This is a genomic window from Streptomyces sp. NPDC107538, assembly GCF_055657445.1.
Genome location: NZ_JBVKAY010000008.1, coordinates 174,636 through 288,081 on the forward strand (window position 1 = coordinate 174,636; position 113,446 = coordinate 288,081).

Consider the following 113,446-nt stretch of genomic DNA (forward strand, 5'->3'; position numbering starts at 1 on the left):
ACCTCCTGGAGGTGCTGGTTCGCAACACCGGGCGGCTGGTCGGCCAGCGACAGCTGCTCCAGGAGGTCTGGGGGCCGTCGTACGGGACGGAGACCAACTATCTGCGGGTCTACATGGCCCAGCTGCGGCGCAAGCTGGAGGGCGACCCCTCACGGCCCCGGCACTTCATCACCGAGGCGGGGATGGGGTACCGCTTCGAGAAGTAGCCGGGGGTGCGGCTCTGTCGGTGGGCCCCGGTACGCTTTTTGTCATGAGTGCTGTTCCTCGTTCCGAGAAGCCGGCGGGCCGGTTCCGGCGCATGCTCGACCGGCTCTCCTCGTCCCAGACGGACCTGGAGTCGGAGGAGCTGCGCGAGGACGCGGACACCGCGGGCTGTACGCGCATATGTGACTGCCACGACCGGCAGATCGTGACGGTTACTGGTACCTTGCGCACGGTCACGCTGCGCCCCCGAGCCGGTGTCCCGGCCCTGGAGGCCGAACTGTTCGACGGTTCGGCCGCGCTGGACGTGGTGTGGCTGGGCAGACGCTCCATCGTCGGGATAGAACCGGGGCGCAAGCTGATCGCATCCGGCCGGATCTCGATGAGCCGGGGCCGTAGGGTGCTGTTCAATCCGAAGTACGAACTCAGACCGCTCGGACGGGAGTAGCCGGTGACGTCGCTCGACAAGCCGACGGAGGACGCCCAGCACGGCGTCCGGGACGCCGAGGGCGGACCGGACGGCGAGCACGACTCCAGGGCGGTGACGGAGGCCGCGCTGTTCGAGGCGTTCGGCGGCGTGCGCGGCATGGTCGAGACCGTGCTCCCGGGGCTGCTCTTCGTCTCCATCTTCACGATCAACAAGGACCTGCACTCGGCGGCCCTCGCGGCCCTCGGTGTCTCCGTCCTGCTGGTCGTGGTGCGGCTCGTCATGAAGGACACCGTCAAGCACGCATTCAGCGGTGTCTTCGGGGTCGCCTTCGGCGTGGTCTTCGCGATGATGACCGGCAACGCCAAGGACTTCTATCTGCCGGGCATGCTCTACACGCTGGGCCTCGGGCTCGCGTACATCATCACCACGATGGCCGGGGTGCCGCTGATCGGTCTGATGCTCGGCCCGGTCTTCAAGGAGAACCTGTCCTGGCGGACCCGGAACCCGGGACGCAAGAAGGCGTACGCGAAGGCGAGTTACGCCTGGGGCGCGATCCTGCTCGCCAAGTGCGCGATCCTCTTCCCGCTGTACTGGTGGGCCGACACCACCCAGCTGGGCTGGGTGCTCATCGCCCTGAAGATCCCGCCGTTCCTGCTCGCCGTCTGGCTGACCTGGATCTTCCTCGCGAAGGCGCCGGCTCCGATCGACGTGTTCGCGGAGATGGAGGCGGAGGAGCGCGCGGCGGAGGAGCGGAAGGCTGCGGCGCGGGCGGGTGAGTAGGCAGCCGGGGTTGGTGCGGGACACCCGGGGGCTGCGCCCCCAGCCCCCCGCTTCGGCCTGCGGCCTCGTCCTCAAACGCCGGACGGGCTGAGGGTGCCTGACCCGGCTGAATGGGGCACAGGGGCTGAAGGCGACGAAGACTTGGGGCGCCCGGAGATTTCCGGGCGCCCCAAGCTCGTATCGGACCCCGCTAGCTCGTCGCGTCCTCGCGGCGTACCGACAGCAGGTCTTCCAGTTGCTCCTCGCGTGCCTGGGCGGCCACGAACAGGAGTTCGTCGCCTGCCTCCAGGGAGTCGTCCGAGGTGGGGGTGAGGACCCGGGTGCCGCGGATGATGGTGACCAGGGAGGTGTCCTCCGGCCACTCGACGTCGCCGACCTGGGTGCCGGCGAGGGCCGACTCGGGCGGCAGGGTCAGCTCGACCAGGTTGGCGTCGCCGTGGCTGAAGCGGAGCAGCCGGACCAGGTCGCCGACGCTGACGGCCTCCTCGACCAGGGCCGACATCAGCCGGGGGGTCGACACGGCCACGTCCACGCCCCAGGACTCGTTGAACAGCCACTCGTTCTTGGGGTTGTTGACGCGGGCGACGACGCGCGGAACGCCGTACTCCGTCTTCGCCAGCAGGGAGACGACCAGGTTGACCTTGTCGTCGCCGGTCGCGGCGATGACGACGTTGCAGCGCTGGAGCGCGGCCTCGTCCAGGGAAGTGATCTCGCAGGCGTCGGCGAGCAGCCACTCCGCCTGGGGGACGCGCTCGACCGAGATCGCGGTCGGCGCCTTGTCAATGAGAAGGACCTCGTGGCCGTTCTCCAGCAGTTCGCCCGCGATCGAGCGGCCGACCGCTCCGGCTCCGGCAATGGCGACCCTCATCAGTGACCGCCCTCTTCGTCGGGGCCCTCGGCGAAGGACGCCTCGACCTTCTCCACGTCGTCCGTGCGCATCATCACGTGCACGAGGTCGCCCTCCTGCAGCACCGTCTGGGAGGACGGCAGGATCGCCTCGCCCAGCCGGGTCAGGAAGGCCACGCGGACGCCGGTCTCCTCCTGCATCTTGCTGATCTTGTGGCCCACCCAGGCCGACGAGGCGTGCACCTCGGCGAGCTGGACGCCGCCGGTGGGGTCGCGCCACAGCGGCTCGGCCCCGGCGGGCAGCAGCCGGCGGAGCATCTGGTCGGCGGTCCAGCGGACCGTGGCGACGGTCGGGATGCCCAGGCGCTGGTAGACCTCGGCGCGGCGGGGGTCGTAGATCCGGGCCGCCACGTTCTCGATGCCGAACATCTCGCGGGCCACGCGGGCGGCGATGATGTTCGAGTTGTCGCCGCTGGAGACGGCGGCGAACGCGCCCGCCTCCTCGATGCCGGCCTCACGCAGGGTGTCGCGGTCGAAGCCGATCCCGGTGACGCGCCGGCCGCCGAATCCCGAGCCCAGACGACGGAAGGCCGTGGGGTCCTGGTCGATCACGGCGACCGTGTGCCCCTGTTGCTCGAGGGTCTGGGCGAGGGTGGAACCCACTCGCCCGCAGCCCATGATGACGATGTGCACGACCGTCCTTCCGGTGTCAATAGCTACTGTTCAGCCGAAACGTCGAAAACAGGGTCTCAGACCGTCGCCCAAGCTACACACGTGCGGTCCACCGGGGGCACCCCCGTGCAGGCCCGGGTCACATCGTGGGACGGCGTCGGCTGATCCGGCGGACGCTGACCCTCGTCAGGAAGCCGAGTCCGGCGAGGGAGGCGAGGGCGCCGATCAGCTCCGCGGTCGCGGCCTGCATGGGATCTCCAGGGAGTCGGGAGGCGTAGGGATTCGTCATCACGTCATACACGTCATACAGACGTGAGGACGCCGCCCATCAGACCGGAGGATGCGTGACGTGACGCACTTCGCAGTCACCGGCGGACGGATTTCACCCCGGGGCCCGCCGGGATTTCACCCGGATGTGCCCAGAACCAGTCGGGGCGCTTACGATCCTCTGCGTGTCCAAACTGACCGACGTGCCCAAACGGATTCTGATCGGGCGCGCTCTGCGCAGCGACCGGCTGGGCGAAACGCTCCTGCCGAAGCGCATCGCACTCCCCGTCTTCGCTTCCGACCCGCTCTCGTCCGTGGCGTACGCACCCGGCGAGGTGTTGCTGGTCCTCTCCATCGCGGGCGTGTCGGCCTACCACTTCAGCCCCTGGATCGCCGTCGCGGTCGTCGTACTGATGTTCACCGTGGTGGCGTCGTACCGGCAGAACGTGCACGCCTACCCCAGTGGCGGCGGCGACTACGAGGTGGCCAACACCAACCTCGGCCCCAAGGCCGGCCTCACCGTCGCCAGCGCGCTGCTCGTCGACTACGTCCTCACCGTCGCCGTGTCCATCTCCTCCGGAGTGGAGAACCTCGGCTCGGCCGTCCCCTTCTTCGTCGAGCACAAGGTGCTGTGCGCGATCGGCATCATCGTGCTGCTGACGCTGATGAACCTGCGCGGGGTGAAGGAGTCCGGGAAGCTCTTCGCGATTCCGACGTACGTCTTCGTCGTCGGTGTCTTCCTGATGATCGCCTGGGGCGCGTTCCGCGGTCTGGTCCTCGACGACACGATGCGGGCGCCCACCGCGGACCTGGAGATCAAGCCCGAGCACCAGGGCCTCGCCGGCTTCGCGCTGGTCTTCCTGCTGCTGCGCGCCTTCTCCTCCGGCTGTGCCGCGCTCACCGGCGTCGAGGCGATCTCCAACGGTGTCCCCGCCTTCCGCAAGCCCAAGTCGAAGAACGCGGCCACCACGCTCGCCGCGATGGGCCTGCTCGCCGTCACCATGTTCTGCGGCATCATCGGCCTGGCCATGGCCACCAAGGTGCGCATGGCCGAGAACCCGGCGGTCGACCTGGTGCGCGACGGCACCCCGGTCGGCGACTCCTATGTCCAGAACCCGGTGATCTCGCAGGTCGCGGCGGCCGTCTTCGGCGACGGCACGTTCTTCTTCGTGGTGCTGGCCGCGGCCACCGCGCTGGTGCTGTTCCTGGCCGCCAACACGGCGTACAACGGCTTCCCGCTGCTCGGCTCGATCCTCGCCCAGGACCGCTACCTCCCGCGCCAGCTGCACACCCGCGGCGACCGCCTCGCCTTCTCCAACGGCATCGTGCTCCTCGCGGGCGCCGCGGTGCTCCTGGTGTGGATCTACGGCGCCGACTCCACCCGTCTCATCCAGCTGTACATCGTGGGCGTGTTCGTCTCCTTCACGCTCAGCCAGACCGGCATGGTCCGGCACTGGAACCGCCATCTGCGCACCGAGAAGGACCCGGCCAAGCGCCGCCACATGGTCCGCTCCCGTGCGATCAACACCTTCGGCGCGTTCTTCACCGGCCTGGTCCTGATCGTCGTCCTCGTCACCAAGTTCACCCACGGCGCCTGGGTCGCCCTGCTCGGCATGGTGATCTTCTACGCGACGATGACGGCCATCCGTAAGCACTACGACCGGGTCGCCGCGGAGATCGCCGCGCCGGACGGCCCGAGCGACGACGTCGTACGGCCGTCGCGGGTCCACTCCGTCGTGCTGATCTCCCGGATCCACCGCCCCACCCTGCGGGCCCTCGCCTACGCCAAGCTGATGCGCTCCCACACCCTGGAGGCGCTCAGCGTCAACGTCGACCCGGCCGAGACCAAGGCGCTCCAGGAGGAGTGGACCCGGCGCGGCATCGACGTCCCGCTGAAGGTCCTCGACTCGCCGTACCGCGAGGTCACCCGGCCGGTCATCGAGTACGTCAAGGGGCTGCGCAAGGAGTCCCCGCGCGACGCGGTGTCGGTGATCATCCCGGAGTACGTGGTCGGTCACTGGTACGAGCAACTGCTGCACAACCAGAGCGCGCTCCGGCTCAAGGGCCGGCTGCTCTTCACGCCGGGTGTGATGGTGACCTCCGTGCCCTACCAGCTGGAGTCCTCCGAGGTCGCCAAGCGGCGGGCGGGCAAGCGGCAGGAGTGGAGCGCGCCGGGGTCGGTACGGCGCGGTCCGGCGCAGGACCGGCCGAAGGAGCGGGAGTCGGCCAAGGAGTCGTCGGCCCGCAAGAGCTGAACGCGCGTGGTCAACGGCCGGACGGCACCCACGTAGACTGGTGGGCTGTTGTCCGGCCGTTTCGCATTCCCTCTCTTCTGGAGTCACCCCACCATGCAGGCAGAACCGAAGAAATCGCTGGTGGGGGAGGAGTACGAGGTCGAGGTCGGCCCCGTCGCCCACGGCGGCCACTGCATCGCGCGGACGTCCGAGGGCCAGGTCCTCTTCGTCCGGCACGCCCTGCCCGGCGAGCGGGTCGTGGCGCGGGTGACCGACGGTGAGGAGGGCGCGCGCTTCCTGCGGGCGGACGCGGTGTCGGTGCTGTCGGCCTCCAAGGACCGCGTCGAGGCCCCCTGCCCCTACGCCGGCCCCGGCCTGTGCGGCGGCTGCGACTGGCAGCACGCCAAGCCGGGGGCGCAGCGCCGTTTCAAGGGCGAGGTGATCGCCGAGCAGCTGGAGCGGCTCGCGGGCCTCACGCCCGAGGAGGCGGGCTGGGACGGCACCGTGATGCCGGCCGAGGGGGACAAGCTTCCGGCGGGCGAGGTCCCGGCGTGGCGGACGCGGGTGCAGTACGCCGTGGACGAGTCGGGCCGGGCCGGTCTGCGACGCCACCGCTCGCACGAGGTCGAGCCGATCGACCACTGCATGATCGCGGCGCCGGGCGTGTCCGAACTGGGCATCGAGAAGCGGGACTGGACGGGGATGGCGTCGATCGACGCGATCGCGGCGACGGGGTCGCAGGACCGCCAGGTGATCCTGGAGCCCCGGCCCGGGGCGCGGCTGCCGATCGTGGAGCTCGACAAGCCGGTGTCGGTGATGCGGGTCGAGGAGAAGGACGGGGGCGTGCACCGCGTGCATGGCCGCCCCTTCGTGCGCGAGCGCGCGGACGACCGTACGTACCGGGTCGGCAGCGGTGGTTTCTGGCAGGTCCACCCCAAGGCCGCCGACACCCTCGTCAAGGCCGTCATGCAGGGGCTGCTGCCGCGCAAGGGCGACATGGCGCTCGACCTCTACTGCGGGGTGGGGTTGTTCGCGGGCGCCCTCGCCGATCGCGTCGGTGACAAGGGCGCGGTTCTCGGCATCGAGTCCGGCAAGCGCGCCGTCGAGGACGCACGGCACAACCTCGCCGGCTTCGAGCGCGTCCGCATCGAACAGGGCAAGGTCGAGGCGGTGCTTCCGCGTACGGGGATCTCGGAGGTCGACCTGATCGTCCTCGACCCGCCCCGCGCGGGCGCCGGCCGCAAGACCGTCCAGCACCTCTCCTCCCTGAGCGCCCGCCGCATCGCCTACGTGGCCTGCGATCCCGCTGCGCTCGCGCGGGATCTGGGGTACTTCCGGGAGGGCGGGTATCGGGTGCGGATGCTGCGGGCGTTCGATCTGTTTCCGATGACGCATCATGTGGAGTGCGTGGCGATTTTGGAGCCGGTGGGGAAGGGTTCCTGAGCTGGGGTTTTGCGTGTGTGCTGCGTGGGGGTTCGAACGCCATTGGTGGATCGTGGGCGGAGCCACGTAGCGTCTGTCGGGGCGTCGTTCTCCGGTCGGGCTGGGTGGTTCGGGAATCGGAGTGGTTTTCCGCTGTGTTCGGTCAGCAGTGACGCTTACGCCTCTGCTTCGTTCAGGAGACCTCTTCCATGTCAGAGCTGGAGATCGACGCGGTCGTGTTCGATGTGCTCGGCACGCTCGTCGACGAACCCGCCGGTATTCGCGCCGGTATTCGTGAACTCGACCCGTCGCTCGACGATGCCAGGGTCGAAGAGCTTTTGGCGCTGTGGCAGCAGTTCATCGGCCGCGAGCAACGTCGGATAGTCGGCGGTGGCCGGCCCTACCTGGCGAGCGACAGGCTCGACCTGGAAGCCGCCCGGCTCGTCGCCGATGCCGTCGGAGTCGACGATCCGGCCGCCGTAGCGGCGCTGGCCCTGTCAGGTCGCAGGCTTCCGCCGTGGTCTGACACCGTGACAGGGCTCGCCCGGATCGCCGAGCGGTTCCCGCTGATCGGTCTCTCCAACGCGAGCCGGACGGCGCTGTTGGGACTCAACGCCCACGCCGGGCTGCGCTGGCATCAGGCACTGTCCGCCGAAGACGCCCTGGCCTACAAGCCGGACCCAGCGGTCTATCAGCTGGCCGTCACCGTTTCCGGACGGCCGCCGGAGCGGCTGTTGATGGTCGCCGCCCATGCCTGGGATCTGCGCGGAGCACGGAACGTCGGCCTGCGCACCGCCTACGTCGCCCGCCCCGTCGGTGATCCGCCCACCTCTTCGGATGAGTTCGACCTGCACGCCGACGATTTGGCCGACCTCGCCGACCAACTCGACCATGCCTGTGGGGATGTGGTCGGCCGGTCATCGGCTGAGACGGAGTCGGATTGAGGATTGGGGATTGACGGGAGGGTGACGGTGCCGGCTGCTGGCCGTCTGTGACGAATTCACCACGAAAGGCGTCCAGGCCGTGCGAAAATCCCACCCGTTCGATCATCGCTGCGGAGAGGGTGTGCCGCCCGCCGCAACTGGGGGAGGGGACCTCGTATGGCCCTGCTGTCGTCAAGTCCGCCGTGGCCCACCCTTCCCGACTACTTCCACGACTGGGCGCTCGTGGATGTGGAGACCTCCGGACTGAGACCCGGGCGGGACCGTGTGCTGTCTCTCGCCATCCTTACTTTGGACGCGCACGGTAATCAGACGGGGGAGTTCTCCACTCTCCTCAACCCGGGCTGCGATCCCGGGCCGGTGCACATTCACGGTCTGACCTCGGCACGTCTCGCGGGTGCGCCTGTCTTTGAGGAGATCGCGCCGCAGGTGGGAGCGTTGCTCAGCAGTCGTGTTCTTGTTGCGCACAACGCGCAGTTCGACTATGACTTCCTGGCCCACGAGTTCGCCGGTGTCCGTTCCTGGGTTCCGGTCAGTCGGCGGTTGTGCACGCTGGCCCTCAACCGCCTCGTCGGGCCCGCGACGCCGGATCTCACACTGGGTACGCTCGCCGCGCACTACGGTGTGCCGCAGGAGCGGGCCCACGATGCGAGGGACGACGTGCGGGTGCTCTCCGGCATTCTGCGCGGCTCGTTGGGCGCGGCCGAGCAACTGGGCCTGTCGCTGCCCCTCCTGGCCTGCCCGCCCCGGCAGGACTACAAGCCGTACGTTCCCAAGGTGCCCTGCGCCTACCGCAATCCGGGCCGTCTGGAGCCCGGTGGGCCTCTGGTGCAGGGCATGAAGGTCGCCATCACAGGGGAGACCGGAATCTCCCGTGAGGAACTCGTCGCCCGCTCCGTGGAGGCCGGGCTGAACATGATGACCTCGGTCAGTGGACTGACCAGCGCCCTCGTCACGAACGACCCCGGCGCCGGATCCGGGAAGCTGCGCCGCGCCGAGGCCGAGGGCGTCCCTCTCGTGGACGAACCGACCTACCTGCGGCTACTGGAGAGCGTGAGGCCTGGCCAGGCCAAGGGCGCGGCCCGGCAGCCTCGCGCGGCCGAGGCGACGGCGACGGCGACGGCGTCAGCGCCAGCGACGGCGACGGCGACAGTGCTGGCGTCGGCCTCGGCCTCGGCAACTACCGTGCAGTGCGAACCCGTACCGAGTGTCCCGGCACCGCGCGCGGCCACGCGGGCCGCACCCACCGCCGGTGCGGACCAACCGCTCTCCGAGCACCGGGTTCTGGTCCTCGGGGGCACACACGAGGCTGCCGTAGAAGCACGCGCCCGTGCCGTCGCGCTGGGTGCCTCCGCGGCCGTCAATCTCTCGGCCAGTGTGACCGACGTCGTCCTGCTGTCCGGCGGTGAAGCAGACAGACGTATGGGCCGCATCGCCGCCCTCGCGCTCCCCGTTCACGACTCCGACTGGCTTCTCGCACCCACGGTGACGCCGACGCCGACGCCGAAGCCCCATTTCCCGCAGGCTTCGGCTCGCCTCGTGGTCGGGTGCCGGCCGGAGGCGGCAGAGGTCATGGTCCGAGGCGCCGTCATCGATCTGCCCTCGACGGGGACGGGCTGGACGGTTTCCTCGACATGGCGTCAGCAGACCGTGACCGACGTGGATGTCGTCGCCTTCACGGTCGACGCGGGGGAACAGGTCAGAGGAGACGAGGACTTCGTCTTCTACGGCGCGCCCGAGCATCCGGACGGTACCGTGCGGCTCGCCACCGACGGTCCGACGGAGCAGGCGGTCACCACCGACCTGGAGCGTCTGCCCCTGGAGATCCACAGGGTCGTCATCGCCGCCGCGATCGACGGGGCCGCGACCTTCTCCGACGTCGGTGCCATCGAGATCACGGTCACCCGCGGGATCGGTGCGGCCCTGACCGCCCGGGCCACCCTCGACGCCGCCACCACCGAACGCACCATGATTCTCGCCGAGTTCTACCGCAGGGGAGAGGGCTGGCGGCTGCGCGCCGTCGGGCAGGGCTACGACCATGGCCTGGCCGATCTCGCTCGCGGCTATGGCGTCGATGTGGCCGGATGAGCGACGGATCTGCTTCAGGCGGGCCGGGCCCTCGATGAGAGGTCGAACTCCGGCAGGGGCGTGCGCGGGGTATTGAGAAGAAGTCTTTGCATAGATATCTTCTCGTCATGGCTGACCTGCGACCGCGCTCGCTGTCCGACATCGACGCACTCAAGGCTCTCGCTCACCCGCTGCGCCAGCGACTGGTGACGTGGCTTCAGCGCCAGGGTCCGGCCACGTCCGCCGACCTGGCCGCCGAGTTCGGTGAGGACCGCGGCGCGACCAGCTATCACCTGCGGCAACTGGCCCGGTTCGGGTTCATCGAAGAGGACACGGAGCGTTCGGCCGGGCGTCGGAAGTACTGGCGTTCCATCCCGCAGGACGTGCGGTTGCCGCGCCGGTCGACGGAACCCGAGGTTGCTGTCGTCGCCGAGGAGATCGGCCGGCAGTGGAGGGAGCGTGCCGATCGTGACCTGACTGCCTATCTGTCCGACAGAGAGGCGTTCGGCGAGTTCGCGGCCGGGGCCATGCACTCCTTCGGCAACACCGTGCTCACCGCCGAGGAACTGGCCGAGTTCGGTGAGGAGTACGTCGCCTTCCTCAAACGCTGGCACCGGGAACCCGGTCAGGCGTCCCCCGGAAGCCGGCACATCTCCGTGGTGTTCCACGCGTTTCCCACCCCGCAGGGCGGGGACGCGGCGTGACCGCCCCGACCACCCCGACCGCCCCGACCATCGAAGGATCGGCCGAACAGCCCTCGTTATGGCGCAATCGCGAGTTCGTCGCTCTGTGGAGCGGTCAGGTCGTCTCGACCCTGGGCGCCCAGATCAGCGGGACGGCCATGCCGCTGCTCGTGCTCGCGACCACCGGATCGCCCTCCGACGCCGGGATCGTCGGAGCCGCCGGCACGCTCCCCTTCCTCGTCGCACACCTGCCGGCCGGAACGCTGGTGGACCGGTGGAACCGCCGCAAGATCCTGCTGATCAGCGAACTCGTCGCGGGACTGGCACTCTTCACCGTCCCGATCGCCCTGTGGTGGGGCGAACTCACGGTCGCGCACCTTGCCGTGATCGCCTTCGTGCAGGGACTGTGCTTCGTCTTCTTCGGGCTGGCCGAACGCGCCGCGCTCCCGAAGATCGTCCCCGTCGCGCTCCTGTCCACCGCGGTGGCCCACAACGAGGCTAGGAGCCGCGGTGCGGCTCTGGCCGGCCCTCCCCTGGGCGGCATGCTCTTCGGTATCGACCGCGCGATGCCGTTCCTGGCCGACGCGGTCTCCTACGTGGTCGCCTCCCTCGTGCTGCTGACCATCCGACGTGACCTGCAGAATCGGCCGAAGCCTCCGTCGGAGCCTCTGGGGAAGGCGACCACCGCGGGTTTGCGCTGGGTCTGGCGTCACCCCCTCATCCGCGCGGCGATCCTGTTGATCGCCGTCAGCAACCTGCTCTTCCACGCCCTCGTCCTGATCCTGGTCGTCCTCGCCCAGCGCCAAGGCGCCACGGCCACCACCATCGGGATGATGCTCGGCATCTACAGCGGTGGTGGACTGATCGGCGCACTCGCGGCAAGCAGACTCCATCGGCACTTCAAGCCCAAGACCGTGATCGTCGGCGTCAATTGGATCTGGGCCGCGCTGCTGCCGCTGTTCGCGCTTGCGCCGAGCCCGCTGCTGATAGGTGTCATCGGCGCTGCCGGCGCGTTCATCGGACCGTTGTGGAACGTGGTGATCGTCACCTACATGACCGCCCTGGTTCCCGACGAGCTTCTGGGGCGGGTCACCAGCGCGGCCATGACCCTGTCCTGGGGGGTCATGCCGCTGGGCTCCCTCGGTGCCGGATACCTGCTCACCACCGTCGGACCGAGCGGCTCCGTGTGCGTGCTGGCCGCGGTGATGCTTGCCACCGCGGTCATCGCCACCGTCAGCCCGGCCGTCCGTCGTGCCCCGCCGATCCCCGTGCACGACAGGCCCGTCTGACCACTTTCAGGCGGGATAGGCGTGGGTCTGGGTCGCCTTTACCGTTGCCCAGGTCTCCGCGCCGGGGTGGAGTTCGAGTTCGGCGGCGGCGACCGTGGTCAGGTCGGCGGCGAGGGGCAGTTCTCCTGTGAGGTCGGCGCGGATCTGGTCGCCGTGGGTTTCCAGGCCCGCGACCCGGAGGTGCCAGAGGTTGCGGGCGCTGGAGCCGGTGGGCCGGTCGCGGTGGAGGGTGACGGCGCTCGGTGGGAAGGTGACGAAGACCGGCCCGGTGAGGTCCTCGGTGGTGGTGATCGTCGGCCCGGCGTCGAGCCGTACGGCATGGCCTTTGGCCCGCCCCTTGTAGAGGTTCAGGCCAACCAGGTGCGCGATGTAGTCCGTACGCGGATGGCGGGCGATGTCGCCCGGGGTGCCCTCCTGCACCGCCTGGCCGTCCTCGATGACGACGAGCCGGTCCGCCAGGACCATTGCGTCCAGCGGGTCGTGCGTGACCAGGACCGCGACGGCCTCGAAGTCGGCGAGGTGACGCCGAAGTTGGGCCCGCACGTCGAGGCGGGTGCGGGCGTCGAGCGCGGCGAGGGGTTCGTCGAGGAGGAGCAGACGGGGGTGGGTGGCGAGGGCGCGGGCCAGGGCGACGCGCTGGGCCTGGCCTCCGGAGAGCCGGCGGGGCTTGGCGCCCGCGTGCTCGGCGAGGCCCATCCGCTCCAGCCACTCGGCGGCCTGCGCCCGTGCCTCCGCCTTGGTGGCGCCGTGGCAGCGGGGGCCGAACGCCACGTTGTCCAGGGCGGACAGGTGGGGGAAGAGGAGGTAGTCCTGGAAGACGACGCCTACCGGGCGGGACTCGGGCGGCATGCGCTCCAACTCCCTGCCGTCCAGGCGCAGATGCCCGTCGGTCAGGGGGACGAGGCCGGCCAGGGCGCGCAGGGCGGTGGTCTTGCCGGCGCCGTTGGGGCCGAGGAGGGCGACGACGTCTCCGGGGGCGGCGCGCAGCGCGACGTCGAGCCGGAAGCCGCCTCGCTCGACGACGAGGTGGGCGTCCAGTCCCTCGTCGTCCCGGCGCTGTGCCGCGGCGACGGTGTTGTCGTACGCGCTGTTGTGTGCGGTGTTGTCGTACGTGGTCTTCTCGGCGTCGGTCATGAGGCGGTCATCCAGCGGTCACGCAGCCCCGCGAGGACCGCGACGGACACGGCCAGCAGGACGAGGCTGAGGGCGATGGCCGCTTCGGGGTCGCTCTGGAGGGCGAGGTAGACGGCCAGCGGCATGGTCTGGGTACGGCCGGGGAAGTTGCCGGCGAAGGTGATCGTCGCACCGAACTCGCCCAGTGCCCGCGCCCAGGCGAGCACGGCACCGGCGGCGATGCCGGGGGCGATGAGGGGGAGGGTGACCCGGCGGAACGCGGTGAACCGGGAGGCGCCGAGGGTTGCGGCGGCCTCCTCGAAGCGCGGGTCGGCGGCGCGCAGGGTGCCCTCGACGCTGATGACCAGGAAGGGCATCGCGACGAACGCCTCCGCGACCACGACGCCCGCCGTGGTGAACGGGAGTGTGATCCCGAACCAGGAGTCCAGCCACTGGCCGACGATGCCGTTGCGGCCGAGTGCCATCAGCAGGGCCACACCGCCGACCACCGGCGGCAGCACCAGCGGCAGGGTGACCAGGGCCCGGACGAGGCCGCGGCCGGGGAACTCGACACGGGCCAGCAGCCAGGCCAGCGGCACCCCGATGACCAGGCTCACCGCGGTGGCGGCGGTGGCGCAGACCAGGGACAGCTGGAGCGCCTGCCACACCTCGGCGCTGGTCAGCAGGTCGGGCAGGCTCCGCCACGGGGCCCGTACGAGCAGCGCGACCAGCGGCACGATCAGGAACGCCAGGCCGATCAGCGCGGGGAGGAGCAGCGGTACGGGAACGGCGCTGCGGCGACGTGCGAGGACCGTCCGCCCGTGTCGGTGCCGGCGCCGTGGTCCGCCCGTCACGGTGTCGGACGCGGCGCCGGACCGGTCGGTCGGACGGGTCACGGCTTGAGGAATCCGGCTTCGGTGAGGACCTTCTGGCCGTCGGCGGAGGTGACGAGGTCGATGAAGGCCTTGGCGGCGTCGGTGTTGGGGGCGTCCTTGAGGAGGGTGATGGGGTAGTCGTTGACGGCGTCGGCGGACTCGGGGAAGTCCACGCCCTCGACCTTGTCGCCGGCGGCCTTCACATCGGTCTTGTAGACGACGGCGGCGTCGGCCTCCTTCAGTTCGACCTTGGTCAGGGCGCTCTTGACGTCCTGTTCGTAGGAGACGGGCGTGAGCTTCAACTTGCTCGCGTCGAGGGCCTTCTGCGCGGCGGCGCCGCACGGCACCTCCTTGTCGCACAGGACGACCTTGAGGTCGGAGTTCGTGAGGTCCTTCAGGGAGGCGATCTTGTCGGGGTTGCCCGGCAGGGTCGCGATCTCCAACTGGTTGCGGACGAAGGTGGCGGGCGTCCCGGACGCGTCCCCGGCGTCCGTCACGATCGCCATCGTCTTGGGGCTGGCGGAGGCGAACACGTCCGCCGGGGCGCCGCCGGTGATGCTCGCGGCCAGGGAGTCGCTGCCACCGAAGTTGAAGGTGACCTTCGTGCCCGGGTTGGCCTCCTCGAACTGCTTGCCCAGCGCCGTGAAGCTCTCCTTCAGGGAGGCGGCGGCGAAGACGGTGACGGTGCCGGACAGCTTCTCCGACGAGGAGGAATCGGACGAGGAGGAATCGGACGAGGAGGTGTCGGACTTCGCGGACGAGGAGTCGTCGGAGGAGCAGGCGGTCAGGGCCAGCAGCGCGGCGGCGCTCACACCGGTCACCTGGAGCATGCGGTGGGCACGGCGGGTCCGACGCGCAGGACGGGTCATCACGGGGCTACTCCTTCTCGGGTTCATCTCAAGGTCTTTCGACGACCACAGGGGGCGACTTGATCACTGCGATCGCGGGCACACCGGGCTCCAGCGCCAGTTCCCCGACCGGCTCCCGGCTCGGTGACGGTGACGGTGCCGGAGAGGCGGTTGCGCGCCGAGGAGCCGGGGTTCTCCCGCTCCGTGCGGTGCGCCTGCCGGGCGTGGGCCGCCGGCGCGGCTCCGGGAATGAGCTGACGCCCACCAGGGTGGCCGCTTCACCGATCCGGTAGGTGTGCATACGCTGAGCATACTTCCGCAAATGCCAGGCGTAACCACCCTGTCTGTTCGCACCAGCCCGGTTGCTGTTGAGGAGGGGTGGTATATGCGTTTGTACAGTCGGTCGGCTCGGGTACGGTCATCCGGGAGGTGGTAGCCCGTGAGTCAGTCCCTCGCAGCCGCCGGTACGGCCGCTGTCCCGATGGCGGAAGTCGATCTCTCCGGTGACCTGGGCCGACCGTCCCGGCTGACGGTGCCCGACCTTCTGGCCTGGCCCCAGCAGGCGGCGGCGGTCAGTTTCGAGTGCGCGACCCGTGGCATCCAGCACCACCGCTTCACCGGTCCGCTCCTGCACGACGTGCTGTCGGCGGCCGAGCCCGGCTTCGATCCCGGCCGGCGCAGGGACCGTCTGCGCTTCCTGATCGCCGTCACCGGGGCGGACGGGCACCACGCCCTGCTGTCCTGGGCGGAGATCGATCCCGACTTCGGGCGGGCGCCCGTTCTGCTCGCCGTCACGATCGACGACAACCCGCTCGACCGCGCGGGCCCGCAGCTCGTCCTGCCGCAGGACCGCTGCGGCGCCCGGCACATCAGCGGGATCAACACGATCCGCGTGGACGGCGGTTACTCCGCGTGGACGTGACGACGCGGCGATCACGGGCCCTGAGGTGCGGGCGGGGGCGTGGCGACGGTCACACCTGAGCGCGTGTCACATGTGGGGGCGGGGCGCGGTCCTATGGGCATGGGAAAGATCGTGACCCGACGGGTGCTTCTCGGTGTTCTGGTTCTGGCGTGCCTGGGGCATGTGTGGGCCTACTTCGCGCCCGAGCTCTGGTACGAGACGTTTCCGCACATCGGCCGGCCCTGGCAGCCGCGCCTCGGTCCGTACAACGAGCACCTGGTCACGGACATGTCCGCGCTGTACATGGCGCTCTTGGTCGTGACAGCCGCGGCGTGGCGGTTCGCCGACAGCGACCGGTACGTCATCACGGTCGGCGCGGGCTGGCTCGTCTTCTGCGTCTTCCATCTGCTCTACCACCTGCGGCATTTGAGCATGTTCACCTCGGGTGAGCGCTTCGCGCTCGTGGGCCTGCTGTCCTCGTTGACGCTGGTGTCCGCCGCACTGCTGGCACCGTCGCCCACCGGGAAGGCGGGGTCGCGTTCCCCGCGGGTCCGAAGCCCTCGATAAAACCCGTTGGCCGACGACGGCGGCCGCTGTTAGGTTTTCGGCGGCCGTGCGAGAGAACGAGGAGGTGGTACCCGTGAACGCTGTATCGACATGGGTGCTCCCCTCCGGGGTCACGGTCGGGCGATAGGTCGTCCGGGAGCGCCGTTCGCGCGTACTCCCGAAAGGGCACGACCATGCTTTTCACTTCCGAGCAGCGCCTCGACGACGGCGTCCTCGAACGCGAATTCACCCTCGGCGAGATCCCCGGCACCCTGTGGACGCCCGAGTCCGCCGCACCGGTCCCGCTGATCCTCATGGCCCACAACAACGGTCTGCCGAAGGGTGAGGCCCGGCTGGTGGCCCGGGCCCGGCTCTCCGCGTCGTACGGCTACGCGGTGGCCACCATCGACGCCGCCGGGTGCGGCGACCGGCCCCGTTCCGCCGCCGACGAGCGGGCCCGCGCCGACCTCCGCCGCGCGATGCGGGCCGGTGAGCCCGTCGACGAGATCTTCGAGTCCCTCGTCGGCCCGCTGGTCGAGAACGCGGTTCCGGACTGGCGGACCACCCTGGACGCCCTCCTCGCGCTGCCCGAAATCGGCGGCCCGGTCGGGTACTCGGGGTGGATGGCCCTCGGCATCCGCCTCGCCGTGACCGAACCGCGCATCGCGGCCGCCGGCTTCTTCGCCGGGGGATACGTCCCCCGCGCCCAGCGCGAGGAGGCCCGGCGGGTCACCGTTCCGCTGCTGCTCCTGCTGCAGTGGGACGACGAAGGGAACCCCCGGCAGCGGGCCCTGGACCTCTTCGACGCCTTCGGCGCCAAGGAGAAGACGCTGCACGCCAATCCGGGCGGCCACACCGGCACGCCGTGGTTCGAGGGGGAGGACGGGAACCGGTTCTTCGGCCGCCACTTGAGGTGAGGCCGGGCGGTGTGGGCCGGCGGTGGGCGGTACCGGTCTGACGGGGTGGTGCGAGGGCGTGGGCGCCTGGGTTCGGGGGCAAGCCCCTTGATCGGATGAGGGGGTCTGGGCCAGGGGCATCCCTGGCCCATGCCCGGGACACCGGGGAGGCGCACATCGCCGAGCAGCGCAGGTTCGCGGCCAACGCACGCACGGGTTGCGCACTCCGCCGGGGATGTCGCAGGCCCTTCTCGACGTGGCCCGTGCCGCTCCGGAACGCGACACCGGCGAACTCGTCGCCCGTCTCCACGCCGTCAACACCCGGGCGATCGACCTCACCGAGGCGCTCCTTCCCCCGGGAGAGCGTCGACCTGTCCCTCCTGGCGGAAGAAGCCACCGAGACACTCCTCATCGCCGTGGAACTACCCGGGCTCGACGGACCGGCTCGGGGTCGCCGACGGGGCGGTGGTCCCGGTGGCGGACTCGGTGGGTGGGGCCGAAGGGACGGGGCTCGGGGGCTGTTCGGTGGGCGGCGGGGTGGCAGAGGTGCGGGACGGTGCCGGAGTGGGGGAGGTGCTGGTCGCGGGGGGCGGGGCCAGAGGGACCGAGGGGGAGGCCGGTGCGTCGTTCCTCGCGAAGTGCAGGGGGAGGGCGATCAGGGCCACGGTCGCGCAGGCCGCGGCGGCTCCGGCCGCGGCCCGGACCAGGCGGCGGCGGGTGGCCGTACGGCGGATCGCCTCGTAGCGGCCGGGAGGCGGGCCGAGACGGTCGGCGGGGGGACGCAGGAGGACGGTGAGAGGGTCGTCGGGCTCGAAGTCCGGGCCCTCGTCAGGGCGTGTGATCAAGGCTTCTCCTCAGATGGGCGCGGAGCAGTTCGCGGGCCGCGTGAAGGTCGGCCTTGACGGTTCCTTCCTTCCGTCCGGTCAGCTCGGACACCTCCCGGATCGGCATGTCAGCGTAGTAGTGCAGCAGGATCGGCACGCGCAGCCGTTCCGGCAGCGACTGCACGAGCATGCGGACCGAGGGGTCGGCCTGTTCGGTGTGGGACGCCCCCGGGTGGACGACCGCCTCGGTGGTGGCCCGGCGCATCGCCCTGCGCTCGCGTTCGAGCTTGCGCCAGTGGTCCCGTACGAGGTTGGCCGCGGTGACGTAGAGGAAACCGTGCGGCTCCGCCACGGACGTCCACCGGGCCCAGAGCCGGGTGAACGCCTCCGACGCGATCTCGTGCGCCGTCTCGTCGTCGTCGACCAGGCGACGGCACCAGCCGGCGAGGCGCGGATAGAGGACGGCGAACAGTTCGGACGCGGCCTCCTCACGGGTTCCATGGGTTCCATGGGTTCCATGGGATCCTCGGGATCGACGGGACCGTTTCAACGTTCCCCGTTCCGCTCGGAGTTCAGTGTCGCGAAGACGATCACGTTGTCGCGGTACTCGTCGCCCGTGCGGGGGCCGCCGCAGGTGATGAGACGCAGCGCGGGGCGGTCCACGTTGCCGTAGACCTCGTCCGCCGGGAAGTCGGCCTTGGCGACCGTCCGTACGGAGTCGACGGTGAACTCCGGTGTCGTGCCGTTCTCCAGGCGCGCCTCGATCGTCTCGCCCCGCCGCAGCCGGGCGAGACGGCGGAAGACCCCGTCCCCGTACGTGCCGACCGTGACATGGCCCAGGATCACCGACGGGCCGGTCTGCCCCGGGGTCGGTGAGTGCTCGTACCAGCCCGCCCGGTCGTGCGCCGTGACCGGCGGCACCTCCACGGTGCCGTCCGGCGCCAGCCCCAACCGGATGACCGGGGTGTCGACCCCGATGGCCGGGATCAGCAGCCTCACCGGCACCGAACGCCCGATGGGGCGGGCGGCGTCGGTGGTGGACGGCCCGGACGGGGACGGGGATCCGTCGCCCCCGGAAGACGCGGTCGTGGCACGGTCGGTGCGGCTGCCCTCGCAGCCCACGAGCAGCGAGGCCGCCGCCGCGGTGGCGAAGGCGCGCCGGGAGAGTGACGTCACGCCTGGTTCGCCCGCCTGCGGCGTACGAGTACGACGGCCGCGCCCCCGCCGAGGAGCAGGGCACCGGCGCCGGTGCCGGCCAGGACACCCGTGCTGCCCGAGCCCTCGGACTCCGGCGTCGCGCCGGTGTCGGGGGCGCCGCTGGGGACGACCGAGACCTGGCTCGGTACCGGGCTCGCGTCGCCCTGCTCCGGGGTCCTGGTCGGTTCGGCCTCGGACGGCGGCTCCGCGGGCGGGGGCGTGGAGGACGGGACCGGGCTCGGTGCCGCGGACGCCTGCTGCGGTACGGCCGTCGGGCTGGTGTCGTCCGCGAACGCGGGCAGCGCGGTGGCCAGTACGGCGGTGAAGGCGAGTGCCGTGGCACTGAGGACGGTACGGCGCATGAGTCGCTCTCTCTCGTCGGTTCCCCGGACCGCCCGGCCGGTGGCCCGGCACGCGGCGGCATCACATATCGAGCGGAGAGACGAGACAGCGGGGGAACGCGCTGTAAAGAGATGGCAAAGTCGACGGGCGTCCTCTGGAAGTCGGCGGGCGACCTCTGAAACTCGACGGGTGGCCTCTGGAAGTCGACGGGTGGCTCTGAGGGGTGGCCTCTGAGAGACGGGCGCTCAGTACACGTCCCGCACGTACCGCTTCTCCGTCGACAGTTGCTTCACGTACGCGGCGGCCTCGCCCTCCGTCATGCCGCCGTGGGTGACCGCGATGTCCCGCAGGGCCTGGTCGACGTCCTTCGCCATGCGGGACGCGTCGCCGCAGACGTAGAAGCGGGCGCCGTCCTGGAGCCAGTGCCACAGCTCGGGGCCGTGCTCGCGCATCCGGTCCTGGACGTACACCTTGGCGCGCTGGTCACGGGAGAACGCGGTGTCCAGCCGGCTGAGGACGCCGGTGTCCCGCAGGGCGGTCAGCTCCTCCTCGTAGTAGAAGTCCGTCGCCCGGTGCTGCTCTCCGAAGAACAGCCAGTTGGGCGCCCGGTGGCCGAGGGCCAGCCGCTCCTGGAGGAAGCCGATGAAGGGGGCGACGCCCGTGCCCGGGCCGACCATGATCATGGGGGTGGCCGGGTCCGCCGGGGGCCGGAAGTGCGGCGAGCGCTGGACGAAGACCGGCACCTCCAGGCCTTCCTCGCCGTCCGCGAGGAAGGGGGAGCAGACCCCGCCGCGCGGGCGCCCGCGCAGGTTCTCGTACCGCACGACCGACACCGTCAGCGAGACGTGGTGCGGGTCGACGAGCGGGCTCGACGAGATGGAGTACAGCCGGGGCTGGAGCCGTTTGAACACGCCGGTCCACTCCTGCGCGGAGGCCCGCACGGCGAACTCGGCCACCACGTCCACGGCTTGGCGTCCCCACGACCACTGGGCCAGCCCGTCCTTGTTGTCCGGGCGCGTCAGCTTCTTCAACTCCCGGTTGTCCCGCGTCCGTTCGGCGGTGAAGCGGAGCAGGTCCGAGGTGATCCGGGTGACATCGAGATGCCGGTGCAGCGCCTCGGCGAACGGCACCTCGCCCACCCCGTTGACCTCGACGGGGGCCGAGCCGTCCAGACCGGTCACCGCCAGCCACTCCGTCACCAGATCGGGGGAGTTGACCGGCCGTACGCCGAGCGCGTCGCCCGCCTCGTACGACAGTCCCGTCCCGGTGGTGTCGAAGGTGAACCGGCGTACCTCCTTGCCCGCCCCGGGCAGGCTGAGCAGCCGGTTGCCGACCAGCCGGGCGGCGGCGGGGGCCGGCTTGGGGGAGCGGGGTTTCACCGCCGGGACCGCGACGGGGGCTGTGCCCGTGACCCTGCCCGTCTCTCCGTCCCTCCCCGCCTCCCCGTCCCTGTCCGCGTCCCCTTCCGCGTCCCCTTCCGTGTCCGTGCCGAGCGCGGTGATGACCTGGCCCAGCCAGGCGTCCGCCGACGGTTCGTAGTCCGGTTCGCAGTCCGTGCGCGGGGCCAGGCGTATCGCGCCCAGCTCGTCGAGGCGGGCGTCCAGGCGGCGGCCGTGCCCGCAGAAGTCGTCGTAGGAGGAGTCGCCGAAGGCCAGCACGGCGTAGCGCACGCCGTCCAGGCGGGGGGCCTCCTGGTGGGAGAGCGCGTCCCAGAAACCGGAGCCGTTGTCGGGTGCGTCGCCGTCCCCGAAGGTGCTGGTGATCAGCAACAGGTCGGCCCCGAGCGGCAGTCGGTCCGGCGCGGCCTCGTCCATCCCGACGAGCGTCGCCCGGTGTCCGGCGGCCCCCAGATGCTCGGCGGCGGCCGTCGCGAACTCCTCCGCCGTGCCGGTCTGCGAGGCCCACAGCACGACGACCTCCCGTCCGGCGCTCTCCCGTCCGGCGGGCTCGGCGACGGCGGGTGCCGCGCTCGGGGCCGCCGACCGCGAGTACATCCCGGCGAGCACGCCGTTCACCCACGTCGCGTGCTCAGGACTGAAGGGCGCGTCCACCGGCAGCACCGGTACGCCCTGCACACCCGAACCGAGCCCGGCGAGGAAGCCGGTGAGATACCGGCGCTCCTGGGCGGAGAGGACGGGCGGGGGAGCGGGCTCCAGCCCGAGGGCGGCCATCGCGGCACCGGACGTGACCGATCCGGCCCCGCTCCGCACCATTTCAGCCTGTGACGGGACAGGCAATGACGGGACAGCCTGTGACGGCACGGGCAGGGAGGGTACGGGCAGGGACGGGGCGGTTGGGGGCGGCGGGGGCGAGGCCACCTTGGCCAGCCCCACCGCGCACACCTTCAACTCCGGCTGGAACGACAGCGGATCCACCGCGTCACTCGTCACCGCGTTGATGCTCAGGTACTCGCCGAACAGGTCGTTCCAGTGGAAGGGCGCGAACACGCACCCGGGCATCACCCGGTCCGACACCACCGCCGGGAGCACGGCCCGCCCCCGCCGGGACGCGACCTCCACGGAGTCCCCGTCCTGGACGCCCAGTTCACGCGCGTCCTCGGGATGGATCTCCACGAACGGCCCGGGATTCAGCCGGTTGAGCTTGGCGACCCGGCCCGTCTTGGTCAGTGTGTGCCACTGGTGCTGCAGCCGCCCGGTGTTGAGCACGTACGGATAGTCGTCGTCCGGCATCTCGGCGGCCGACAGATGCGGCCGGGCATGGAAGACGGCCCGCCCGCTGGCGGTGGGGAAGAGAAGCCCCCCGTCCGCCCCGGCCCCGGCGTACCGGATCGGATTCCGCGCCGGCCCGTCCTCGGAGGCCGCCGGCCACTGCACCGGCTCCGACCGCAGCCGGTCGTACGTCACGCCCCGCAGATCCCACCCGGTCTTCGGGTTCCAGGCCCGCTTGATCTCCTCGAAGACCTGTTCGGCGCTGTCGTAGGAGAAGCCCTTCTCGAAGCCCATCTCCCGTGCGACGGCCGCGATGAGCCGCCAGTCGGCCATCGCCTCGCCGGGCGGGTCGGCGGCGGGGGCGGCGAGCGTCAGGTTCCGCTCGCTGTTGATGAGGACGCCCTCGGACTCGGTCCACAGCGCGCCCGGCAGGACGACATCGGCGTACGCGTTGGTCTCGGTGTCCGCGAAGACGTCCTGGGCGACGACGAACTCGGCGGCCTCCAGCCCCTCGATCACCGTCTTGCGGTTGGCGACCGAGGCGACCGGGTTGGTGCAGATGATCCAGCAGGCCTTGATCTCCCCGTCGGCCATCTTCTGGAACATCTCGACCGTGCCCTTGCCGACCCCGTCCTTGCGCAGGCTGTCCGGGGCCAGCTCCCACAACTCCTCGACGAACGCCCGCTCCTCGTCGACGAGCACGGACCGCTGGCCGGGCAACCCCGGTCCCATGTATCCCATCTCGCGTCCGCCCATGGCGTTGGGCTGTCCGGTGAGCGAGAAGGGGCCGCTGCCCGGACGGCAGATTGCGCCGGTCGCCAGATGGAGATTGACGAGCGCGTTGGTGTTCCAGGTGCCGTGCGTGGACTGGTTGAGGCCCATGGTCCAGCAGCTCGTCCACTCGGCGGCCTCGCCGATCAGCCGGGCGGCCTCCCGGATGTCGTCCGCCGGGATGCCGGTGAGGTCGGCGACGGCGTCCGGCGCGTACTCGGCGAGGAAGTCGGGCATCGCCTCCCAGCCCTCGGTGTGGGCGGCGATGAAGGCGGGGTCGGTGTGCCCGTTCGTGTGCAGCAGATGCAGAAGCCCGTTGAGGAGGGCGAGGTCCGTACCCGGATGTATCTGGAGGAAAAGATCGGCCTTCTCGGCCGTCGCCGTCCGCCGAGGATCGACGACGATCAGTTTCGCGCCCGCCTTGACCCGGTCCATCATCCGGAGGAACAGAATCGGATGGCAGTCGGCCATGTTCGAACCGATGACGAGGAAGACGTCCGCCTGGTCCAGGTCCTCGTACGAGCCGGGCGGCCCGTCGGCGCCCAGCGACAGCTTGTAGCCCGTGCCCGCACTCGCCATGCAGAGCCGGGAGTTGGACTCGATCTGGTTGGTGCGGATGAAGCCCTTGGCCAGCTTGTTCGCCAGGTACTGGGCCTCCAGGCTCATCTGGCCGGAGACATAGAAGGCGAACGCGTCCGGTCCGTGCTCGTCGATGATCGCGCGCAGCCGCCGGGCGGTCTCGGCGATCGCGTCCGCGACGGGGGCGGGGGCCGGTTCGTCGCCCCGGTCGTCCCGGACGAGGGCGGTGGTGAGACGGCCGGGCGCGGCCAGCATGTCGGCGGTGGTCGCGCCCTTGGTGCACAGGCGGCCGAAGTTCGCCGGGTGGGACTTGTCGCCGGACGCCCGCAGGACCGTGCGCCGGCCGTCGGGGCCCATCCCGACGTCCAGGAGCATGCCGCAGCCGACACCGCAGTACGAGCACACGGTCCGCACCTGGGTCGTGGTGCCCTGCGGGCCCTGTGCGGCCACGGGCGGCCCCTCTCTGTCGGCGTCCGGGGTCTCCGGTCGGTCGTGCCGGCGGTCGTCCGGAGGGCTGTGCCTCGTCCGGTACGGCCGCCGGTCACCGTCTGGTACGGCGGCCGGTCGGCTTCCGCTCAGCCTCCGGGGCACGGCCCGGCAGGTCCGATCGTACGAATTGCCCGTTACGCCTGTGTCACATGACCTGATCATGGAGCGTTACGCCCGCCACACACGGCGGCGCAAGGGGCTGTGAGGGCGGGTTCCGGCCGTTGTGCGGGACGGCGGAGTCGCGGTCCGTGTCGCTGTTGGGCCGAACGGGTGACCATGCGTAAGAATTGGCTGATGCAGTCATTCAGTGCGAGCCAGGGGGGAGGCCGGTGAACAGGGTGAACAGCCACGATGTCACCGACGAACAGTGGGAGGGGCTCGCCCAGGTCGTGCCGCTGCGGGGCCGGGACGCCTGGCCGTCCGCGGTCGGCCACCGGACCATACCCGAAGCGGAGACCGAGGCCCGGCGGCGCTTCGTGGTGCTGCGCGTCAACGTCTTCGCGGACGCCCGTGACGTGGCGGAAACGCTGATGGCGGGCATCCCGGTCCTGCTCGACCTCTCCGGCGCGGAGACCGACACCGCCAAGCGCGTCCTCGACTTCAGCACAGGGGTGGTTTTCGGCCTAGCCAGCGGAATGCACCGCGTGGACCGAAACGTGTTCCTTCTCACGCCCCCGGGAACCGAGGTCCGGGGGCTGATGGAGGGCGCGGGGGTTCCCGGGGTGTGACGGGCGGCACGGGGTGGCACGGGCGGGCTGGGAGCGGCGCCCGCCGCGGACCACGACGCGAGCCGCCGCGCACGGCGTGCCCGCTGACGCGGCACGAATGTTCGGACCTGCGCGACGCGGGAGCCCGGGCCTGCGGGGTGTGAGGGCTTCGGTTCCTGAGGGTGCGGTGCGGGTGCCCGGACGCGTGGGGTGTGAGGGCTTCGGTCCCCGAGGGTGCGTGCGGGTGTCCGGATGCGTGGGGTGTGAGGCTTCGGCCTCCGAGGGTGCGGCGCGGGTGTCCGGATGCGTGGGGTGTGGCGCGGGTGCCCGGACGCGTGGAGCGCGGGGGCGGGGGCGGGGGCGGGTGCCGCTGTCGTGAAGGGCTCGGCGACGCGTACGCGGCTGGGGGTGCCGCCGGATGTCCCGGCCTGGGAGGCGGTGAGGCCGGGTGCTCGCGCTTTCTGAGGGCGACGCTCGGCTCGCATGCTCCCGCCGACTCCGGAGCGTCCAGGGCCCGACGTCCGGCGTGCCGACTCGCTCGACGGGCGCCCGTGGTCGGTGCCCGGCGGTCTCGGCTGTTCCGGAGTGTCAGTGGTCGGCGTCCGGCGTTCCCGGTTGGTTCCGCGCGCTTGTGGTCGGGTGCCCGGTGCCCCTCATCTGTCCGGGCGCTCGCCGGTCGGACGGGGCCGGGTGGGCGAGGCCTGGGCGCGGCGGGGTCGCACTGCGGGCCGAGCTCGACGGGAAGTCGGTCGGCGCGGCCCAGGAGTCTCCACCTCCAACCCCTCCGTCTTCCCTCCCCCTCGGCCCCCCTCGGCCTCCCCCTCGGTCGTCCCTCCCTCTCCACCTCCCCTCCCACCTCCTCTCTCCCAGCCACTCTTCACCCTTCCCGGAACTGCCCCAATCGCCCCCGCCCTTGGGGGCGCTCGGGCTCGGCCCCGGCGCTCCTGGGCTGGCCGGGGCGCCCTCGGCTCGGCTGGCGCTCCCTCGAAAGCGGGAAGATCCACTTGGCGGAACGGTTTGTCTGGCGGGTGGGGGCCTACTGTCCGCATATGACCGTGTCATCCCTTTCGCCGGTGGTGTCCGGCGTGGACGCCGGGGCGCGTCCGGAACGGCCGAGCGTGACCGAGTTGCGGCTGTCGGCCTTCGCGGGGCACCGGGGCGCCTACCTCCCGCTGGGCCCGCTGACCCTGCTCGCGGGACGCAGCGGCAGCGGCAAGACCACCGCGCTGCGGGCGTACGAGGCACTGGCGAGACTCGGCGGCGGCGTCCAGCTCGGCGAGGTCTTCCCCGATCCGCTGAGCTGTGTCCCCGAACGGGCCCGCCCCGACGCCGGGCGGCGGCGCGGCTTCCGCATCGGCTGCACGGCGGACGGCCCGGAGGGCCCCGTGCATCTCGACGTCGCCGTCCAGGCCGAGCCCGAACTCCGCATCGTGGGCGAGCGGTTGCGGTCCGGTGGACTCACCCTGCTGGAGACGGCGCTCGTCGACCCGAGCCGCCCCGTCGTCCAGGCCTCCTGGCACACCGCCGGCACCTCCCCGGTCACCCGAGGCCCCCTGCCCGACGACCGCCTGGGCACCGCCCTGCTCCCCCTGCGCGTCGCCGGCAAGACGGACGGCCAGCGCCAAGTACTCGCCGCCGCCGAGCAGATGGTGGTCGCCCTGCGCTCGGTCTACGCCTGCGACCCGCGCCCCGGCCGGATGCGCGCCGCCGTACCGCTCGGCTCCGGCCGGCTGCTCCCGGGCTGCGACAACCTCGCCGACGTGCTGTGGCGTACGCGGACGGAGTGCGGCCGGCGCCACGCGCTGCTCGTCGGCGCCGTACGCGACGGCTGCGCGGGACCGGTCCTGGACCTGCTCGCCGAGCCGCTGCGCGACGGCGCGGTACGGGCGGTGCTGGACCGGGGCGACGGCGTACGGACGGCCCTGGGCCTACTGGGGGACGGGGAGTTGAGGTATCTGGCGCTCGCCCTCGTGCTGTTCACCGGCCCCGGTGTGCTGGAGATCGACCCGGTCGTGGAGGTGCCCGCCGCACTGCAGACCCTCACGGTCCTCGCCGACGGCTTCGACCGCGCCCTCGACCCCCGGCAGGCACTGGAGTTGGTACGGCTGGCGGCCCGGATGTGCGAGCGGGGGCACATCCGGCTGGTCGGCGCGGTGAGCGACGCGTCCTGGGCCACCGGGACGGCCGGCGTGACGGTGGTAGACCTGAACCGTGAAAGATCCTGAACCCACGCCGGACCCCGCACGCCAAGCCCCGCGAGACCCCGCGCGCACACCCGACCTCGCGGCCCTGCAACAGCGGCTCGTCGAGTTCGCCGCCGCCCGTGACTGGCAGCGGTACCACACCCCCAAGAACCTGGTCTCCGCGCTGAGCGTCGAGGCGTCCGAACTCGTCGAGATCTTCCAGTGGTTGACGCCGGAGGAGTCCGCGCGCGTGATGGCGGACCCGGAGAGCGCCCACCGTGTCACCGACGAGGTCGCCGACGTGCTCGCGTATCTGCTCCAGCTCTGCGCGGCGCTCGGCATCGACCCGTTGTCGGCGCTGGATGCGAAGAGCGACCGCAACGAACGGAGATTTCCGGCACCGGGCACGCCCTGACGGCGCTCGTCCCGAGTCGGCCGCTCCGGTTGTCACTCTCCGGAGTTGAAAAGTTGTCCACAGTCGACTTGTTATCCACAGATTTCAGGCTTCCTCTGGCTTTCTGTCTCAGCGACCCTCACTGTGGGTAATGAACAGGCAGGAGTTCGGGCGGACGTGTGAGAGCGCGTCGGGACAGTCGGGGGCAGCGCATGGATGCGGTGCGGCTCATCATGGCGAGCAGGCGTGCTCTGGCGGGCAGCGCCGAAGGACCTCAGCTCATGGCGGAGGCGTGGCAGTCCTATGCCCTCGCCCAGGCGATCGGCAGCCGCCTCGCGGTCTCGGGGCCACCTGAACTACGCGGTGAGGCCCTGGGGTTGACCGAGCTGGCCGGCAGCGGCTGCGGCATACTCGGCGCCCCGCCGCTCGGCGTGGGCGACTTACGCGCCGCCCAGCTCACGGAGTTGGGTGACGCCCACGACTCCCTCGTCCGCCTCGGCATCCTCCTCGGCGAGGTCGGCATCGCGCTCGTGGGCCTGGCCAGCGGAGCGGACGACGAGGCGACCTACTGGCAGTGCATGGAAGCGATCGACGCCGCGGACGAGGCCCGCGACCGAGTCCTGGAAATGCTGCGCCGCCTGGCCGTAAGAGACCAGGTGTTGTCGGAGCGGGACGCGGCGACGGGATGAGCGCGGTCGAAGGCACGGGGCGCAGCCCCGGCCCTTCGAGGGGCGCGGGGAACTGCGCGAGAACCCCCACCGTCCCGCACACGACGACGGCCCGACCGACCCCACCAACCCCCCCACCAACCCCCACCAACCCCCACCAACCCCCCACCGGCCCCCGCATGACGAACGCCCGGCCGGGAGGGGCCGGGCGTCGGGCTCATGACTCAGGGAAGGTCAGACTGTGTCGCTCTCCTCCGCGACAGCGGTACGCGGTGCCGACAGATCCGCGTCGAGCTGGGACAGGTCCGCGTTCAGCGCGGCCATCAGCTCCTCCATCTGCTGGAGCAGACCCTTCGGCTGCGCAGGCACGGCAGCCTGCTCCGGCACGGCTTCCTGGGACATGTGACGGCCTCCTCGGCCCTCGCCCCCCGAGGGGGCACGTGTGGTGCGGGCGTCCCGGCAGCGGCCGCCGGCGACGGGTGCCGGGCGGTCCGGCTCCTCCCGAGCAACGATCACCGTTCCGGCCGGTCACTGGCCCGCGCCCGCCCCATGCGCCGGATTGACGGATTTCACCCGACCGTGGGCCCGCGGCGCGGGTGGGACCGATGCCGTTGACCGACCGCCCGGCGTGCAGGATGGAGGCATGGATCTTCGCATCTTCACCGAGCCCCAGCAGGGCGCCTCCTACGACACCCTCCTCACCGTCGCCAAGGCCACCGAGGACCTCGGTTTCGACGCCTTCTTCCGCTCCGACCACTATCTCCGCATGGGTTCCTCGGACGGCTTGCCCGGCCCCACCGACGCCTGGATCACCCTGGCCGGACTCGCCCGCGAGACCAGGCGCATCCGCCTCGGCACCCTGATGACCGCCGGCACCTTCCGGCTGCCCGGGGTGCTCGCCATCCAGGTCGCGCAGATCGACCAGATGTCCGGCGGCCGGGTCGAACTCGGCCTGGGCGCGGGCTGGTTCGAGGAGGAGCACAAGGCGTACGGCATCCCCTTCCCCAAGGAGAAGTTCGGCCGCCTGGAGGAGCAGCTCGCCATCGTCACCGGTCTGTGGGCCACCGAGGTCGGCAAGACGTTCTCGTACGAGGGCACCTACTACCAGCTGACGGACTCGCCCGCGCTGCCCAAGCCCGCGCAGGCCAAGGTGCCGGTGCTCATCGGCGGCCACGGCGCGAGCCGTACGCCTCGGCTGGCCGCGCGGTACGCCGACGAGTTCAACATGCCGTTCGCCTCGATCGAGGACAGCGAGCGCCAGTTCGGCCGGGTCCGCAAGGCCGCCGAGGAGGCCGGTCGCAAGGGCGACGACCTCGTGTACTCCAACGCCCTGGTCGTCTGCGTGGGCAAGGACGACGCCGAGGTCGCCCGCCGCGCCGCCGCGATCGGCCGTGAGGTCGACGAGCTGAAGGCCAACGGCCTCGCCGGTTCCCCGGCCGAGGTCGTCGACAAGATCGCCCGCTACCAGGCCGTCGGCTCCCAGCGCCTCTACCTCCAGATCCTCGACCTCGACGACCTGGACCACCTGGAACTGATCTCCACCCAGGTCCAGTCCCAGCTGCCGTAAACCAGGGCCCCACCCAACCCCCCGCGCCCCGAAAGGGGCGCGGGGAACTGCGCGACCAGCCCCCACCGGACGGACGTGTGGGGGTCGAAGGGGCGCAGCCCCTGGTTGGGGGCACCTCCCGCTCGAGCGAAGCCGAGAGTGGGGGAGGGACGGGTAGGGGCGGCGGGGGCGAAAAAGCCCAGGTACACCCACCCCCCACCCCTGTACGTTGGGCTCTCCGCAAGCTCAACCACCCACCACGAGGCACCCCACCGTGTTCCTGACGATCAGTACCACCGGCACCCCGGACCGCCCCGCGACCGATCTCGGCTGGCTGCTGCACAAGCACCCCGACAGCGCGCAGGCGTTCTCCACCTCCTACGGAAAGGCGCACGTCCTCTACCCCGAGGCGGACGCCGAGCGGTGCACGGCCGCGCTGCTGCTGGAGGTGGACGCGGTGGCGCTGGTCCGGCGCGGCAAGGGCAAGGGCCGTGGCGGCGCACCGGACGCCGCGCTCGCCCAGTACGTCAACGACCGCCCCTACGCGGCCTCCTCCCTGCTCGCCGTCGCGCTGAACGACGTGTTCTCCAGCGCGATGCGCGGTCACTGCAAGGCCCGGCCCGAACTCCCGGAACAGGTCCGCCCGTTGCGCGTCGAGATACCGGCGCTGCCCGCACGCGGCGGCCCGGACCTCGTCGGCAAGCTCTTCGCGCCGCTCGGCTGGACGGTCACGGCCGAGCCGGTGGCGCTGGACACCGCGTTCCCGGAATGGGGCGCCTCCCGTTACGTACGGCTCGTGCTGGAGTCGGAGTCGCTGACCCTGGCCGAGGCGCTGCGCCACCTGTATGTCCTGCTGCCGGTCCTCGACGACGCCAAGCACTACTGGGTGTCGTCCGACGAGGTCGACAAGCTGCTGCGCGCCGGCGAGGGCTGGCTCCCGGCCCACCCGGAGCACCAGCTGATCACCAGCCGCTACCTCTCCCGCCGCTGGTCGCTGACCCGGCAGGCCATGGAGCGCCTGGAACTCGTACGGCTGGCCGAGGCCGACGACAGCGAGGTCGAGGAGATCGACAACGCGGTCGAGGACACACCGGACGCACCGGACGCACCGGAGACACCGGAGACGGCGGACGCGGACGAGACCGAGGAGACCGGCGACACCGGCGACACCGCGGACACCCGACGTGCCGAGGCCGAGGCCGAGGGCGAAGGCGCGGCCAAGGGCGACGGCGCGGCCAAGAGCGGCGAAGGCGCGGCCGAGAAGAAGCCCGTACCGCTCGCCGTCCAGCGCCGGGACGCGATCATCGCCGCGCTCAAGGAGTCCGGCGCCGCCCGCGTCCTCGACCTCGGCTGCGGGCAGGGCCAGTTGGTGCAGGCGCTGCTCAAGGACGTCCGGTTCACCGAGATCGTCGGCACGGACGTGTCGATGCGCGCGCTCACCATCGCCTCCCGCCGCCTCAAGCTCGACCGCATGGGCGAGCGCCAGGCGTCCCGCGTCCAGCTCTTCCAGAGTTCCCTCGCCTACACCGACAAGCGGCTCAAGGGCTACGACGCCGCCGTGCTCTCCGAGGTCGTCGAGCACCTCGACCTGCCCCGGCTGCCCGCCCTGGAGTACGCGGTCTTCGGCTCGGCCCGCCCCCGGACCGTTCTCGTGACCACCCCGAACGTCGAGTACAACGTCCGCTGGGAGACCCTGCCCGCCGGCCACGCCCGGCACAGCGACCACCGCTTCGAGTGGACCCGCGAGGAGTTCCGCGGCTGGGCGGCCACGGTGGCCGAACGGCACGGCTACGACGTGGAGTTCGTGCCCGTAGGACCGGACGACCCCGAGGTGGGACCCCCCACCCAGATGGGCGTGTTCACCCGCCGCGACACCGACGGCACCAGTGAGAAGGAGGCGAAGGCAGCATGAGCGAGACCACCCCCGAGACCACCCCCGAGAGCACCGCCGCGGTGAGCGTCGAGCACACCCCCAGGGGCCGCACCCTGCCCGTCACCGACCTCTCCCTCGTCGTGCTGATCGGCGCGTCCGGCTCCGGCAAGTCGACGTTCGCCCGCCGGCACTTCAAGCCCACCGAGATCATCTCCTCCGACTTCTGCCGGGGCCTCGTCTCCGACGACGAGAACGACCAGAGCGCGACGAAGGACGCCTTCGACGTGCTGCACTACATCGCGGGCAAGCGCCTCGCGGCCGGCCGCCGTACGGTGGTCGACGCGACCAGCGTGCAGCAGGAGTCCCGCAAGCAGCTGATCGAACTGGCGCGCAAGCACGACGTGCTGCCCATCGCCATCGTGCTCGACGTCCCGGAGGAGGTGTGCGCCGCACGCAACGCGGCCCGCACCGACCGCGCCGACATGCCGCGCCGCGTCATCCAGCGCCACACCCGCGAACTCCGCCGCTCCCTGCGGAGCCTGGAGCGCGAGGGCTTCCGCAAGGTGCACGTCCTGCGCGGTGTCGAGGACGTCGAGAACGCCACGATCGTCACCGAGAAGCGCTTCAACGACCTCACCCACCTCACCGGCCCGTTCGACATCGTCGGCGACATCCACGGCTGCGCGAGCGAACTGGAGTCCCTGCTCGGCAAGTTGGGCTACGTCGACGGCGTCCACCCGGAGGGCCGCACGGCGGTCTTCGTCGGCGACCTCGTCGACCGGGGCCCCGACAGTCCGGGCGTGCTGCGGCGCGTGATGTCCATGGTCGGCTCGGGCCACGCCCTGTGCGTGCCCGGCAACCACGAGAACAAGTACGGCCGTTACCTCAAGGGCCGCAACGTCCAGCACACGCACGGACTCTCCGAGACCATCGAGCAGATGGAGGGCGAGAGCGAGGAGTTCAAGAAGGAGGTACGGGAGTTCATCGACGGCCTCGTCAGCCACTACGTCCTCGACGACGGCCGGCTGGTCGTCTGTCACGCCGGGCTGCCGGAGAAGTACCACGGCCGCACCTCCGGCCGGGTCCGCAGCCACGCGCTGTACGGGGACACCACCGGCGAGACCGACGAGTTCGGGCTGCCCGTGCGCTACCCGTGGGCCGAGGACTACCGGGGTCGCGCCGCCGTCGTCTACGGCCACACCCCGGTGCCCACCGCCACCTGGCTGAACAACACCATCTGCCTCGACACGGGCGCGGTGTTCGGCGGCAAGCTGACCGCGCTGCGCTGGCCGGAACGCGAACTGGTCGACGTACCGGCCGAGAAGGTCTGGTACGAACCGGCCAGGCCGCTGGCCACCGAGGCGCCCGGCGGGCACGAGGGCCGGCCGCTGGACCTGGCGGACGTGCACGGACGGCGGGTCGTCGAGACCCGGCACGCGGGCCGGGTGTCGGTCCGCGAGGAGAACGCGGCCGCCGCCCTGGAGGTCATGAGCCGCTTCGCGGTCGACCCCCGGCTGCTGCCGTACCTGCCGCCGACCATGGCGCCGACCGCCACCTCGCACATCGAGGGCTACCTGGAGCACCCGGCGGAGGCGTTCGCGCAGTACAAGGAGGACGGTGTCGCGCGGGTCGTGTGCGAGGAGAAGCACATGGGCTCGCGGGCGGTCGCCCTGGTCTGCCGTGACGCGGACGCGGCCCGCGAACGCTTCGGCGTGGACGGCCCTACCGGTGCCCTCTACACCCGTACCGGCCGCCCGTTCTTCGCCGACGAGGCCCGTACCGAGCTGGTCCTCGGCCGGATCCGCGAGGCCGTCACCGCGGCCGGACTCTGGGCCGAACTCGACACCGACTGGCTGCTGCTGGACGCCGAGCTGATGCCGTGGTCGCTGAAGGCGTCCGGGCTGCTGCGCACCCAGTACGCGGCCGTCGGCGCCGCCTCCGGGGCGGTGTTCCCGGGCGCGCTGGCCGCCCTGGAGGGCGCGGCGGCACGCGGGGTGGACGTGGGCGAGCTGCTGGGCAAGCAGCGGGAACGGGCCGCCGACGCCGCCGCGTTCACCGAGGCGTACCGGCGCTACTGCTGGCCCACCGAGGGCCTGGACGGCGTACGCCTCGCCCCCTTCCAGATCCTCGCCGTCCAGGGCCGCAGCCTCGCCGCGCTCCCGCACGACGAGCAGCTGGCCCTGATCGACCGGCTCGTCGAGTTCGACGGCAGCGGCCTGCTGCAGACCACCCGGCGGCTCTTCGTCGACACCGCCGACGAGGCGTCCGTACGGGCGGGCATCGACTGGTGGCTGGAGATGACCGGCCGGGGCGGCGAGGGCATGGTCGTCAAGCCGGTCGGAGCGGTGGTGCGGAGCGATAAGGGACGGCTGGTCCAGCCGGGCATCAAGTGCCGGGGCCGGGAGTACCTGCGGATCATCTACGGCCCCGAGTACACCCGGCCCGAGAACCTCGCCCGGCTGCGCGGCCGGTTCCTCAACCACAAGCGGTCGCTCGCCCTGCGCGAGTACGCCCTCGGCCTGGAGGCCCTGGACCGGCTCGCCGAGGGGGAGCCGCTGTGGCGGGTGCACGAGGCGGTGTTCGGGGTGCTGGCCCTGGAGTCGGAGCCGGTCGACCCCCGGCTGTGAGGCACCGGCCCGCCATGGACGGTCACCCGTCCGTGGCGGGCGGCCCCACCCCTGTGAGGCGACAATGCGGCTGATAATGTCGCAGGCAGGCGTGGCCGTGCACTGCGTTCGAATGGTTCCAGCGGTTCCGGCAGTGCTCGGGGGACAGTGATCGCGGCCAGTCGCAGGCGATCGCTGTCACCCGAGTCGGTCCCATCGGTCCCATTCGAAGGTATGTGGGGTTCCCCATGCGTCGCAGCACCAGGCGGCCCGTCACCGGGTCCGTCACGCGGGCGGTCACCCGATCCGTCTCACGATCCGTCTCACGATCCGTCTCGCGGCCGGTCTCATGGTCGGTCGCACGGTCCGGGAGAGAGCGATCGGCACTCGACGCCGCCTACGACGAGTGCCGCCGCCTGGTCCGTACGACCCGGCCCACCGAGCACGCCCTGATGCAGCTCATGCCCCCGGTGGCCCGCCCCGCCTGCTGGGCCCTGTACGCGGCCTTCTCCCGCGCGGACGACCTGATCGACTCCACCGAGGGCACCCCGGAGCAGCGCAGCCGGCGGCTCCAGGAGTGGCGGGCCGCGCTGGAGGCGGACCTGGCGAGCGGCACCAGCGAGGACCCGATCCGGCTCGCGCTGACCGACTCGGTGTGGCACTGGGGGCTCGACCTCGGCGACCTGCTCGGCGCCCTGGACGCGGTCCAGCGGGACGACGACCGCACGGGCGTCGCCGACTGGCAGGAGTGGCGCGAGCGTGCCCACGCCCAGAACATCAGCTGGCCCGAGCAGTTGATGCGGATGCTGGTCCGGGTCGGACTGCCCGTCCCCGTACGGCTCCGCGACCTCCCGGGCTTCACCCGGTTCGTGGACGGGCTGTTCCTCACCGACATGCTCCGCGACCTCCGCGAGGACCTCGATGCCGGACAGGTGTGGTTCCCCGCCGACGTCATGGACCGTTTCCAGGTCACCCCGGCCGACCTGATCTCCCGTGAGTGGACGCCCGCGGTCCGGAGGCTGATCGCGCACCTCACCGGTCAGGCCCGGCAGTGGCTGGAGGACTCCCGCCGGGCGCTGCGGAACACGCTGCCGCTGGGCCCCGCCATCGTGCTCGACAGTGCCGTCGAACTGTTCGGCGCGGAGCTGGACGCGATCCTCCGGGCCGGATCGGCCGTGCTGCACCGGCCGGTACGGGTCTCCCGTGCCGTCGAGTGGCGGATCATCGGCCCGGCGCGGGCGCGGGCGGCCGTGGTGTGGCGGCTGACGCTGCCGCCCGGCGGGGCGGACGCCCCGGCGAGGACGGCGGCGACGAACCGCGCGGCCCCGGGCGACGGCCCTGGGGCGGACGCCGGCGCACCGGACCCGCTGACCGGCCCCGGACGGCTCACCACCCGGATCGCCGAACCACCCCTCCCGCCCCGCCCGCACCGCGACGGCGCCCGCCCGCCGGCCATAGCCGAGGCCCATCTCCCGCAGCACGTGGCGATCGTCATGGACGGCAACGGCCGCTGGGCCACCGGCCTCGGGCTGCCCCGCGACGAGGGCCACCGCGCCGGGGCGGTCGCCCTCCGGGACGTCGTCCAGGGCGCCCTGGAGATCGGCCTCGCCCATCTGACCGTCTACGCCTTCTCCACCGAGAACTGGAAGCGGTCGCCCGACGAGGTCTCCAAACTCTTCGCGATCATGCGCGCGGAACTCCTCGACGGGGAGCTGCTGGACCACGACGTACGGCTGCGCTGGGTGGGTTCGCCCGACGGTCTCCCGGACGACGTGGTGGAGGTCCTCCGCACCCAGGAGCACGCCACCCGCCACCGCACCGGCCTCACCCTCAACGTCTGCGTCAACTACGGCGGTCGCGCGGAACTCGCCCAGGCGGGCGCGGCGTTGGCCCGGGCCGCGCTGGCCGGTGAGGTCGACCCCGCCAGGGTCTCCGAGCAGCTCTTCGCCGCGCACCTGCCGCATCACGCGCTGCCCGACGTCGACCTCCTGTGGCGCACCAGCGGGGAGATCCGCACCTCCAACTTCCTTCCCTGGCACGCCCATTACGCCGAACTCCACTTCACGGAGCCGCCCTGGCCCGAGGTGGACCGCCGTGACCTGTGGGAGGCCGTGGTCGCCTACACCCAGCGCAAGCGGCGCAAGGGCGCGGCTTCCGTCCCGGAGTGACAGGGGCGCCTCATAGCTCGGGGGTGCGGGTCGTTCTGGCGGGTGCGGGTGCGGGTGCGGGTGGGGGTGCGTGGGGCTTCTCGCGCAGTTCCCCGCGCCCCTGAAAGAGGCCTGCGGCCCTTTCGGGGCGAAAAGCACGGGGCGCAGCCCCTGCTTTTCAGGGGCGCGGGGAACTGCGCGGGCAACCCCCACTCACCCGCACCCGAAACTCGACCCCACACGTCACCCCACCAACCGCAACCGAACCCCCGCCACCCCCACCCGCACCGTCTGCCCCCACGTCAACTCCAGCGCATCCCCCTCCATCCCGTCTCCGAACACGATCAGCCGATCCGACTCGACGGCGAGCGACAACCGCCCGCCCCCGTCCAGCACCCCCGCCACCAACGACGTCCCCGTGGCCGGCGACGGCCACGCCTCCCGCACGAACCACAGCAGCCGCGCCTCGCTCACCCCCGGCAGCACCAGCTCACTCGCCCGCTCCTGCCACACGGACCGGATCCACCCACTCGCCCCGGTCCCGGTCCCGACCAGCACCCCGGACGAGGCCTGGGACTCGACGGCACCCCCGTCGCCGTCGAGCCCCAGGCGGTACCGGGCGGTCTGATGCCCCGCCGCGCCCAGGTAGATCTCGTTGAGCGCCACCAGCCGCTGCGTGTCGTCGGCGACGGCCTCGACCATGGTCAACTCATCGGCCCCGGAGCCTTGTTGCATGGAGGCGGCGAGCAACTTCCCCGCCTGGTCGGGCCGATGCCGCACCAGCACCCCCGGATTGCGCCGCGGATCGGGGTTGATCCCCACCACCGGCTGCCCCGCGAGGTACTTCGCGACATTGGCCACCAGCCCGTCCTGGCCGACGACCACCACGACGTCCTCGGGGGCGAAGAGGAACCGGTCCAGGTCGGCCCGCTCGACCCGTGCCTGACGCCAGGTCAGCGGCACCGAGGACGTGACCTCGGCCAGCGCCCCGCGCTCCCGCCGGTGCCGCTCGGCCACGTCCTCGATGTCCCGCCCCCGGGACCGCAGGAAGAAGGCGGCCTGGCCGTGCGTACCGTGCCGGGCCACCAACTCCTCGTACTCGGTGGTGCGATGGACCAGCACCACCCGCGGCGCCAGACTCACGCCGAGCCCCCCGTGGTGCTCGCCCCACCGCCGCCGAGCTTCGCCAGCAGCCCGGTCAGCACGTCCGGCGACACCGTCACGCTCTCGATCCGCGGCAGGTTCTCCGCGAGCCGCGACCCGGTCAGCGCGTGCAGCGTCGCCGCGTCCACCTCGGCGTGCACCCGCAGCCACGCGGCCTGTGCCTCGGCCCGCGCCTCACCCACGGCCCGCGCGGCGCGCGCCTCCGCCTCGGCCAGCCTGACCTGCCGTACCGCCTCGGCCTCGGCGAGCTTCACACTCCGTGCCGCCTCCGCCTCCGCGAGCCGGACACTCCGCGCGGCCTCCGCCTCCGCGAGCTTGACGGTCCGCTCGGCCTCCGCCTCGGTCAGCCGTACCGTCCGGGCCGCCTCCGCGCCCGCCTTCACCGCGTCCGCGGCGGCCCTCTCCTCCGCTTCCCGCCGTGCGTTGGTGCCCCGCTGCTCGACCAACTGCTCCTCGCGCCGGGCGAGTTCGATCTGGCTGGCCAGCTCGTTCTCGGCGATGGCCCGCTCCCGCTCGACGGCCACGGCCCGGCGCTCGTACGTCGCCCGGTCGGCCTCCTGCTGGATCTGCTCCCGGGCCGGTGTGCGCAGCGCCCGCTCCACCTCGGGCTCGGGCCGCAGCGCCACCACGCGGACGGCCACGATCTCGATCCCGGTGGCGGGGAGCCGGGGCTCGGCCGCCAGGCCGCTCGCCACCCGCTCCCGGACCGCCGCGACCCCGTCGACCAGGGCCGAGGCCAGCGTCGTACGGGCCAGGACGTCCAGCGCGTGCTGCTGGGCCGTCTCGGTCAGCAGGGTCGACAGCTGCTCCAGGGGAGCGCCGCGCCAGACCCCCGTGTCGGGGTCGATGGAGAAGTCGAGGCGGGCGGCGGCGATGGCCGGGTCGCTCACCCGGTAGGTCACCGTCGCCTGCACCGCCACGTCCTGGAAGTCGGACGTACGGGCATGGAAGGTCATCGCCAACTCCCGGTCGTCCACCGGGACTTCGGAGAGCGCGGCGCTCAGCGACCGGTACCAGAAGCTCAGCCCCGGGCCGTCGTGCGCGAGCCGCCCGGAGCGGTGGTGACGGATGTGCGCGGTGGGCGCCCCGCGCAGATGCCGCCAGCCGAGCCGTCTGGTGATGTCGGCCATGGATGATCCCCCTCGTGACGACCGGACGACACCAATTAGTGTCACTTGGACGATAAAGGAGTGATCCGGTTATCGTCAAGGGGACGAGATGGAGGAGTTCGAAGGATCCCGATTCGGCCGACCGGCGGGTGAACACGCGCCCGAATGGTCAGGATGAGGACATGGGATTCCATGTCGACTCCGAGGCCGGGCGCCTGCGCCGCGTCATCCTGCACCGGCCGGATCTTGAGCTCAAAAGGCTCACCCCCAGCAACAAGGACGCGCTGCTCTTCGACGATGTGCTGTGGGTGCGCCGGGCGCGCGCCGAGCACGACGGGTTCGCCGATGTGCTGCGTGACCGGGGCGTCGCCGTCCACCTCTTCGGCGACCTCCTGACCGACGTCATGCGCCTCCCGCAGGCCCGGGAACTCGTCCTCGACCGCGTCTTCGACGAGAAGGAGTACGGCCCGCTCGCCACGGACCACCTCCGGGCCGCCTTCGAATCGCTGCCCCTGACCGAACTGGTCGAGGCGCTGATCGGCGGCATGACCAAGCGCGAGTTCCTCGACGCCCACATGGAACCGGCCAGCGTCCGCTTCCATGTCATGGAGCTGGACGACTTCCTCCTCGACCCCCTCCCCAACCACCTCTTCACCCGCGACACCTCCGCCTGGATCTACGACGGGGTCTCCATCAACGCCATGCGCTGGCCCGCCCGCCAGCGCGAGACCGTGCACTTCGAGGCGATCTACCGGCACCACCCGCTCTTCCGTGCCGAAGCGTTCCATGTCTGGTCGGAGGGGCAGGCCGACTACCCGTCCACCATCGAGGGCGGCGACGTCCTCGTCATCGGCAACGGCGCCGTCCTCATCGGGATGAGCGAGCGCACCACGCCCCAGGCCGTCGAGATGCTCGCCCACAAGCTCTTCGCCGCCGGCTCCGCGCAGACCATCGTGGCCCTCGACATGCCGAAGCGCCGGGCCTTCATGCATCTCGACACCGTCATGACCATGGTCAACGGCGACACCTTCACCCAGTACGCCGGACTCGGCATGCTCCGCTCGTACACCATCGAACCCGGCGTCGGGGAGAAGGAACTCAAGGTCACCGACCATCCGCCGGAGCACATGCACCGCGCGATCGCCGCCGCGCTCGGCCTCGACTCCATCCGGGTGCTGACCGCCACGCAGGACGTCCACGCCGCCGAACGCGAGCAGTGGGACGACGGCTGCAACGTCCTCGCCGTCGAGCCGGGCGTCGTCGTCGCCTACGAACGCAACGCCACCACCAACACGCATCTGCGCAAGCAGGGCATCGAGGTGATCGAGATCCCGGGGAGCGAGCTGGGGCGGGGGAGAGGGGGGCCGCGTTGTATGAGCTGCCCGGTGGAGAGGGCGCCGGTATGACCTGGACGGTATGACCGTATGGGCGATGTGACTGTATGGGCGGTGGGGCCGTATAGAAATGTGGAACGTCGTATAGACTTCCAGCCTTCCTTCGCTGTCCCCGTCCCGTCGACCCAGGAGCGCCCCATGGCGACCGTTCCCCACGCCCTCGCCGGGCGCCACTTCCTCAAGGAGCTGGACTTCACCGCGGAGGAGTTCCGTGGGCTGATCGAGCTGGCCGTGGAGCTGAAGGCGGCCAAGAGGGCCGGGACGGAGACCCAGCGGCTGCGGGGCCGGAACATCGCGCTCATCTTCGAGAAGACCTCGACGCGCACCCGCTGCGCGTTCGAGGTCGCCGCGGCCGACCAGGGTGCCCGGACGGTGTACCTAGATCCGTCCGGCTCGCAGATGGGCCACAAGGAGTCGGTGAAGGACACCGCACGGGTGCTCGGCCGGATGTTCGACGCGATCGAGTACCGCGGCGACAGTCAGGCGAACGTCGAGGAACTGGCCGCGTACGCCGGTGTACCCGTCTACAACGGCCTCACGGACGACTGGCACCCCACCCAGATGCTGGCCGACATCATGACCATGACCGAGCACAGCGACAAGCCGCTGGACGGGATGGCCTTCGCCTACCTCGGCGACGCCCGCTTCAACATGGGCAACTCGTACCTGGTCACCGGGGCCCTGCTCGGTATGGACGTCCGGATCGTCGCCCCGCGGGCCTACTGGCCGGCCGAGGAGATCGTGACCCACGCGCGCAAGCTCGCGGAGATCAGCGGGGCGCGGATCACGCTCACCGAGCACATCCACGACGGGGTCGAGGGCGCCGACTTCATCGCCACCGACGTCTGGGTGTCGATGGGGGAGCCCAAGGAGGTCTGGGACGAGCGGATCGGGGCGCTGTCCCCGTACGCCGTGACCATGGACGTGCTGCGCGCCACCGGCAACCCGGACGTGAAGTTCCTGCACTGCCTGCCGGCCTTCCACGACCTCGGTACGAAGGTCGGGCGCGAGATCCATGAGCTGCACGGGCTGGACTCGCTGGAGGTGACGGACGAGGTGTTCGAGTCGGCGCACTCCGTCGTCTTCGACGAGTCGGAGAACCGTCTGCACACGATCAAGGCGGTCCTGGTGGCGACGCTGGGCTGAGTCCCGGCCCGGCGCTGTCTATGCGTGCCGGCGCTGCGGCGGCACCGTCGGCAGCCTGAACCACACCGCCTTGCCGGAGTCCGTGGGGCGGTGGCCGCAGGCCGAGCTGAGGGCGCGGATGAGGAGGAGACCGCGTCCGTGCTCCTGCCAGGGATCGGGGTCGAGGTGACCCGGGGTGGTCAGGTCGCCCGGAGGCGCCGGGTCCGGGTCGTGGACCTCCACCTTGCAGCCGGTCGGTACCAGCTCCACGACCAGCTCTATGGGCCCGTCACCGGCCGCGTGCTCGACCGCGTTCGCGACCAGTTCCGCCGTGAGCAGCTCCGCCGTGTCGCAGTCCGCGCCGTGCTTGAGGTCGGTCAGCGCCGTACGCACCAGCGCACGGGCCACGGGCACGGCCGCGGCGGTGTGCGGCAGCGCGATGCGCCAGGAGGCGGGGGCGGAGGGTTCTTGCAAGGCGGCGGATCCGTTCATGGAGCAGGTCATGGGTCGTCCTGCTTTCAACGTGACGAATGGTACGGCGAGGACCGGCGAAGTCGCGCGGCGGGCGCCGTGGGGGACCGTCGGCCCCGTTGCCGGGCGGTCTACCCACGGCAACGCCCCGCCGCGCCCGACCGATCCCGTCGTTACGGCCTTGTCGAACGCCCGTGACCGAGTCACGGACCCCCTCACCCGGAAACGCCCTATCGCGCACTCATGACGACAGTCAGATAACGGTGATAACTTCGAGAAGCAGGGAAGCAAGCAGGGGAAGCAAGCGAAGTACAGGCAGGGAACACAGGCAGCCGCAGCGCAGCGGTAGCGCCCCCGAGGAGGCCGCCCCGTCATGAGTCCCTTCACCGGCTCCGCCGCCCGCACCGCCGACTGGCGGCATCTGCGGTGCCAGATCACCGACGGTGTCGCCACCGTCACCCTCGCCCGCCCCGAGAAACTCAACGCCCTCACCTTCGGCGCCTACGCCGACCTGCGCGACCTGCTCGCCGAACTCTCCCGGGAGCGGTCCGTACGGGCCCTGGTGCTGGCCGGCGAGGGCCGCGGCTTCTGCTCCGGCGGTGATGTCGACGAGATCATCGGCGCCACCCTCTCCATGGACACCGCCCAGCTGCTCGACTTCAACCGGATGACCGGGCAGGTCGTCCGGGCCGTACGCGAGTGCCCGTTCCCGGTGATCGCCGCCGTGCACGGCGTGGCCGCGGGCGCCGGCGCGGTGCTCGCCCTGGCCGCCGACTTCCGGGTGGCCGACCCGACCGCCCGCTTCTCCTTCCTCTTCACCCGCGTCGGCCTCTCCGGCGGCGACATGGGCGCGGCCTACCTCCTGCCCCGCGTCGTCGGCCTCGGCCACGCCACCCGCCTCCTGATGCTCGGCGAACCCGTCCGCGCCCCCGAGGCCGAACGCATCGGCCTCATCAGCCAGCTCACCGACGAGGGCAGCGCCGACGAGGCCGCACAGACCCTGGCCCGCCGCCTGGCCGAGGGCCCGGCCCTGGCCCACGCCCAGACCAAGGCGCTGCTGACCGCCGAACTGGACATGCCCCTGTCGGCCGCCATCGAACTGGACGCCGCGACCCAGGCCCTCCTCATGACCGCCGACGACTACACCGAATTCCACGCGGCGTTCACAGAAAAACGCCCCCCGAAGTGGCAGGGCCACTGATGCCTACGTCGCCTGACATGCCAAGTCCAGGCACAGCCACCCCAGGGGCGCGAGGAACTGCGCGACCAGCCCCCACAAACCCGCAGCCGCCAACGAACCCCAACCCCCCCACCCGTATAGCGATCATCGGCGGCGGCCCAGCCGGCCTCTACGCCGCAGCCCTCCTCAAACGCCTCAACCCCACCCGCGACATAACCGTCTGGGAACGCAACCCCCCACACCACACCTTCGGCTTCGGCGTAGTCCTCTCCGACGAAACCCTGGGCGGCATAGAACACGCCGACCCGACCGTCTACGACGCCCTGCGGCCCCACTTCACCCGCTGGGACGACATCACCATCACCCACCGAAACACCCGCCAAACCGCCGGAGGCCACGGCTTCGCCGCACTGGGCCGCCACCGCCTCCTCCGCGTCCTCCAGGACCGCTGCCGCACCCTCGGCGTGGAGCTCCGCTTCGGCACGGAGGCCCCCTACCCCGCCTGGCTCTGCGAGACGTACGACCTGGTCGTCGCGGCGGACGGGGTGCACAGCGCGACGCGCGAGGCGTACGCGGAGGTGTTCCGGCCGACGGTCGAGGAACACCGGTGCCGTTACATCTGGCTCGCCGCCGACTTCGCCTTCGAGGCGTTCCGCTTCGAGATCGCCGAGACCGAGCACGGCGTGACGCAACTGCACGGCTACCCGTACGCGCCGGACGCGTCCACCGTCATCGTGGAGATGCGCGAGGAGGTGTGGCGGGCCGCCGGGCTGGACCGGGCGGACGAGCGGGAGTCGGTCGAGCGGTGCGCGAAACTCTTCGCGGACGCGCTCGGCGGCAGACCCCTGCGCTCCAACAACTCCACCTGGACGACCTTCCGCACGGTCGTCAACGAGCGCTGGTCGCACGGCAATCTGGTGCTGCTCGGCGACGCCGCGCACACCGCGCACTTCTCCATCGGCTCCGGTACGAAGCTGGCCGTCGAGGACGCCCTGGCGCTCGCCGCCTGTCTGGAGGAACAGCCGGACCTGGCAACGGCGTTGACGGCGTACGAGACGGAGCGGCGCCCGGTCGTGGCCTCCACCCAGCGCGCGGCGCGGGCCAGCCTGGAGTGGTTCGAGGACATCGGGAGCCAACTCGACCGGCCGCCCCGGCAGTTCGCCTTCAATCTGCTCACCCGCAGCCGCCGTGTCACCCACGACAACCTCCGCCTGCGCGACCCGCGCTTCACGGACGCGGTGGAGCGGGAGTTCGGCTGCCCGCCGGGAACGCCCCCGATGTTCACCCCGTTCCGGCTGCGCGGGCTGACGCTGCGCAACCGGGTCGTGGTCTCCCCGATGGACATGTACTCGGCGACCGACGGCGTCCCCGGCGACTTCCATCTCGTCCATCTGGGCGCCCGTGCCCTCGGCGGCGCCGGGCTGGTGATGACCGAGATGGTGTGCGTGAGCCCCGAGGGACGCATCACCCCGGGCTGTGCCGGGCTCTGGAACCCCCGGCAGGCCGAGGCCTGGCGCCGCACGGTGGCGTTCGTGCACGAGCGCGCGCCGGGTACGGCCATCGGCGTCCAGCTGGGCCACTCCGGCCGCAAGGGCTCGACCAGACTGATGTGGGAGGGCATCGACGAGCCGCTGGACGCGGACAACTGGCCCCTGACGGCGGCCTCCCCGATCCCGTACAAGCCCGGCAGCCAGACCCCGCGCGCCCTCACCCGCGCCCAACTCACCGACATCCGGGAGCAGTTCACCGCCGCCGCCTGCCGTGCCGCCCGCAGCGGTTTCGACCTCCTCGAACTGCACTGCGCCCACGGCTACCTGCTCTCCGGCTTCCTCTCCCCGCTGACGAACCGCCGCACCGACCGCTACGGCGGTCCGCTCGACCACCGGCTGCGCTTCCCCCTCGAAGTCTTCGACGCCGTACGGGCGGTGTGGCCGGAGGAGCGCCCCATGACCGTCCGTATCTCGGCGACGGACTGGGCCGACGGGGGGACCACGGCCGAGGACGCCGTCGCGATCGCCCGTGCCTTCGCCGCGCACGGCGCCGACGCGATCGACGTCTCGACCGGGCAGGTCGTCGCCGACGAACACCCCGAGTACGGCCGCTCGTACCAGACCCCGTTCGCGGACCGGATCCGGCACGAGGTGGGAATCCCGGTGATCGCCGTCGGCGCCATCTCCTCCTGGGACGACGTCAACTCCCTGATCCTGGCGGGCCGTACGGACCTCTGCGCCCTCGGCCGCCCCCACCTGTACGACCCGCACTGGACCCTCCACGCGGCGGCGGAACAGGGCTACGAGGGACCGGGCGTGGCCTGGCCCGCCCCCTACCGCGCCGGCAGCCGCCGCCCCACCACGGGCCGCACGGACGCCCCCAAGCCCCGGCTGACCCTGTCCTAGCCGAGCGAGGGTGGGCCGCCGGGGCGCCCGAAAACCGGTGGAGCGGCACCGCCACCGGTCGCTACCGTGCTGCCGGACCGAGTCGTCTGGGCAAGGACGTGCCGTTGTACACCGTGTGAGACCCCCCGAGAGCTGATCTGTCGCGCGTCGCACCTGTGCGCCGCGCTGCTTCCCGCTGCGGATTTCTCACTGAAACCGGTGTACTTCTGTGCTCACCACCTGGGTGGTCATGCCCACCTGCCTGCCGCTCGTCCGCCGTCGCTGCCACGCGTGCGCGTCCGAGCGCTTCCGGGCGAACGGCAAGTTCCGTGTCAACGCCCACCACAAACTCCTCGACGCCTGGCTCCTCGTGCTCTGCGCCGGGTGCGGGGAGACGGCGAAACTCACGATCCTGGAACGGGTGAACGTACGCTCCGTACGGCCCGAGCTGCTGGACCGCATGCACGCCAACGACCCTTCCCTGGCAGCCGAGTTGCTCCAGGACCCGGCCCTGCTGCGCCGCAATCGCGTCGCCCTCGACTGGGGCGGTGCCTGGCGCCTCGACACCGGCGGAACGGATCACCGGGACCATGAGGTGCTCGACGTCTCGGTCCGCTTCGCGGCGCGGATCCCGGTCCGTCCGGTGCGGCTGATCGCCGAAGGCTGCGGTCTCCGACGGGCCGAGGCCGAGCGGCTGATCACGGAGGGCAAGCTCGTGTCGGCGGTCCGGCTGAGCGGCAGGCTCTCCGGCGACTTCACCTTCACGCTCAAGCGCTGGTCCCTTTCCCCGCTACCGAGTCGGTGACCGGGGGCTTGTCCGGCGGCAACTGCCGGACAAGCCCCCGGAAGCCGGCTACGGCAGCTACGGCCGCTACGGCAGCTCCGCCATCCCCGCCGTCAGCGTCGCCCCGTCCGCCGGGTCGACCAGGATGAACGCCCCCGTCCGCCGCACCACCGCGTAGTCGTCCAGCGCCAGCGGCTCGGCCGTGCGCAGCGCGATCCGGCCCAGGTCGTTCGTGGTCAGCTCGGGGTACCCGCCGAGGTCCTCGACGATCGCCTTGACGGTGCGGGTGGTGTGGCGGAGCAGCACGCGGTCGCCCACCCGCAGCGGCCGTTCCGCGAGATGGCAGACCGCCGCCCGGACGTCCCGCGTCAGCGTCGGCGTGTCCGTCCCGGCCGCCGTGATCATGTCCCCGCGCGAGACGTCCCGCTGGTCCGCCAGCCGCACACTGATCGACTGCGGCGCGTACGCGGCCTCCGCCGCCTCACCCAGCACGTCGATCCCCGTGATCTCGGAGGTCTCACCGGACGGCTGCACTGCCACCCGGTCACCCACCCGCAGCGAGCCCGACACCAACTGCCCGGCGTAGTAGCGGACTTCACCGTGCCGGATCACATACTGCACGGGGAAGCGGGCCGGTGCGTCCGCCGCCGCCACGCCCACCGGCACGGTCTCCAGGAACTCCAGGAGCGCCGGACCGTCGTACCAGTCCATGTGCCCGGAGCGCTCGACGACGTTGTCACCGGCCAGCGCCGACACCGGGATCGAGGTGAAACCTGGCAGCCCCAGCTCGTCCGCGTGCCGGGCGAAGTCCTCGACGATCCGGCGGAACTCCTTCTCCTCGTAGCCGACGAGGTCCATCTTGTTGACCGCGAGCACCACATGCGGCACCCGCAGCAGGGCCGCCACGCCGGCGTGCCGCAGCGTCTGCTCGACCACGCCGTTGCGCGCGTCCACGAGGATGATCGCCAGCTCGGCGGTGGAGGCACCCGTCACCATGTTGCGGGTGTACTGCACATGGCCGGGGGTGTCGGCGAGGATGAACCGCCGCTTGGCCGTGGCGAAATAGCGGTAGGCCACGTCGATGGTGATGCCCTGCTCCCGCTCGGCCCTCAGCCCGTCCGTGAGCAGCGCGAGGTCCGGGGCGTCCTGGCCGCGGCTCGCCGAGGCCCGCTCCACCGCCTCCAACTGGTCCGCCAGCACCGACTTGGAGTCGTGCAACAGCCGCCCGACGAGGGTGGACTTGCCGTCGTCGACCGAACCGGCGGTCGCGAAGCGCAGGGTGTCGATGGTCATCGTGGTCATGGCTAGAAGTACCCCTCGCGCTTACGGTCTTCCATCGCGGCCTCGGACATCTTGTCGTCGGCGCGGGTCGCGCCCCGCTCGGTGAGCCGGGAGGCGGCGATCTCGGTGATGACCTGGTCCAGCGTCACCGCGTCCGAATCCACCGCACCCGTGCAGGACATGTCACCGACCGTCCGGTACCGCACCTGCCGCTTCTCGACCGTCTCGCCGTCCTTGGGGCCGCCCCACTCACCGGCGGTCAGCCACATCCCGCCCCGCCGGAACACCTCGCGCTGATGGGCGAAGTAGATCTCCGGCAGCTCGATGCCCTCCCGGGCGATGTACTGCCACACGTCCAGCTCGGTCCAGTTGGACAGCGGGAAGACACGCACATGCTCCCCAGGAGCGTGCCGCCCGTTGTAGAGGTTCCACAGCTCGGGACGCTGCCGCCGCGGGTCCCACTGGGAGAACTCGTCCCGCAGCGAGAACACCCGCTCCTTGGCCCGCGCCTTCTCCTCGTCCCGGCGCCCACCGCCGAAGACCGCGTCGAACCGCTCCGCCTGGATCTTCTCCGTCAACGGCACGGTCTGCAGCGGATTCCGCGTCCCGTCCGGCCGCTCCCGCAGCACACCCCGGTCGATGTAGTCCTGCACGGAGGCGACGTGCAGCCGCAGCCCGTGCTCGGCCACCGTACGGTCGCGGTACTCCAGGACCTCGGGGAAGTTGTGCCCGGTGTCGACGTGCAGCAGCGTGAAGGGGATCGCCGCCGGGGCGAAGGCCTTCAGGGCCAGGTGCAGCATGACGATGGAGTCCTTGCCGCCGGAGAACAGGATCACCGGCCGTTCGAACTCGCCCGCCACCTCACGGAAGATGTGGACCGCCTCGGACTCCAGCGCGTCCAGGTGGGACAGGGCGGGGGCGGTCATACGAGGCCCCGCTCCGCCAGCAGCGCGTACACCGACGCGGCCGACTCGTCCGGCGTCTGGTCCTGCGTCGGGAGGACGAGCGCGGGGTCGGCCGGCGGCTCGTACGGGTCGTCGACACCGGTCAGCCCCTTGAGCTGCCCGGCGGCCTGGCGGGCGTACAGACCCTTCACATCGCGCTCGCTGCACACCTCGACGGGCGTGGCGACATGCACCTCGAAGTACGGGGTGCCGCTCACGTCGTGGCGCTTGCGGACCGCCTCGCGGCTGTCGGCGTACGGCGCGATGACGGGGACGATGGAGAGCACGCCGTTGCGGGCGAGCACCTCGGCGACCAGGCCGATGCGCTGGACGTTGGTGTTGCGGTCCTCGCGGGAGAAGCCGAGGCCGGCGGAGAGGAAGCGGCGGATCTCGTCACCGTCGAGCACCTCCACCCGATGCCCCTCGGAGCGCAGCCGGCCGGCGAGGACACGGGCGATCGTGGTCTTGCCCGCGCTCGGCAGTCCGGTGAGCCAGACCGTGGCTCCCTGGGCCCTGGAAGCCCTGGACGAGGTGGTCATGCGTGGGTTCCTTTCGCGGCGCCGGCGGCGATGCCGTGCCGTTGTTCGTGGAGGGAGGTGAAGAGGGACTCCCAGCGGTGGTGCACGGAGTCCGGACCGTAGGAGGCGGCGGTGAGGACCGCGGCCACCCCCATGTCGGCGCGCAGCACCTCGTCGGCCATCAGCTTGGCCATGGCGTCGGCGAGCGCGTCCGGGTCCTCGGGTGCGACGAGCAGCCCGTCCACGCCGTGCGTCAGCACATCGGCGGGGCCGGTCGGGCAGTCGAAGCTCACCACGGGCAGGGCGTGGCTCATCGCCTCGATCATCACCATCGGCAGTCCCTCGAAGCGTGAACTGAGCACGTAGAAGGAGGCCTTGGCGAGTTCGTCGTCCAAGCGGTCGGTGTGTCCCATGAGGAACACGTGATTGTAGAGATGGTGTTCTTCTATGAGATGACGAAGTTCCGACTTCTTCTCGCCGCTGCCGTAAATTCTCAGCTGCCAGTCGGGGTAGGTCTCGACGAGCTTCGCCCAGGCCGGGATCAGCAGGTCGAAACCCTTCTGCGGGAAGAGCCGGCCGGCCGCCACCGCGATCCTCGACCTGGGGTCGGCGGGGACCTGGTCGAGGGAGTGCACGGCGTTGGGGATGCGCACGACCTCGGTCCCGGGCAGGAGTTCGGCGTACTCGTCGCGGTCGCGCTCGGTGAGCACGGCCACCGCGGCGAAGCGCGGATACGTCTCCCGGATGCGCTGCTGCACGTCCCGCTTGTGGGTGCCGAGGTTCATGTGCTCCTGGGCGACCCGGACCACCCCACCGGTGGCGTGCTCGGCGGCCAGGAAGTTCAGCGCGGGCCGGGTGGTGACCAGGACGCCGTCGGTCAGCGACCGCATATAGGCGATGAGCCGGTCCTCGACGTACCGGTTGAAGTAGCGGTAGCCGAACTCGCCCTTGGGGATGTGCCGGGCGGGTGCCTCCAGCAGTTCGCCGCGCTTGCGGTCGCGCCAGCGGGCGACCATGCCGGACGGCGGGGTGTAGGCGCCCTCGCGCATGTCCACGACCGTGGAGACCTTCACCCGGGGGTCGAGCGGGAACTGGATGTCGTCGCGGCGGCGCAGCGCGCTGACGATCTCCACGGTCCAGCCCGCCGCGACCAGGGAGTTGGCCTGGTTCATCACCGTGCGGATGGTGCCGCCCCGGCCGTAGGCGTGCAGCAGCAGATAGCGGATGCGGGGGCGCTGGGGGAGCGGGCGGCGGTCGGTCATGCGGTGCCTCCCGTGCGGCACTCCAGAGACAGGTTGTCCTTGATCGTGTAGTAGGGGCGCACCCGGAGGTCCCCGGTGCGCTGCTCCGGATACACGAAGATCTTCTTCTTGCCGCGTACGTCGTCCAGGTGCTTCCCGGCGCGCAGTTCGACCTCGCCGTCGGTGAGGTGGATGTCCCACTCCTCGACGGGTGCGTGATCGGGGGCGGCGAGGTCGGCGACGGGCAGCCGGCTCTCGAAGCGGTCGCCCTTGACGTCGGCGTCGTAGCGCAGGGTGTGGCCGGTCCGGGCGCGCCGGGTGAGGAGCAGCTGCCAGGTGCCGTCCGCCGGGACCCCGTGGATGCGTCCGACGAGTCTGATGCGCCCGTCGCGCGGCCAGACCTCGGCTATCTCGGCGTGCGGCTTCACTTGCTGTAGCCCCACGCCTCGCACATCGGCCGCAGCAGGTCGGGGATGTCGTCCTCGGTGGGCAGCGCCCGTCCGGCCTGCACCTGACCGGTCTTGATCTTGTCGCGCCAGTCGCCGAGGCCCTTCACGACCTGGGCGTCGTCCTTCTTGCCGTAGTCGAGCATGCCCGGCTCGAAGTCGATGCCGAGGAAGTCGCAGAGCCCCCGCATCTCCTTCTCGGGGTCGGCGGTGATGTCCTCGTAGCGCACGGTGTGCCCGCCGGTGACCGCCTTGCGGGCCTTCTCGACGGCCTTCATGTAGCGCAGCGCGTCGGCGGCGGCCTCGTCGTAGGTGCGCTTGTCGGGGTCGCCCTCGTGCCAGGACTGGGCGATGGAGACCGGGTGGCGCAGCAGGAAGACGAAGCGGGCGTCGGGCCAGCAGTCCCGGATGCGCTCGTACACGAAGGCGTTGCTGGGGGTCTTCTCGACGACGAAGTCCTTGCCTGATTTGACCAGTTCGCGGTGCATGACCCGGTCCCACAGCAGATGCTCCAGGTCACCGCGTTCCAGGTCGAGGGCGCTCATCGCCTTCTGCGACAGCTTGCTGCCGTAGCCGACCTCCAGCCTGCGTATGTGCAGTTCGTGCGGGGAGTGCAGCCGGGAGTGCGCGTTCATGAGCATGCGCAGCAGGGTGGAGCCCGACCGCACCGGGGACATGATGAAGACCGGCTGCCTGAGCAACCGGTCCGTGGCGAGGTCCTCGGGAGCCGGACATCGGTACACCGCCGTGGGCTTCTTCGCGGCCGGCTTCGGCGCCGTGGCCTTGGGCGCGGCGGGTGCCGCCGCGGGCGCCCTGCGGACTTGCAGACCGGTGGTGGCGGTGAGTGCACGGTTCAGGTTGCGCATGAGACTCATGCGTCAGGATGGTAAGTAAGGATTCTGAGAAGATAGAAGGAGAACCCTGAGCGTTCCCTAAGTGAACGAAATTGTTACAGGACTTTACGATCCGGATGATCAGTCCGATGATCAGGTGTCGGCGAACCCGGCCCCCGCGTCCCGCAGCCGGCCGTGCAGCGCCCGGAACACGGCCGCCGACCGCACCCCCGGCCAGTCCGCCGGAAGCAGCGCCGAGGGCAGCCCGGGATCCACGTAGGGCAGATGGCGCCAGGAGTCCAGAGCCAGCAGATAGTCCCGGTACGCCTCCTCCGCCGGGGTGTCCTTCCGGTGCTCCCAGGCGTGCAGCACGGGCGCGTGCCGGTCGAGGAACGCCTCGTGCTGCTTGGCGATCCCGGCCAGGTCCCACCAGCGCGCCACCGCCTCGGCCGTCGCCGCGAACCCCAGGTGCTCACCCCGGAAGAGGTCCACGTACGGGTCGAGCCGCAGCCGGACCAGGGTGTGCCGGGTCTCCTCGTACAGCCGGGCCGGCGCGATCCACACGCCCGGGGCGGCCGTGCCGAAGCCGAGCCCGGCCAGCCGGGAGCGCAGGACGTGCCGCTTCTGCCGCTCCGACTCCGGCACCGAGAACACGGCGAGCACCCAGCCCTCGTCCTCCTCGGGCGCCGTCGCGTAGATCCGCCGGTCGCCGTCCTCCAGGAGCTGCCGGGCGTCGTCCGACAGCGCGTACCCGGCCGCCCCCGCCGCCGTTCGGGCCGGCAGCAGCAGGCCGCGCCGTTTCAGCCGGGAGACGGAGGAGCGGACGGAGGGCGCGTCGACACCCACCGCGGCGAGCAGCCGGATCAGCTCGGAGACGGGCACCGGGCCCGGCACCGAACGGCCGTACGCGCCGTAGAAGGTGACGATGAGCGAACGGGGTGCGTGCTGTTCGGACACGTTGATCATTTTAGGTCTTCGGCATCACTGCTGGTCACCCGGTGTGCGCAGCCGGAACCGCTGGAGTTTGCCGGTGGCCGTGCGCGGCAGCGCGTCCAGGAACACGATCTCGCGCGGACACTTGTACGGCGCCAGCTCCGCCTTGAGGAACGCGCGCAGCGCCTCGCCGTCCCGCCGCGCACCCGCCGCGACCACCACATGGGCGACGACGACCTGGCCGCGCGCCTCGTCGGGCCGTCCCACCACCGCCGTCTCCACCACGTCCGGATGACGCATCAGGGCCTCCTCGACCTCGGGTCCCGCGATGTTGTACCCGGCCGAGATGATCATGTCGTCGGCGCGGGCGACGAAGCGGAAGTACCCGTCCGGCTCGCGGACGTACGTGTCGCCGGTGACGTTCCAGCCGTCGCGGACGTACTCCCGCTGCCGCGCGTCCGCCAGGTAGCGGCACCCCACCGGACCGCGCACCGCGAGCAGCCCCTGCCGTCCGTCCGGCACCGGCTTCCCGTCCTCGTCCTGCACCCGCGCCCGCCAGCCCGGTACGGGCACGCCCGTCGTCCCCGGCCGTATGCCGTCGTCGGCGGCGGAGATGAAGATGTGCAGCAGCTCGGTGGCGCCGATGCCGTTGATGATCCGCAGCCCGGTCCGCTCCTGCCAGGCCCGCCAGGTGGCCTCGGGCAGGTTCTCGCCCGCCGACACACACCGCCGCAACGACGAGATGTCGTACTCGTGCGAACCCGTCCGCGTGGCCGCCCCGTTCAGCTCGCCCAGCATCGCCCGGTAGGCGGTCGGCGCGGTGAACAGCACCGACACCCGGTGCGCGGCGACCGCCGGCAGCAGCTGCCTCGGCCCCGCCTGTTCCAGCAGCAGCGCGCTGGCCCCGGCCCGCATCGGGAAGACGACGAGACCGCCGAGGCCGAAGGTGAAGCCGAGCGGGGGAGACCCGGCGAACACGTCGTCCGCGCGGGGCCGCAGCACATGTTTGGAGAAGGTGTCCGCGATCGCCAGCAGATCCCGGTGGAAGTGCACGCACCCCTTCGGCCGCCCGGTCGTCCCGGACGTGAACGCGATCAGCGCCACGTCGTCGGCCGCCGTGTCCACCGCCTCGTACGGCCCCCGCGCCCCGTCCGCCGACGGCAGGCCGAGCAGGTCCCCGGGCCCGTCCCCGCCGAAGGTGGCGACCCGCAGCCCCGGTACGTCCGCCTTCACCAGGTCGTCCACATGCCGCAGGTCGCACAGCGCGTACGACACCTGGGCCAGCTCGCAGATCGTCGCCAGCTCCTGCGGCCGCTGCTGCGCCAGCACGGTCACCGCGACCGCCCCCGCCTTCAGCACCGCCAGCCAGCAGGCCGCCAGCCAGGGCGTGGTGGGCCCGCGCAGCAGCACCCGGTTGCCGGGGACCACCCCGAGGCCGGACGTCAGCGCGTGGGCGACCCGGTCGACACGGGTGCGCAGTTCGCCGTACGTCCAGACCTCCCCGGCCGGCGTACGGAAGACGGGCCGGCCCGGAGCGCCGCCGTCCAGCAGCTCGGCGGCGGCGTTGAGCCGGTCCGGATAGCGCAGCTCGGGCAGGTCGAACGACAGCTCGGGCCACTGGTCCGGTGGCGGGAGACAGTCCCGGGCGAAGGTGTCGACATGGGCGGTGACCCTGGAGTTCATGACGTTCGCCCCCTGCTGTGGTCCCTGCCGAAGTGGACGCGCATGTGGTGGTGGGCTCGCATGCCGTGGGTGCCCGGCTCCAGCGAGCGTATCGCCTTGGTGACGGCAGTCAACAGTTCGCGATAACCTCGGTGAGGGTCCCGAGGGCGTGCTCGTGGCGACCGGCCCTCGGGGGAGAAGGGACGGGCAATGACCGCATTCTCGCTCGAACCGGAGCAACTCGCCTGGCGTGCCGAGCTGCGCGCCCTGGCCGCCGAACGACTGCGCCCCCTGGCCGACAAGAGCGAGCCCGGCCACGTCAACCGCCCTCTGGTCGCCGAGCTGGGCCGACTGGGACTGCTCGCACGGCTGTTCACCTCGGGCGCGCTCGACCTCTGTCTGATGCGCGAGTCACTGGCGTACGTGTGCACGGAGGCCGAGACGGCGTTGGCCCTCCAGGGCCTCGGCGCCCATCCGGTGCACGCCCACGGCACCCGGGCCCAGCGCGCCCGCTGGCTGCCCCGGGTGAGCGACGGCGACGCGGTCGCCGCCTTCGCGCTCAGCGAGCCGGGCGCCGGCTCGGACGCGGCGGCTCTCGCCCTGCGGGCGGAGCCCGACGGCCCCGGCCGCTGGCGGCTGACCGGCGAGAAGTGCTGGATCTCCAACGCCCCCGAGGCCGACCTCTACACCGTCTTCGCCCGCACCACTCCCGACGCGGGCTCACGCGGCGTCACCGCCTTCCTGGTCCCGGCCGACCGCCCCGGCCTCACCGGCACCCCGCTCGACATGCTCTCCCCGCACCCCATCGGCACCCTCGACTTCGACGCCGTCCCCGTCACGGCCGACGACGTCCTCGGCGCACCCGACCGCGGCTTCCGTGTCGCCATGGCCACCCTCAACCTGTTCCGCCCCAGCGTCGGCGCCTTCGCGGTCGGCATGGCCGAGGCGGCTCTCGACGCCACGCTGGAGCACACGGCCGAACGGGACGCGTTCGGCGGCAAGTTGCGCGACCTCCAGACGGTCGCCCACCAGGTCGCCGAGATGGCGCTGCGCACGGAGGCGGCCCGGCTGATGGTCTACGCGGCGGCAGCGGCGTACGACTCCGGCGACCCGGACGTGCCCCGGCGGGCGGCGATGGCGAAGCTGCTGGCCACGGAGACCGCGCAGTACGTCGTCGACGCGGCCGTGCAACTGCACGGGGCGCGGGCGCTGCGCCGCGGCCATCTGCTCGAACACCTCTACCGGGAGGTGCGGGCGCCCCGTATCTACGAGGGGGCGAGCGAGGTGCAACGGGCGGTCATCGCCCGGGAGTTGTACCGACGGGCCGCGTCGGGGGAGGGGCCGTCATGAGCGTCGAGCGGGTGAACCCGGCCGGGCTGTCACCGCCCACCGGCTTCTCGCACGCCGTGGTCGCCACCGGCACCCGGGTGGTGTTCCTGGCGGGCCAGACCGCGCTCGACGCGGACGGCAAGGTCGTGGGGGAGACGCTGGAGGAGCAGTTCGAGCGGGCGCTCGGCAATCTGCTGACCGCGCTGGAGGCCGCCGGCGGCACACCGGCCGACCTCGCCCGGGTCACGGTCTACGCCACGGATGTCGCCGACTACCGGCTCCGCGCACATCAACTCGGCCGTGTCTGGCGGCGCTTGGCGGGCCGGGACTATCCCGCGATGGCGGTGATCGGCGTCGTACGGCTGTGGGACGAGCGGGCGTTGGTGGAACTGGACGGCTTCGCGGTGCTGCCGTAGCCGTACCGGCCCGGGGGTGTCAGGCGGCGACGGCGAGACGGCTCGGGGCGACGATGCTGCCGTCGGGCAGGATCTCACCGGTGTCGTCGAAGACGATCGCCCCGTTGCACAGCAGGTTCCAGCCCTGCTCGGGGTGGAAGGCGACGACATGGGCGGCGTCGCGGTCGGAGCTGCCGGCCGAGGGGCACAGGGGCTGGTGTGAACACATGGCGCGCCTCCACGTCATCGTGAGTCCGGCGGCGAGTCACCGCCTCGCACTACAGACGATGCCCGCGCCCGGAACTCATCGCCACACCCTTTCCGGAGACGTGACAGCACCCGGACGTCCTGTGACAGGACGCGGACATAACCCCCCGCGCGCGGGTCGCACCCGGTGGTGAGGGCGGCGGAACCGGTAGTGAGGACGGCGGAACCGACGCGCCGACGATGGAGTGATGATCAGCTGAACGGACAGCCGCGGCCGGTACCCCTGGAGTCCCTGGAGTCCCTGGAGTCCCCGTTCAAGGAGGTCAACGGATGTTCCGTTCCCGTGTTCCCCGGGCCGCCGGTACGGCCCTCGGTGCCGCGCTGTTGCTGCTCGCCGCCGTCCCGTCCGCCGGTGCCACGACCGAGCCGTCCGAGACGGTGACCGTCGACCCGACCGGCGTCGTCGCCCCGGACGGCAGGCTCACCCTCTCCGGTACCTACCGCTGCCTCGGCGGCAACGGCCCCGTCTTCGTGTCGTCCTCGCTGCAGCAGGGCGACAGCCGGATCCGCAAGGGCGTCGGCGGTTCGACGGCGGTCTGCGACGGCGCGGTGCACACCTGGACCAACACCGACCGGGCGCAGCCGGGCCGCTTCCTGCCGGGCCCCGCCCGGGTGGAGGCCACCATCACGGAGCTGTCGGGCAGCGGTCTGCCGCTGCCCAGGTTCCACGCGCTGCGGCAACAGGACATCACCCTCGTCGAGGGCTGAGCCGAGCTTAGCCGACGGCCGGGCGCGGGCCCGGCGACGGCTACGGCACACACGAAGGCGGCCCCGGTGGTGGGTGGTTCACCGGAGCCGCCTTCTTCCCCTGTGCCGGGGCCTGTCGCTTCAGCCCGCTACTTCAGCAGGTGCACGCGCTGCGTCGTCAGGTCGTAGCGGGCGCCGACGATCGCGACCTCGCCCGCCTTCACCTTGGCGGCCAGGTCGGAGTCGGCCGCGAGCTTGGAGCGGACCAGCCGGACGTTGGCGTCGATGGTCGCCGCGACCCGGGCGTCACCGGTCACGCTGTGGTCGATGGCCGGGGCGATCTCGTCGGCGATGTACTGGATGCCGCTCGGCAGCTCCTCACCGCTCTCGTCCACCGCGACGGCCGCCTTCACCGCGCCGCAGGACTGGTGACCGAGCACCACGACCAGCGGGATGTCCAGTTCGAGGACGCCGTACTTGACGCTGCCGAGCACCGACTGGTCCAGCACCTCGCCGGCGCTGCGCACGGTCATCAGATCGCCGATGCCCTGGTCGAAGACCAGCTCCGGGGGGACCCGGGAGTCGATGCAGCCGAGGATCAGGGCGAAGGGCTGCTGACCGGCCGCCGCGGCCTTGCGGGCCGTGGTGCCCTCGTCGGGGTGCTGCTGGTGGAGGGTCCGCCAGCGGCGGTTGCCCTTCGACAGCTCCTTCAGCGCCTCGTCCGCCGTGCTCGGCCGCGTGCGGGTGGCGGCGGAGGACTTGGGGGTGGCGCGGGTGGAGCGGGAGACGGTCTCGGCGTCGGCCGGGAAGGCACCGACCGCGAGGCCACCACCGAGGACGGCCGTACCGGCCAGCGCGGCGCGCAGGAGTGAGCGTCGGCCGCGCGGCTTCGCGTGGGATATCGGGGCGTCGGCGTCGGCGGCGGTCGCCTCGGCGCCGTCACCTCTGGGGGGTGTCGCGTCAGAGTTCACGGGCAGGAACGTACGTCCGGGCTAAACGCTCAAATGTTCAAGTTGCCCAATCATGGACGAGCGTTGATCAATCATGGCCGTTCCTTGAATCGTTCTTGGCCGCTTCGGGGAAGGTTTTTGGACAGCCGGTCTCCTGCTGTTCGCTTTACGGCGTGGGAGCGCTCTCCGTGCCCGTGTCCAGCCAGGTCGTCAGCGCCCACCACCAGTGCAGCGTCGCCAGCGTCCCGGACGGGCCGTCGAGCGAGCCGTCGGTGAGCGAGGTGCCGGTGAGGTGGTGCAGCCGGCCGAGCCGGTAGCGGACGGTGTTGGGATGGGTGAACAACGCCGTCGCGGTCCGGTCCAGCCGCCGTCCGCAGTCGAGGAACGCCCGTGCGGTGAGCGCGAGTTGGCGGTGGAAGTCGTCCGCCGGATCGAGCCCGGCGAGGAACCGTCCGCTGAGCGCCGCGCCCAGCACGGAGTGGTCCGCCATTGCGATCTCCCCGGCCAGATCGGTCAGTTCCCGCACCCCGCGCAGCCCTCGCCGCCCGCCGATCTCCAACCCCCGTACACACAGCCGGTACAGCGGACGCAGCCGCTCCGGTGTGTCGACCGGTGACGCGACCACCAGCGCCACTCCGTCCCCGCCCCACTCGGCCAGTTCCTCGCTCCCCGGCAGCCGGGGACACAGTCCCACCGGACGGCCGTCGACGACCCCGAAGACGCCGGGCAGGGCGGACAGTCGGGCGGTGAGCGCGCGGGCGTGCGCCGGATCGCCGGGGTCCGCCACCAGGCAGTGGTACCGGCCGTGCGCCCGCAGACCCTCCCGCGCCAGCTCCGCATGGGACGGTACGGGGCTGTCGTCGCCCTCGGCCAGCAGCCGTCGCAGCAGCCGTGCGCGGGCCTCGCCCGCCCCGCGCGGGGTGCCCGACTCGGCGGCGCGGTAGCCGCCCACGACATGCCGCTCCACGGCGTCGCCGTACTCCTTCAGCCGCAGGACGACGGTGAGCAGCGCGGCGTCGGACACCCCGGCCGAGCGGCTGCGCTCGACGGTGATCTCCACGACCCGGGTGAGGGCGGCCTGCACCCCGCGCAGCACGGCGGTCATCGGGATGCCCTGGGCCGCGCGGTCGGCGCCCAGCAGCAGCGCGGCGGCGAAGTCGTGCTCCTCGACCCCGCCGAGCGTGGTGAGCCAGGCCTCGGCCGCCCCGATCAGGGCGTTGACATGGGAGAGGGTCTCCGCCTCGCCGAGCCGGGCCAGTTCGGGGGACCGGCCGCGGGCCGCGCGGACCAGTTCCTCGCAGACGTCCGTGTCGGCGGCCATGGCCCGCAGGACGCCGGTGACCGGCTCGCGCTCGTGGACGACCGTCATGGGCGCTTCTCCCGTCCCGTACCCACCCGTTCCGTTCCGTCCCCGGTGCTGTCGCCGGGCCACAACGAAGGGTGGATGTGTTGATCCCCGGCCACTACCCCACGGTTGTGTCCACCTGGTTTCCTTGAGGGCTACCGACGGTAACAGCGCTGATGTCGCAGGAACAGCCCCCGTCCCGCGCGTACTTCCCGTCCCTCCCCCCGGAAGGTCCACGCCTGTGCCCATTTCCCTGGAGAACTCCGCCTCCCCGGACGGGGTCAGCCGTCGCCGGGTCCTGACGACGACCGGTGGTGTGCTCGCCGGTGCCGCCCTCGCCGCCCAGGCGGTCCCCGCCTTCGCCGCGACGTCGTACGACGCGGACGCGATCGTGGTCGGCCACGGTCTCGCCGGCCTGGTCGCCACCGCCGAACTCGCCGCGGCCGGCCGCAAGGTGCTGCTGCTCGACCAGGAACCGGAGGCGAGCCTCGGCGGCCAGGCCTTCTGGTCCTTCGGCGGCCTGTTCTTCGCCGATTCCCCCGAACAGCGCCTGATGGGCATCAAGGACTCCAAGGAACTGGCCTGGCAGGACTGGCTGGGCACGGCCGGTTTCGACCGGGGCATCAGCGACCCCTCCGGCCAGGACTACTGGGCCTACAAGTGGGCCGAGGCGTATGTCGACTTCGCCTCGGAGGAGAAGCACGACTGGCTCGCGGGCCTCGGCATGCAGTGGTTCCCGATCGTCGGCTGGGCCGAGCGCGGCGGCGGCCTCGCCGACGGCCACGGCAACTCCGTGCCCCGCTTCCATGTCACCTGGGGCACCGGCCCGGCCGTGGTCGAGCCCTTCGAGAAGAAGGTGCGGGCGGCCGTGTCGGCCGGGAACGTCACCTTCAAGTTCCGCCACCGCGTCGACGGCCTGATCACGACCAACGGCACCGTGACCGGCGTCCAGGGCGCGGTCCTGGAGCCGAGCAACGTCTCGCGCGGCAAGCCCAGCTCCCGTACGGTCGTCGGCTCCTTCGAGCTGAAGGCCCCCGTGGTCGTCGTCACCTCCGGCGGCATCGGAGCCAACCACGACCTCGTCCGCGCCAACTGGCCCGCCCGGATGGGCGCCGCCCCCAAGACCATGATCACCGGCGTGCCCGCGCACGTGGACGGCCGGATGCTCGCCATCACCGAGAAGGCCGGCGGCCGGATCGTCAACCCCGACCGCATGTGGCACTACACCGAGGGCCTGCGCAACTACGACCCGATCTGGCCCGGCCACGGCATCCGCATCCTGCCCGGTCCGTCCTCCATGTGGTTCTCCGCCACCGGCAAGCGCTTCAACACCCCCGACATCCCGGGCTACGACACCCTCCACACCCTCAAGACGATCACCGACACCGGGTACGACTACTCCTGGTTCGTGACCACGCAGAAGATCCTCGCCAAGGAGTTCGCGCTCTCCGGCTCCGAGCAGAACCCGGACCTCACCGAGAAGAACATCTGGATGCTCCTCTCGCGCATCTGGCAGACCCCGGAGCCGATCGAGAAGTTCAAGAAGAACGGTGTGGACTTCGTCGTCGCCTCGTCCCTGTCCGAAATGGTCCGGGGTATGAACAAGCTGACGGGGGAGAACCTGATCGACCTCGCCGACCTGACCCGGCAGATCGAGGCCCGCGACCGCGAGATCGACAACGAGTACACCAAGGACGTCCAGGTCATGGGCATCCGCAACGCCCTCAGGTACCCCGGCGACACGCTCAGCCGCACGGCCTCCGCCCACAAGATCATGGACACCAGCGCCCACCCGCTGATCGCCGTACGCCTCAACATCCTGACCCGCAAGACCCTCGGCGGCCTCCAGACCGACCTCTCCGGCCGCGTCCTGAACGCCTCCGGCAGCCCGGTCCCCGGTCTCTACGCGGCCGGTGAGGTCGCCGGCTTCGGCGGCGGCGGGGTGCACGGCTACCGCTCCCTGGAAGGCACCTTCCTCGGCGGCTGCCTCTTCTCGGGCCGCCAGTCGGGCAGGGCGGCGGCGGAGGCCACGGGCTGACCGGACCGCGGGGTGGGGGCGTGCCCGCACGCCCTCACACGCGGTGCGCGAAGACCACCAGGTTCTCCGTGTAGTCCATGACCTTGCGGTCGTAGGCGCCCGCACAGGTGATCAGCCGGACCTCGGGGCGCGACGCGTCGGCGTACACCCGCTTGTCGGGGAAGTCGTCCTTCTCGAACGTCTCCACGTCGTCGACCACGAAGGACACCCGGCTGCCGTCCGCCCGCGCGACGCGGAAGACGTCGCCCTCCTCCAGCTCGCCCAGCCCCGCGAAGACGGCCGGCGAGGTCGCCGTGTCGACATGCCCGGCGATGATCGACGTGCCCCGCTCCCCGGGCGCGGCGCCGTCGGCGTGCCAGCCGACGAGGTTGGTGTCGTCGGCGGGCGGGGCGTCGAGCTGCCCGTTGCGGCCGACGGCGAGGGGCACGAAGGGGGCGCTCACCCCGATCTTCGGGATGAGCAGCCGGATCGGCCTGGCCCCGGGGTCCCGCGGCCGTCGCTCCGCCGGCCGTTCGACGGGGGCGGCCTCCTCGGTGGGGGAGGCGGCGGGGGCGGCCTGCGGGGCGTGCCGGGCGTTCGGCGGGCGGGAGGCGTCGGACGAGTCCTCGCCGCCGAACAGACTCACCGCCAGGATCATCAGCACGACGCCGCACAGCACGGTCAGATTGACGCGCGCGCCGGAGCGGGGCGGCACCGGGTCGGTGCCGGGGGGAGAAAGGTGGGCTGCCATCGAAACCACCTCACCAGGTACGGCAGCGGAACGGACGAGTCGTCGTCGGCGGCCGGAGTGGTCGGGCCGACGGGTGTGTTGTCGGGTGCGGGTGCGGGTGCGGGTGCGGGTGCGTGGGGCCTGGGCGAAAAGCACGGGGCGCAGCCCCTGCTTTTCAGGGGCGCGGGGAACTGCGCGACCAGCCCCCACCGGACCGTCGGACGCCGGCCGGGCCGCCACACGACACACGGTGCGGCGGCCCGGTGGCTATCGGGCCCGGTATCGCGCCCGGCATGGGATCAGGCCACGCTTCCGGCGGTGTTCCGGCGGCGCAGGGCGTACATCCCCGTACCGGCCACCGCGAGGACGGCCATGCCGCCCGCCGTCACCGCGGGCGAGGCGAGCGCGCCGCCACCGGTGTGCATCCCGCCGCGCGGCTTGGCGTGGTCGCCCTTCCAGGCGCCCTCTTCCTCTTCGTCCTTCCAGGAACCCTTGTCGTGGTCGCCCTTCCACGACTCCTTGTCGCTCTCGCCCTTCCAGGACTCCTTGGACTCCTTGGTGGACTCCTCCGCCTGGTCGTAGCCCCCGGCGCCGGGCTTGGCGCCCCGCTCGGAGTCCCACTCCTGCGCGTCGGTGAGCGAGGTCAGCGCACCGCCACCCGTGTGAACCCCGCCGCGCGGTCCGTCGTGGCCGCTGTCCTTGTCGTGTTCCTTGCTGTAGCCATTGTCCTTGTGCTCCCACTCGTCACCGTCGGCGTACGCGCCGGGCGCGGTGACGCCGAGGACGGCGGTGGCCGCCGCGGTAACGAGCAGCATGCGGGCAGAACGCATCTGATGGTCCTTCCGCCGCAGCGCGGGCAGCTGGTGCTTCGTCAGCTGACGTGACCCGGCTCCGACGTGATCCACCGTCAGCCGGATCCCACTCCACCACCACTCAGGACGATCAGCCGGGTGAACCGGGGGTCCGCTCCCCGAAGGCCTCCAGGAGGCGTTCCGCGGCCCGGGTGGCCGTCAGCTCGCCGTCCCTGACCTGTTGTTCGAGGCCGGGCGCGAGGGAGCGGACGCCGGGGTGGGTGCGCAGCCGTTCGAGGAGTTCGTCGTGGACCATGGACCAGGTCCAGTCGATCTGCTGGTCCCGCCGCCGGGCGGCGAGGCGGCCCGTGGACTCCAGGAGCGCGCGGTGCTGCTCCAGGCGCTCCCAGACGGTGTCCAGGCCGGTCGACTCGCGGGCGCTGCAGCTCAGCACCGGCGGCGTCCAGGCCGCGTCCCTGCCGTGCATCAGCCGCAGGGCGCCCGCCAGCTCACGGGCCGCCGTCCGGGCGTCGCGTTCGTGCGGGCCGTCCGCCTTGTTGACGGCGAGGACGTCGGCCAGCTCCAGGACGCCCTTCTTGATGCCCTGGAGCTGGTCGCCGGTCCGGGCGAGGGTGAGGAGCAGGAAGGAGTCGACCATGTTCGCGACGGCCGTCTCGGACTGGCCGACGCCGACGGTCTCCACCAGCACCACGTCGTAGCCGGCCGCCTCCATCACCACGATCGACTCCCGGGTGGCCTTGGCGACCCCGCCGAGCGTCCCGGCCGTCGGCGAGGGCCGTACGAAGGCCGCCGGGTCGACGGCCAGCCGCTCCATCCGGGTCTTGTCCCCGAGGATCGAGCCGCCCGTACGGCTGGACGACGGGTCCACCGCCAGCACCGCCACCCGGTGCCCGAGCGAGGTCAGCATCGTGCCGAACGCGTCGATGAACGTCGACTTGCCGACCCCCGGCACCCCGCTGACCCCGATCCGCCGCGCCCGCCCGCTGTGCGGCAGCAGAGCGGTCAGCAACTCCTGCGCCAGCACCCGGTGTTGGGGCCGGGTGGACTCGACGAGGGTGATGGCGCGGGCGATGACCGCCCGCTTCCCGTCGAGGACACCCTTGGCGTAGGCGTCGACATCGATCACCGGTCGTGCCCGAGGTCGCCCGACAGCCGCTCCACCAGGTCGTACGCCGCGTCCGGGATGACCGTGCCGGGCGGGAAGACGGCCGCCGCGCCCATCTCCAGGAGGGTCGGCACGTCCTGCGGCGGGATCACCCCGCCGACCACGATCATGATGTCCTCGCGGCCCTCCTCGGCCAGCTGCTCCTTCAGCGCCGGTACGAGGGTGAGGTGCCCGGCGGCCAGCGACGACACCCCGACGATGTGCACGTCCGCCTCGACGGCCTGGCGGGCCACCTCGGCCGGGGTCTGGAACAGCGGGCCGACGTCCACGTCGAAGCCCAGGTCGGCGAAGGCGGTCGCGATCACCTTCTGGCCGCGGTCGTGGCCGTCCTGGCCCATCTTGGCGACCAGGATGCGGGGGCGGCGGCCCTCCGCCTCGGCGAAGCCGTCGACCAGGCTCCGGGTGCGCTCCACGTTCGGGGACTCGCCTGCTTCGTTGCGGTACACCCCGGAGATCGTACGGATCTGGCTCGCGTGGCGGCCGTAGACCTTCTCCAGGGCGTCGGAGATCTCGCCGACGGTGGCCTTGGCGCGGGCGGCGTTCACTGCCAGCTCCAGCAGGTTGCCCTCGCCGCCGGCGGCCCGGGTGAGGGCGTCCAGGGAGTCCTGGCACGCCTGCTCGTCGCGCTCCGCGCGCAGCCGCCGCAGCTTCTCGATCTGCTGGGCGCGGACGGAGGAGTTGTCGACCTTGAGGACATCGATCTGCTCGTCGCTGTCGACGCGGTACTTGTTGACGCCGATGACCGGCTGCCGTCCGGAGTCGATGCGGGCCTGGGTGCGGGCCGCCGCCTCCTCGATACGCAGCTTGGGGATGCCCGCGTCGATGGCCTTGGCCATGCCGCCCGCCGCCTCGACCTCCTGGATGTGCTGCCAGGCGCGGCGGGCGAGGTCGTACGTCAGCTTCTCGACGTAGGCGCTGCCGCCCCACGGGTCGATGGCGCGGGTGGTGCCGGACTCCTGCTGGATGAGGAGCTGGGTGTTGCGGGCGATGCGCGCCGAGAAGTCGGTGGGCAGCGCGAGGGCCTCGTCGAGGGCGTTGGTGTGCAGCGACTGGGTGTGGCCCTGGGTGGCCGCCATCGCCTCCACGCAGGTACGCGTGACGTTGTTGAAGACGTCCTGTGCGGTCAGCGACCAGCCGGAGGTCTGCGAATGGGTGCGCAGGGAGAGCGACTTGGAGTTCTGCGGGTCGAACTGTTTCACCAGCTTGGCCCACAGCAGGCGGGCCGCGCGCAGCTTGGCGACCTCCATGAAGAAGTTCATGCCGATCGCCCAGAAGAACGACAGCCGGGGCGCGAACGCGTCCACGTCCAGGCCCGCCTCCCGGCCCGCGCGGATGTACTCGACACCGTCCGCGAGGGTGTACGCCAGCTCCAGGTCGGCCGTCGCGCCGGCCTCCTGGATGTGGTAGCCGGAGATGGAGATGGAGTTGTAGCGGGGCATCTTCTGCGAGGTGAAGGCGAAGATGTCGGAGATGATCCGCATCGACGGCTTCGGCGGATAGATGTAGGTGTTGCGGACCATGAACTCCTTGAGGATGTCGTTCTGGATGGTCCCCGCCAGCTTCTCCGCCGGCACACCCTGCTCCTCGGCCGCCACGATGTAGAGCGCGAGCACGGGCAGCACGGCGCCGTTCATCGTCATGGACACGGTCATCTTGTCCAGCGGGATGCCGTCGAAGAGCTGCCGCATGTCGAGGATGGAGTCGATGGCGACGCCCGCCATGCCGACGTCGCCGGTGACGCGCGGGTGGTCGCTGTCGTAGCCCCGGTGGGTGGGCAGGTCGAAGGCGACGGACAGGCCCTTCTGACCGGCCGCCAGATTGCGGCGGTAGAAGGCGTTGGACTCCTCGGCCGTGGAGAAACCCGCGTACTGGCGGATCGTCCAGGGCTGGTTGACGTACATCGTCGGGTACGGGCCGCGCAGATACGGGGCCACGCCCGGGTAGGTGCCGAGGAAGTCCAGGCCCTCCAGGTCCTGCCCGGTGTACAGCGGCTTGACCGGGATGCCCTCCGGGGTCTCCCAGAGCGGATCGTCCCCGCCGGACGCCTTCTCGACCGCCGTACGCCAGTCGTCGGCACCGCCGTCGAGGGCCGGGGAGCCCAGCTCGATCCCGGAGAAGTCGGGGACGGAGGGGGTGGACGGAGTGGAGGGGGTGGTGGGGGTGGTCATCGGGACACTCCCATGCGGTCGAGGGTCGCGGAGAGCACGGCCACGGCGTCGCAGCCCGCGAAGACGTAGGCGTCGACATCGGTGTACTGCCCGGGGCGGCCGGCGAGGAACACGTGCGAGGCGCCGGCGGCTTTCAGCTCGGCGGCCACGGTCGCGGCCCGCTCCTCGTAGAGCGCGTCACTGGAGCACAGACAGACCTCGGAGGCGCCGCTCTCCTCGAACGTGCCCTCGGTGACCGGCTCGATGCCGCCCGCCTGGAAGAGGTTGGCGGCGAAGGTCGTCCGGGCGGTGTGGGCGGCGGCGGGGCCGAGGGAGGCCAGATAGACGCGGGGCCGGGCGCCGGTCGCGGCCAGCTGGGCGTCCGAGCGGGCCCGCAGCGCCTCGTACGCCTCGTCGCGGGTGACGCGGGGCAGACCGCCGGACGGCGGCTCGGGGGCGGGTTCGCGGACCACCGGCTTCTCGGCCAGGTGCGGGAACTCGCTGACGCCGGTGACGGGTTCGCGGCGCTTGGCCAGCTTGGCGCTGCGGGCCGCCCAGGTCGCGGCGAGGCGGTCCCGTACGGTGCCGGAGCGCAGCGCGGCGGCCTGACCGCCCGCGCCCTCGATCTCCTGGAAGAACTCCCAGCCCGCGTGGGCCAGTTCGTCCGTGAGCCGCTCCACGTACCAGGAGCCGCCCGCCGGGTCGATCACCCGGGCGAGGTGGGACTCCTCGATGAGGATCGTGGAGGTGTTGCGGGCGATGCGCCGGGCGAAGGCGTCCGGCAGGCCCAGCGCGTGGTCGAAGGGCAGCACGGTGACGGAGTCGGCGCCGCCCGCCCCGGCGGCCAGGGCGGCGATCGTGGTGCGCAGCATGTTCACCCACGGGTCGCGGCGCGTCATCATCACCGGCGAGGTCACCGCGTGTTGGACCTGCGCCCCGGCGGCGGGCGCCCCGCACACCTCGGCGACCCGGGCCCACAGCCGCCGCGCGGCCCGCAGCTTGGCGATCGTCAGAAACTGGTCGGCGGTCGCCGCGTATCGGAACTCCAGCTGCCCACAGGCCTGTTCGACGCTCAGCCCGGCCCCGGTCAGCTCCCGCAGATACGCGACACCGGTCGCCAGCGAGGCACCCAGCTCCTGCGCGGCCGAACCGCCGGCCTCGTGGTACGGCAGGGCGTCCACGGTCAGGGCCCGCAGCCCCGGGTACTCCTCGGCGCACAGCCGCGCGAGGGCGGCGACCGGGGCGATGTCGTACGACTGTCCGGTGCGGGCCTCGTGGCCGAGGGGGTCCCCGCCCAGGTTGCCGCGCGCCGCGTCCTTGGCGACACCGCGCTCGGCGTACAGCCGCAGCAACTCCCGTGCGGCGGGCTCGAACCCGGCGCCCGCGTCCAGGACGACCGGGGCGAGATCGAGGTAGACGCCGTCGAGCACCGGGGCGAGCGACGACACCGGCAGACCGGACGCGCCGACCGCCAGCCACAGGGAGGTGGCGCCGTTCTCCAGGTCCGCGAGCACCGCGTCGCGGTCCGCCGCCGTGTGCCGCTGGCGTACGTCCCAGCCGCCGACGGTGTTGCCCTCGGCCCGGCCTCCTCGTACGAAGGGTGCGAAGCCGGGGAGACCCGGAGGGGGCGCGATGTCGTGCGCGGTGTAGAGAGGACGGGTGCGCAGCCCGTCCTCCAGCGCGGTGGACAGGGCTTCCTCGGCCTGAGCGCCCTCGACGTCCTTGCCCGACTTGCGCAGCACGCCCGCAACGAGGCGCTGCCACTGCTCGTGGGTGGCGTCAGGGAACTCGGCGGCCAGCTCAAGCCCGTCGTCAGGCAGGACCGTCATGCTCGGATGCTAGGCCAGAGACACAAAGGAGCAGCAGGGGACGCGGCTGTGACCTTGCCCTCCCTGGAACGACCTTGAAATCGGGCGGGTTACCTGCCGGTCACTTACGGGGCCGGCGATGAACGTCGTGGGGGCGTCCGCCGTACCTCGTGCCAAGCGGCCCGTGCGCCCCCGCGGCGCGGTCACCGGGCCGACCGAGGACAGGAGCGACCCCATGGCCGAGAAGTACTTCACCGTGTTCGGGATGAGCTGCGCGCACTGCGCCGCGAGCGTCACCGAGGAGGTCACCGGTGTGTCCGGCGTCACCGAGGTCGATGTCGACATCCGGGCCGGCCTGGTGACCGTACGCGGGGACGCGGTCGACGACACGGCCGTCCGCGCGGCCATCGAGGAGGCGGGGTACGAGGTGGCGGAGGTCGTACGGCAGACCGCGGCCTGAGCCCGACGGGCGGGAAGGAGCCGGTCCGGACGGGTCCGGTTGGGACGGGACGGGACGGGAGGGGACGGGAGGGGACCGGGCGAGAACGGAGGGGGCCGGGCGGGACCGGACCGGGAACGAGGAAGGGAAGGCGTCGGAACGTTGCCGGAACACGGCAATGAAGCGGTCCCGCTGCCCGTGTGAGGATTTCGTCAAGCCGGAGAGCGGCGGCGGGGCGGGAGGGGGCGGCGCGGATGGCCTGGTACTTCGGACTCGGCATCACGGGGGTCGTGCTGCTCGTCCTGTCGCTGCTCTTCGACGGGGCGCTGGAGGGTGTGTTCGACGGCGTTCTGGACGGCGCCCTGGAAGGGTGGCTGTCGTTGCCGGTCGTCGCCGGGTTCCTGGGGGCGACCGGCTTCGGCGGGGTTCTCGCGACCGAACTGCTGGACGCGGGCCCGGTGGTCGCCACCGGGTGCGGCGCTCTCCTCGGGGCCGGCGCGGCCTGGGTGACGTACCGCTTCGGCCGGGCCCTGGCGCGCGACCGGACGGCCGCCGCACCGCGGGGCGGGGACCTGGTGGGTACCGCGGGGAGTGTGGTGACCGCCATTCCGGCCGACGGGTTCGGTGAGGTGCTGCTGCGGCTCGCCGGACAGCCGGTGAAGTTCGCGGCGCGCAGTGCGGGGCCGGTCGCCCGGGGTGCCGAGGTGTGGGTGGAGGCGGCGCCCACCGCCACGTCGGTGGTCGTGCGCCCCGTGGACGCCTGAGCCCGTCTCTCCTCCTCTTTCCCTTTCTCTTTCCTTCTCTTCTCTTCTCCTCTCTTCCTCTTCTCTTCTTCTGTCTCGTGTGATTCGGGGGGTATTCGTCATGAGTTCTGTCGTGCTCGCGGTGCTGGGGGTCGTCGTGCTCCTGGTGCTGCTGGCTCTGGTCGTGGTCACCCGCTACAAGGTGGCGGGTCCCAGTGAGGCGTTTATCGTGACCGGGCGGCGTGGCAAGCAGGCCACCGATCCGGAGACCGGGCGGGTGTTCACCGACAACAGCGGGCAGAAGGTCGTGGTCGGCGGCGGGGTGTTCGTCGTGCCGTTCGTGCAGCAGCGGTTCACGCTGGACCTGTCGTCGCGGCACATCCCGGTGGCGGTGCGCGGCGCGGTCACCCTGCGCGGGATCAAGGCGAACCTCGAAGGGGTCGCCATCGTCAAGGTCGGCGGCACCGAGGACTCGATCCGGGCCGCCGCCCAGCGGTTCCTGATGCAGCAGGACGGCATCGTCGGCTTCACCCAGGAGGTGCTGTCGGGCGCGCTGCGGGCCATCGTGGGCCGGATGTCGGTGGAGGACGTGATCCGGGACCGGGCCGCGTTCGCCGGTCAGGTCGCCGAGGAGGCGGAGGCCAGCCTCTCCGGGCAGGGCCTGGTGCTGGACGCCTTCCAGATCCAGGACATCACCACCGAGGGTTCCTATCTGGAGGACCTCGGCCGTCCGGAGGCCGCGCGCGCCAAGCAGGAGGCCGACATCGCCGAGGCCGTCGCCCGGCGTGCCGCCGAGCAGGCCCGGCTGAAGGCGGAGGAGGAGATCGCGGTCGCCCAGCGGACCTTCTCCCTCAAGCAGGCCGAGATCAAGGCCGAGACGGACTCAGCCGCCGCGCAGGCGAACGCGGCCGGGCCGCTCGCCGAGGCCGCGCGGCAGCAGGACATCCTCACCCAGCAGGAGAAGGTCGCCGAGCGGCAGGCCGCGTTGAAGGACCGTCAGCTCGACACCGAGGTTCGCAAGCCCGCCGACGCCCAGCGGTACGCGGCCGAACAGGAGGCCGAGGCCCGGCGGGTGGCCCGGGTCAAGCAGGCCGAGGCGGAGCGGCTGGCCGAGATCGCGGGCGCCCAGGCGGAGGCGGAGCGGGCGCGGCTGACCGGTGAGGGCGAGAAGCAGCGGCGTACCGCGCTGGCCGAGGCGGAGGCCGTCGAGGGGCTCCGGCAGGGCGAGTCCGAGCGGGCCCGGCGGGCGGCGATCGCGGAGGCGGTGCGGCTGGAGGGCGAGGCTGAGGCGGCGGCGATCGGCGCGAAGGGGGCGGCGGAGGCCGAGGCGATGCGGCAGAAAGCGGACGCGTTCGGGCGGTACGGCGACGCGGCGGTGCTGCAGATGCTCGTCGAGGTGCTGCCGCAGGTCGTCGCCAAGGCGTCCGAACCGCTGGCCGCGGTGGACAAGATGACGGTGATCTCCACGGACGGCGCCGCGCGCATCCCTCGCGTGGTCGCCGAGAACGTCGCCCAGGGGCTCGAACTCCTCGGCTCCACCACGGGTGTCGACCTCGCGGAGCTGCTGAAGGGGGTCACGCGGGACAGGGCGCCGGTGCATGCCGGTGACAACGGCAAGGTCGAGATCGGCGAGTGAGGCGAGTGACAGGGTGAGCCTGAGGTAAAGGGAAATGGGTAGCGCTTTACCTATTGTGTAATTTTACCTTTTCGTATTGCGCTAGAATCCTTTACCAAGCGCTAACGCTCTGGTGAGCGCTTATTTGCTCATTCGTTCGAGTGGTGGTCGGAGTGGTTCGGCCGACGGCGTGTTGGGGGGCGTGACATGGGTCGAGTCATCCGCGTGCGCGTCGTGAACGCCGCGCGCGACGCCGTTCCCGATACCGGCCGCGCAGCGCGTCCGAGCGACCGCCCCGCGCACTGACACCCTCACCGCCGTAGCGGACGTCCGTCGACCGCCCGATGTGCTCGGGCGGTCGACCCGTGTCCGCGGGAACCCGCGCGCCCGTACGACGCCGCCCACGGCCCGGACACGCCTGCGCACGCACCCTCCGCGCACGCAATCCCTGCACACGCAATCCCTGCATATGCAATTCCCGCACACGCATGCGCATCCGCACGCGCACCAGGCACAGACGCCGTCACCGCACTCGTCAACGGAGGACAGACGCCCGTGCACCACACCACCGCCATGCTCATCGAACTCGGGGCGATCATCCTCGCCCTGGGGCTGCTGGGCCGCCTCGCCGGACGGGTGGGCTTCTCACCCATACCCCTCTATCTGCTCGCCGGACTCGCCTTCGGCCACGGCGGGATCCTCCCGCTGCAGGCCAGCGAGGAGTTCGTCGCCACCGGCGCCGAGATCGGCGTCATCCTGCTGCTGCTTCTGCTCGGCCTGGAGTACAGCGCCTCCGAACTCGTCACCAACCTCAAGACCCAATACCCCTCCGGCGCGGTCGACTTCGTCCTCAACGCCGCGCCCGGCGCCGCGATGGCGCTGCTGCTGGGCTGGGGGCCGGTCGCCGCCGTCGCCCTCGCGGGCGTCACCTGGATCTCCTCGTCCGGCGTCATCGCGAAGGTCCTCGGCGACCTGCGCCGCCTCGGCAACCGCGAGACGCCGGTCGTGCTGAGCATCCTCGTCCTGGAGGACCTCTCCATGGCGGTCTATCTGCCGATCCTCACCGCGCTGCTGGCCGGGGTGAGCCTGGCGGGCGGCGCGCTGACCCTGCTGATCGCGCTGGGCACCGTGGTCACCGTCCTCTATGTCGCCCTGCGCCACGGCCGGTTGATCAGCCGTGCCGTCTCCTCCGACAACGCCGAGATGCTCCTCCTCGTCGTCCTCGGTCTCACGCTCGTCGTCGCCGGGATCGCCCAGCATCTCCAGGTGTCGGCCGCCGTGGGCGCGTTCCTGGTCGGGATCGCGCTGTCCGGTGAGGTCGCCGAGGGGGCCAGCAGCATCCTGACGCCGCTGCGGGACCTCTTCGCCGCCGTCTTCTTCGTCTTCTTCGGCCTGCACACCGACCCCGCCGACATCCCGCCCGTCCTCCTCCCGGCCCTCGCACTGGCCGCCGTCACCACGCTCACGAAGATCGCCACCGGGTACTGGGCCGCCCGGCGGGCCGGGATCTCCGTCAAGGGCCGCTGGCGGGCGGGCGGAACCCTGGTCGCGCGCGGCGAGTTCTCCATCGTCATCGCCGGCCTCGCGGTCGGGGTCGAGCCCCGCGTCGGCCCTCTCGCCACGGCCTACGTCCTCATCCTGGTCGTCCTCGGCCCCCTCACCGCCCGCTGGACCGAACCCCTGGCCCACCGCCTCACCCGCCGCGCCCCGACCCCACCCCAGGAGACACGGCCCGAGCCGGCCCCGGAGCCCACGGAAGCGGCGGTCCACGCGAACGCGTGAAAGGGCGGACGATGTGGGGCGGGCGACCGCGATATGCGCGGGACCGCGATGGGCGGGGGACCGCGATGGGCGTGGGACGGAGACGGGGGCGAGGACATGAACACACCGCACAGGAACGGCAGCAGTGCCCGGAACGCGGGCGACGACTCCGGCGGGACCGGCCCGGCCCCGGCGCCGGCCGGCACCCTCGCACCCGGCACAGCCGGCCCCACTCCGGCCGCGGCCCTGCCCCTCACCCCCGTACAACCCATCCCCATACGACCCACCACCCCCGCCGAGGAGTTCCTCGACGGGTTCGAGCGGATCGTCGCGGACGCCGCGCCCACCGGGCGGCGGCTGACGCGGGACGAGATCGAGTCGCGGCGGGCGCTCGGGGCGCGGGCGGCGGAGGCGGGGCACGGCTGGCGGTCGCTGGTGCGGGCGCATCTCGCGGCCGGCCGGGAGAACTGGCCGCGGGCGGCCGACCCGGACAGCGTCCTCGCCGTCATCGAACAGGCCGTGGACGCCTTCGCCGACGGCTACGAACGCGCCCAGCGGCTCGTGGTCCGCAAGGAGGAGGCCGCCCGCCGGGAGTTCATCGACGACCTCCTGCACGGCCGCGGCGACCAGGGCCAACTCGCCGCCCGCTCCGAACGGTTCGGGCTGCGCCTGTCCCGCGCGCACGCCGTCGCCGTGGCCGAGGGACCGGAGAAGTACGACGAGACCGACCCCGTACCCCGCCAGGTGGCGAGCGACCTGTTCGCGCGCTTCGAGAACCGCCGCATCCTGTTCACCACCAAGGACGGCCGGATGGTGTGCATCGCCCCCGGCGACCAGGACGACGTCCTCACCCACTTCGCCAAACGCGTCTACGCCGCCACCGGCCGGGCCCAGGTCGCCATCGGCCGCTCCCGGCCCGGCACGGTCGGCATCGGCCACAGTTACGAGGAGGCCCTCAACGCCCTGGACGTCGCCCAGCGGATGGGCCTCGACGAGCCGCTGCTGCGCGCCGCCGACCTGCTGGTCTTCCCGGTCCTGGCCCGGGACCGCCAGGCCCTGGTCGACCTGGTGGGCAGCACGCTCGGCCCGCTGGAGCAGGCGCGCGGCGGGGCCCGGCCCCTGCTGGACACCCTCACCGCGTACTTCGACACGGGATGTGTGGCCGCCTCGACCGCCCGGCGGCTCTCCCTCAGCGTGCGGGCCCTCACCTACCGGCTGGCCCGCGTCCACACGCTCACCGGTTCCGACCCGACCGAGCCCGCCGACCGCTACACCCTCCAGACCGCGGTCATCGGCGCCCGCCTTCTCAACTGGCCGACGCGGCCCCTGAGTTCCACGGAGGTGTCTTCGTGAGGGTGATCTGCCCGCCTGGCCGGCGGTGTTCTGCTACTTCACCTTGTGGTGCGGGGACGGGCTCGACCGGCGGATCCGGGAACTCCTGCGCTGCCCGGTGAGGGAGAAGCCCCGCCGATCAGGCCCGTCACGCATCGGTGGCGGCGTTCGACCTCCCCAGGCATCCCGCCGCCTCCTCGTCCGCAGTCCGTCGAATGCCCCGGGCGGCGGACACGAAACAGACAGATCTTGCGGGGTGTGTGGAGATCAGGTCGGGGCACACGGCGGGACGGAGGTTGGTAACCATGGCTGGTCGGCTTCTTCGCGCGCTCTGCCGGACCGAGTGGGAAGCGAGGCCGCTGGTATCGCTGGTAGGACGCCAGCTGTGGGCGGGGGCGCACCGATCACCGGTGCGCCCCCGCCCACGTCTGGATGTCTCTCCCGTCCTCAGCAGGAACCGGCCCGTACCAGGAGCAGCGCTTTCAGGCTGCCGCGGCGAGGCCGAGGCCGATGCCGATGAACAGCCAGCCGGTCGTCAGTTCCCAGCGGTGGCGGACCTTCGGGCGGGCGAGGAATGCCCGTAGTCGCGCGGTGACGGCGACAACGATGAACCAGTAGGCGACACCGATGACGATGTCCAGGGTGCCGAGGAAGAAGATCTGCCGCGATGCCGAGCCGCCGCCGTGGACGAACTGCGGCAGGATGCTGAGAAAGAACAGAGCCGCCTTGGGGTTCAGCACATTGGTGAGGAAACCCTGGGTGAAGCCGGATCGCCACTCGCCGTGGACCGGGCCGTCGTCGGCCGAGGCCCGCGGGGGAGCGCTGTCTCCCAGGCCGTCGGTCGCCTCGGCCGCCTCTGGCCCGGCGGTCCGTCGCGCGGCCAGCACGGCTCGCACTCCCAGGTAGACGAGGTAGGCCGCGCCCAACAGCTTGATGGTGTCGTAGACCGCCGGTGACCGGGCGGCGATCAGCGACAGTCCGACCGCGGCGGCGAGCATGTGCACGCACAGTCCGGTCTGGGCGCCCAGCGCCGCGGCCCGTCCCTTGGCGGGATTCTCGGTGGCCGATCTCACCACCACGAGGAAGTCCGGGCCGGGGACCACATACGCCACCAGCACTACGCCGAGGAAGCCGACGAGGTCGACCGACATCCGTTCTCCCCTTTCGCAGCCCCCGCGGCCGGTCCGCCGCGGGGATCTCGGGTCCAAGAGGTGGGGTGCCCGGATCCGGTCAGGCTACGAGGGCCCGCCCGCCGACCACGGAGGCAACGGACTCGTCGAGTATCCCGAGGCCCAGCTCCAGTTGCTCGTCCGCCACGGTCAGCGGCGGCAGAACCTTGGCCACCTCGTCGTGCGGCCCGGCCGTCTCCAGCAGCAGACCGCCCCGGTACGCGGCGTCACACACCTCGCGGGCCGCGCCCGGACGGCCGAAGGGCAGCGCCCACGCGAGGCCGCGCCCGCGCGGGGCGGGCAGTCCGTACCGGCGGGCGGTGCCGGCGAGTGCGCGGCCCACACGCTCGCCCAGCACCGCCGTCCGGGCCTCCAGCGCACCGTCGGACCAGAACAACTCCAGCGCCCGGGCAGCGGTGACGAACGCCGGGTTGTAGCCACGGAAGGTGCCGTTGTGCTCGCCGGGCTTCCACACGTCGTACTCGGGACGCATCAGCGTGAGGGCCATGGGCATCCCGTACCCGCTGATGGACTTGGACAGGCAGACGATGTCGGGGACCACGCCGGCCGGTTCGAAGGAGAAGAACGGCCCGGTGCGCCCGCAGCCCATCTGGATGTCGTCCACCACCAGCAGCGTGCCGTGCTCCCGGGCCCAGCGGGCCAGGGCGCGCAGCCAGGCCGGACGGGCCGGGTTGACCCCGCCCTCGCCCTGCACGGTCTCCACCACCACGGCCGCGGGCACCTCGTCCTCGGCGACGCCGTTCAGCGACCGGACGAGCCGGGCCACCGCCTGCTCGTCGTCGTCGGCGGGATCGTCGAAGGGCAGCGGCACGGTGTACGTCAGCGGTACGCCCGCTCCGGCGCGCTTCATGGGGTTGGCGGTGACGGCCAGTGCCCCGAGCGTCATGCCGTGGAAGCCGCCCTGGAAGTAGACGACGGTGTGCCGTCCGGTGACCTTGCGGGCGAGTTTGCGTGCGGCCTCGACCGCGTTGGTGCCGCCGGGGCCGGGGAACTGGACGCGGTAGTCCAGGCCGCGTGGGGTGAGGACCAGGTCCCGCAGCCGCTCCAGGAAGCCGCGTTGGGCCGTGGTGTGCATGTCGAGTCCGTGCGTGACGCCGTCGCCGGAGAGGTATTCCAGCAGCGCGGCCTTCAGTTCGGGCGGATTGTGCCCGTAGTTGAGAGCGCCGGCGCCGGCGAAGAAGTCGATGAAGGACCTGCCGGACTCGTCGCGCAGCACGGCGCCGCAGCCGGTGGTGAACACGGTGGGCCAGGCCCGGCTGTAGCTGCGGACCGCTGATTCCATGGTGCCGAATACGCTCATGCTCATCCCTGTCAGGTACCGGTACGAGTGGGGTCAGAGGGCCACGGCCTGCTGGTGGCGCTGGTAGAGCACCAGGGCCTGGGCCGTGGGATCCTGCGTGGTCCACAGGACGCGGCCGATCAGGAGGGTGTGGTCGAGTGCGGTGGGCGCCTGGTCGAGGCGGCACACCACGGTGGCGGCGGTTCCCTCCAGGGCGGGGCAGCCCTCCTCCTCCCGGTAGGGGACGCCCTCGAAACGCTCCGGCGCCGGCAGCCGGGCGAAGCGGTCCATGAGGTCCCGCTGCCGCCAGCTGAGGATGTTGACCGCGAAGCCGCCGTGGTCCCGTACCTGCCGCACGGTGCGGCCGCTGCTGGCGAGCGAGACGAGCACCGAAGGCGGCTCGGTGGACAGGGAGAGCACCGCGTTGGCGGTGCAGCCGACCGGGCCGTCCGGGCCGGCGGTGGTGATGACGGCGACGCCGGTGGCCAACTGGGCCATCGCGGAGCAGAATTCCTCGCGCCCGGGCAGCGCGGTGCGGGTGGTGGTCACGGTCACGGGACCGGGTTCCTTTCGCTGGGGGGCGCGTGGGAGACGCCGGGGGCGGCCCGCTCCGCGGGAACGGGGCGGGGGGTGCCCGGTGTGGCCGGGCGGGCGGTGTCCAGGGCGGCGAGGACGGCTCGGCGGTCTGTCTTGCCGTTGAGATTGAGCGGCAGTTCCGGCAGGCGCAGCAGGGTGCCGGGCACCATGTAGGCGGGCAGCCGCTCCCGCAGGGCCTCCAGCAGCGCCGCGGAGTCGTGGGCGTCGCCGGTGTAGACGGCCTGCAGAACGGGAGCGGACCGGTCGTCGCGGGCCACCACGACGGCGTCGGCCACGCCGGGACGCGAGCGCAGTGCCTCCTCGATCTCGCCCAGTTCGACGCGGTAGCCGCTGATCTTGACCTGGCTGTCGAGACGGCCCAGGTGAACGAGCTCACCGCCGTCCCTCGTCACCCGGTCACCGGTCCGGTACCAGTGGGCCTCGGTGAGCAGTCCGCCCTCGTAGGGCCGGAGGCCCGTACCGGGCTCGCCGACGGCGAAGCGGCCCGGGTCGTCGGCCGGGTCCAGGTAGCCGGGGAACCGCTGCGCACCGCGTACCAGGAGTTCTCCCTCGTCGGCGGGGCGCATCCGCTCGTCCACCACCAGGGTCTCGGCGCCCGGGTGGGCGGTGCCGATGGGCAGGGTGCCGTTGGCGGTGCGCGGCCAGTCGGCCGGGTCGGCGGGGAGGCGGAAGCCGGTGCAGGTGACCGTCAGCTCCGTGGGGCCGTAGAGGTTCTCCAGCCACGCGCCGGGGGCTGCCGCGGCGAACGACCGGGCCGGTTGCAGGGTGAGCGGCTCACCGGCGAAGGCCGCGTAGCGCAGCGTCGGCATCGAGTCGGTCCCCAGCCGCCGCAGCCGGGCGGCGAGCGAGACGACCGACGGCACGGAGAACCAGTGGGTCAGCCGGTGCCGCGCCACGAATCCGGCCGGGTCCATGAGTTCGTCCCGGGTGGGCACGACCAGGGCGGCGCCGGTGCTCCAGGCCACGAACATGTCGAAGACGGACGGGTCGAAGGTCAGGTCGAAGGTCTGGGAGAGCCGGCTGTCCGGCCCGGCGCCGGTCCGTTCGACCGCGTGGTCCAGGTAGGCGTCGGTGTTGGCGTGGCTGATCACCACACCTTTGGGCCGGCCGGTGGAGCCCGAGGTGAACAGGATGTAGGCGGTGTCCCGCGGACCGGGTCCGGCGAGATCGGACATGCCGGGGCTGTCCGTGGTGTCCGTGAGGGCGACCGGGACGAGCGGCGCGGCTCGTCCCGCCGGGGCCGCGTCGCTCGCCGCGTCGGCCAGCACCAGGGCCGCACCGGACTGCCGTACGACGGTCTCGTTGCGGCCCGGCGGGGCGGCCGGGTTGAGCGGGACCACCGCGGCTCCCAGCCGCTGCACCGCCAGGTAGGCGGCGTACGTCACGGGTGTCCGCTCCGCCAGCAGGGCGACGCGGCGGGGCGGGGGTGTGCCGGCGCACAGCCGGGCGGCCAGCGCCTCGGCGTGCGTGCGCAGTTCGGCGTAGGACAGCGTGGTGGATCCGGCGGTGAGCGCGGGGCGGCCGGGGTGGCGGCCGGCCGTGCGGGCGAAGCGGTCCCACAGGGTGAGCGTGGACGTCGGCACCGGGATCACCTCTCCTGTCGTTCGGGTGACGGGGTGACTGTGGGACGCGCCGTCGGGACGCCGTAGCCATGAGCCGCGTGCAGCGGCGAGGCCGCGGCTTCCAGCTCCGCCAGTGCGGTGAACGCGCCGCTGACCAGGGAGGGCCGGGGGCGGCCCCGGCGGGCCGAGTTGGCGGCGAACCGGAGCATCCGTGGCAGCTCGCGCCACTTCGCGGTGGTGGCGTCGACGGTCTCGCGCTGCGTCGGGGACAGCTCCGCGCCCGCGGCGGCCAGCAGATGGGCGTCGCGGAACATGTGGTGCCGCGCCGCCGCCCAGACGTCTTCCAGCACGCCCCGCGGGCCGTCGCCGTCCATGTCCGCCAGCACCAGCCGCGCGGTCTCCTCCAGGGCGCCGGCTCCGGTCAGCCAGCCTTCGCCGGGCAACTGCTCCTCGGTGGTCCCCTCTTCCTCGGCCAGCCACTGGTAGGTCTCGTGCGACGGCAGCGCCACCGGGAAGCCGAAGGCCAGCCGGTTGCGTGTGCGGTGCACCTGCGACAACCCGCGGGGGAAGGCCAGCAGAGCCGTGAACTCGGCCCCCGACAGCTCTCCCGAGAACGGGTCCTGGGAGCCGCCGTCGCTGAACAGGGCGGTGAAGCCGTCCACCACGTGCCAGGACCCGTCCGGTGTGGGGCCGTCCACCATGACCAGGTGGGGTGCGTGGTCGTCGGCCGCACCGGACAGCCAGGGCAGCGCCCCGCTGTCGGCGACCACCAACACCCTGTCGCGTTCGGCCAGTTCGGCGGCGATGCCCGTGCGGGCCGCCTCCGCGTCGGGGGCACCCCGGTAGCCGAGCCTGCGTCCGCCGGGCAGGTTGTTCAGGGCACGGTCGTGGTGCGAGAAGCTTCCGGTGGACGGGTCGACCGCGAGCCGCACGGACCGGGCCGGCAGGTCGGTGGAGTCGGGGGCGCGTGCGGACAGGTAGCCGGCGAGGTTCTCCGTGTAGCAGCTCAGCCCCACGCTGTCGGGAACGTGTGAATCGGTACGCATCGGGATCCTCCGTGAAACGGAAGCGGTGATACTGCGGACCCGCATCCCGTGTCGAGCGGGGCGGGGTGTGGTGTCATGTCGGCCGGAGTGCGGTGTCATGCCGGCCGGGCGGCCGGTCCGAAGGCGCAGGCCAGGGCGGCCTTCTCGCTGTCCGCCGGGGTCGGCCGGGCCGAGCGGCGCCACAGCAGCGCACCCCAGGACCCGGCCTGGCCGTCCGGCTCGGCCCGCACACGCCAGGGCGCACCGGACAGGCCCGTACCGTTCGCTTTCACACACGCCTCCTGGACGGTCCATATCCGGGCGAAGACCTCGGCGGCCCGGTCGGGGGACAGGGACGCCAGCCGCAGTGCCGTCTCCGGCGGGCAGCAGCGGCGGACCATCGCGGGCGACGGTGGGCGGGGCACCTGCACGTCGACACCGACGTCCCGTCCGACGCCGACGGCGGCTGCCACGTACGGGCCGCTGTGGGAGACGCTGACCCCGGTCCGGGGCGACCAGGGCAGCCGGGGCCGGCCGGCCGGCTCGGGGACGACCGGCGCGTGGGCGTCGGCCTCGCCGGTGACCTCGGCGAGGAGAAGACGCAGCAGCGCCCGCCCGGCCAGGTGTTCGCGGGCACGCCAGGCCGCCATCGCGGCGGCCGAGCGGTGCTCCTCGGGTCGTAGTCGGTCCATGACGGTGGGCGTCGCCAGCACGGCGTTCGTGCGCGCCACGGTGACGGTCACGTCCGGAGCCGGTTGCCACAGGCGGGCCACCGGGTCACGGCCCGGACGGGACGCCCGGCCGTCCGGGCGGAGCCGGGCGGAGGGCGTCCACGCGGCGGCCGGAGGGGCGGTCACGGTCCCGGCCGGCGGGAGGGTGAAGGTGTCAGACAAGGGTGGTCTCCTGGTCCAGCAGGCTCAGCGAACCGTTGGCGAGGTGCAGCCGGTCGTTGCCGTAGTTCAGTGAGGCGGAACGCAGGTCACGCAGGGCGCGTTCCAGGGCGAGCGGCTGGTCGCGCAGATAGCCGTGGCGCAGTCCGACCAGCTCGATCAGCTCCTCCACGGCGGCGGGGCACTGCTCGGACGCCGTCACCTTCAAGGCGTTGACGAGCAGTTGCCAGGGTGCGCCGCCCCGCTCCCGCTCGGAGAGGGACAGGTAGACGTCGGTGGCGTGGCTCAGCATGGCCTGGACGGTGTCGACGCGCTGGCGGGCCCGGGACAGCCGGGTCAGCAGCAACTCGCTCTTGAGGTCCCGCCTGTGCCGTTCGTCGGGGCTGCGCAGCATCCGCACGGTGCGGGAGAGCGCGCCGGCCGCCGTGCCCAGCCAGCAGGCGCTCCAGCCGAGATGGGCCAGCGGGGCGAAGACGTCGACGGTCACGCGGCGGAAGTCGCCGTGGGCGCCCACGACCTGATCGTGCGGCACCGCTCCGGTGAACCGCATCGGCACGCTGTGCGTGCCGCGCATACCCATGGGGTCCCAGCCCCCGAGCACCTGTACGTCCAGTTGGCCGCGCTCGGCGTAGACCAGCGACACCTGGTTGTCGGAGCCGGCGCCGGGGGCGAGGACGGTCATCAGATAGGCGTCCGCGTACGCGCCGCCGGTGACGATCGGCGCCATCCGGTCCAGCTCGATGAGGTCGCCCTCGCGCCGGGTGCCGGTCCCGGAGCTGAGCAGATGGCCGCCCTTGCCGGCCTCGGTGGTGACCGACCCCAGGTAGAGATCCCCCCGGGCGACCCGCGGCAGCACCCGCTCGCGCAGGTCCTCGGAGGCGTGGTGGACCAGTGCCGCCACCTGCTGGCCGTGCATGGCGAACACCATGGCCGCGGACATGTCCTGACGGGCGATCCGCTGCGAGACGGCCAGCAGGTCGGGGACGGTGCCGTCCAGTCCGCCGTAGCGGGCGGGGACCAGCAGACCCAGCAGGCCGGAGGTCCGCATCGCGGTCAGGCCCTCCACCGGGAAGCACGCCTTCTCGTCGCTCTCGGCGGCGTGCTGCCCGACGGTGGCGAGGACGGGTTCCAGGCGCTCGGCCGGCGTTGCGTCGAGGGCCTTCACCGGGCGTCCGTCAGGGAGTCGGAGCGTGCGTCCGCCACGGCCGACCACAGGGCGCCGGCGGTCTCGAAGTTGGCGTCCGTGAGCTGGTCGTCGGGGAGGGTCACCCCGCAGTTGTCCTCCAGGTCGAAGACGAGGTCGATGGCCTGCATGGAGTTGAGCCCCAGGTCACGCAGCCGGTCCTCGGGCCGGAGCTCCTGCTCGGGGGCGAGGTAGCGCAGGTGGGGGCGGAGGGTGTCGACGAAAGCCTGGTCCATGGTGCTTCTCCTGATGGTGGGTTGGGGTGTGTGCGTGTGTGCGTGTGTGCGTGTGTGCGTGTGTGCGCGTGCGCGGGTGCGCGAGGTAAGGGGGTGCCGGTACCTCGGACGGTCCCGAGGCCGTACGGGTGGTCAGCCGTCGGCGCGCCGGAGGAAGGTCAGCCGGTCGCTGCGCAGCAGGCGGCCGCCGTCGGTGACGACCTCCAGCGGGGCCGGGTGGCCGAGGAAGAGCACCAGGCTGGCGTGCAGGCCGTAGGCACCCGTGTTCGGCACGGCGAGCAGGTCACCGGGGGCGACGGCGGGCAGCGGGTGCGACCGCGCCCAGGTGTCGAGCGGGGTGCACAGGGGGCCGCAGATCATGGCGGTGCCAGTCGGGTCGGTGGGGTCGTCCGGTGCGTGGGTGTCCTCCGGTCCGGTGCCGTGGGGCGGGACGACGGACGGGTGCAGCGGCGGGACCCTGCGCAGACCGGCCATGCCGCCGAGGTGGTTGATGCCGGTGTCCAGGACCACGACCCGCTGCCCGTGGGAGGACTTGACGTCCAGGACCCGGGTCAGCAGCTGCCCGCAGGTGGCCGTCAGATAGCGGCCCGACTCGAAGGCCACGGTGGGCGCGCGCCTGCGCCAACCGGGCAGTTCCTCGTCCAGTCGGCGCTCCAGACGGTCGGCGAGTCCCGGGTAGGCGGGGAGTTCACCGGCGCGGGCGTAGGGGGCGCCGAAGCCGCCGCCGAGGTCGATGGTGCGCAGGGGCACCCCGAGTGCCTCGCGCAGGTCGCGCGCCACGGTGATCGCCTCACCGAAGGAGCTGCCGAGCGCCTCCTCGTCGGCGATGTTGGTGGCCAGATAGAGGTGGAGGCCGTCGATCCGGGCGTGCTCGCCGCCGGTGTACCGCTCGGGGTGGGCGGTGATGTCGTCGGCGTCGGCGCCGAACGCCGAGGGGTCGCCGGTCATCCGCAGCCCGGCTCCGCGACTGCCGCCACCGGGGTTGACGCGCAGGAGGTAGGTGACGCTCACGCCGTGCCGGGCGGCGGCGCCGTCGAGCTGGCCGATGCCGTGCACGGAGTCCACCGCGAAGTCGCGTACTCCCGCCCTGAGCGCTCGGTCGAGGTCCTCGTCGCGTTTGCCGGGGCCGGTGTAGAGGATGTCGTGGGCCGCGACCCCTGCCTCCAGGGCGGCGTCCAGTTCGCCGGGTGAGCTGACCTCGGCCCGGCAGCCCAGCTCGTGCAGTGCGGCCACCACGGCCGGGTGCGGGTTGGCCTTGAGCGAGTAGTACAGCTCGCTCGGTTCCGGCAGCCATGACCTCAGCCGGGCGTGCGCGGAGCGCACCACGGCCAGGTCGTAGACATACGCCGGGGTCGCCGTGCCGGGCGGCACGGGCGCGGCGGACGGTCGGGGGGCCGAGGTGCGCGCGGCGGCGGGCCCGGTGGGGGAGACGGTGTCAGTCGCGGCGGGCCCGGTGGGGGAGACGGTGTCAGTCACGGACGGCCTCCGCGAGCTGTCCGGCCAGTACGGCCTTCGCGATCTTGCCGTTGGCGTTGACCGGCAGCGTGTCGACCGCGTGGCACACCCGGGGCACCTTGTAGTCCTCCAGGTGCTCGCGCAGCCGGGCCGGCACGGTGACAGGGTCGGCCGTGCCGGTGACCACCAGGACCGCCTCGGGGCGCGAACCGTCGGGCGTCAGTACGGCCGCGGTGCTGACGTCCGGCAGTCGGCGGGCGGCGGCCTCGACCTCGATGGAGCTGACCCGGAACCCGTCCTGCTTGTAGATGTCGTCGCGGCGTCCGGCGAAGTACAGCCGCCCCGCTTCATCGGTCCACCCGTAGTCCCCGGTGCGCAGCTCGGGAAAAAGGCCCTCGCGGCGGGGGAAGCGGGAGGCGGTGAGTTCGGGCCGGCGCCAGTAGCCGGCCATGACGTTCGGTCCGCGCACGGTGATCTCGCCGACCTCCCCGGCCGGCAGCCGTTCACCGGCCTCGTTCACCACGAAGACCTCGGTACCGGTCAGCGGGAGCCCGCAGCTGCCGGGGCGGATCAGGTCCTCGTCCGGCTCGGCGATGGTGAGCCGCTTGCACTCGGTGAGTCCGAACATCAGCTGCACGCGCAGGCCGGGAAGCACCTCGCGCAGTCCGCTCGGTATGTCGGCGGGCAGCGCGGCGCCGGTGTTGGTGAGCAGCCGCAGCGGCGGACGCTCCCCGCCGCGCCTGCGCAGCAGCCTCAGCAGCGCGGCGGACACCGGCGGCACGGCCGGCAGCACGGTCGCCCGGCTGCGCACCAGGTTGGCCAGGAGCGCGGGGCCGGACTCGGTGGCCGAGCCGAGCCACACGTGGCAGCCCGCGAGGGCGGAGAGGAAGACCTGGTACAGGCCGTAGTCGAAGGAGAGCGGCAGCGGGCAGTAGACGACGTCGTCGGCGCGGTACGCCAGCCGCTCGGCGATGGCGTGCACGGCGAACGTCATCTGCTGGTGGGTGGAGACCACCGCCTTGGGCATGGCGGTGGTGCCGGAGGTGTAGATCAGGCAGACCGGATCGACCGGAAGCGGCCCGCTGTCCACGGCGGTGTCGCCCGCACGACCGGCGCCGGCTTCGTCCGTGGCATCGGCCGCCGGCTTCGTGTCCGCCTCGACGTCCAGGTCCTCCGGAGCGGCCTCGACGTCCAGGTCCTCCGGAGCGGCCACGGCGATACCGGCCTCGCGCACGGCGTCCCGGGTGGCGGGCGACGCGGCGATCGCGAGGACCGGTTCGCAGTCGGCCAGCACGTGACGCAGCACGTCGCCGCGTACCTGCTCGTGCAGGACGGAGAAGACGACGCCGAGCCGGGAGGCCCCGAACAGCAGCGGCACCAGGAGAGGGCCGCTGTCACTGGTGACGACCAGGCGGTCGCCGCGGCGCAGTCCGCGGGCGCGCAGCTCCCTGGCGCAGCGGTGGCTGGCGTCGACCAGTTCGGCGCGGCCGAGGGTGAGGTCGCCGCAGGTGACGGCCGGGGCGGTGGGGTCGGTGGTGGGGGCGTCGAGGAGTTCGTGCAGCACGGTGGCGTGCGGGCGGGTGCTCACGGGTGCGTCACCTCCGTGCCGGCGGTGGTGCGCAGCACGAGGCCGACCAGTCCGTCCACGCGTCGCAGGACGGCCGGTTCGAGGTCGCCGGGGGCGAACTCCACGCCGTAGGAGCCCTCCAGGCGCTCCACCGTCTCCACCATCTGGAAGGAGGCGTAGCCGTCGAGCCGGCTCAGGTCGTCGGTGGCGGCGACCATCTCGGGGGCTGCGCCGAGGACGTCGGCGACGGTCTCCACCACCGTCCGGCGTACCTCCGCCTTCCGGCGTACCTCCGCGGGTTCCTGGGGCATGGTGTCTCCTGGTCCGGTGCCGACTGCTTCCACGGCGAACCGGGCGTCCGCGCGCAGCAGTTCGACGAGGCGGGTGTGGATCTGCGGGGGCACGGGGCGGCCGCGCTGGACCCGGCGTGCGGCCAGGTAGCACTGGCCGGCCAGGTCGTCCCAGGCGGCTGCCTGGTCGCGGGTGGTGTGCGCGAGCGTGGAACCCGGCGCGTGATGGGCCGCCCAGGTGGCGTGCAGCCGTCGCGAGCGGTTCAGCAGCCAGGTCTCCAGCAGCAGTGCCGTGCACGCCTCCTGCTGATCGGGGTGGTCGCGGAAGGCTGCCGCGTAGCGCTCGGGGGTGTCGCCCGCCAGCAGCAGGTCCGCGTCCCGGGCGTTCTCGGCGAGCGTCTCGGACACCGGCGGGTGGGCGGCCGGCGCGGAGCGTACCGTCACCGGCAGGACGGACGAGCCGTCGAACAGGGCCGCCGCCTGCGCGTGGTCGTAGGCGCACACCACCGGCTCCGCCCGGCCGTAGGGCGTCTCGTTGTCATAGGCGTCCACCGCCTCGACACGTGTGCCCCCGTCCGCCACCCGCAACAGCACGCTGTGATCCATGTGTTGGTGCCCGTGGTAGGGCAGCCACGGCATGCGCCAGGCGTCGCCCACGACGTACAGGGGGCTGCCGTCCTCGGGGAGCAGGTCCAGCAGCGCCCGGCCTTCCGTCAAAGGCCGCCGCGCTCGCAGGTCGAGCCCGAGGGGGCCGCCCATCCACGCGATCTGTTCGGTCGGCGTCTGCTCGACCGTGGGCAGGTGTGTGCCTTCGCCGAAGCGCGGGGCGAACCGCAGCCGGCCGCCGAGTTCCAGGTGGGCGCCCGGTCCATGGGTCGCGTGGGCGAGGACGGCGGCGTTGGCCTGGATGCAGTCCAGCGCCGTGGTGTCGATGGCCCGGACCGCCTCGATCAGCGGGTCGGTGGCGGGGGCGGAGGGCTCCGTCGACGTGCTCACGCGACACGCTCCCCGGACCCGCCGGCCGTGGTCCGCACGATATTCACCAGGTCTCCGACCGTGTAGACGCCGGCGAGCCGTTCGTCGGGGATGGTGATGCCGAAGGAGTCCTCGATGTCCTCCAGTACGTGCACGGTCGCCATCGAGTCCAGGCGCAGGTCCTGCTCCAGGCGGGTCTCGGGCGTCAGGACGGCAGGATCGGCGGGAGGGTGTTCGGTGCGCGCTCGGATCAGCGGAGTCAGGGTGCGCAGGATGTCGTTCGTGGTCATCGGTGAAGGTCTCCTCCGCGTACGACTGCGGAAAGGTGGGGGATGGTGAGCAGGCGTGTGACCGCCGTCGCCCGGCCACGCCTCAGTGCGAGGTGGGCAGTGTGTGCGCAGGATGCGCACGGGCAGCACGGTGTGCCGACCCGGTGTTCACAAGGCGCGGTACGAGATTTCCTGGTGGCTTCTCACGACTCGACGGGGGCGCGACGACAAAGACGTCCGGAGAAGACGGGCTCGGCGAAGAGAGTTCTGCGCCAGGGCATTCTCCTCATTGCGAACTCGTTCCATTTCGTCCTCGGTCCCGCCTCGGCAGGAACCGCCCATCGAGTTGACGTGATCGAAGATACGGTTAGCCAGGCTGACGGTATCCATGCAGAACACACCGAGGAGTGTCCGAAAGGGGCAGCGGAAGGAACATCTCCATTTCAAACCGGTGGGTGAAGATCGTTGGGTCGAATCCGGCCGCTCCGTGGAAACGGCTGGTGACAGGCCGTCAACCCGTTCGTCACCTGCGGAACGAAAGGCGCGCGGCGTCACACCGCTCACGAGAAGATCTTCATTTCCCTACAGAAACCAGCCAGAGACGGTTTTCGCCAGTTTCCCCCGCGCCGACACGGGGACCTGTGCTGTGCATGTATTCCGACGATGAAAAACGCTCCTGGTGCCCTCAGGCGTGCGCTTGACGAGGATTAGCGCGGTAAGCCCCCCATGCCATGCCGTCCTCACAGAGGAACATTCCGGTAAGACCGCCCCATCGCATTATGCGCAGCGCCATCGCATCCCCGAAAAGCATCCCCGAAAGGCATCCCGAAAGGCATCCATGACCGACTCCGACGCCCCTCACCTCACCCTGCGTGCCCCTCGCCCGGCGGACGCCCCGGCGGTATGGCGGTTGGTGCGCGACTCCGACATCCTCGACACCAACAGCCTCTACTACTACAACCTCTGGTTCCGCGACTTCGCCGACATGTCCATCGTCGCGGCGACCGGCGACCACCGGATCGTGGGCTTCGTCACCGCCTACGTCCGCCCGGCCCGGCCCGACACCCTGATGGCCTGGCAGTCGGCCGTCGCTCCCGATCACCACGCGCCCGGCCTCGCTGTGCGGATGATGCACGAACTCGCGGACCGCGCCGCGGGCCACGGAGTCACCTGCGTCGAGACCACCATCAACCCCGGCAACCGCGCCGTCGCCCTGATGATGCGGAAATTCGCCCATGAGCGCGGACTCGACGTCCACACCGAAGTCCTCTTCCGGAGCGAGGACTTCCCCGACGACGGGGCGCACACCCACCCCCCGGAGGTGCTGTACCGGATGACTCCCACCGTGCCGGCTCCGGCCGGGCACACCGTCGCGGCCGTGGCGAGCCGGCGATGACGGACACACCGTTCCACGTCACCGTGGCCGACGGCCTCGCCCTCGTCACCATCGTCGGCAGCGGCAAGGGAAACGCCCTCGGCGGTTCCTTCTGGGACGAGCTGCGTGACTTCATGGACCGGGCCGGCCTCCGGGACGACATCCGCGCCATCGCCCTCATCGGCGAGGGAGCGACCTTTTCTGTCGGTATGGACCTGCGATGGTACGTCGTACGACTTCGTCGGGCTCAGCGCGCACGGGAGCGCTCCTTCATGGACGAGGACGTACGCCTACTCCAGCAGGCGGTGACCGCCGTCGCGGACTGCCCCAAGCCGGTCGTCGCCCTCATCGACGGCGAGTGCACCGGAGCCGCCCTGGAACTGGTCAGCGCCTGCGACATCCGCTACGCCACCCGGCACGCCCATTTCGCTTTGCCTGAAGCCGAGTTGGGCGTGGTGGCCGACCTGGGCGGGCTCCAGCGACTTCCGCTGCTGATCAACCAGGGGCAGCTGCGCGAGCTGGCGTTCACCGGCCGCACCATCGACGCCGAACGCGCGAGCCGTATCGGGCTGGTCAACGACGTGTTCGCCGACCAGTCCGCCCTGCACCGCGCCGCCCGCCGACTGACCGACGACCTGCGCCGGCACCCCGCACACGTCATGGAAGGGATCAAGCGCACTCTCGACACCGTCAACAGGGACGGCATACGGCGCGGCCTCGACCATTCCGCCCGATGGAACAGCGGCCACACCGGGCCCGAGGGCCTGGGCCAGGCCATGAGCGCCCGGCTGCGAGGTCCCGCTTCGCCGGGCGAGACCGCCCGGCTCCGTAGCACGGCCGCACCCTGAGTCGGCACACCGCAACGACCCGTCACAGCTTGGCTTTAGACGACACGGTGTCACACGGCACCGAGCTACGAGGAGTCCCCACATGAGCCAGCCCACCCCGGGACGGTCCCGGCCGCTCGTCCGCGGTCTCGCACCGCGCTTCGCCCTCCTGATCGGCGACCCACGAGTAGCCTCGGCCCTGCAGGTGTCCTGCGTGGACGACGTCATCGACGTCCACTACCCCGAGAGCCACATCAGCTGCCGCCTCCTGCTCCGACCGACCGCCGGCCAACTGCTGTGCGCCTTCAGCGTCACCCACCTCGCCCGCGACGGCTCGGCCGAGGAACACCACCGCATGGACCTCACGCTCGATGGTCCTCTCGGGTCCGTCGCACAGCGCGAGGCCATCCTCGACCGGCTCCACGCGTTCCGGTGCGCGGCCACCGCGTCTCGCGTCCGTGTCGCCACTCGCATCCTGGGCCGCGCGAGCCAGACGCTCAGCCACTCGTATCTGACAGCGGCATGACGGAGGTGCGAGGAGTTCTCGCCGTGGGTGATGCCCTTCGCGGACAGCGACAGAACCATCTCGCCGACGCCGGTCACCCGGCGCCGCCGCTTCTCGACGATGGCCGGCTCGAAGGACCCCCCCCCGGTCGCGGGGTACGTCGATCCCGACCGGCCCGATGCCGGTCGGAACCGTCTTGTTCAGGTGCGGCGGCACCCTCGTATCAAATGTCCCGGAAGAGACCAGTCAGCGCGGTGACCTGCCACGATGAGGTGCCTTCGGTCGTTGACCTGCGCGAATGGTCTTTCAGTTGTTCCATGCTCGTGCCGGTTGACGAAGCCGGAAGTCCCAGAGAACCCCCAGGGTCCCTTGCATGATCGAGGTCTGTCTGGAGTCATCCGGCGAGGCCGAGGGCGACCAGGGGCCTTCGCCGGTCGCGAGCGGTGTGGCGTAGGGCGGCGGCGATGTTGGCGTGGCCGTCCTGGCGGTGGGCGCCAATGGCGAGGTTGCGCAGGTCGGCCACGATGCGCGGGAGATGGCCGACATTGATCTTGGAGTCGTCTTCGCGGAAGGTGCGGTCGCGGACGTGGTGCGTGAAGTCCTTCCTCCAGCGCACGACTTGGAGGGCCGGGCGGGCATCGGAGTAGTCGAGGTGGGCGAAGGCGGCGGTCTTCAGCCGCCGGATCTCCAGGCGGTGGTGGGACCGGGTGCGGTCGTAGTGGTCGGGCGTGATCTCGCGCCAGGGCAGGCGGCCGGCCCTGGCGAACAGGCCGGGATGGTTGGCCTTGACCTGGGCGATGTAGTGGGTACCGCGCTTGCGGAGGTAGGTGCGGTGAGCGTGCTGGGTGTGCAACGCGTCGGCGGTGATGACCGTGCTGGTCAGGTCGGCGCTGTCCAGCAGGGGCCGGAAGGCGGAGGTCTTGCTCTTGTCGGTGACCTGACGCTGGGCCAGGACGTGGCCGGTGTGGTCCCTCGCGGCGAGCAGGGTGACGTGCCCGGTGGCGTGGGTGCGCGAGCCGCACAGGGCCTGCCGTCGACGGCGATCGCCCGCAGTCCGGGACCGGCCGGGGGCGGCGCGGGCGGTGAGGAGGGCTCCGATCGCCCGGTCGGGGCGTCGCCGTCGAGTTGGATGAGCAGACGGCGCAGGATGTGGGGTGCGGGACGGACACTGCGTCGGAGAGCGGGTCGGTGGGGAAGCCGAGAACCCGGCAGTCCCACGCAGGGAGTCGCCGATCCATTCCATGATCGCGGTGGGCGAGCGGGCACCGTCCAGAACACTCGACGCGACCAGAGCGGACAGCCGGTAGCGGCGGCCACGGACGCCTCGCGGGTCGGGCATCAGGTTCAGGAAGCCGGACAGTGCGACCGCGTCCGACAGCGGATGGGCGCGGCAGTCCGGCGCAGTTGGGCCGGCGCGGTGGGCATGGGAGAAGATGCAGGAGCAGGCACGGACTCGCCAGGTTTTCATGGGACTTCGACACTCACATGATCACTGAGACCGTGCCTGCACTGCGTCCGCCCCTGCCCGTACCGGGATGTCCCCTCCACGGAAGGGCCAGCACGGCACTCCGGACGAAACGTGATCATGCAACAGCCCCCGCGTTCCGCCCTCTCGTGCCATGTGCGGACTTGATATACAAATAGGGCTGCGACAGGGGAAGTTGGGTATCACCGGGTTCTGTAACGGTCTTGAATGGGTCTTTTACATGGTGCGCCGCGCCCCTGTAACGGGTGCCGCCCGGTCGGTGGGGATTCACCCTGCGGGCGTCAGGCAGGCGGCCATGCGTGCTGGACCAAAGGTGCGCCCCCGCTGCCTACCCACCCGATATGACCAGCCTATTGAGCCGGTGTTTCGACTTTCAACTCCCCGCCTGTGTGCGGAGATACCTAGGCGCTGAGATGCGGATTGCACCGATGAGACGCATGCTGATGGTGTAGTCGGTTATGGCCGTGCTCTGGATTATTCCATCAGTTTGCTGCAGCGGTTGACCGCGCTGTTCATCTGTCCCGCCGCTCGTGCGGGGTGTGTACGCAACCACGAGGAAGGTGAGTGAGTCATGACCAAGCCACTGTTCCGAGAAGTAGGAAACGCGACCCCGGACGACACGAAGGCGCAAGTTCGCGAGAGTCTCACAGAGTCCGGCCTCGACTCCTTCGATGCAATCGTCGAGCGACTGGCTGAATCAGTTCCCCGTACCCTGAATGAAGTCCCCGTGACACTGGTCGGAAACCTGGACGGCGCCGTCGCGGAGCCGCCTGAGCATCAGGTTCCCGAAATGATGGTGGTGATCGACGGAGAGACCCATGAGCCCGAAGTGATCAGTCAATTCGACGGTCAGGCGCTGTACTGCACGCCTGGTCTCGACTCCTAGCGAAACGAGGTTCTTTACTGCTTCACTTCGCTGGAGGGGCTCAACGAGCATGCGGTCCAGCTGACTTCGGTCCGTCATGACATCGGAACGACGAATCCCGACTCCCTCCCGGAGCATTCTTCGTACTTCGAGCATGACGACGCAGGAGGAGACCGGTTGGACAACAGGCCGGGATATGGCTGGAGGAACCTGAGGCGTGTCCCGCGCGGATTCTTGGGCCTGGGGGACTGGAACGACATCATTTCGTCGGTCAACTGGTGCCGCTGGCACATCACGCTCTGGGACCGTCCTGATTTCGGCGGTAATCGGCTCGAACTGTACGCCGGGCAGACGTACTACCACCTCAGTCAGTATGGGTGGGGAGACTGCGTTTCCGCGACGATGAACTGGGGGAGGCGCTTCTGACAGCCATGCGCTTCTGCGCTGCGAAGTAGGCGCGGCGGTTGGCCGGTTCGGTGCTGCCAGCATGTTGCCGTATCCGGTCCTCCGCCCCGAGTGGCGTGGCCGTGTGCGTAGATCCCGGTGAGCCGATCGCTTTCTCGCATCGCCGCTGCTTTGTGCGGGCTGAGGGAGGATACTGATGGATCCGCATCTGATCCCTCTTGTCTTCGTGGCTGTTGCTGCGGCATTCACACTCTCTGCTTCGGCAGGGTTCGGAGGCAGCCTCATTCTTGTTCCCACGCTGGCGCTTGTGCTTGGCACAAAATCCGGGGTGGCGCTGGCGGCACTCCTTCTTGCCGCGAACAATCTGGTGAAGGTATTCGCCTACCGGAAGACGCTCCCTTACCGGAAAGCCGCCGTCATCATCGTGCTGGTTGCGGTGGGTGCTTTCCTGGGAGCCAAGTTGCTGGTTTCTGCGCCCGACCGGGCGGTGACCATCGCGGTCATCGTCAGTTTTGCTGCGGCGTTTCTGGTCGAATCACTCGATCTTACCCGTTGGCGGCGGGCGAGTTCCCCGGTACTGGCGTTCGCTGCGGGAGCGACATCCGGATTCAGTGGAACTTCCGGACCTCTGAAGGGGCTTGCTGTCCGCGGGCTTTTCTTGGATCGACTCCACCTCGTCGGCGCGCTTTCCTTGGCATCACTGGTCGGGGATGCCACAAAAACCGCCGTCTGGACGGATGCTGCACTGCTCGGTGGCGGGGACTATCTCATCGCCCTGGTGTGTCTTCCGCTGATGTTCGCTGCAACGTTCCTCGGCAGACGCTTCAACACCAAAATCGGCGAGCGTGGATACACCGGACTCTTCTGGACGGTGATGGTGGGCTACACCGGGCGCCTACTGGCCAGCCTGTGAGCTCGAGAGCAGACCGACGTGATGCATCCTTCGAATATAAACATCATAGTTGAACGTTCGCGAAGAACCGCAACGAGTCACAGGCTGCGCATGTCCGAGGATCTGACGGCAGGTCTTGCGAGAGGCGTAATGAATGTAATGACAGAATGTGATTGTCTATCTGTCCATAATTTCAGTGGATACTCCGAATCGGAAGGTGGTTGGCGCATGTCGAACGAGATCCGCGGCGATGGCCCCGAGTACACGGCCGAGGACGCTGCCCTGGGACATGCCGGAGAGGCCCAGTCGCTTCCCCAAGGAGAACCGAGGGCGCTGGACGGGTCCGCAGACCAGCCCGAGAAGCCGACACCCCACCAGCTTGACGCGCGCGAGAGGAGGCTCACCGGACCCCGGAAGCCGATGGGCCCCGCCCAGGGCCAGGCGCCGGAATCCGTCCCCGAAGAGCCGTGACCGATGGCCCTGCCTCTCACTCAGGGCCACGTCGCAGCTCGCTAAGGAGCGCTACTGCCATGGCGAATGTCCAACTCATCAGGAACGTCGGCCTCGACGATGCTGCCACCAGCACCCAGACGAGCACCGTCAACGAGCCCACCGTCGCAGCATCCAACAGCAACGTCTTCTACACCTGCAACTGGGCCGCCGCCAGAAGCACCACCGGCGGCAAGGACTGGGAACACGTCGATCCGTTCACTGCCCTGCCGTCGGCTGCCGACGGATTCTGTTGCGACCAGATCGTCGTCTATGAGCCCAGCCGGGACATCTGGATCTGGATCCTCCAGTACATCGCGGTCCCCGGAGGCAACAACGTCTTCCGGATCGCCGTCGCTCCGGGAGCGAACCCGGGCGCGTGGCACTGGTGGGACTTCAGTCCCAGTAACCTCGACTCCTCCTGGACGGACCTGTGGTTCGACTATCCGGATGCGGCCCTCAGCAGCAACCACCTGTACGTCACCTTCAACGTGTTCAACTCCGCCGACCAGTGGAAGCGCGCGGTGGCCTTCAAGCTCCCTCTCGACCCACTGCGTTCGGGCTCGGGCCTGACCTACCAATGGTGGTCGACAACGAAGAACGGCTCGCTGCGTCTCACCCAAGGTGCTACAGGTAGCATGTTCTTCGCCAGCCACAACAGCGGGACGACGCTGCGGGTGCACGGCTGGCCGGACAGCTCCAACACGATAGGTTCGTTCGACGTCCAGGTGAGCCCGTGGAGTTCCGGTCCGTACAGTGCACCGGGACCTGACGGCGCGGAGTGGCTCGACCGGGTCGACTCACGGATCACGGGCGCCTGGGTGAGCGGTACCCGCGCGGGCTTCCTGTGGACCGCAGCACCTATATCCGGTCGACCGAAACCGTACGTGAAGGGCGCGGTCGTCGACGTCATCACTCACCTGATGGTGGAGCAACCCGACATCTGGAACACGAACTCTGCCTTCGCCTATCCCGCGGCCTGCCCGAACGCCCAAGGCGTCGTCGGCGTCTCAATGGCCTTCGGCGGAGGGAGCCGGCACCCCTCGCACGTTGTGGGCTTCCGCGACGGCGGTGAGTGGCGACTGGCCATCACCCGAACCGGTACCAACGGACCGAACGGCGGATCATGGGGCGACTACGTCTCCTGCCGCCGGCACCACCCGAATTCATCGCAGTGGGTGGCCTCGGGAGTCACCCTCCAGGGCGGTACCGACCGACGCCACGTCGAGCCCCAGTACGTACACTTCGGCATCGGCTGACCGCATACGGCTTCTCCGCCGCCCCTCGCGAGGAGATTCCGCCAAGCTCCCGGACTGAGCCTCCGGGAGCTTCGGCGTTCATACAGCACTCAGCGCCGAAACCTGCGGTAACTGACCATCAGCCCGGCCAACGCGAGGACCATCCAGGCTGTCAGGTAAACGAAAGCGGCGGCGGGCGAGAAAACGGTCCACAGAACGCCGGCAACGGTGGACGCGGCCAGGTTCCCGAAGGACTGGATGGCGGCAAGCATGCCGAAGGCGGAGCCGCGCAGGGTCTCGGGAGCAAGGGCCGCAACCGCCGAGTGCTGAGCGGTCTCGACGGCGCCGATGCCGATGCCCGCCAGGATGAAGGGGAAGGCGAGGAACCCGATGGCGACTGCGTCGACGATGAACAGCCCGTAGGAGCAGGCGAAGCTGGTGACACCGCAGGCCAAGACGATGACCGGTCCGAGTCGGCCGAGCCTGTCGGAGAGCCGGCCCGCAGGAATGGCTACCAGCGAAGCGGTGATGTTGTACGAGATGTAGAGGCCGAGCGCAATCGTGGTCGCGGCTTTCGCTCCGTGCGCTGGTTCAAGCTGTTCCGCCACCCGCAGGATCAGCAGTGTCACGGCGACATTTCCGACCTCGAAGGCCGCTACTGCAGCCAACAGCCTGCCAAGGTCACCCCGCAGGACCGGCTTGATCCGGATCTTGAGCGGCACTTTGACCCGGGGCAGAGGTGTGGGAGTGCGGCGGATCGCATAGACGATCGCGACAGCGGCCAGCAAACCGGGAATGATGGAGAGGCCGATAGCCCAGGTGACGCCGAGCCAGGCAACCAGACCGAGCGCCAGGAGAGGACCGAAGATCGCGCCCAGGTTGTCCATCATCCGCTCGAAGCCGTAGGCGCGCCCGTAGGCCCCGGCAGGAACGATGTCGGCGAGGAGGGCATTGCGCGCGGGGACGCGCAGGCCACGAGCCGTCCATGCCGCAGCCCGCAACAGGCCGACCTGCCAGACCGTGGCCGCTCCGGCGGTCGCGGCGCCAAGAACGGCAGTGGCCGCATAGCCACCCACGGCGACCTTGCGGCGCCGGGACGGATCATCCGCCAGGACGCCGCCACCGAACCTGGCCGCGCCAGCCAGGGCGTCGGAGACCCCTTCAATCACACCCAAAGCCGCCGCCGGAGCGCCGAGAGACGTAAGCAGAGACGGAAGCAGCGCAGTGGGGATTTCATGGCCGACATCAGCAAGGAAGCTGGCGGCGCCGATGCCCTTGACGCCCGGAGTGAGCCACCGATCCAAGTCGCGGGCGCTGATAGGCGGAACGTTCTCGCTCATATCTGGCAGTCTGCCTGAGCGCCCCAGATCTACTTCGCCCAATGCCCTGCGCCCGATTGCTTTGTAACGAGGTGTAAGCCGTGTCAGGTCACCCTATTACCCACGGTCTACATGATCAGCGTCATGTAATTCCCCACCCGAACGGTCACGCTTCCCCATGGGGATGGCGGTTGCGAGTGGATGCCCGACGGCAGGGGGAGGCCCAACCCCGCCTCTCCCTGCCGTTCACATGAACAGCGGGTCGACCGGCGGCCATGGATAGCCCAGTTGCTCGGCGTCATGGGAACCTCCCCAGACCTCGGCGGTGGCACGGGGATCGCCTGCGGTCAGCCGCCTTTCAAGGCGCTCGGCCTGGACCGATGGGACGTCCCCGGAGATTTGGAGGGTCATCCCGAACTGGAGCCAGGGCAGATCTGCACCGGTCCGGTCACGGGGATGCATCAGGACGACGTGGATGCAATCGGGTTCCTTGCGGGAGGCCCAGACGCCTTCCAACTCGCAGTCCCACCTGGCGAGCCAGTCACCCCGTCCCCTCAACCCCGCCTCAAGCAGCCGCGCAACCGCTCCTGCCGGCCACTCCCAACTGCGGTCCTCTCCGGCTCGTAGGACCTCGGCCTCGTACTGACCCGTGGTGAACCGAAGCTCCGGCATACCGAAGTCCTGATTGGCCAGGTCGCGCCAGCCCGCCCAGACCACATGATCCCCGTTACGCGTGACCGTCATGTACAGGGCGCCGCAGCACTCCTCCGCGCCGCACCCGGACCAAGCGAGACGAGCCTCGTGGGGCGTCGTCGTGGCCTGCAACGGCCCGTCCCGGCCCAGCAGATACCGGGGCCCCACTCCCAGGTACGGGGAGCCTCCCACGCCACCGGGCACCACCTCGCCCAGAAGATCCCGCCCATTGACGATCGGGCGGACCTGCACGACGCCCTCATCGGGTGGAGGGCACACGATGCTCAGACTGAGAAGATCCGGTCTCGTGGTCATCGGCCAATGATCGCGGAGCCGGCTCGCAACTGTCATGCGCATTCGCGTGGTCTCCGCTCAGGGCGGTAGTTCGGGCCGCCTTCAGGCATGGTGGCCCCGGGTACCTTTCCGGGGCGACGGGATGACAGCCCGGGGAATTACGTGACCGTAGCCCTGGGGAATTCCGTGACCGTCCACACCGCCGCCTTCCGCTCTGCGTGCTCGCCAGGACAACAACAACCGTCGAAGACTGGCTCAGAATGCTAGGAGGCCTGCGGGGCGAACGACACCCGCCGCGACCTTCTGATACCAGGTGATCACGCCGTGTTCCTCCGGGTTCTCAGGAAACACCGAAGCGAGGTCCTCCGGTATAAGAACCTGACCATCAGCGTCCGTAAGGGGAAGTACTGAGCGGGATGGGTCAGCCATCTCGATCAGACGCGCCATGCAGTAGGACGTGGCGATGAAGTGTTGGATTGTGGCGGGCGCGATGTCGATCTCGAGCAACCTCCCGTGCCTTTGGCGGTCAGTGAGGAAAGCAACGACTGAAATCTGTGCCTCAAGGACCTTTACGGCGAGGTTGACGTCACCGACGGAGAGGTAGTGGAGGAATACCAGCAGTCTCTTGGTGTGGCTGGCAGCCAGAAGCTCCAGCGGATCTCCCTCGGCTGCAGCCTCCGTCCATGTGGAACAGACTTTGAAGTCAGCGACAAACCTCTCGGAAATCGCTGCCCGGTAGCGCAGCCGGTCGTTCATCTCTTCAAATGACAGGAGGCGGGGGTCGAGCCACGCGGAGAGCGACGCCGCAGGCTTGTTCTGGGCAGCAAACGCCGCCGGGGTTTCGGCTGCAGCACAGGCTTGGATGGCGTAGACGTACCTGGCATGTGCCTGGGCTGCGTTGACAGCTCCAAGAGCATCGGATGGGACGAGCGGATCGAACAGTGGGTCGGCAGGATCAATGACTGATTCACGCCTACAAAATTCCACGATCTCCGTTTCAGCCTCGTGAATCCCCCCTTCGGTCACTCGGCTCACACTTCGGATGATTCCCGCCGCAGCTGAGGCGAAGCCGGTTGCGTTGCTGCGCCGTTCTAGATCCGACTTGAAGTTGCGGCAGGCGAACTCGTAGACGCGCATGGCCGTGTGCCACTTGCCGAGCTGAGCGTTTGCCTCGCCCATCCTTTGGAACAGTTCGCCCTTCCAGAGATGGAATTCCCTACCTACTACCTGCAGAACGAAGTCCATGGCTCGGAGTGTGTGATCGACGGCCTGCCTGGGGGAGCCTAGGAGTAGACAAATGTCGATCTGCGCGACCATCCCCCAGAGAACAGCTTCCGGGTCATCTTCAGAGGCGAACCGTGGGGCCAATTGGACCACTGTGCCGAGCTGGAGAGCATACTGCCGAGGTGTCAGCTTGCCCTCGCACCACTCGGATCTCAGCCGGGCGTAGTACATCTGAAGTGAGTCCAGATCCTGTACCGGAGGCATCCCGCCGCCCTGCTTCAGCGCCCGGAACACCATCTTCACGTTTAAGCCTGCGAATATTCCTGACCCGTGCATTTCATTTAGCTTTCCCAGGGTCTGCATGGCACGCCCCAGCCTCAGGGCCTTCTCCTGTTCTGGGGTGATGCGTTCGATTCGGCCGATCACGTGGTCTAGTTCCGAAAACTCACTGAAACTGACGCCATCAACCGCCCGACTAACCAGGACGTTTTCCGCTTTATCGGCGATAGCCCGTACCAGTGAGAGCCGTGCGATCTCTTGTTCCTCTCCTTCCTCATCAAGTAACAGACTGTCGAGGATCGCGTGGGGGACTTTGTGGATACTCCATACGCCTCGGAAGGCGTGCAGTAGACGCAACCGCTGCAGTTCGCCGACCGCTCTGCCGAAGGCGAACTCGGGAGATACACGGCGAGTGGAGCGGCGGACTGTGATCTCATGCGCTCGGCGGATGAGATCCACGGGCAATGCCGCTGGGTAGTGCAGAACGGAAGCGATAACCAGGACATCAACAGCCTCAGGGCAGCGGCGGCGCAGCATCGTCAGCAGTTCACTGTAAATGAAGGTTAGGGACCGCTGTGCTGTCGGCCCGCTGGGGTCCAGAGACCGGTACGCCTCACTGGCGGATATCAATTGCTGTTGCAGGAAGCCGTCTATGGAGATCCAACCCTCATTGACGAGGGCGGACGCATGGTCGATAGCCAGAGGCAAGAAACCCACCCCCTGGGCAAGCCGCCGGCATTCTTCGTCGGTGGCCTGCTCGGAGCCGATCAGCAACCGAGCCATGCTCTCCCCTTGAGCGGGCTGCATCGGGCCAACTTCGATGATTTCGTGCTTGACGGGTATCCGAAGATCTCCGTGATTGGAGGTGACCACGAATAGCGTGTGGGATGCAGGTTCGACCAGTGCTTCGATGACTTCCCAAGAGGATACGTCGTCGAATACGATCACGCAGCCAGCCCCTTGCTGTCGCAGCAGGAGGGCTATGAATTCGCGGGCGAGGCTCTGTACATCCAGTCCAGCCGTCAAGACCCCGCGCCTGCCCAGCTCCCTCACTACGCCCCGATAGAGGGTGCTTACATCGGAGGCGTCGAACAATATAACGGCCCCACCGTCCACTCCGAGCGCGATCTCGCGTGCCAGTGTCGATTTTCCGCTGCCACGCGGCCCGACCAGACAGACAATGCCGGACAACCTTCCGAAGATCATGTCCTGAAACCGGTCCGTGATATCCGGGCGGGTAATGAAACGGCGGGAACCAGCCCTCTCACCGAATTCCGTCCGCGCTGCTTCCTTGGCCAGAAGGATTGTGGCGATCTTCTCGCGCAGTTCCTTCGTACGCCGCCCCCAGGTGGCAGGCGATCCGTGGAAGTTCCCCTCTACCTGCGCTTCCTTTTTGAGCCAGCTTTGCGCACGCTGACCGTCGAATGGTGGCTGCAGGCCCTCGCGCAGCGCGAACAGTGTCGCTCCGAGTCGAGCCCAGGACGTGCTCAGCCCCTCGGGATGCTCCTTGGGAAGATCGGCGATTGCCTCACGCAACACGTCGCGCAAGGCCCCGGTCCGATCTCGGTCCCATGCCCCGGGGCGCAAGCGCTCTGTAATGCGCGCTAACTGAGGGTAGGCGAATTCATCCTGTTGAAACGGCTTGTTGAACAGTTGCAAGAGGCGCTCGGCCGCCCCTACGAGTTCCTTACAGAGATCGTTGAGCTCACTCCCCCGTCCCATCTCCCAAGTATGTCGGAGGTCGGTCTGTTTGGAACAGGAGCCGACGCAAAGACAGTGACGTGAGGCAAAGGACGCTCACGAACTGTGAGTGTCAGGTTGAGCGTGGGGACGACGCGAAGCTCAGGGCCTGGTTGAGACGGTTCCGGCATAGCAAGGGAGTTGCGCCGACCAACAGGACGGCGACAGCGCTCTCATCCATGCAGAGGAAGGCAATGTCTGCCATGAACATGATTATCGGCGTGACCGCGAACGCGGTGCTGAGTGAGCCGACTGACGCGCGTTCTGTGGGCATCTCCTCGGCAGTGATGGCGGACACCCTGACGGCACTCGCCGTGATGGTGCTCTTTGCCATTGTCGCCGCTGCAGGTGCCGTCGTGCTTACCCAGCTCGACGGCGGAACCTGGCCTAGGTCTCTCACCCGGGGCGCGGTTGCCTTCGGGGGCACTCTGACCCTGGAGCTGCTGATCTTGGGAACGGCGCTTGCGCTGCTGAACTGAATACCGACGCCAGTGGACGCCGCCGCACCACAGTGCGGCGGCGTCCACTGGCGTGCTGGCTTCCCTTAAGCGAGCAAGTTGCGTGGTAGCGGGGCGGCGCCGACTTCCATGTCTGGGTCCGGGACGCCGCAGGAATCACCGTGGAGGTCGTTCGGCGTTGGGGTGAGAGATTCCGCTCTACCGCGCAACATCATCACCGAAACCCGCAGCCTGGCCTTGGCGGTGTGGGTCACCGCGGCCGGCGTCCAGGACTTCATCGCTGGCCGTACCCACTTGAAGCAGGCCGCCTCCAACCACACCGCCCTGCGGAAGGTCTGACTCGACGGCGGCTACTGCAAGCACTTCTTCGACCTCGGCATCGACCTTAAATGCGTCCAATGGACCTGCGGGACCAGGAGATTTTCCCGACCCCAAGCGGTGGACGGTCCAGCGAACCTACGGCCGGTTCATGCTGCACCGCGCCTGGCCCACCACCGCGAAGCCCACCCGCATCCCTCCGAAGCCGTGATCGACCTCGCGATGATCGACACCGTGGCCCGCAGATTCATCAGCGCAACCATGCCGTAAGTGGCACCGTCGGTGCGGACATTGCGGGGCCCTCTGCGGCGAGCACGCTCCGTGAAGACTGACGGACACTCGAATATACCTGACACATCGTCACCAGTGCAAGATCATCTTGCACGCGCGTTGCACAAGGTGATGAAAAACAGCGATGATCAATGGAAGGTCCCGCAAGCATGTAACAGCAGGTCAGCAGGCACTTAGGAGTGTCGTGCCCCTCATCTCCTAGAGGCACGACACCTCCACCGCTCAGATGTCCCGGAAGATCTCGATCTGCGCCCCCACCGAGTTGAGCCGCTCCGCGAGATCCTCGTAGCCGCGGTTGATGACATACACGTTGCGCAGCACGGACGTGCCGTCGGCGGCCATCATCGCGAGGAGGACGACTACGGCGGGGCGCAGGGCCGGTGGGCACATCATCTCGGCGGCGCGCCAGCGGGTGGGGCCCTCGACCAGGACGCGGTGGGGGTCGAGGAGTTGGAGGCGGCCGCCGAGGCGGTTGAGGTCCGTGAGATAGATCGCGCGGTTGTCGTAGACCCAGTCGTGGATGAGGGTCTGGCCCTGTGCGGCGGCGGCGATGGCCGCGAAGAACGGGACGTTGTCGATGTTCAGGCCGGGGAACGGCATGGGGTGGATCTTGTCGATCGGTGCCTGCAGCTTGGAGGGGCGGACGGTGAGGTCCACCAGGCGCGTACGGCCGTTGTCGGCGAAGTACTCCGGTGAGCGGTCGTGGTCGAGGCCCATCTCCTCCAGGACCGCCAGCTCGATCTCCAGGAACTCGATCGGCACCCGGCGCACGGTCAGTTGGGACTCGGTGACCACGGCGGCGGCGAGCAGGCTCATCGCCTCGACCGGGTCCTCGGAGGGCGAGTAGTCGACGTCGACGTCGAGTCGCGGCACGCCGTGCACGGTGAGCGTGGTGGTGCCGATGCCCTCCACCCGTACGCCGAGGGCCTCCAGGAAGAAGCAGAGGTCCTGGACCATGTAGTTGGACGAGGCGTTGCGGATGACGGTCACGCCGTCGTGGCGGGCCGCGGCCAGCAACGCGTTCTCGGTCACCGTGTCGCCGCGCTCGGTCAGCACGATCGGCCGGCCGGGGGTCACGGACCGGTCCACCTCGGCGTGGTACAGCCCCTCGGTGGCCGTGATGTCGAGGCCGAACCGGCGCAGCGCGATCATGTGCGGTTCGATGGTGCGGGTGCCGAGGTCGCAGCCGCCGGCGTACGGCAGTTTGAAGTGGTCCATGCGGTGCAGCAGCGGGCCCAGGAACATGATGATCGAGCGGGTGCGGCGGGCCGCCTCCGCGTCGATGGCGTCCAGGTCCAGCTCGGCCGGCGGCACGATCTCCAGGTCGACACCGCCGTTGATCCACCGGGTGCGGACGCCGATGGAACCGAGCACCTCCAGAAGGCGGTACACCTCCTCGATGCGGGCCACCCGGCGCAGCACTGTGCGCCCCTTGTTCAACAAGGTGGCGCACAGCAGCGCGACACAGGCGTTCTTGCTGGTCTTCACGTCGATCGAACCGGACAGCCGACGGCCGCCGACCACCCGCAGATGCATCGGACCCGCGTATCCCAGCGAGACGATCTCACTGTCCAGGGCTTCACCGATTCGGGCGATCATCTCAAGGCTGATGTTTTGATTACCGCGCTCGATTCGATTCACCGCGCTCTGACTCGTGCCGAGCGCCTCCGCCAACTGGGATTGTGTCCAGCCGCGGTGCTGCCTTGCGTCACGGATGAGCTTGCCGATGCGTACGAGGTAGTCGTCTGCCATGGGGCAGAGGTTATCTCAGATATGAGATGGCGCCTCTTGGGGGGTCCGTTGGGGGTGCGGCGCGGGCCCATTCAGGTGACGAACCGTCAGCGGTGTGGCGGGACCCCGACGAAGCTCAGTGGCGCCGCGCGTTGCGGGTGCGGCGCCAGCCGAACGGGCCGGGCAGATCCATCGACGTCGTACGGCGCCCCGTGCTGCTGTGGGTGTGGCGGGGGCCGTTGCGCCCGCCGGTGGTGAGGGACCAGGAGCGCTTGTTGATGTTCAGTCGCACACCCGGCAGGATGCGGAAACTCTTGCGGAACGTGAGCGGCATGTCTGTCTCCTTCCCGATGTCCCCCGGGTACCCCGCTCTTCGGCCCGCATCCCCGCCCGTGTACGACAACTGGGCTTCCCCCGGTGGCAATTGCCTCAGCGCGGCGGCAGTACGCAGAACTCGTGGCCGTCGGGGTCGACCAGCACCGCCCAGTCGACCGCACCCTGGCCGATGTCCACGGGGGCCGCGCCGAGGGCGACGAGGCGGTCGATCTCGCTCTGCTGGTCGCTGTCCGCGGACGGGACGAGGTCGAAGTGGAGGCGGTACTTCCCGACCTTAGGGTCCAGCGGCGGACCGCCCCAGGTGATCTTCGTGCCGCCGTGCGGTGACTGGATCGCGGTCTCCTCGTCCTGGTCCCAGACCAGGGGCCAGCCCAGGGCCCGGCTCCAGAAGTACCCGACCTCCTGTGAGCCGTCGCTCGCGAGCGCGCCGACGAATCCGCAGCCGGCGAGGAAGTTGTTGCCCGGCTCGATGACACAGAACTCGTTGCCCTCGGGATCGGCGAGGACCACGTGCCCCTCCTCCGGGAGCTGGCCGATGTCGATGTGTCGGCCGCCGAGCTCCAGCACCCGCTCCACGGTCCTCCGCTGGTCGTCGAGGGAGGTGCTGGTCAGGTCGAAGTGCATCTGGTTGGCGACGGTCTTCTTCTCCTGGCTGGGCAGGAAGCGCAGCCGTAGCCCGGCGTCGTCGTTCGGCGCGAGCGCGATGCCTCCATAGGGGTCCTCGGTCGTCTCCCGGTCCAGGACGCCGGCCCAGAAGCGCGCGAGGCCTGCGGGGTCGTTCGCGTCGAAGCTGAGCGCGTGGAGGTGGGAAGTCATCGCGTGGGATCTCCGATCCGCCGGCACGGCCGCGGACAGGGCTCGTTCCCCCGCCCATGAGGAACAGCCATGCTAGGAAGCCCCGGGAACGCCCCGCAACGCAATAACCGACGTGACGGGCCATGCGAGAGGCGATGCGAGCGCCGACGCGATGACGGGCCCGCGCGCCGGGCCGCCCACCCGCCCGGAGATTGGCACACGCCACATCGGGCCGGGCATGACCAGCCCGCGCCCATGTACTACTGTTATCTCGACATCGAGATATCTGCCGAGGCGCACTGCGACCGCCCACCCCGGTAAGGCATACCTAACTTAGCCTGACCTTAGCGGATCGGCCAAGGGGGCGTGGCGGCAGGATGCGGTGGTACGCGCACATGGAATGAAGGAGACTGTCGTGTCGGCGAACAGCTTCGACGCCCGCAGCACGCTGCAGGTGGGCGACGAGTCGTACGAGATCTTCCGGCTGGACAAGGTGGAGGGCTCGGCTCGCCTGCCCTACAGCCTCAAGGTCCTGCTGGAGAACCTGCTCCGCACGGAGGACGGCGCGAACATCACCGCCGACCACATCCGTGCCCTCGGCGGCTGGGACTCGCAGGCCCAGCCCAGCCAGGAGATCCAGTTCACCCCGGCCCGCGTGATCATGCAGGACTTCACGGGTGTGCCCTGTGTCGTGGACCTCGCGACCATGCGTGAGGCCGTCAAGGCGCTCGGCGGCGACCCGTCGAAGGTCAACCCGCTCTCCCCGGCCGAGATGGTCATCGACCACTCCGTGATCGCCGACAAGTTCGGTACGCACGACGCCTTCGCGCAGAACGTCGAGCTGGAGTACGGCCGCAACCGCGAGCGCTACCAGTTCCTGCGCTGGGGCCAGACCGCGTTCGACGACTTCAAGGTCGTACCCCCCGGCACCGGCATCGTCCACCAGGTGAACATCGAGCACCTCGCGCGTACGGTCATGGTCCGTAACGGCCAGGCGTACCCCGACACCCTCGTCGGCACCGACTCGCACACCACCATGGTCAACGGCCTCGGTGTGCTGGGCTGGGGCGTCGGCGGCATCGAGGCCGAGGCCGCGATGCTCGGCCAGCCGGTCTCCATGCTCATCCCGCGCGTCGTCGGCTTCAAGCTGACCGGTGAGCTGACCCCCGGCACCACCGCCACCGACCTGGTGCTCACGATCACCGAGATGCTCCGCAAGCACGGTGTCGTCGGCAAGTTCGTCGAGTTCTACGGTGAGGGCGTGGCCGCCACCTCCCTCGCCAACCGCGCCACCATCGGCAACATGTCGCCGGAGTTCGGCTCCACCGCCGCGACGTTCCCGATCGACGGCGAGACCATCAAGTACCTGAAGCTCACCGGCCGCTCCGAGCAGCAGCTCGCGCTCGTCGAGGCGTACGCCAAGGAGCAGGGTCTCTGGCTGGACCCGCAGGCCGAGCCCGACTTCTCCGAGAAGCTGGAGCTGGACCTCTCCACGGTCGTCCCGTCCATCGCCGGCCCGAAGCGCCCGCAGGACCGTATCGTCCTCGCGAACGCCGCCGAGCAGTTCAAGACGGACGTCCTCAACTACGTCGACTCCGTGGACGAGGCGGGCCAGGAGTCCTTCCCGGCCTCCGACTCCCCGGCCGTCACCCCGAACGGCGCCCCGTCCAACCCGGTCACCGTGACCGCCCCCGACGGTTCGACGTACGAGATCGACCACGGCGCGGTGACGGTCGCGGCCATCACCTCCTGCACCAACACCTCGAACCCGTATGTCATGGTCGCCGCCGCGCTGGTCGCGAAGAAGGCCGTGGAGAAGGGCCTGACCCGCAAGCCGTGGGTCAAGACCACCCTCGCCCCGGGCTCCAAGGTCGTCACCGACTACTTCGACAAGGCGGGGCTCACCCCCTACCTCGACAAGGTCGGCTTCAACCTCGTCGGCTACGGCTGCACCACCTGCATCGGCAACTCCGGCCCGCTGCCGGAGGAGGTCTCCAAGGCCGTCAACGACCACGACCTCGCGGTCACCTCGGTGCTCTCCGGCAACCGTAACTTCGAGGGCCGGATCAACCCCGACGTCAAGATGAACTACCTGGCCTCCCCGCCGCTGGTCGTCGCGTACGCCCTCGCGGGCTCCATGAAGGTGGACATCACGCGCGACGCCCTCGGCACGGACCAGGAGGGCAAGCCGGTCTACCTGGAGGACATCTGGCCCTCCGAGGCCGAGGTCAACGACGTCGTGGCGAACGCCATCGGCGAGGACATGTTCTCCAAGTCCTACTCCGACGTCTTCGCGGGCGACGCCCAGTGGCAGGCCCTGTCGATCCCCGAGGGCGACACCTTCGAGTGGGACCCGCAGTCGACCTACGTCCGCAAGCCCCCTTACTTCGAGGGCATGACGATGGAGACCACCCCGGTCTCGGACATCGCCGGCGCCCGCGTCCTCGCCAAGCTGGGCGACTCGGTCACCACCGACCACATCTCCCCGGCCGGTGCGATCAAGGCCGACACCCCCGGAGGCAAGTACCTCACGGAGCACGGTGTCGAGCGCCGTGACTTCAACAGCTACGGCTCGCGCCGCGGCAACCACGAGGTCATGATCCGCGGCACGTTCGCCAACATCCGCCTGCGCAACCAGATCGCGCCGGGCACCGAGGGCGGCTACACCCGCGACTTCACCCAGGACGGCGGTCCGGTGTCGTTCATCTACGACGCCTCCCGCAACTACATCGAGCAGGGCATCCCGCTGGTCATCCTGGCCGGCAAGGAGTACGGCTCCGGCTCGTCCCGTGACTGGGCGGCCAAGGGCACGGCCCTCCTCGGCGTCAAGGCCGTCATCGCCGAGTCCTACGAGCGCATCCACCGCTCCAACCTCATCGGCATGGGCGTCCTCCCGCTGCAGTTCCCCGAGGGTGCCACGGCCGCCTCCCTCGGCCTCACCGGCGAGGAGACCTTCTCCTTCACCGGCGTCGAGGAGCTGAACAACGGGACCACCCCGCGCACGGTCAAGGTCACCACCGACAGCGGGGTCGAGTTCGACGCGGTCGTCCGCATCGACACCCCCGGTGAGGCCGACTACTACCGCAACGGCGGCATCATGCAGTACGTGCTGCGCAGCCTGATCCGCAAGTAAGGGATCATCCGGTACGGCGGCGGGCCGCGCTCCTCACGGGGCGCGGCCCGTCCGCGTACCCGCCCGCCGCGCCTACACCCAGCCCCGCTGCGAGGCCCGCACCCCCAGCTGGAAACGGCTCGCCGCCCCCAGCCGGTCCTGCAGTTCGCTCACCCGCCGCCGCAGTGTCCGCAGACTCACGCCCAGGTGGCGGGCCACCGCCTCGTCCTTCATCCCGGCCGCCAGCAGTCGGGCCAACACCCGCTCCCCCTCGGACAGTTCACCCGCCGTGTCCGGCCGGCCGAGCGGGGTGGCCTGCTGCCATGCCAGCTCGAAGAGCTTCTGCAGGGCCTCGGTCACCGCCGAGTTCCGTACGACGACCGCGCAGTAGCCGCCGGCCGCGGACGCGGTCAGCGGGAGCATCGCCCGACGCCCGTCGACCAGCAGCAACTTGACCGGAACCGAAGGCAGCACCCGGGCCCGCTCGCCGAGTTCGACCATCCTCCAGGCCTGGTACAGGATCTTCGGGTCCTCCAGGGCGGTCGCCGCGTAGACCGCCCGATAGGCGACCCCGCGCCGGAGCAGCTCGGCCTGCAGATCCAGTTGCGGGGTGGGCGGGGCCAGATACGGGGGAGTGTCGAAGACGCACACCTCGTGTTCGGCGCGGGCGTACAGCTCCTCCAGACGGGCCGCGGTGGCGCCCTCCCCGGAGACCACCTCCACCAGCCGCGACGGGTCCTCGCGCAGCAGTCCCGCCTCGTACGCGGTGGCCATGTGCTCGGCGGTGCCGACGAGGAGCTCGGACTCCGTCTCGCGTCGCCGGATCAGCGCGCGGATCGCCACCCTCGGGTCCACCGCCCGTAACCCGCCCATGGAGTCGGGCGGTTGGAGCAGGCCGAGGGTGAGCAACCGGTCGCAGGACTCGCGCACCCGGGCCGGGGACGAACCGGTCAGCAGCGCCCAGCCGGCCGTGCCGGAGTCGGGCTGGTGAAGGATCGTCCGGTACAGCAGCTCGTCGAAGGCGGAGACCCCCACCGCGGCCCAGGGGCTCGCGGCAGGGGTCTGTCCTGCCGTGTCGTATGCCGTGTTCACCATGGCCCGGCACGGTAGACGATCATTGTTATGGCCGGTGTGTCGCTTCGGGCCGTGTTCCTACTTCAGGCCATAGGCCCTCAGCACGGTCTGGTCGATCCGGTTGCCGTCGCCGTCGGCGGCCCGTACCCGCAGCGAGACGAACGTCGCGTCCTTCGGATGCCTGATCTGCGCCTTGCCCTTCCTGACCTTCACCTCCTTCCAGGAGGCGCCGTCGTCGAACGAGGCCCAGGCCCTCAGCCCGCTCGCCCTGACGCTTCCTTCCTGGTCACGGAGGGTGAGCCCGAGGGTCGTCCTCCGGTCGGACTCGGCGCGGTTGAGGAGGTCGATCCGGTCCAGGGCGTAGTCGACGGAGAGGATCGGCAGAGTCGTCTCCGTGTCGGTGTGCCCCGAGGCGAACGTCCACTCGGTGTGGGTCTCGGTGGAGTACTTCGCCCAGTCGGCCCGGCGTGCCACGTCCAGGACGAAGCGGTACGAGGCCGCGTCCGCCGGGACGTCGAAGGCGCCCCAGCCACCGAGGGCCGTCTCGCCGACCAGCTTCCCCGCCGCGTCGTACAGCTTGCCCTTGCCGGTGTCGTCGGTGCCGTCGACGGCGCCGTAGTGGCCGGGGGTGGAGTCGGACAACTCCGGGATCCGAAGGGTGAGTCTGTCGCCGGTGCGCTGCGAGAGGCCGTACCGGGTGTTCGTCGCGGGGCGTACCACCTGGCCCAGCCAGTCCTCGGCGGGCAGGGTGCCCGCCTCGTCGTAGATCCGCTCGGTGCTCCACTGGCCGTTGAGGGCGGTCGAGTGCGGTGTGACCGTCCGTGCGACGCGGGAGTCGGGGTCCACGTAGAAGTACTCGGTGCGCTCCCTGCCGAGCGGGACGTTCCTGCCGGTCTCGACGGCCGCCAGGGACCAGGGGCGGAAGGTGAAGACGCTGTCCCGGCCGATCCGGCCCTTCTCGGACGCGTGGTAACGGGCGGTCGTCCGCACCAGGTTGGAGCTGTTCAGGCGGTAGGTCTGGTTCTTCGAGACGGCGCCGGGCTGCGGCAGCGTCAGGTTGTACACGTACGGGCTGACCGCCGTGCCGCCCAGCTTCAGCTCGACCTTCTTTCCGGTCTTCAGGAGTGCGGTGAGCTTCGCGCCCTCCTCGCCGGAGGCGATCATGATCGGGATCGTGGTGCCCTCCACGGAGGTGGGCCAGACACCGGGCGTCCTACGGTAGGCGATCACATAACTCGCCCCCGCCGCGGTCGCGTTGACCAGCGCCTCGTCGGCCCACTCGGTGGCGCCGAGCCCGACCACCGCGACCTTGCCCCTGACGTCCAGGCCCTCGAAGTCGGCCGCGGTGCCACCGCCCGCGTCCACTGCCCGGACCGTTCGGTCACCGGTGAACCTCACCGGGAGGCCGTTGTAGTAGTTGGGGTAGCCGAGCGACAGCGGGTACTTCTCCGGGCCGCTGACGCTCGCCGTCAACTCCTTCGCGTACAGACGGAACTTGGAGTAGAACTCGAAGTTCCCCCGGCTGACCGGCTTCGTCGGTGCCACATAGACGTGGTCGGTCCAGAACCCCTGGCTGTAGCTCAGGGTCCAGTTGCTGGCGGGGGTGTCCCGGTGCCAGGTGGTGTTGAAGCCCTGGAACTCGGCGTCGTCCTTCGTGACCGGCCTGATCTCGTTGGCGGTGCGGGCGTCGAAGGTGATCTCCGTGTCCTTGTCGACCTTCAGCTCCGGATCGCCGACCACCGAGCTGCCGACGGCCGTGCCGCCCGAGTCGCGGACGGCGATCCAGGTGGCCAGGGAGTACGTACCGATCGGAACCTCGAAGGTGGAGCCGTCGGCCACACCGCCGTACTGGTTGGGGATCGCGCCGTTCAGCTCCTGGAGGGTGTAGATCGCCGAGGGAGCCGCCCTGCCGTCACGGCCGACCAGGTTCACCTTCAGGCTGACCGTCCCCGGCGACTTCTCGTAGCCGACCCCGGTCGTGACGGTGACACCGTCGGCGGTCGCGGTGATGTGGCCCGCGTACCGGCCCTGGGGATCGTCGGCGGGGTCGACCGTGACCGGCAGGGTGGCGGTGCCCCGCGCCGGGACGGTCACGGTGTCCGCGCCCGGCGTCACCTCGGCGAGCGTGGAGGAGACCGTCAACTCCACCGGCTCGTCCGTGGTGTTGGTGTACGTGATGTCCTTGCCGTCGACCTCGGTGTCGCCGTCCGCGTACGTGCCGAAGCTCAGCGTCGGCGTCGCGAAGAGGCCCTGCCGCACCGCCCGTAGGACGTCGACCCGGCCGTCGCCCTGCTCGAAGACGCTGTCGCCCGGCATCGTCCTGGCGGTGCTCGCCAGAGCCGCCTTGAGCTGCGCGCCGGTCCAGTCCGGGTGCGCCTGCGCGACCAGCGCCGCGGCACCCGCCACATGCGGGGTCGCCATCGACGTCCCGTTGGCCGTCGTGTAGTCGTCGTCGACCGGCGTACCCATGGCGGTGCCCGCGGCACGCGCGGCGGTGATGCCCACCCCCGGTGCCGTGATCTCCGGCTTGACCGCGTAGTCGCCGTAGCGCGGACCCCGGCCGGAGAAGGAGGCGAGCCTGTCGGACCTGTCGACCGCGCCGACGGTGAGGGCCGAGTCGGCCGTGCCCGGGGTGCCGACCGACTTCGCGGCCGGGCCCGCGTTGCCCGCCGCGATCACGAAGAGGGCCCCCGTGGACTCGGACAGCGCGTCGACGGTCTCGGTGAGCACATCGGACGGGCCGGCCGCCCTGCCGCTGATCGAGAGGGAGACGATCCGCGCGCCGGAGTGCGCGGCCCACTCCATGCCCGCGATCATCCACGACGTCTGCGCACCACCGGCGTTGTCGGCCACCTTGCCCACCAGCAGTTCGGCGCCCGGCGCCACGCCCTTGCGGCTGCCGTCCGAAGCCGTGCCCGAACCGGCGATCGTGGACGCCACATGGGTGCCGTGACCGTGGCCGTCCGCCATCGTCTCGTCCGGCACGAAGTTCCTCGACTCCGCGATCCTGCCCGCGAGATCCGGGTGACCGGCGTCCACACCCGTGTCCAGGACCGCGACCTTCACGCCCTTGCCGTCGTAACCCGCCTTCCACACCTCGGGTGCGCCGATCTGCGGAACGCTGACGTCGAGGGAGACCGTGAGCCTGGCGTCCAGCCAGATCCTGTCGATGCCGTCGCCGAACCGCCGCGCGGCCTTCGCGGTGGGCTCGGTACCGAGCGCGGGGGCGATGTCCGCCCAGAAGGCGGTCGACTTCCGCGCGCTGAGCGCGGCGCCGCCGATCCCCGGTAACGCGAGCGTCCTGCGCGCGCCCTCGGGCGTCGTCCCGCCCTGCCCGTACTCGGCGATCAGCGGGATGACGCCGATCTCCGCGTCCGCGTACCCCTGCTCGACCAGCTGGGTGACGTTGAACAGAGCCGGGTCGAGGCGGCCCGCCTGCACCAGCGGAAGCGCGTCCGCCGGGACGACGCTGATCTCACCGTCCTGTTCGCTGGAAAGGAAGGTGGCGGCCTCACGGCCCTTGCCACGCCGGACGTCGACGGCGTACCTGCCGTCCGGGCCGGCGGTGAGCGAGACGGTGTCCCCGGTGACGAGGGTGACGGTCCGCGGCGCGGGTGTGCCGCCGGCGGTGGGCGGGGCGGTCGACACGGTGTCCGGCACGGCGGTCGGCACGGCGGTCGGCACGGCGGCCGGGGTCCCGGCTCCGGCCGTCACGGGTGTGATCGCGCCGGTGAGCAGCCCGGCCGCTCCGGCCACTGCCCACAGGGCGTGGAGTCTTCGCATGGGTGGCGTCCTCCCCTGAACGCTGACGACGCTTCCGGCCTGGTGAGCGGAAGCCAGTGATCAGAGTGAGCGCCGCGCGGAAAGCGACTCAAGGGATTCCCGTGGCCGGGGGGTGCCAACGCCCCCTTCGGCCAGACCCCCGGCCCGCGCGACCACACCGGCCTGGCGTTCCTCCGCGAGCGGGGCCATACCGTCCGTCGGTACTCTCGACGCCCGGCTCGACGGCGCCGGGAACATCACCTCCGCCGAGGTCGTCGGCGCGGACGGCGACCCGGAGACGCTCAGCACCGCGCAGCGGACCGCCCTCGGCGGCATCGCGGCCGACGGCTCCACGCACACCCGGACCGTGCCCGGTCTCGGCCCCCACCGGATCACCGCCCTCGGCGAGGACGGGCTGCACGTCCTGACGGGCCTGCCCAGGGAGCGACGTCCAGGACAGGATCGGCGGACTGGTCGTCGTCGAGGCGACGAACCTCGCCGAACAACCCCCTGGCGGCAGGCACACCGAAGAGCGAAGACTCGTCCCCATGGATGTCCCCACGGATGCACCGATGCGCCGCCCCGGCCGCCCCCTGCCCTTCGTCGACGAGCACACGATCCTCATCGCGGCGAACGCCGAGGCCGTCTGGTGGGCCCTCGCCGAGACGCTCGACTGGGCCTTCTCCCGCCCCTCCGCGGTCCGTTACGCCAAAATCGTCGGCTGCGCCGACCACACGGCGGCCGGCCCGCGCCCGCCCGTCGAGGGCGCGACGACCTTCCCCGGCTTCCGCACGGCGACCGCGATCCCGCCCCGGGAACTGACCCTCCTGGGCCGCCACCGCTTCTCCTCGTACACCTGGACCTTCCGCCTCGACGAGGCGGAGCCGGGCGGCGGCGGTGTCCGTCTCCGCGCCGAGACCCGCGCCACCTTCCCGGGCCCGGCCGGCGGCCTCTATCGCCTGCTCGCCCTCGGCACCGGCACCCACGCGAAGCTGACCCGCCGCCTCCTGACCACGGTCCGCCTCCGCGCCGAACGCCCCTGGAGACCATCACCGGCATGACAGCCCGTTCAACCCGTTCAACCCGTTCAACCCGTTCAACCCGTTCAGGCCGTTGAGGCCGTTCAACCGTTTCCACCTCGACCGCGTCCTACGGCGCCCCCTCCCGCGCACGCCGCGAACGCGTCACCACGCGCCAGCCGTTTACAACCGCCGCGCTCCGCGCTAGCTTCCGAAGCAGGTGGGGGTGGGAGCGCTCCCATTGCGGGAGGACGGACCGGAACCCGTCACCCCCTCCCGGATCCGCTCCCGCCCCACACCACCCACCCGCACCTCGGCGCACGCGTACATCCGCGCACCCGCACACGGCACGCCCGCACATCGGCACGCCCGCGCACCCGCACACCCGCACGTCCAGATCGACACCCCCCACAGCGGCACCCGCACATTCCCCCCACCTCCAAGCCGTACACGCAAGGAGTATTTGTCATGCACGTGACAAGCTTTCGATTAAGGCTGCCCCGGCGCCACCGTGCACTTCTTCTCGTCCTGCTCGCCCTCGTGACCACGATCCCGGCGCTCGGCCTGGTCGTCACGGCCGGCAGTGGGAAGGCCGAGGCGCACGGCACTCCGATGAAGCCCGGCAGCCGGACCTTCCTGTGCTGGCAGGACGGGCTGACCGACACCGGGGAGATCAAACCGATCAACCCGGCCTGTCGTTCCGCGCAGCAGGTCAGCGGGACGACCCCGTTCTACAACTGGTTCTCGGTGCTCCGCTCGGACGGCGCCGGCCGTACCCGCGGCTTCGTCCCGGACGGCCAGCTGTGCAGCGGCGGCAACACCAACTTCACCGGGTTCAACACCCCCAGCGCCGACTGGCCGTTGACCCACCTCACCTCCGGCGCGACCGTCGACTTCTCGTACAACGCGTGGGCGGCGCACCCGGGTTGGTTCTACGTCTACATCACCAAGGACGGCTTCGACCCGACGAAGACGCTCACCTGGAACGACATGGAGGCACAGCCGTTCCTGAGCGTCGACCACCCGCCGCTGAACGGCAGCCCGGGCACGGTCGAGGCCAACTACTCGTGGCGGGGCCAGCTGCCCGCCGACAAGTCGGGCCGCCACCTCGTCTACATGGTGTGGCAGCGCTCCGACAGCCAGGAGACCTTCTACTCCTGCTCCGACGTCGTCTTCGACGGCGGCAACGGCGAGGTGACCGGCATCAAGGAGCCCGGCAACCCCACCGAGCCGGTACCGGGCCAGTGCGCCGCGACCCGTCGTACGACCGGCAGTTGGACCGGCGGCTACCAGTCCGAGGTCGTCGTCACCAACACCGGTGACGTGCCGATGCTCGGCTGGATGGTCAACTGGACGCTGCCGACCGGGCAGAAGGTGGACAGCCTCTGGAGCG

Annotated in this window: 97 protein-coding genes and 2 pseudogenes (2 of these 99 only partly in view); 47 read left to right on the forward strand and 52 right to left on the reverse strand. The window is 70.8% G+C overall.

What is annotated here, in order from left to right; genetic code table 11:
• The 3 genes in view from ACZ7MG_RS27770 to ACZ7MG_RS27780 are tightly spaced (at most 44 nt apart) and all read left to right on the forward strand, a layout consistent with a single transcriptional unit that may run on beyond the window.
• Positions 1 to 206, forward strand: the 3' end of a protein-coding gene (locus ACZ7MG_RS27770; RefSeq protein ID WP_471384750.1) for a response regulator. 478 nt of this gene lie to the left of the window's left edge; the window shows 206 of its 684 coding nt (coding positions 479-684); its start codon lies beyond the left edge, outside the window; it ends in the stop codon at positions 204 to 206.
• Positions 207 to 250: 44 nt separating this feature from the next.
• A complete protein-coding gene (locus tag ACZ7MG_RS27775) occupies positions 251 to 649 on the forward strand; it encodes an OB-fold nucleic acid binding domain-containing protein (RefSeq protein ID WP_149827837.1) in 399 nt (132 codons plus the stop codon).
• A 3-nt stretch (positions 650 to 652) separates the two neighbouring features.
• A complete protein-coding gene (locus ACZ7MG_RS27780; RefSeq protein ID WP_471384747.1) occupies positions 653 to 1,411 on the forward strand; it encodes a DUF3159 domain-containing protein in 759 nt (252 codons plus the stop codon).
• Between the two features lie 190 nt (positions 1,412 to 1,601).
• Here the strand turns inward: ACZ7MG_RS27780 and ACZ7MG_RS27785 are convergent, their stop codons facing one another.
• Both ACZ7MG_RS27785 and ACZ7MG_RS27790 read right to left on the reverse strand, forming a co-directional pair.
• Positions 1,602 to 2,279: a potassium channel family protein gene (locus ACZ7MG_RS27785; protein WP_086753674.1), complete on the reverse strand. Its 678-nt coding sequence runs from the start codon at positions 2,277 to 2,279 to the stop codon at positions 1,602 to 1,604.
• Positions 2,279 to 2,950: a potassium channel family protein gene (locus tag ACZ7MG_RS27790; protein ID WP_471384745.1), complete on the reverse strand. Its 672-nt coding sequence runs from the start codon at positions 2,948 to 2,950 to the stop codon at positions 2,279 to 2,281. Before ACZ7MG_RS27790 ends, ACZ7MG_RS27785 begins: the two co-directional genes overlap by 1 nt.
• Before the next feature lie 431 nt (positions 2,951 to 3,381).
• Between ACZ7MG_RS27790 and ACZ7MG_RS27795 the strand changes: the two genes are divergently transcribed.
• The 6 genes from ACZ7MG_RS27795 (at position 3,382) to ACZ7MG_RS27820 (ending at position 11,832) form a co-directional block, all read left to right on the forward strand.
• Positions 3,382 to 5,451 carry an APC family permease gene (locus ACZ7MG_RS27795; RefSeq protein WP_471384743.1) on the forward strand — a complete coding sequence of 690 codons (2,070 nt, stop codon included), beginning with the start codon at positions 3,382 to 3,384 and terminating at the stop codon, positions 5,449 to 5,451.
• A 93-nt stretch (positions 5,452 to 5,544) separates the two neighbouring features.
• The gene (locus ACZ7MG_RS27800; protein ID WP_471384741.1) at positions 5,545 to 6,873 is read left to right on the forward strand and encodes a class I SAM-dependent RNA methyltransferase; all 1,329 of its coding nucleotides are present in this window, start codon (positions 5,545 to 5,547) and stop codon (positions 6,871 to 6,873) included.
• 188 nt (positions 6,874 to 7,061) lie between these two features.
• Entirely contained in the window at positions 7,062 to 7,796 is a 735-nt protein-coding gene (locus ACZ7MG_RS27805; protein ID WP_471384739.1) for a haloacid dehalogenase type II, read from the forward strand.
• 156 nt (positions 7,797 to 7,952) lie between these two features.
• Positions 7,953 to 9,881 (forward strand): TerD family protein, encoded by a 1,929-nt coding sequence (locus tag ACZ7MG_RS27810; protein WP_471384737.1) that lies wholly within the window; start codon positions 7,953 to 7,955, stop codon positions 9,879 to 9,881.
• Between the two features lie 107 nt (positions 9,882 to 9,988).
• On the forward strand, positions 9,989 to 10,564 hold the full coding sequence (locus ACZ7MG_RS27815; RefSeq protein ID WP_471384735.1) for an ArsR/SmtB family transcription factor: 576 nt from the start codon (positions 9,989 to 9,991) through the stop codon (positions 10,562 to 10,564).
• A complete protein-coding gene (locus ACZ7MG_RS27820; RefSeq protein WP_471384732.1) occupies positions 10,561 to 11,832 on the forward strand; it encodes an MFS transporter in 1,272 nt (423 codons plus the stop codon). Before ACZ7MG_RS27815 ends, ACZ7MG_RS27820 begins: the two co-directional genes overlap by 4 nt.
• Before the next feature lie 6 nt (positions 11,833 to 11,838).
• Here ACZ7MG_RS27820 and ACZ7MG_RS27825 read toward each other — a convergent pair whose 3' ends face one another.
• The 3 genes from ACZ7MG_RS27825 to modA are packed head-to-tail and all read right to left on the reverse strand — an operon-like array spanning position 11,839 to position 14,689.
• Positions 11,839 to 12,966: an ABC transporter ATP-binding protein gene (locus ACZ7MG_RS27825; RefSeq protein WP_471384729.1), complete on the reverse strand. Its 1,128-nt coding sequence runs from the start codon at positions 12,964 to 12,966 to the stop codon at positions 11,839 to 11,841.
• Positions 12,963 to 13,841 carry a molybdate ABC transporter permease subunit gene (gene modB / locus ACZ7MG_RS27830; RefSeq protein ID WP_471384726.1) on the reverse strand — a complete coding sequence of 293 codons (879 nt, stop codon included), beginning with the start codon at positions 13,839 to 13,841 and terminating at the stop codon, positions 12,963 to 12,965. Before modB ends, ACZ7MG_RS27825 begins: the two co-directional genes overlap by 4 nt.
• Positions 13,838 to 14,689, reverse strand: coding sequence for a molybdate ABC transporter substrate-binding protein (gene modA / locus ACZ7MG_RS27835; protein ID WP_471384724.1), 852 nt, complete (start codon positions 14,687 to 14,689; stop codon positions 13,838 to 13,840). Before modA ends, modB begins: the two co-directional genes overlap by 4 nt.
• A gap of 418 nt (positions 14,690 to 15,107) precedes the next feature.
• On the opposite strand from modA, the gene ACZ7MG_RS27840 reads away from it, so the two are divergent.
• The 4 genes and pseudogenes from ACZ7MG_RS27840 to ACZ7MG_RS27855 all read left to right on the forward strand — a co-directional run.
• Positions 15,108 to 15,590, forward strand: coding sequence for a molybdopterin-dependent oxidoreductase (locus tag ACZ7MG_RS27840; RefSeq protein WP_471384721.1), 483 nt, complete (start codon positions 15,108 to 15,110; stop codon positions 15,588 to 15,590).
• A gap of 99 nt (positions 15,591 to 15,689) precedes the next feature.
• Positions 15,690 to 16,136 (forward strand): hypothetical protein, encoded by a 447-nt coding sequence (locus ACZ7MG_RS27845; protein ID WP_471384718.1) that lies wholly within the window; start codon positions 15,690 to 15,692, stop codon positions 16,134 to 16,136.
• A gap of 173 nt (positions 16,137 to 16,309) precedes the next feature.
• Positions 16,310 to 17,032: a dienelactone hydrolase family protein gene (locus ACZ7MG_RS27850; protein ID WP_471384715.1), complete on the forward strand. Its 723-nt coding sequence runs from the start codon at positions 16,310 to 16,312 to the stop codon at positions 17,030 to 17,032.
• Between the two features lie 146 nt (positions 17,033 to 17,178).
• Positions 17,179 to 17,445: pseudogene (locus ACZ7MG_RS27855) on the forward strand (two-component sensor histidine kinase); the annotation flags it as partial.
• Here the strand turns inward: ACZ7MG_RS27855 and ACZ7MG_RS27860 are convergent.
• The 5 genes from ACZ7MG_RS27860 to ACZ7MG_RS27880 all read right to left on the reverse strand — a co-directional run bounded on the left by ACZ7MG_RS27860 (position 17,434) and on the right by ACZ7MG_RS27880 (position 23,843).
• Positions 17,434 to 17,856 (reverse strand): hypothetical protein, encoded by a 423-nt coding sequence (locus ACZ7MG_RS27860; protein ID WP_471384708.1) that lies wholly within the window; start codon positions 17,854 to 17,856, stop codon positions 17,434 to 17,436. The pseudogene ACZ7MG_RS27855 and the gene ACZ7MG_RS27860 sit on opposite strands and share 12 nt — an antisense overlap.
• Positions 17,840 to 18,385 (reverse strand): RNA polymerase sigma factor, encoded by a 546-nt coding sequence (locus ACZ7MG_RS27865; RefSeq protein ID WP_471384706.1) that lies wholly within the window; start codon positions 18,383 to 18,385, stop codon positions 17,840 to 17,842. Before ACZ7MG_RS27865 ends, ACZ7MG_RS27860 begins: the two co-directional genes overlap by 17 nt.
• Complete coding sequence (locus ACZ7MG_RS27870; protein ID WP_471384703.1) at positions 18,382 to 19,011, reverse strand: class F sortase; 630 nt, start codon at positions 19,009 to 19,011, stop codon at positions 18,382 to 18,384. The genes ACZ7MG_RS27865 and ACZ7MG_RS27870 overlap by 4 nt, the downstream gene beginning before the upstream one ends.
• On the reverse strand, positions 19,008 to 19,394 hold the full coding sequence (locus ACZ7MG_RS27875; RefSeq protein ID WP_471384700.1) for a sortase-dependent protein: 387 nt from the start codon (positions 19,392 to 19,394) through the stop codon (positions 19,008 to 19,010). The genes ACZ7MG_RS27870 and ACZ7MG_RS27875 overlap by 4 nt, the downstream gene beginning before the upstream one ends.
• A gap of 225 nt (positions 19,395 to 19,619) precedes the next feature.
• Complete coding sequence (locus tag ACZ7MG_RS27880; protein WP_471384698.1) at positions 19,620 to 23,843, reverse strand: molybdopterin-dependent oxidoreductase; 4,224 nt, start codon at positions 23,841 to 23,843, stop codon at positions 19,620 to 19,622.
• A 377-nt stretch (positions 23,844 to 24,220) separates the two neighbouring features.
• On the opposite strand from ACZ7MG_RS27880, the gene ACZ7MG_RS27885 reads away from it, so the two are divergent.
• The 4 genes from ACZ7MG_RS27885 to ACZ7MG_RS27900 all read left to right on the forward strand — a co-directional run bounded on the left by ACZ7MG_RS27885 (position 24,221) and on the right by ACZ7MG_RS27900 (position 27,855).
• Positions 24,221 to 24,610 (forward strand): cell division protein SepF, encoded by a 390-nt coding sequence (locus ACZ7MG_RS27885; protein WP_152174348.1) that lies wholly within the window; start codon positions 24,221 to 24,223, stop codon positions 24,608 to 24,610.
• Between the two features lie 1,028 nt (positions 24,611 to 25,638).
• Positions 25,639 to 26,814, forward strand: coding sequence for an AAA family ATPase (locus ACZ7MG_RS27890; RefSeq protein ID WP_471384695.1), 1,176 nt, complete (start codon positions 25,639 to 25,641; stop codon positions 26,812 to 26,814).
• A 64-nt stretch (positions 26,815 to 26,878) separates the two neighbouring features.
• Positions 26,879 to 27,187 carry a nucleotide pyrophosphohydrolase gene (locus ACZ7MG_RS27895; RefSeq protein ID WP_471384960.1) on the forward strand — a complete coding sequence of 103 codons (309 nt, stop codon included), beginning with the start codon at positions 26,879 to 26,881 and terminating at the stop codon, positions 27,185 to 27,187.
• A gap of 191 nt (positions 27,188 to 27,378) precedes the next feature.
• Positions 27,379 to 27,855: a DUF6099 family protein gene (locus tag ACZ7MG_RS27900; protein WP_086757210.1), complete on the forward strand. Its 477-nt coding sequence runs from the start codon at positions 27,379 to 27,381 to the stop codon at positions 27,853 to 27,855.
• 213 nt (positions 27,856 to 28,068) lie between these two features.
• Here the strand turns inward: ACZ7MG_RS27900 and ACZ7MG_RS27905 are convergent, their stop codons facing one another.
• Positions 28,069 to 28,236, reverse strand: a complete 168-nt coding sequence (locus ACZ7MG_RS27905) for a hypothetical protein (protein ID WP_471384692.1) — start codon at positions 28,234 to 28,236, stop codon at positions 28,069 to 28,071.
• A 241-nt stretch (positions 28,237 to 28,477) separates the two neighbouring features.
• Between ACZ7MG_RS27905 and ACZ7MG_RS27910 the strand changes: the two genes are divergently transcribed.
• From ACZ7MG_RS27910 to uppS, 4 genes are all read left to right on the forward strand, one after another.
• Positions 28,478 to 29,401, forward strand: coding sequence for an LLM class F420-dependent oxidoreductase (locus ACZ7MG_RS27910; protein ID WP_471384689.1), 924 nt, complete (start codon positions 28,478 to 28,480; stop codon positions 29,399 to 29,401).
• Between the two features lie 253 nt (positions 29,402 to 29,654).
• Positions 29,655 to 31,292: a 3' terminal RNA ribose 2'-O-methyltransferase Hen1 gene (locus ACZ7MG_RS27915; RefSeq protein WP_471384686.1), complete on the forward strand. Its 1,638-nt coding sequence runs from the start codon at positions 29,655 to 29,657 to the stop codon at positions 31,290 to 31,292.
• Positions 31,289 to 33,880, forward strand: a complete 2,592-nt coding sequence (locus tag ACZ7MG_RS27920) for a polynucleotide kinase-phosphatase (RefSeq protein ID WP_471384683.1) — start codon at positions 31,289 to 31,291, stop codon at positions 33,878 to 33,880. Before ACZ7MG_RS27915 ends, ACZ7MG_RS27920 begins: the two co-directional genes overlap by 4 nt.
• A 227-nt stretch (positions 33,881 to 34,107) precedes the next feature.
• Entirely contained in the window at positions 34,108 to 36,027 is a 1,920-nt protein-coding gene (uppS, locus tag ACZ7MG_RS27925; protein WP_471946164.1) for a polyprenyl diphosphate synthase, read from the forward strand.
• A 222-nt stretch (positions 36,028 to 36,249) separates the two neighbouring features.
• On the opposite strand, the gene ACZ7MG_RS27930 is transcribed toward uppS, so the two are convergent.
• Positions 36,250 to 37,149 (reverse strand): NAD(+)/NADH kinase, encoded by a 900-nt coding sequence (locus ACZ7MG_RS27930; protein WP_471384682.1) that lies wholly within the window; start codon positions 37,147 to 37,149, stop codon positions 36,250 to 36,252.
• On the reverse strand, positions 37,146 to 38,300 hold the full coding sequence (locus ACZ7MG_RS27935; protein ID WP_471384680.1) for an SPFH domain-containing protein: 1,155 nt from the start codon (positions 38,298 to 38,300) through the stop codon (positions 37,146 to 37,148). The genes ACZ7MG_RS27930 and ACZ7MG_RS27935 overlap by 4 nt, the downstream gene beginning before the upstream one ends.
• A 161-nt stretch (positions 38,301 to 38,461) precedes the next feature.
• Between ACZ7MG_RS27935 and ACZ7MG_RS27940 the strand changes: the two genes are divergently transcribed.
• Complete coding sequence (locus tag ACZ7MG_RS27940; RefSeq protein ID WP_471384677.1) at positions 38,462 to 39,685, forward strand: arginine deiminase; 1,224 nt, start codon at positions 38,462 to 38,464, stop codon at positions 39,683 to 39,685.
• Between the two features lie 126 nt (positions 39,686 to 39,811).
• Complete coding sequence (argF, locus tag ACZ7MG_RS27945) at positions 39,812 to 40,819, forward strand: ornithine carbamoyltransferase (protein WP_471384674.1); 1,008 nt, start codon at positions 39,812 to 39,814, stop codon at positions 40,817 to 40,819.
• 18 nt (positions 40,820 to 40,837) lie between these two features.
• Here argF and ACZ7MG_RS27950 read toward each other — a convergent pair whose 3' ends face one another.
• Positions 40,838 to 41,290 carry an ATP-binding protein gene (locus ACZ7MG_RS27950; protein WP_471384672.1) on the reverse strand — a complete coding sequence of 151 codons (453 nt, stop codon included), beginning with the start codon at positions 41,288 to 41,290 and terminating at the stop codon, positions 40,838 to 40,840.
• A 352-nt stretch (positions 41,291 to 41,642) separates the two neighbouring features.
• On the opposite strand from ACZ7MG_RS27950, the gene ACZ7MG_RS27955 reads away from it, so the two are divergent.
• The 3 genes from ACZ7MG_RS27955 (at position 41,643) to ACZ7MG_RS27965 (ending at position 45,629) form a co-directional block, all read left to right on the forward strand.
• Positions 41,643 to 42,470, forward strand: coding sequence for an enoyl-CoA hydratase family protein (locus ACZ7MG_RS27955; protein WP_471384669.1), 828 nt, complete (start codon positions 41,643 to 41,645; stop codon positions 42,468 to 42,470).
• A gap of 17 nt (positions 42,471 to 42,487) precedes the next feature.
• The gene (locus ACZ7MG_RS27960) at positions 42,488 to 44,845 is read left to right on the forward strand and encodes a bifunctional salicylyl-CoA 5-hydroxylase/oxidoreductase (RefSeq protein WP_471384666.1); all 2,358 of its coding nucleotides are present in this window, start codon (positions 42,488 to 42,490) and stop codon (positions 44,843 to 44,845) included.
• Between the two features lie 208 nt (positions 44,846 to 45,053).
• Complete coding sequence (locus ACZ7MG_RS27965; protein ID WP_471384663.1) at positions 45,054 to 45,629, forward strand: DUF1062 domain-containing protein; 576 nt, start codon at positions 45,054 to 45,056, stop codon at positions 45,627 to 45,629.
• 66 nt (positions 45,630 to 45,695) lie between these two features.
• Here the strand turns inward: ACZ7MG_RS27965 and ACZ7MG_RS27970 are convergent, their stop codons facing one another.
• The 8 genes from ACZ7MG_RS27970 to ACZ7MG_RS28005 form a co-directional block, all read right to left on the reverse strand.
• Positions 45,696 to 46,910 (reverse strand): sulfate adenylyltransferase subunit 1, encoded by a 1,215-nt coding sequence (locus ACZ7MG_RS27970; protein ID WP_471384661.1) that lies wholly within the window; start codon positions 46,908 to 46,910, stop codon positions 45,696 to 45,698.
• Between the two features lie 2 nt (positions 46,911 to 46,912).
• Positions 46,913 to 47,815: a sulfate adenylyltransferase subunit CysD gene (gene cysD / locus ACZ7MG_RS27975; protein ID WP_471384658.1), complete on the reverse strand. Its 903-nt coding sequence runs from the start codon at positions 47,813 to 47,815 to the stop codon at positions 46,913 to 46,915.
• Positions 47,812 to 48,372 (reverse strand): adenylyl-sulfate kinase, encoded by a 561-nt coding sequence (cysC, locus tag ACZ7MG_RS27980; RefSeq protein ID WP_471384655.1) that lies wholly within the window; start codon positions 48,370 to 48,372, stop codon positions 47,812 to 47,814. Before cysC ends, cysD begins: the two co-directional genes overlap by 4 nt.
• The gene (locus ACZ7MG_RS27985) at positions 48,369 to 49,613 is read right to left on the reverse strand and encodes a glycosyltransferase family 4 protein (RefSeq protein WP_471384652.1); all 1,245 of its coding nucleotides are present in this window, start codon (positions 49,611 to 49,613) and stop codon (positions 48,369 to 48,371) included. The genes cysC and ACZ7MG_RS27985 overlap by 4 nt, the downstream gene beginning before the upstream one ends.
• Positions 49,610 to 50,035, reverse strand: a complete 426-nt coding sequence (locus ACZ7MG_RS27990) for a hypothetical protein (protein WP_471384650.1) — start codon at positions 50,033 to 50,035, stop codon at positions 49,610 to 49,612. Before ACZ7MG_RS27990 ends, ACZ7MG_RS27985 begins: the two co-directional genes overlap by 4 nt.
• Positions 50,017 to 50,913 carry a sulfotransferase family protein gene (locus tag ACZ7MG_RS27995; protein ID WP_471384648.1) on the reverse strand — a complete coding sequence of 299 codons (897 nt, stop codon included), beginning with the start codon at positions 50,911 to 50,913 and terminating at the stop codon, positions 50,017 to 50,019. The genes ACZ7MG_RS27990 and ACZ7MG_RS27995 overlap by 19 nt, the downstream gene beginning before the upstream one ends.
• A gap of 111 nt (positions 50,914 to 51,024) precedes the next feature.
• The gene (locus ACZ7MG_RS28000; protein ID WP_471384646.1) at positions 51,025 to 51,837 is read right to left on the reverse strand and encodes a PaaX family transcriptional regulator; all 813 of its coding nucleotides are present in this window, start codon (positions 51,835 to 51,837) and stop codon (positions 51,025 to 51,027) included.
• Between the two features lie 15 nt (positions 51,838 to 51,852).
• Positions 51,853 to 53,487 (reverse strand): AMP-binding protein, encoded by a 1,635-nt coding sequence (locus ACZ7MG_RS28005; RefSeq protein WP_471384643.1) that lies wholly within the window; start codon positions 53,485 to 53,487, stop codon positions 51,853 to 51,855.
• Positions 53,488 to 53,676: 189 nt separating this feature from the next.
• On the opposite strand from ACZ7MG_RS28005, the gene ACZ7MG_RS28010 reads away from it, so the two are divergent.
• Both ACZ7MG_RS28010 and ACZ7MG_RS28015 read left to right on the forward strand, forming a co-directional pair.
• Positions 53,677 to 54,816, forward strand: coding sequence for an acyl-CoA dehydrogenase family protein (locus ACZ7MG_RS28010; RefSeq protein ID WP_471384641.1), 1,140 nt, complete (start codon positions 53,677 to 53,679; stop codon positions 54,814 to 54,816).
• Positions 54,813 to 55,211, forward strand: coding sequence for a RidA family protein (locus ACZ7MG_RS28015; protein WP_471384640.1), 399 nt, complete (start codon positions 54,813 to 54,815; stop codon positions 55,209 to 55,211). Before ACZ7MG_RS28010 ends, ACZ7MG_RS28015 begins: the two co-directional genes overlap by 4 nt.
• Before the next feature lie 19 nt (positions 55,212 to 55,230).
• Here the strand turns inward: ACZ7MG_RS28015 and ACZ7MG_RS28020 are convergent, their stop codons facing one another.
• Positions 55,231 to 55,419, reverse strand: a complete 189-nt coding sequence (locus tag ACZ7MG_RS28020; RefSeq protein WP_471384637.1) for a DUF5999 family protein — start codon at positions 55,417 to 55,419, stop codon at positions 55,231 to 55,233.
• 308 nt (positions 55,420 to 55,727) lie between these two features.
• Here ACZ7MG_RS28020 and ACZ7MG_RS28025 point away from each other — a divergent pair, with 308 nt between their 5' ends.
• Positions 55,728 to 56,165, forward strand: coding sequence for a DUF6299 family protein (locus ACZ7MG_RS28025; RefSeq protein WP_471384634.1), 438 nt, complete (start codon positions 55,728 to 55,730; stop codon positions 56,163 to 56,165).
• A gap of 128 nt (positions 56,166 to 56,293) precedes the next feature.
• Here ACZ7MG_RS28025 and ACZ7MG_RS28030 read toward each other — a convergent pair whose 3' ends face one another.
• Both ACZ7MG_RS28030 and ACZ7MG_RS28035 read right to left on the reverse strand, forming a co-directional pair.
• Entirely contained in the window at positions 56,294 to 57,115 is an 822-nt protein-coding gene (locus ACZ7MG_RS28030; protein WP_471384631.1) for a carbonic anhydrase, read from the reverse strand.
• Between the two features lie 145 nt (positions 57,116 to 57,260).
• Positions 57,261 to 58,463, reverse strand: coding sequence for a PucR family transcriptional regulator (locus ACZ7MG_RS28035; protein ID WP_471384629.1), 1,203 nt, complete (start codon positions 58,461 to 58,463; stop codon positions 57,261 to 57,263).
• A gap of 217 nt (positions 58,464 to 58,680) precedes the next feature.
• Here ACZ7MG_RS28035 and ACZ7MG_RS28040 point away from each other — a divergent pair, with 217 nt between their 5' ends.
• Positions 58,681 to 60,477, forward strand: coding sequence for an FAD-binding dehydrogenase (locus tag ACZ7MG_RS28040; protein WP_471384626.1), 1,797 nt, complete (start codon positions 58,681 to 58,683; stop codon positions 60,475 to 60,477).
• A 34-nt stretch (positions 60,478 to 60,511) separates the two neighbouring features.
• On the opposite strand, the gene ACZ7MG_RS28045 is transcribed toward ACZ7MG_RS28040, so the two are convergent.
• The 5 genes from ACZ7MG_RS28045 to ACZ7MG_RS28065 all read right to left on the reverse strand — a co-directional run bounded on the left by ACZ7MG_RS28045 (position 60,512) and on the right by ACZ7MG_RS28065 (position 67,139).
• Positions 60,512 to 61,207 carry a class F sortase gene (locus tag ACZ7MG_RS28045; RefSeq protein ID WP_471384624.1) on the reverse strand — a complete coding sequence of 232 codons (696 nt, stop codon included), beginning with the start codon at positions 61,205 to 61,207 and terminating at the stop codon, positions 60,512 to 60,514.
• Between the two features lie 278 nt (positions 61,208 to 61,485).
• Positions 61,486 to 62,016 carry a hypothetical protein gene (locus ACZ7MG_RS28050; protein WP_471384621.1) on the reverse strand — a complete coding sequence of 177 codons (531 nt, stop codon included), beginning with the start codon at positions 62,014 to 62,016 and terminating at the stop codon, positions 61,486 to 61,488.
• A 112-nt stretch (positions 62,017 to 62,128) separates the two neighbouring features.
• Positions 62,129 to 63,124: a methylmalonyl Co-A mutase-associated GTPase MeaB gene (meaB, locus tag ACZ7MG_RS28055; protein WP_471384618.1), complete on the reverse strand. Its 996-nt coding sequence runs from the start codon at positions 63,122 to 63,124 to the stop codon at positions 62,129 to 62,131.
• Positions 63,121 to 65,331, reverse strand: coding sequence for a methylmalonyl-CoA mutase (scpA, locus tag ACZ7MG_RS28060; RefSeq protein WP_471384616.1), 2,211 nt, complete (start codon positions 65,329 to 65,331; stop codon positions 63,121 to 63,123). The genes meaB and scpA overlap by 4 nt, the downstream gene beginning before the upstream one ends.
• Positions 65,328 to 67,139, reverse strand: a complete 1,812-nt coding sequence (locus tag ACZ7MG_RS28065) for a methylmalonyl-CoA mutase family protein (RefSeq protein WP_471384613.1) — start codon at positions 67,137 to 67,139, stop codon at positions 65,328 to 65,330. The genes scpA and ACZ7MG_RS28065 overlap by 4 nt, the downstream gene beginning before the upstream one ends.
• A gap of 214 nt (positions 67,140 to 67,353) precedes the next feature.
• Between ACZ7MG_RS28065 and ACZ7MG_RS28070 the strand changes: the two genes are divergently transcribed.
• The 5 genes from ACZ7MG_RS28070 (at position 67,354) to ACZ7MG_RS28090 (ending at position 73,029) form a co-directional block, all read left to right on the forward strand.
• Positions 67,354 to 67,578 carry a heavy-metal-associated domain-containing protein gene (locus ACZ7MG_RS28070; protein ID WP_471384610.1) on the forward strand — a complete coding sequence of 75 codons (225 nt, stop codon included), beginning with the start codon at positions 67,354 to 67,356 and terminating at the stop codon, positions 67,576 to 67,578.
• Positions 67,579 to 67,811: 233 nt separating this feature from the next.
• On the forward strand, positions 67,812 to 68,321 hold the full coding sequence (locus ACZ7MG_RS28075; RefSeq protein WP_471384606.1) for a hypothetical protein: 510 nt from the start codon (positions 67,812 to 67,814) through the stop codon (positions 68,319 to 68,321).
• Positions 68,322 to 68,421: 100 nt separating this feature from the next.
• The gene (locus tag ACZ7MG_RS28080; RefSeq protein ID WP_471384603.1) at positions 68,422 to 69,936 is read left to right on the forward strand and encodes an SPFH domain-containing protein; all 1,515 of its coding nucleotides are present in this window, start codon (positions 68,422 to 68,424) and stop codon (positions 69,934 to 69,936) included.
• 534 nt (positions 69,937 to 70,470) lie between these two features.
• Positions 70,471 to 71,697 carry a cation:proton antiporter gene (locus ACZ7MG_RS28085; RefSeq protein ID WP_471384601.1) on the forward strand — a complete coding sequence of 409 codons (1,227 nt, stop codon included), beginning with the start codon at positions 70,471 to 70,473 and terminating at the stop codon, positions 71,695 to 71,697.
• A 96-nt stretch (positions 71,698 to 71,793) separates the two neighbouring features.
• The gene (locus ACZ7MG_RS28090) at positions 71,794 to 73,029 is read left to right on the forward strand and encodes a PucR family transcriptional regulator (RefSeq protein WP_471384598.1); all 1,236 of its coding nucleotides are present in this window, start codon (positions 71,794 to 71,796) and stop codon (positions 73,027 to 73,029) included.
• A 461-nt stretch (positions 73,030 to 73,490) separates the two neighbouring features.
• On the opposite strand, the gene ACZ7MG_RS28095 is transcribed toward ACZ7MG_RS28090, so the two are convergent.
• From ACZ7MG_RS28095 to ACZ7MG_RS28150, 12 genes are all read right to left on the reverse strand, one after another.
• Positions 73,491 to 74,159 (reverse strand): LysE family translocator, encoded by a 669-nt coding sequence (locus ACZ7MG_RS28095; RefSeq protein ID WP_471384595.1) that lies wholly within the window; start codon positions 74,157 to 74,159, stop codon positions 73,491 to 73,493.
• 79 nt (positions 74,160 to 74,238) lie between these two features.
• Entirely contained in the window at positions 74,239 to 75,498 is a 1,260-nt protein-coding gene (locus ACZ7MG_RS28100; RefSeq protein ID WP_471384593.1) for a diaminobutyrate--2-oxoglutarate transaminase, read from the reverse strand.
• A gap of 33 nt (positions 75,499 to 75,531) precedes the next feature.
• A complete protein-coding gene (locus ACZ7MG_RS28105) occupies positions 75,532 to 76,032 on the reverse strand; it encodes a flavin reductase family protein (protein ID WP_471384590.1) in 501 nt (166 codons plus the stop codon).
• Positions 76,029 to 77,657 (reverse strand): amino acid adenylation domain-containing protein, encoded by a 1,629-nt coding sequence (locus ACZ7MG_RS28110; protein WP_471384587.1) that lies wholly within the window; start codon positions 77,655 to 77,657, stop codon positions 76,029 to 76,031. The genes ACZ7MG_RS28105 and ACZ7MG_RS28110 overlap by 4 nt, the downstream gene beginning before the upstream one ends.
• Before the next feature lie 5 nt (positions 77,658 to 77,662).
• A complete protein-coding gene (locus ACZ7MG_RS28115) occupies positions 77,663 to 78,682 on the reverse strand; it encodes a hypothetical protein (protein ID WP_471384584.1) in 1,020 nt (339 codons plus the stop codon).
• Between the two features lie 95 nt (positions 78,683 to 78,777).
• Positions 78,778 to 79,554 (reverse strand): 4'-phosphopantetheinyl transferase family protein, encoded by a 777-nt coding sequence (locus ACZ7MG_RS28120; protein WP_471384581.1) that lies wholly within the window; start codon positions 79,552 to 79,554, stop codon positions 78,778 to 78,780.
• Entirely contained in the window at positions 79,547 to 80,716 is a 1,170-nt protein-coding gene (locus ACZ7MG_RS28125; protein WP_471384579.1) for an acyl-CoA dehydrogenase family protein, read from the reverse strand. Before ACZ7MG_RS28125 ends, ACZ7MG_RS28120 begins: the two co-directional genes overlap by 8 nt.
• Positions 80,713 to 80,970 (reverse strand): acyl carrier protein, encoded by a 258-nt coding sequence (locus ACZ7MG_RS28130; RefSeq protein WP_471384576.1) that lies wholly within the window; start codon positions 80,968 to 80,970, stop codon positions 80,713 to 80,715. The genes ACZ7MG_RS28125 and ACZ7MG_RS28130 overlap by 4 nt, the downstream gene beginning before the upstream one ends.
• A 132-nt stretch (positions 80,971 to 81,102) precedes the next feature.
• Positions 81,103 to 82,446, reverse strand: coding sequence for a type III PLP-dependent enzyme domain-containing protein (locus tag ACZ7MG_RS28135; RefSeq protein ID WP_471384573.1), 1,344 nt, complete (start codon positions 82,444 to 82,446; stop codon positions 81,103 to 81,105).
• Positions 82,439 to 84,013: a class I adenylate-forming enzyme family protein gene (locus ACZ7MG_RS28140; RefSeq protein WP_471384570.1), complete on the reverse strand. Its 1,575-nt coding sequence runs from the start codon at positions 84,011 to 84,013 to the stop codon at positions 82,439 to 82,441. The genes ACZ7MG_RS28135 and ACZ7MG_RS28140 overlap by 8 nt, the downstream gene beginning before the upstream one ends.
• Entirely contained in the window at positions 84,010 to 85,278 is a 1,269-nt protein-coding gene (locus ACZ7MG_RS28145; RefSeq protein WP_471384567.1) for an acyl carrier protein, read from the reverse strand. The genes ACZ7MG_RS28140 and ACZ7MG_RS28145 overlap by 4 nt, the downstream gene beginning before the upstream one ends.
• A complete protein-coding gene (locus tag ACZ7MG_RS28150) occupies positions 85,275 to 85,547 on the reverse strand; it encodes an acyl carrier protein (protein WP_471384564.1) in 273 nt (90 codons plus the stop codon). Before ACZ7MG_RS28150 ends, ACZ7MG_RS28145 begins: the two co-directional genes overlap by 4 nt.
• Before the next feature lie 817 nt (positions 85,548 to 86,364).
• Here ACZ7MG_RS28150 and ectA point away from each other — a divergent pair.
• The 3 genes from ectA (at position 86,365) to ACZ7MG_RS28165 (ending at position 88,254) form a co-directional block, all read left to right on the forward strand.
• Complete coding sequence (ectA, locus tag ACZ7MG_RS28155; protein WP_471384562.1) at positions 86,365 to 86,922, forward strand: diaminobutyrate acetyltransferase; 558 nt, start codon at positions 86,365 to 86,367, stop codon at positions 86,920 to 86,922.
• On the forward strand, positions 86,919 to 87,749 hold the full coding sequence (locus tag ACZ7MG_RS28160) for an enoyl-CoA hydratase-related protein (RefSeq protein ID WP_471384559.1): 831 nt from the start codon (positions 86,919 to 86,921) through the stop codon (positions 87,747 to 87,749). The genes ectA and ACZ7MG_RS28160 overlap by 4 nt, the downstream gene beginning before the upstream one ends.
• A gap of 82 nt (positions 87,750 to 87,831) precedes the next feature.
• A complete protein-coding gene (locus tag ACZ7MG_RS28165; protein WP_471384977.1) occupies positions 87,832 to 88,254 on the forward strand; it encodes a hypothetical protein in 423 nt (140 codons plus the stop codon).
• A gap of 2 nt (positions 88,255 to 88,256) precedes the next feature.
• On the opposite strand, the pseudogene ACZ7MG_RS28170 reads toward ACZ7MG_RS28165, so the two are convergent.
• A pseudogene (locus tag ACZ7MG_RS28170) lies at positions 88,257 to 88,434 on the reverse strand (transposase); the annotation flags it as partial.
• A 193-nt stretch (positions 88,435 to 88,627) separates the two neighbouring features.
• Entirely contained in the window at positions 88,628 to 89,701 is a 1,074-nt protein-coding gene (locus ACZ7MG_RS28175; protein ID WP_471384556.1) for an ISAs1 family transposase, read from the reverse strand.
• Between the two features lie 589 nt (positions 89,702 to 90,290).
• Between ACZ7MG_RS28175 and ACZ7MG_RS28180 the strand changes: the two genes are divergently transcribed.
• The 4 genes from ACZ7MG_RS28180 to ACZ7MG_RS28195 all read left to right on the forward strand — a co-directional run bounded on the left by ACZ7MG_RS28180 (position 90,291) and on the right by ACZ7MG_RS28195 (position 93,629).
• On the forward strand, positions 90,291 to 90,605 hold the full coding sequence (locus ACZ7MG_RS28180) for a hypothetical protein (RefSeq protein ID WP_471384555.1): 315 nt from the start codon (positions 90,291 to 90,293) through the stop codon (positions 90,603 to 90,605).
• Positions 90,606 to 91,185: 580 nt separating this feature from the next.
• Positions 91,186 to 91,902 (forward strand): TSUP family transporter, encoded by a 717-nt coding sequence (locus ACZ7MG_RS28185; protein ID WP_471384552.1) that lies wholly within the window; start codon positions 91,186 to 91,188, stop codon positions 91,900 to 91,902.
• A 207-nt stretch (positions 91,903 to 92,109) separates the two neighbouring features.
• The gene (locus tag ACZ7MG_RS28190; RefSeq protein ID WP_471384550.1) at positions 92,110 to 92,352 is read left to right on the forward strand and encodes a hypothetical protein; all 243 of its coding nucleotides are present in this window, start codon (positions 92,110 to 92,112) and stop codon (positions 92,350 to 92,352) included.
• A gap of 59 nt (positions 92,353 to 92,411) precedes the next feature.
• Positions 92,412 to 93,629: a hypothetical protein gene (locus tag ACZ7MG_RS28195; protein WP_471384547.1), complete on the forward strand. Its 1,218-nt coding sequence runs from the start codon at positions 92,412 to 92,414 to the stop codon at positions 93,627 to 93,629.
• An 89-nt stretch (positions 93,630 to 93,718) separates the two neighbouring features.
• Here the strand turns inward: ACZ7MG_RS28195 and ACZ7MG_RS28200 are convergent, their stop codons facing one another.
• From ACZ7MG_RS28200 to ACZ7MG_RS28210, 3 genes are all read right to left on the reverse strand, one after another.
• Complete coding sequence (locus ACZ7MG_RS28200) at positions 93,719 to 94,948, reverse strand: MFS transporter (protein ID WP_471384544.1); 1,230 nt, start codon at positions 94,946 to 94,948, stop codon at positions 93,719 to 93,721.
• Positions 94,949 to 95,173: 225 nt separating this feature from the next.
• The gene (locus ACZ7MG_RS28205; RefSeq protein ID WP_471384541.1) at positions 95,174 to 95,935 is read right to left on the reverse strand and encodes a hypothetical protein; all 762 of its coding nucleotides are present in this window, start codon (positions 95,933 to 95,935) and stop codon (positions 95,174 to 95,176) included.
• A 234-nt stretch (positions 95,936 to 96,169) separates the two neighbouring features.
• Complete coding sequence (locus tag ACZ7MG_RS28210; protein ID WP_471384538.1) at positions 96,170 to 99,139, reverse strand: ATP-binding protein; 2,970 nt, start codon at positions 99,137 to 99,139, stop codon at positions 96,170 to 96,172.
• Positions 99,140 to 99,360: 221 nt separating this feature from the next.
• Between ACZ7MG_RS28210 and ACZ7MG_RS28215 the strand changes: the two genes are divergently transcribed.
• Positions 99,361 to 99,636 (forward strand): hypothetical protein, encoded by a 276-nt coding sequence (locus ACZ7MG_RS28215; protein ID WP_471384536.1) that lies wholly within the window; start codon positions 99,361 to 99,363, stop codon positions 99,634 to 99,636.
• A 162-nt stretch (positions 99,637 to 99,798) separates the two neighbouring features.
• A complete protein-coding gene (locus ACZ7MG_RS28220) occupies positions 99,799 to 99,954 on the forward strand; it encodes a hypothetical protein (protein WP_471384533.1) in 156 nt (51 codons plus the stop codon).
• Between the two features lie 492 nt (positions 99,955 to 100,446).
• Here ACZ7MG_RS28220 and ACZ7MG_RS28225 read toward each other — a convergent pair whose 3' ends face one another.
• The 3 genes from ACZ7MG_RS28225 to ACZ7MG_RS28235 form a co-directional block, all read right to left on the reverse strand.
• Positions 100,447 to 101,976, reverse strand: a complete 1,530-nt coding sequence (locus tag ACZ7MG_RS28225; protein WP_471384531.1) for a helix-turn-helix domain-containing protein — start codon at positions 101,974 to 101,976, stop codon at positions 100,447 to 100,449.
• Positions 101,977 to 102,091: 115 nt separating this feature from the next.
• On the reverse strand, positions 102,092 to 102,289 hold the full coding sequence (locus ACZ7MG_RS28230; protein WP_216586463.1) for a DUF4236 domain-containing protein: 198 nt from the start codon (positions 102,287 to 102,289) through the stop codon (positions 102,092 to 102,094).
• Between the two features lie 95 nt (positions 102,290 to 102,384).
• The gene (locus ACZ7MG_RS28235; RefSeq protein ID WP_471384528.1) at positions 102,385 to 103,107 is read right to left on the reverse strand and encodes a VOC family protein; all 723 of its coding nucleotides are present in this window, start codon (positions 103,105 to 103,107) and stop codon (positions 102,385 to 102,387) included.
• Positions 103,108 to 103,501: 394 nt separating this feature from the next.
• Between ACZ7MG_RS28235 and acnA the strand changes: the two genes are divergently transcribed.
• Positions 103,502 to 106,219: an aconitate hydratase AcnA gene (gene acnA, locus ACZ7MG_RS28240; protein ID WP_471384525.1), complete on the forward strand. Its 2,718-nt coding sequence runs from the start codon at positions 103,502 to 103,504 to the stop codon at positions 106,217 to 106,219.
• 72 nt (positions 106,220 to 106,291) lie between these two features.
• Here acnA and ACZ7MG_RS28245 read toward each other — a convergent pair whose 3' ends face one another.
• Positions 106,292 to 107,293 carry a helix-turn-helix transcriptional regulator gene (locus ACZ7MG_RS28245; protein ID WP_471384522.1) on the reverse strand — a complete coding sequence of 334 codons (1,002 nt, stop codon included), beginning with the start codon at positions 107,291 to 107,293 and terminating at the stop codon, positions 106,292 to 106,294.
• Positions 107,294 to 107,350: 57 nt separating this feature from the next.
• Positions 107,351 to 111,055, reverse strand: a complete 3,705-nt coding sequence (locus tag ACZ7MG_RS28250; RefSeq protein ID WP_471384519.1) for a S8 family serine peptidase — start codon at positions 111,053 to 111,055, stop codon at positions 107,351 to 107,353.
• A gap of 527 nt (positions 111,056 to 111,582) precedes the next feature.
• Between ACZ7MG_RS28250 and ACZ7MG_RS28255 the strand changes: the two genes are divergently transcribed.
• Complete coding sequence (locus ACZ7MG_RS28255; protein ID WP_471384516.1) at positions 111,583 to 112,095, forward strand: hypothetical protein; 513 nt, start codon at positions 111,583 to 111,585, stop codon at positions 112,093 to 112,095.
• Positions 112,096 to 112,521: 426 nt separating this feature from the next.
• Positions 112,522 to 113,446 carry the 5' portion of a lytic polysaccharide monooxygenase auxiliary activity family 9 protein gene (locus tag ACZ7MG_RS28260; protein ID WP_471384514.1) on the forward strand. Its footprint extends 149 nt past the window's final position, so the window shows 925 of its 1,074 coding nt (coding positions 1-925); it begins with the start codon at positions 112,522 to 112,524; its stop codon lies beyond the right edge, outside the window.

Bases quoted from the DNA above. Each gene is read 5' to 3' on its own strand.
- ACZ7MG_RS28045 (WP_471384624.1), bottom strand. From the start codon at position 61,207: ATGGCAGCCCACCTTTCTCCCCCCGGCACCGACCCGGTGCCGCCCCGC.
- ACZ7MG_RS27950 (WP_471384672.1), bottom strand. From the start codon at position 41,290: ATGAACGGATCCGCCGCCTTGCAAGAACCCTCCGCCCCCGCCTCCTGG.
- ACZ7MG_RS27800 (WP_471384741.1), top strand. From the start codon at position 5,545: ATGCAGGCAGAACCGAAGAAATCGCTGGTGGGGGAGGAGTACGAGGTC.
- ACZ7MG_RS28075 (WP_471384606.1), top strand. From the start codon at position 67,812: ATGGCCTGGTACTTCGGACTCGGCATCACGGGGGTCGTGCTGCTCGTC.
- ACZ7MG_RS28025 (WP_471384634.1), top strand. From the start codon at position 55,728: ATGTTCCGTTCCCGTGTTCCCCGGGCCGCCGGTACGGCCCTCGGTGCC.
- modA (WP_471384724.1), bottom strand. From the start codon at position 14,689: ATGACCCGTCCTGCGCGTCGGACCCGCCGTGCCCACCGCATGCTCCAG.
- ACZ7MG_RS28235 (WP_471384528.1), bottom strand. From the start codon at position 103,107: ATGACTTCCCACCTCCACGCGCTCAGCTTCGACGCGAACGACCCCGCA.
- ACZ7MG_RS28015 (WP_471384640.1), top strand. From the start codon at position 54,813: ATGAGCGTCGAGCGGGTGAACCCGGCCGGGCTGTCACCGCCCACCGGC.
- cysC (WP_471384655.1), bottom strand. From the start codon at position 48,372: ATGACCACCTCGTCCAGGGCTTCCAGGGCCCAGGGAGCCACGGTCTGG.
- uppS (WP_471946164.1), top strand. From the start codon at position 34,108: ATGCGTCGCAGCACCAGGCGGCCCGTCACCGGGTCCGTCACGCGGGCG.
- ACZ7MG_RS28175 (WP_471384556.1), bottom strand. From the start codon at position 89,701: ATGAAAACCTGGCGAGTCCGTGCCTGCTCCTGCATCTTCTCCCATGCC.
- ACZ7MG_RS28020 (WP_471384637.1), bottom strand. From the start codon at position 55,419: ATGTGTTCACACCAGCCCCTGTGCCCCTCGGCCGGCAGCTCCGACCGC.
- ACZ7MG_RS27995 (WP_471384648.1), bottom strand. From the start codon at position 50,913: ATGAGTCTCATGCGCAACCTGAACCGTGCACTCACCGCCACCACCGGT.
- ACZ7MG_RS28070 (WP_471384610.1), top strand. From the start codon at position 67,354: ATGGCCGAGAAGTACTTCACCGTGTTCGGGATGAGCTGCGCGCACTGC.
- ACZ7MG_RS28115 (WP_471384584.1), bottom strand. From the start codon at position 78,682: ATGCGTACCGATTCACACGTTCCCGACAGCGTGGGGCTGAGCTGCTAC.
- ACZ7MG_RS28150 (WP_471384564.1), bottom strand. From the start codon at position 85,547: ATGACCACGAACGACATCCTGCGCACCCTGACTCCGCTGATCCGAGCG.
- ACZ7MG_RS27920 (WP_471384683.1), top strand. From the start codon at position 31,289: ATGAGCGAGACCACCCCCGAGACCACCCCCGAGAGCACCGCCGCGGTG.
- ACZ7MG_RS28210 (WP_471384538.1), bottom strand. From the start codon at position 99,139: ATGGGACGGGGGAGTGAGCTCAACGATCTCTGTAAGGAACTCGTAGGG.
- ACZ7MG_RS28195 (WP_471384547.1), top strand. From the start codon at position 92,412: ATGGCGAATGTCCAACTCATCAGGAACGTCGGCCTCGACGATGCTGCC.
- ACZ7MG_RS28090 (WP_471384598.1), top strand. From the start codon at position 71,794: ATGAACACACCGCACAGGAACGGCAGCAGTGCCCGGAACGCGGGCGAC.
- ACZ7MG_RS28000 (WP_471384646.1), bottom strand. From the start codon at position 51,837: ATGATCAACGTGTCCGAACAGCACGCACCCCGTTCGCTCATCGTCACC.
- ACZ7MG_RS27955 (WP_471384669.1), top strand. From the start codon at position 41,643: ATGAGTCCCTTCACCGGCTCCGCCGCCCGCACCGCCGACTGGCGGCAT.
- ACZ7MG_RS28215 (WP_471384536.1), top strand. From the start codon at position 99,361: ATGAACATGATTATCGGCGTGACCGCGAACGCGGTGCTGAGTGAGCCG.
- ACZ7MG_RS28190 (WP_471384550.1), top strand. From the start codon at position 92,110: ATGTCGAACGAGATCCGCGGCGATGGCCCCGAGTACACGGCCGAGGAC.
- ACZ7MG_RS27825 (WP_471384729.1), bottom strand. From the start codon at position 12,966: ATGACCGACGCCGAGAAGACCACGTACGACAACACCGCACACAACAGC.
- ACZ7MG_RS28095 (WP_471384595.1), bottom strand. From the start codon at position 74,159: ATGTCGGTCGACCTCGTCGGCTTCCTCGGCGTAGTGCTGGTGGCGTAT.
- ACZ7MG_RS27810 (WP_471384737.1), top strand. From the start codon at position 7,953: ATGGCCCTGCTGTCGTCAAGTCCGCCGTGGCCCACCCTTCCCGACTAC.
- ACZ7MG_RS27985 (WP_471384652.1), bottom strand. From the start codon at position 49,613: ATGACCGACCGCCGCCCGCTCCCCCAGCGCCCCCGCATCCGCTATCTG.
- ACZ7MG_RS28205 (WP_471384541.1), bottom strand. From the start codon at position 95,935: ATGACCACGAGACCGGATCTTCTCAGTCTGAGCATCGTGTGCCCTCCA.
- ACZ7MG_RS28200 (WP_471384544.1), bottom strand. From the start codon at position 94,948: ATGAGCGAGAACGTTCCGCCTATCAGCGCCCGCGACTTGGATCGGTGG.
- ACZ7MG_RS28255 (WP_471384516.1), top strand. From the start codon at position 111,583: ATGGATGTCCCCACGGATGCACCGATGCGCCGCCCCGGCCGCCCCCTG.
- ectA (WP_471384562.1), top strand. From the start codon at position 86,365: ATGACCGACTCCGACGCCCCTCACCTCACCCTGCGTGCCCCTCGCCCG.
- ACZ7MG_RS28160 (WP_471384559.1), top strand. From the start codon at position 86,919: ATGACGGACACACCGTTCCACGTCACCGTGGCCGACGGCCTCGCCCTC.
- ACZ7MG_RS28180 (WP_471384555.1), top strand. From the start codon at position 90,291: ATGACCAAGCCACTGTTCCGAGAAGTAGGAAACGCGACCCCGGACGAC.
- ACZ7MG_RS27845 (WP_471384718.1), top strand. From the start codon at position 15,690: ATGGGAAAGATCGTGACCCGACGGGTGCTTCTCGGTGTTCTGGTTCTG.
- ACZ7MG_RS28100 (WP_471384593.1), bottom strand. From the start codon at position 75,498: ATGAGCGTATTCGGCACCATGGAATCAGCGGTCCGCAGCTACAGCCGG.
- ACZ7MG_RS27970 (WP_471384661.1), bottom strand. From the start codon at position 46,910: ATGACCACGATGACCATCGACACCCTGCGCTTCGCGACCGCCGGTTCG.
- ACZ7MG_RS27960 (WP_471384666.1), top strand. From the start codon at position 42,488: ATGCCAAGTCCAGGCACAGCCACCCCAGGGGCGCGAGGAACTGCGCGA.
- ACZ7MG_RS27910 (WP_471384689.1), top strand. From the start codon at position 28,478: ATGGATCTTCGCATCTTCACCGAGCCCCAGCAGGGCGCCTCCTACGAC.
- ACZ7MG_RS28230 (WP_216586463.1), bottom strand. From the start codon at position 102,289: ATGCCGCTCACGTTCCGCAAGAGTTTCCGCATCCTGCCGGGTGTGCGA.
- ACZ7MG_RS27805 (WP_471384739.1), top strand. From the start codon at position 7,062: ATGTCAGAGCTGGAGATCGACGCGGTCGTGTTCGATGTGCTCGGCACG.
- ACZ7MG_RS28165 (WP_471384977.1), top strand. From the start codon at position 87,832: ATGAGCCAGCCCACCCCGGGACGGTCCCGGCCGCTCGTCCGCGGTCTC.
- cysD (WP_471384658.1), bottom strand. From the start codon at position 47,815: ATGACCGCCCCCGCCCTGTCCCACCTGGACGCGCTGGAGTCCGAGGCG.
- ACZ7MG_RS28005 (WP_471384643.1), bottom strand. From the start codon at position 53,487: ATGAACTCCAGGGTCACCGCCCATGTCGACACCTTCGCCCGGGACTGT.
- ACZ7MG_RS28245 (WP_471384522.1), bottom strand. From the start codon at position 107,293: ATGGTGAACACGGCATACGACACGGCAGGACAGACCCCTGCCGCGAGC.
- ACZ7MG_RS27815 (WP_471384735.1), top strand. From the start codon at position 9,989: ATGGCTGACCTGCGACCGCGCTCGCTGTCCGACATCGACGCACTCAAG.
- ACZ7MG_RS28050 (WP_471384621.1), bottom strand. From the start codon at position 62,016: ATGCGTTCTGCCCGCATGCTGCTCGTTACCGCGGCGGCCACCGCCGTC.
- ACZ7MG_RS27900 (WP_086757210.1), top strand. From the start codon at position 27,379: ATGGATGCGGTGCGGCTCATCATGGCGAGCAGGCGTGCTCTGGCGGGC.
- ACZ7MG_RS28225 (WP_471384531.1), bottom strand. From the start codon at position 101,976: ATGGCAGACGACTACCTCGTACGCATCGGCAAGCTCATCCGTGACGCA.
- ACZ7MG_RS28130 (WP_471384576.1), bottom strand. From the start codon at position 80,970: ATGGACCAGGCTTTCGTCGACACCCTCCGCCCCCACCTGCGCTACCTC.
- ACZ7MG_RS27940 (WP_471384677.1), top strand. From the start codon at position 38,462: ATGGGATTCCATGTCGACTCCGAGGCCGGGCGCCTGCGCCGCGTCATC.
- ACZ7MG_RS28035 (WP_471384629.1), bottom strand. From the start codon at position 58,463: ATGACGGTCGTCCACGAGCGCGAGCCGGTCACCGGCGTCCTGCGGGCC.
- scpA (WP_471384616.1), bottom strand. From the start codon at position 65,331: ATGACCACCCCCACCACCCCCTCCACTCCGTCCACCCCCTCCGTCCCC.
- ACZ7MG_RS28185 (WP_471384552.1), top strand. From the start codon at position 91,186: ATGGATCCGCATCTGATCCCTCTTGTCTTCGTGGCTGTTGCTGCGGCA.
- ACZ7MG_RS28010 (WP_471384641.1), top strand. From the start codon at position 53,677: ATGACCGCATTCTCGCTCGAACCGGAGCAACTCGCCTGGCGTGCCGAG.
- ACZ7MG_RS27890 (WP_471384695.1), top strand. From the start codon at position 25,639: ATGACCGTGTCATCCCTTTCGCCGGTGGTGTCCGGCGTGGACGCCGGG.
- argF (WP_471384674.1), top strand. From the start codon at position 39,812: ATGGCGACCGTTCCCCACGCCCTCGCCGGGCGCCACTTCCTCAAGGAG.
- ACZ7MG_RS27875 (WP_471384700.1), bottom strand. From the start codon at position 19,394: ATGCGCCGTACCGTCCTCAGTGCCACGGCACTCGCCTTCACCGCCGTA.
- ACZ7MG_RS27850 (WP_471384715.1), top strand. From the start codon at position 16,310: ATGCTTTTCACTTCCGAGCAGCGCCTCGACGACGGCGTCCTCGAACGC.
- ACZ7MG_RS28080 (WP_471384603.1), top strand. From the start codon at position 68,422: ATGAGTTCTGTCGTGCTCGCGGTGCTGGGGGTCGTCGTGCTCCTGGTG.
- ACZ7MG_RS27775 (WP_149827837.1), top strand. From the start codon at position 251: ATGAGTGCTGTTCCTCGTTCCGAGAAGCCGGCGGGCCGGTTCCGGCGC.
- ACZ7MG_RS28250 (WP_471384519.1), bottom strand. From the start codon at position 111,055: ATGCGAAGACTCCACGCCCTGTGGGCAGTGGCCGGAGCGGCCGGGCTG.
- ACZ7MG_RS27935 (WP_471384680.1), bottom strand. From the start codon at position 38,300: ATGGCCGACATCACCAGACGGCTCGGCTGGCGGCATCTGCGCGGGGCG.
- ACZ7MG_RS27905 (WP_471384692.1), bottom strand. From the start codon at position 28,236: ATGTCCCAGGAAGCCGTGCCGGAGCAGGCTGCCGTGCCTGCGCAGCCG.
- ACZ7MG_RS28065 (WP_471384613.1), bottom strand. From the start codon at position 67,139: ATGACGGTCCTGCCTGACGACGGGCTTGAGCTGGCCGCCGAGTTCCCT.
- ACZ7MG_RS27785 (WP_086753674.1), bottom strand. From the start codon at position 2,279: ATGAGGGTCGCCATTGCCGGAGCCGGAGCGGTCGGCCGCTCGATCGCG.